This window comes from Neisseria sp. KEM232 (assembly GCF_002237445.1).
Classification (GTDB): domain Bacteria; phylum Pseudomonadota; class Gammaproteobacteria; order Burkholderiales; family Neisseriaceae; genus Neisseria.
Map to the genome: position 1 here is coordinate 2,247,399 of NZ_CP022527.1, position 111,814 is coordinate 2,359,212.

Genomic DNA, 111,814 nt, shown 5'->3' on the forward strand with positions numbered 1-111,814 from the left:
ATGCCGCTGCGCCTGGCCGTATGCGGCACAGCCAAAACCCCGTCGGTCGATGCCGTGCTGGCACTCATCGGCAAAGAAGAAGTATTGCGCCGCATCCGTGCCTGATGCAGAGAAAAAAGGCCGTCTGAAATCCGAATTTGGATTTCAGACGGCCTTTTCGCGTCGTATGTAGGGTGTGTACGCAGCAACGCACGCAGTTTGCCACTTAAATACAGCGTCGGCCAACGTTTAAAAGAGTAGTTTCAACAGAGTGAAAACCGCTAATCTGCAAATATAGTCAAACAAAATAAAAAATATCCAACAAAGCCTGCTCAAAAGACAAACAGCCGGACATCACTTTCCCCAGATGCCGTTTGATATTCGCCCGTCCGCCAAAATAACTCTCGTCCAACTCAATTGAGCCGCCAAAAACCGTATCGGCTTCCAATGAAAGATGATGGCTGATGACTTCGCGAATCTTGCGGTAAAACAGCACTGCCGAATTAGGGTGGATGCCCAATAAATCAGCAGCCGAACGGGCAGTAACTTCGAGTACAAAAAACTGAAGCAGTTTCTTTTGAATACTCTTTTTTAGTTTACAACGGGTTATCTTCATTTTTTCAGTCTAACATGACTGCTTATCTAGTACAGCCCCTTTTGATAACTCCGAAGGAAACAAAAACCGCATCCGGTAAGGGATGCGGTTTCCAGTATGCCTGATTGCAGGCTGCCAAAAGATTATTCGGCAGCAGCAACGACGGCAACAGTAATTTTGGCAACGGCGTCGGTGTGCAAAGCCACTTCTACTTCATATTCGCCAACGGCTTTGAACGGGCCTTCGGGCAAACGGACATTGGCTTTTACAGCCTCCACACCGGCAGCAACGATGGCAGCAGCGATGTCGGCATTGGTAACCGAGCCGAACAGACGGCCGTCGACACCGGCTTTCTGCGCGATGGTAATGGTTTGTCCGTCCAGTTTTTCCCTGCGTGCCTGCGCATCAGCCAGGATTTCGGCTTGACGTGCTTCCAGTTCGGCACGGCGGGTTTCAAATTCGGCTTTGTTGGCTTCGGTTGCGCGTTTCGCTTTACCTTGGGGAATCAGGAAGTTGCGGGCATAGCCGTTTTTAACGGTAACGATGTCGCCCAAGTTGCCCAAACCGCCGATTTTTTCTAACAGAATAATTTGCATGATTTACGCTCCAAAATTATTTGTGTTGGTCGGTGTAAGGCAGCAGCGCCAAGAAGCGCGCGCGTTTTACGGCAACCGCCAGCTGGCGCTGGTAGTGCGCTTTGGTACCGGTAATGCGGGCAGGGATGATTTTGCCGTTTTCGGTAATGAAGTCTTTCAGCAGATCGACCTGTTTGTAATCGACTTCTTGGATTTTTTCAGCCGTGAAACGGCAGAATTTTCTACGTTTGAATGTTTGACGAGCCATGTCGTTTTAACCTTTATATTCTTGAATGTTCTGTATCCGCAGTATCGGTTTGGGATGGCGCTGGCTCTTGGCGGCAATAAAGCCGCCGACTTGAACCGTGCTGTTTTCCCGATGCTGCCATATCAAAGCGTCCTTACCGACGATTTTGGCCTGGATTTCCAAGCGCACCGTACACGGACGGTTGTTTTCGCTCTGCATTGATTTGTGTTCGAGCAGCAAATCCAACACAGGTACACCCGCAGGCGTATAACGCAGCGCACCGCATTTGGCGATGCGGGCGGTAAGGATCAGGAGGTTGTCCAATTACGCTTCGGCAGTTTCCTGCTGGGGATTCAGCAGATTTTTCGATTTCTCTTCCTTCATCATCGGAGAGGCTTCGGTCACTGCGTGTTTGGTTTGGATGGTCAGATGGCGCAGAACGGCATCATTGAAGCGGAAACCGGTTTCCAGCTCTTCAATAACGGCCGGAGTGGTTTCGACGTTCATCAGTACATAGTGCGCTTTGTGGATTTTGTTGATCGGGTAAGCCAGTTGGCGGCGACCCCAGTCTTCCAAACGGTGAATGACACCGTTGTTTTCGGTTACCAGTGCTTTGTAGCGTTCAACCATGGCGGGCACCTGCTCGCTTTGATCGGGATGAACGATAAACACGATCTCGTAATGACGCATGTTATCTCCTTACGGTTTAAAAACAGTCTGCCGCCATGCGGGTGCGGCAGACAAGGTTGCAAAGAGCGGCATTATAGCGGCCGCAAAACGGGCGCGCAAGTTTTAAAGCGTGTCGACGCCGAACAAATCGGACGCAAACAAATCCGGCTCTTTCACGCGCTCGCGGCAGTCGATTTTGATGTCTTCGCTCACGCGGCAGCAGCAGGGCAGGATTTCGCCGGGCGCGACGAAAGCCAGCGGGAAATTGTCGTAAGACACGCGGCCGCTGAGGATTTTGACGCGGCACGAGCCACAATAGCCGCTGCGGCACTGGTATTCGACCTCGTGGCCGGTGCGCTCCAAGCCCTCCAAGAGCGTTTCGCCGTCTTGCAGCTCGAAAGTTTTGTCGTGTGTGCTGATGAGTGCCATGTGTGTTTTAGGGCATAGAGGCCGTCTGAACAATGTTTCAGACGGCCTTAAATATATAAATTCAAATAATCAAGCCTTTTTCCCACAAGGCCAAAACGACATGAAGCTGGCTGTTATATTTTTTTTCATTACCCACAATTTCGCGCCAAAAAACGGATTTTTTCTGATTTGCCCATTCGGGATCATTTTTTAAAAGGCTGACCGCTGCAACGGCATATTCTCCGTTTTTGGAATGTTTGGTTTTGACTTTTTCCGGGTTGATTCCTTTAACCAACCCCGCACGACACAATCCCAAAAATGCATTCTTTGGGCATCCTTTTTTTCTAATTGACTCCTTGATGGGAAATGATGCCGCAATCTCCGTCCAAGCTTGTTCCATATCTTCATATTTAGAATATGATTCAGCTGCTTTTACCGCAATGTCGCCATAAATCTTCATTTTTGGTTATACCTTGAGGATTGAAAAGAGATTTTCAGACGGTCGGTTACGCCCAAAGGCCGTCTGAAACGCGGTTTACAGTTCGAAATCGCCCAAATCGTCCGCGCTGACTTCCGAATCAATTTGACCGATTAAGTAAGAAGAAATTTCCACTTCCTGCGGCGCGACCTGCACGTTGTCGGACGACAGCCACGCGTTAATCCACGGAATCGGGTTTTGGGTGGCGCCTTCGAATCCGGCAGGCAGACCGACCGCCTGCATACGCAGGTTGGTGATGTATTCGACGTATTGCGCCAGAATTTCCTTGTTCAAACCGATCATCGAACCGTCTTTAAACAGATAGGCAGCCCATTCTTTTTCCTGCTCCGCCGCTTTTTTGAAGAGTTTGAAACATTCGTCCTGCAATTCGACGGCGATTTCCGCCATTTCAGGATCGTCGGCACCGGCGCGCATCAGGTTGAGCATATGCTGCGTGCTGGTAAGGTGCAGGGCTTCGTCGCGGGCGATGAGTTTGATGATTTTGGCGTTGCCCTCCATCAGCTCGCGCTCGGCAAAGGCAAACGAGCAGGCGAAGGAAACGTAAAAACGGATGGCTTCGAGCACGTTCACGCACATCAGGCAGAGATAGAGTTTTTTCTTCAATTCGCGCAGTTTCACGACCACGGTTTTGCCGCCGACTTGGTGCACGCCCTCGCCCAAGAGGTTGTAATACTGGGTGTATTCGATCAAATCGTCGTAGTAGCAGGCGATGTCTTCGGCGCGGGCGATGATGTATTCGTTTTGCACGATGTCGTCGAACACGACAGACGGGTCGTTGACGATGTTGCGGATGATGTGGGTGTAGCTGCGCGAGTGGATGGTTTCGGAAAAGCTCCACGTTTCAATCCATGTTTCCAATTCGGGAATCGACACCAAGGGCAGCAGCGCGACATTGGGGCTGCGGCCTTGAATGGAATCGAGCAGGGTTTGGTATTTTAAGTTGCTGATGAAAATGTGTTTTTCATGCTCGGGCAGATTGGCGTAGTCGATGCGGTCGCGCGATACGTCGATTTCTTCCGGCCGCCAGAAGAAGGAAAGCTGTTTTTCAATCAGCTTTTCAAACACTTCAAATTTCTGCTGGTCGTAGCGGGCGACGTTGACCGGCTGGCCGAAAAACATCGGCTCTTTGAGCGCGTCGTTTTTCTGTTTGCTGAATGTGCTGTATTGCATGACGAGGTGTTCGCAGGACATGGTGGGTCTCTCTGTATGGGTGGGGGAGGCTACCTGAAAACGGGTTGGCGGGTTTTGGCTGCGCCGAAGCTGCGCTTTCAGACGGCCTTTTCAGGTAGCCTTTAAACGGGTTAAACCGTGTGCGTGGCAAAGCCGCACTCCCTACGGCTGCGGATTTGCCGCCAAATCGAACACGCGCTGCTGGTGTTCGGCGGCGTAGGCAAAGTCGGGGACGGTGTGTGTGCCGTGGTGCAGGTCGTGCCACACGGCGCGATAGGTTTCGACCAGGCATTCGGCGGGGGTGCTGTGGGGCGGCAGGGTTTGGCTTTGGCCTTCGCGGATGATTTCGATGGTGAGCGGTTCGTATTGGATGTGGCCGCTGTTGGCGGTGATGACGAGGCTGAGGTGTTCGCATTCGATTTGCATGGCCAGCCCGCTGCCGCCGCCGAGGTAAACCACGTCTGTGAGCGCGCCGTTGGTGTGGCGGGCTTGGTAGAGGACGTGGTCGGTGGCGGTGCGGCGGAGGGTTTGGCCGTTGTCTTTGCGGCGCACTTGGGGGTGGAGGCAGGCGGTGAGGGCGCGTTCGAGGGGCGGGTGGCCGGTCAGCAGGTTGAGGGCGGCGAGCATGTGGGCGAACGGGATGGTGAGGGTGTTGACGCCGTTTTCATGTTGCTGGGCATAGAGATAGCGCGGGTCGATGAGGGCACCGCCTGCGGGGTTGCTGCCGCGCACGGTGCAGCTGAGCAGGCGGCCGGTTGCGGGGTCGTCGAGCAGGGCTTTGATTTTGCGCACGTAGGGGGAGGTGGGGGCTTGCAGGCCGATGAAGGTGCGGCAGCCGTATTTTTCGGCGGTTTGTTGCAGGGCGCGGGACTGTTCGGGCGTGGTGCCGAGCGGCCATTCGCAGTAGATGGCTTTGCCGTAGGGGGCGATTTGTTCGATAAGGGCTTGATGTTGGGGGAGGCTGACGGCGACGACGATGAGGCCGATGTCGTCGCGGGCGGCGAGTTCGGCGGGGGTGTCGCTGTAAAACGGCACGCGGTATTTTTCGGCGGCGAGTTTGGCAGAAGCGGTGCTGCCGGCGGTGAGGCCTTTGATGGCGAACAGTTCGGGCAGGCGGGAGAGTGAGGGGTAGTGCGCCATCGATGCCCAGCCGCCGCCCGCGCTGAGGCCGATGATGCCGACGTTGGTTTGTTCGGGGGCAGATACGGAGGGGGTGGTCATGGTGGTTTCCTTTTGGGGCTGTACTAGATAAGCAGTCATGTTAGACTGCAAAAATGAAGATAACCCGTTGTAAACTAAAAAAGAGTATTCAAAAGAAACTGCTTCAGTTTTTTGTACTCGAAGTTACTGCCCGTTCAGCAGCTGATTTATTGGGCATCCACCCTAATTCGGCAGTGCTGTTTTACCGCAAGATTCGCGAAGTCATCAGCCATCATCTTTCACTGGAAGCCGATACGGTTTTTGACGGCTCAATTGAGTTGGACGAGAGTTATTTTGGCGGACACCGCAAAGGCAGATGTGTAGACGAGACCGGCCTGACAAAGAGGCCTTCTGAAACCCGTTTCAGACGGCCTCAAAGCAGTGTCGGCCAAACTAAAACCCGAAATGCTGCCTACGCCTACGCCGGGATACCGTTTTTGAAACCGCCAACCCCGTCGCGCACCAAACTCCCTCCCCCGCGCGTGTACAGACCGGACACAAAGGTAACACCCGTACGAAGACATAGGTAACACTTCCCCCGTCCCAACAGACGGAATCCCTACCATGCCTTGGAGAGAAACCACCGTGTCCCGAGAACGACAGGAATTTTTAACCCTAGCCCGACAACCCGACCGCAACATCAGCCGTCTGTGCCGACAATTCGGCATCAGCCGCAAAACCGCCTACAAATGGCTCAAACGCGACAGCACCCAAGAACAATCCCGCCGTCCGCACAACAGCCCGAAGCAGACAGGCAACCAAACCGAACAGCAGGTACTCGCCGTACGCGACGAACATCCCGCATGGGGCGGCCGCAAAATCGCCCGCATACTGCAGCGCGAGCACGGCATACACATCGCCCCCAGCACCATCACCTCCATACTGCACCGCAACGGACGCATCATTCACGAAAACACCCATGCGGCACACAACCGGCAGCGTTTCGGGCATCCCTACCCCAACGCATTGTGGCAGATGGATTCCAAAGGCCATTTCGCCACCGACGGCGGCCGCTGCCACCCGCTGACCGTTATCGACGACCGATCGCGCTACAACATCATCCTGCGCGCCCCGGCAAACGAGCACAGGGAAGGCGTACAGGCAGCATTGACCGAAGCATTCAGACAATACGGACTGCCCGACAGAATCAACACCGACAACGGCGCACCCCGGGGCGACAGCGCGCAAGGCGGACTGACCCGCCTGGCCGCATGGCTTATCCGACTGGGTATCCGTCCCGGCCGCAGCCGTCCGCTGCACCCGCAGACCAACGGCAAAGACGAACGTTTCCACCGCAGCCTGAAAGCCGAAGTGCTCAAAGGCAGAACCTTTGGCGGACTAATGCAGGCACAGCAGGCATTTGACAGCTGGCGGCACTGCTACAACCACGAAAGGCCGCATGAAGCACTGGGACTGGACACCCCTTCGCAACACTACCGCAGCAGCCCGAGGGAATTTCCCGAACACTTGGCACCGGTCGAATACCTGCCGGGAGACTTGGTGCGCAAAACGGACACCAACGGCCACATCAGCCTGCCGGGTCGGCAGGTACGCATCGGCAAAGGGCTGGTCGGACAAGCCGTAGCCTGCCGTCCGGTACAAAGCGAAGACGGTGTGTACGAAGTCTGTTTCTGCTTCTACCGCCTCGGCCGGATTGACCTGAACTCTTTATCCTGCGTATATTCGTCGCGGTAGAAAATATAGGCGATTTGGTACAGTGGCAGGTTTTCAGACGGCCTTTGGGCTTTGGCTGCCGTTTCCATATCGTTTCCCGCCATGAAGCCCTGTTCGCTCAATCGCCGGTAGGAAGCGTCAATATCGGGCTCGCGTATCCAATTACCGCGCCTGTTGAACACCAGGCAGCAGCCTGAAGCTTCGACGTTGCCGACTTTGCCGTACAGGCGGAACTGGTTTAAATCGTTTACCCGCGAAGAAAAGCAGGCAAAAAAGGCATTGTAGGGGCTGGACTCTGACAGGTTTTCCAAATCCGGCTCCTGAATGCCCAAAAAGTCATACAGGCTTTTGCCTTCATAGGGGTCGTTCATATAGGCTGAGCTGTTCATCCGCATTTTGCTGGCGGCGATGCTTTCCTGATTGGCCTGTTTTTGTCCTATACCCAATAATTTTTCGCATACGGTGGGGCTTGTGTAATGCGCCAGCGGCTTGTCAAACTCAATCGGGTCTATGCTCAATACTGCTAAAATTGCAGCGATGTTTTCTTTCAGACGGCTGTTTATCTTTTTATTTTTAGACAATTTTTGTTGGATATGCTCTTGTTTGGATTTCGCCGTATCCCACCGCCTGCATTCAGACGGCCTACAAAGCAAACTGATTATGCAGGTGCATGATGAATTGGTATTGGAAGTGGTTGAAAACGAATTGGAAACCGTAAAAGAAATGCTGCCGCAAGTGATGGCCGAAGTGGCGCAAGGCCGTCTGAATGTACCGCTGCTGGCGGAAGTGGGAGTGGGTGGAAATTGGGATGATGCGCATTGATTCGGACAAACCGCAGCGCACAAAACCGCTTGAGCCGAAAAGGCCGAACAATATGGATAAATAACGGGTAAGTAATGGAAAACGATTTAATTGACCAAGGCATTGAACTCTTTAACTCTGAAAAATATGCCGAAGCTATTCAAAAGCTGGATGAGGCTTTAGAGACAGCAAACAATCCTCAACAACAAGCTGATGTCAATTTTTGGCTGGGGCGTTGTTATTTTGAGCAGGCGCTTCAAACCAATGACGCAACCTTGTTTGACAAAGCACTCGGACATTTCCAAAAGCTATTGGTACAGGCTAAAAAGTTAAACGGAGATCAGAGCAACCAACAACAAGGTTATGCCCAATCTTGGTTGGGAGGATGTTATTTGGAGCTGGCGCTTCAAACTGGCAACACAGCTTTGTTTGATAAAGCACGCGGGTATCTTCAAGAACAATTGGTACAGGCTAAAAAATTAAACGGAGAAAAAGGCATTGAACAACAAGTTTATGCTCAATTTGGACTAGGACGTTGTTATTTGGAACAAGCACTTCAAACCAACGACACAACATTGTTTAATAAGGTATCAGAACATTTTCAAAAACGATTGGTACAGGCTGAAAAATTAAACGGAGAAAAGGGCATTGAAGAACAAGTTTATGCCCAACATTGGCTGGGGTTTTGTTATTTTGAGTATGCGTGTCAGACCAATAATGCAACCTTGTTTGAAGATGCACGCAAGTATTTTCAAGAGCAATCGACACAGGCTGAAAAATTAAACGGCAATAAGAGTATTGAAAAACAAGCTAATGCCAAATCTTGGCTCGGAAATTTTCAGACGGCCTCAACGTTTTTCAGACGGCCTCAACGTTTTTCAGACGGCCTCAACGTTTTTCAGACGGCCTCAACGTTTTTCAGACGGCCTCAACGTTTTTCAGACGGCCTCAACGTTTTTCAGACGGCCTCAACGTTTTTCAGACGGCCTCAACGTTTTTCAGACGGCCTCAACGTTTTTCAGAATCAGACAGTCCGCTTTTTCAACAACAGTCCGCTTTCGATATGGTGCGTGAAGGGGAACTGGTCGAACATGGCGGCGGCGGCCACGTCGTGCGTTTTTATCAGGGTGTCGAGGTTGGCGCGCAGGGTTTCGGGGTTGCAGGAGATATAGATGATGTTGTCGAAGCCTTGCAGCAGCGCCAATGTAGCGTCGTCGATACCGGCGCGCGGCGGGTCGACGAAAACGGTGGAGAAGCGGTAGTCGGCGAGGGTGATGTTTTGTTCGTTGAGGCGGCGGAATTCGCGTGCGCCTGTGTAGGCTTCGGTAAATTCTTCCGCCGACAGGCGGGCGATGCGGATGTTGTCCGCTCCGTTGACCGCGATATTCCATTGCGCGGCCTGTACGGAGGTTTTCGATACTTCGGTGGCAAGGACGCGGCCGAAGCGGCGGGCGAGCGGCAGGGTGAAGTTGCCGTTGCCGCAGTAGAGTTCGAGCAGGTCGCCGCCCAAGCCGTCGGCGGCGGCGCACGCCCATTCGAGCATGTCGCGGCAAACGGCGGCGTTGGGCTGGCTGAACGCGCCTTCGGGCTGGCGGTAGCGGTAGGTTTGTCCGCCGACATCGAGCGATTCGGTGACGAAGTCGCGCGAGAGCACGTTTTTTTGGCCTTTGCTGCGGCCGATTAGGGCGATGCCGAGGCGGTTTTGCAGGGCTTCGGCGGCGGTTTGCCAGGCTTCGTCGAGTTTTCGGTGGTAGATGAGGGTGACGAGTATGTCGCCGCTGAGGGTGGACAGGAATTCGCACTGGTAGAGGCGGTTTTTCAGCACGGGTTCGGCACAAACGGCGGTAAGCAGTTCAGGCATCAGCCGGTTGATGCTTGCGGAGGCGGCGGGAAATTCCGTGATGCGGATAACCGATGCGCCGCCTGCTTTTTTGCCGTGTTCGAACATGGCGTAGCTGATGTTTCCGCCGTCGTGCCAGATGCGGAATTCGGCACGCATGCGGTAATGGCGCTCCGGCGAGGGGTAAACGCGCCATTCGGGCATGGGAACGTCTGCGAACAGGCGGCGCAGGAAGACGGTTTTGTCGTTCAGCTGGCTGAGGTAGGCGGGGCTGTGCATAGCGGATTCCGTAGCAGAAAAAAGGGGCGGATTATAGCTTTTCGCGCACGGGGCGCAGAGACCGTCTGAAAGCGAAGCTTCAACGAAGTTAAAATACACGGCAGCAAAAAGCGGGCGTCGCGCGGATTGTTAAGACGGCCGCATTATTGCAAAAAAGCGCAAACGGCGGGTGCGGGGCGCTATCAAAAAGCGCAAAGCGCGTGTTAAGATAGAATTGTAAAGATTTTTTCCAACCGACAAACACAGAGGATTTGACACATGAGTCGCGTATTATTAGTTGATGACGATGCCGTACTGACCGAGCTGCTGACCGAATATCTCACAGCCGAAGGCTTGGAAGTGCGCAGCGTGCCGGACGGCGAAGCCGGTGTTCATGAAATTCTCTCCGGCCAGTATGATGTGGTGGTACTGGACTCGATGATGCCGAAGATGAACGGTTTGGACGTATTGAAAACCGTGCGTGCGCAAAGCGGCATCCCCATCATCATGCTCACGGCCAAAGGCGATGATATCGACCGCATCATCGGTTTGGAAATGGGTGCTGACGATTATGTGCCCAAACCGAGCACGCCGCGCGAACTCTTGGCGCGCATCAACGCAATTTTGCGCCGCGCGCAGAACCCGCACGACCAGGGCAGCGCGTCAAATAGCCTATCGGTCAGCAATGTGACCCTGCATCCCTCGAAACGCCAGGCAACCGTCGGCGATGCGCCGCTGGAACTGACCAGCACCGAGTTCAACCTGCTCGAAGTGCTGATGCGCCATGCGGGACAGGTGGTCAGCAAGGAAACCCTTTCCATCGAAGCGCTCGACCGCAAGCTGGCCAAATTCGACCGCAGCATCGATGTCCACATTTCCAGCATCCGCCACAAACTGGGCGATGCCTCGCTGATTCAGACCGTGCGCGGTTTGGGTTACTTGTTCGTCAAAAACTGATTATCGGAAGCCGAAGCTCAGCATGAAGCTTTTCCAACGCATCTTCGCCACGTTTTGCGCAGTGATTATCTGCGCCATATTCGTGGCGAGTTTTTCTTTCTGGCTCGTGCAGCAGACGCAGGCCGAAACCCATTTCAACCAGCAGCGCGCCATCGACGAGATTCTGTTGTCCAACGCCGTTACCGCCTTTCGCGCCCGCGGCGAAAACGGCGCGCGCGAAATGCTTCAAGGCTGGCACGAAGGACAGGGGCCGGAAAAAGTCCTCATCATCAGCGGCGACGACCAAGCGGATCTGATCGGCCGCAAAGTCGATCCCAAAAGAATCGAAAAAGCCCGCTCCTTCGCAATCGCCAATCCCGAAAGCAAAAGCGTGCATCTCGAATACGGGCGCTGGGGCGAGGAATACCTGTTTTTCATCCGCAACTGGGACAGCATCGAAGTGCAGCGCCGCCCCAGCCCGCTGTTTATCCCCGGCCTGCCGCTGGAACAGACCTGGCATGAAATCATCATCTTGGGCTTTATCTTTCTTGTCGGCCTCGCGCTTGCCTACATTCTCGCCAACAACATCACCCGCCCCATCCGCATTCTCGGCCGCGGCATGAACCGTCTGGCCGACGGCAACTTTGAAACGCGCATCTCGCAGCAGATGGACAACCGCGACGACGAGTTGTCGCAGCTGGCGGCGCAGTTCGACAAAATGGCGCAGAAGCTGCAACAGCTGGTCGCCAAAGAACGCCACCTCCTGCACCACGTGTCCCACGAAATGCGCTCGCCGCTGGCGCGGATGCAGGCCATCGTCGGCCTGATCCAGTCGCAGCCGCAAAAGCAGGAACAGTATTTGCAGCGGCTGGAAACCGAACTCGTGCGCATGGATGCCCTGGTGGGCGAACTGCTGACCCTATCCCGCCTCGAAACCGCCAACGTCAAATTGGAAAAAGAGCCGCTCAAACTAATTCCCTTCATGCGCAATCTGGTGGACGACAGCCAGGCCGTTGCCGAAAAAAACGGCCAAACCGTCGAGCTGACGCTGGAAAAAATGCCCGACAACGCCGAAATCTGCGCCAACGAAAGCTATCTCTACCGCGCCTTCGACAACGTCATCCGCAACGCCATGAACTACAGCCCCGAAGGCAGCAGCATCCGCGTCGAAATGCGGCAGGACGCGAAAAACTGGCTGATCGACATCACCGACAACGGGCCGGGCGTCGCGGAAAACCAGCTTCCGCACATCTTCACCGCCTTCTACCGCGCCGACAGCAGCGGCAGCAAACCCGGCACGGGCTTGGGTTTGGCCTTGGCAAAACACATCATCGAGCAGCACTGCGGCAGCATCAGCGCCGAAAACATCAGCCCCAACGGCCTGCGCATGCGCTTCGTTCTGCCGAAAAAAAACGGCAAAACGAAAGACGAGCAGCCGCCCGCCGCATAAGGGCTGTTTACATTCGGCCTCGCGGCGGTGTTTTCGGTAAAAATCCGCTTCACAAGCCGAATACCAACCACTCCCGGCCGCCACAAAAAGGCCGTCTGAAAATCCGTTTTCAGACGGCCTTTTTGTGGCATAATCCGTCGGTTTCCCACCCGATGCAAACGCGGTTTTCCCACAGCGTTTTCAGACGGCCGCAAGCATGGCCGCCGTATTTTCAGACGGCCTTTTCCAACCATCTTCCGCACAGCCTGAAACCCTAACCGTGCCTGTCGCACCGGCAGGCACCGTTAGCGTTTTAGACTGGCGGATGTTCCAACGAAAGGAATCCTTATGTTTGACAAACACGTCAAAACCTTCCAATACGGCCAGCACACCGTAACCCTCGAAACCGGCGAAATCGCCCGCCAAGCCGCTGCTGCGGTGAAAGTGGCTATGGGCGATACCGTGGTTTTGGTGGCCGTTACCGCCAACAAGGAAGTCAAAGCCGGTCAGGACTTCTTCCCGCTGACCGTCGATTATCTCGAGCGCACCTACGCCGCAGGCAAAATCCCCGGCGGCTTCTTCAAACGAGAAGGCAAACAGAGCGAGAAGGAAATCCTCACCAGCCGCCTGATCGACCGCCCCATCCGCCCGCTGTTCCCCGAAGGCTTTTATCACGACATCCAAATTGTGGCGATGGTGGTGTCCGTCGATCCCGAAATCGATTCCGACATCCCCGCGATGATCGGCGCGTCTGCCGCGCTGGTATTGAGCGGCGTGCCCTTTGCCGGCCCGATCGGCGCGGCGCGCGTGGGTTATCTGGACGGCGGCTATGTGCTGAACCCGACCAAAACCCAGCTGGAAAAATCGCAGCTGGATTTGGTGGTGGCCGGCACCGCGCAGGCCGTCTTAATGGTGGAATCCGAAGCGCAAATCCTGCCCGAAGACGTGATGCTCGGCGCAGTGGTTTACGGTCACGAGCAGATGCAGGCCGTGATTAAAGCCATCAACGAGCTGGCCGACGAAGTAAACCCCGAAGTTTGGGACTGGAAAGCGCCCGAGCCCGATGCCGAGCTGGTGGCTAAAGTCAAAGAAATCGCAGGCGACACCATCGCCGAAGCCTTCAAAATCCGCTCTAAACAGGCGCGCGGCGCGAAAATCGCCGAAGCGTGGGCTGCGGTTCAGGCTGCCTTGATCAACGAAGACACCGACACCCTTGCCGCCAACGAAATCAAAGGCATCTTCAAACATCTGGAAGCCGACGTCGTACGCAGCCAAATCTTGGCCGGACAGCCGCGCATCGACGGCCGCGACACCCGCACCGTGCGCCCCATCAACATCCAAACCGGCGTGCTGCCGCGCACCCACGGCTCGGCGCTGTTTACACGCGGCGAAACCCAGGCGCTGGCCGTCGCCACCCTCGGCACATCGCGCGACGAGCAAATCATCGACGCTCTCTCCGGCGAATACACCGACCGCTTCATGCTGCACTACAACTTCCCGCCCTATTCCACCGGCGAAGTCGGCCGCATGGGTGCGCCCAAACGCCGCGAAATCGGCCACGGCCGCCTGGCGAAACGCGCATTGATTGCCGTCTTGCCCGAGCCGGAAGATTTCAGCTACACCATGCGTGTCGTATCCGAAATCACCGAATCCAACGGTTCTTCTTCCATGGCCTCCGTCTGCGGCGGCTGCTTGAGCCTGCTGTCTGCCGGTGTGCCGTTGAAAGCACACGTGGCCGGTATCGCGATGGGCTTGATTCTGGAAAACAACAAGTTTGCCGTCTTAACCGATATTCTGGGCGATGAAGACCACTTGGGCGATATGGACTTCAAAGTGGCCGGTACGACCGAAGGCGTTACCGCACTGCAAATGGACATCAAAATCCAAGGCATCACCAAAGAAATCATGCAGATTGCGTTGGAGCAGGCTAAAGAAGCCCGCCTGCACATCCTGGCGCAGATGAAAGAAGCCGTTGATGGCCCGCAGGAATTGTCGCAGCATGCCCCGCGCCTGTACACCATGAAAATCAACCCCGATAAGATTCGTGAAGTCATTGGTAAAGGCGGCGAAACCATCCGCGCCATCACCGCCGAAACCGGTACCGAAATCAACATCGCCGACGACGGCACCATCACCATCGCCGCCGTCAGCGCCGATTCGGTGGAAGCGGCGAAAAAACGCATCGAAGACATCACTGCCGAAGTGGAAGTGGGCAAAGTGTACGACGGCGTCGTGGTGAAAATCCTCGACAACAACGTCGGCGCCATTGTCGACGTCCTGCCCGGCAAAGGCGGGCTGGTACACGTCAGCCAAATCGCCCACGAGCGCGTGAAAGAAGTCGGCGACTACCTGAAAGTCGGCCAAACCGTGAAAGTGAAAGCGTTGGAAGTAGACGACCGCGGCCGCGTGCGCCTGTCCATCAAAGCCCTGTTGGAAGAACCCGCCGCCGAATAAGCCGCATGGTTTCAGATTCTGAAAACCAAGCAAAACCGCACCTGCGAAGGTGCGGTTTTTTGTTGTCTGAAACAGTGAGGCCGTCTGAAAAGCCGAAAACCGGTTTTTCAGACGGCCTCAATACGGTTCGACACAGCCGATAGGGGGCAGTTCGGGCATACACTTCCTGTTTTCAATAACGAAAAGCGGCCTGACGCACAGGCAAAAAGACTTTCAGACGGCCTGCACCGCCGCAGCCCTTCCAACCGGGTTCCATGTCTTTACAACAACACTCCGCCGCTCAGACAACTTTCGTTCCAAGCCCCCGCAAAGCGCCATTGCAGCCGCACGTTTTCACCCTGCCAGACGCAGGCGGCGGCAAAACCGGGCAGGATGGCCGTGACACCGTGCCAACCGCCCTGTCCTGCGGCGTACAGACCGCAAATCTCCAAGCCGCAAAAGCGGTATCCCACCCCCGCCATATCGGCCGGAAAGCCGAGCCCGGCTGCTTTGAGCAAAGCTTCCTTAACACACCACAAGCGGTAGAAATCTTCGGCCTGCCAATGGCGTCGCTGCAAATAGCCGTATTCGGCCTCCGAGCACACCCAAGCGGCCAAGGCGCGGAAATCGCGGCGGCGCAATGCTTCCAAATCGACGCCCGCACGGATATCCGCTTCGCCACACAAGACGGCGGCGCAGCCTTTGCTGTGGCTGAGCGACAAAACGGGGGCGTCGGCCTGCTGTTTGAGCACGCGGCTGACCTGCCAATCGCGGCGTCCGGCAAGCGTGGGAGAGCGGCGCAGGCGTTCGGCATCGGCAGGACTTAAAGTGATGCCGCCGTATGCGACGGCCAGTTCGGGCGTACCCAAAAAGCAGGTGAGGGTCGGCATGGTTTTTCAGGGATAAGGCCGTCTGAAAGCGAAGATTCACAAAGTTAAAACAGGCATGGGTTTCAGACAGCATCAATCGGTTTACAGACAAAATCGGGGGAGGCAAGGCAGAGAGCGACGATTTTTTTCAGGTTTGGTTTGTAGGGCATATTGACAATCAACACATCCTAGGGCTGTTGACATTCAGCTTGCGAAGCAGTTTTTTGAGGAAAAATTCGTGTTTGCAAGGAAAAAAGCGCAGCAAGGTTGGACACCGTGCAAGCATTTTTGACGCAGCAGGCGCGGATTTTTACCAAAAATACCGCCGCAAGGCTGATTGTCAACAGACCCTAGGCCGACAAATCATCGTGGCGGGCGTCGCAGTCTTCGGGATAGAAAAACAGAGACGAGACTTGCGGGTAAGGCACATGGCAGTCGAAAGCGGCCGGTTTCTTCATCGTCGTATTTCCATCAGTCATTTGGCGGCCTGACCCGATTCATTCTTCGCGGGTCATGGGTTTCCTTAAATGAAACAGATGGATTGGAAGCAGTCGGAGGTTCGGGTTCAGACGGCCTTTACATGTCGTTATTGAGGCCGTCTGAACCTTTGCACCCCCTCCCAACAACGTCATTCCCGCGCGGGCGGATTGGCAAAGATTGGATCCCAAAAGCGGATTCAGCGCGATATTTCGGAGAACGGCGGCAGCAGTGCGCCCGCGCCGCCGTCGGGTCGGGCTTCGGTGATAAAGCACAGCAGGCGGCCGTCCTCTATGGCAGGCAGCAGGTCGGCGGCGCGGTAGGGCAGGACGATGTCGCCGTCGAGGATTTCGATTTGGCTTGCGCCGTCCAACTGTTTTTTCAGACGGCCATAGGCGGCGGGGTCGGTTTGGTGCAGGCCGGTAAGGGCGTAGATTTTTCCGGCAGGATGTCGGGCTTGGGCAAACAGAGCGGCGAATGCGTCGGCATTTGCGTCTGCCAGCAGTTTGGCAAACGCCGCCGACTGCGCGGATTCGCTTTCCGAGGCCTCGCCGGTGAGACGGCTTTCAAGGCGTTTGCTGTCAGGCAATACGGCGGGCAGGGTCTGCGCGGCGGCGTTTGCGGCGGGCGGAACAGACGGCATACCCGCGTCCTGCGTGCAGGCGGCGAGGGCGGTCAGGGGCAGCAGCCATGCGCCTGCACGGAATAATTTTTTGCCGGATTTTCTGTGCATCGGTCTCTCCAAAAATAGCTCACTATAAAAACGGAAGGCCGTCTGAAAGCACGACAGTAGTACTTTCAGACGGCCTCTGTCATTTGCCGTGCAGGAAGCGGGGGACGGCTTCCCAGTCTGCGGCCATGATGAGTGGGACGGCTTCGAGGGATTTGGCGATGGCGCGGTCGATGAGTTCGCGCTCGGCGGCGGAGGGTTTGTTGAGGACGTAGCCGACGACGAGGTTGCGCTCGCCCGGGTGGCCGATGCCCAGGCGCAGGCGGTAGAAATCGGGGGTGCCGAGTTTGGCCTGGATGTCTTTGAGGCCGTTGTGGCCGCCGTTGCCGCCGCCGAGTTTGAAGCGGATGCTGCCGCAGGGGATGTCGAGTTCGTCGTGGACGGCGAGAATTTCTTCGGCTTTGATTTTGTAAAACTGCGCCAACGCGCCGACGGCTTTGCCGGAAAGGTTCATATAAGTGTCGGGCTTGATCAGCCACACTTCGCCTTCGGGGCGGGTGACGCGGGCGATGTGGCCGGAGAATTTTTTTTCGTGTTTCCACACGGCTTTCCACTGCCAGGCTAGTTCGTCGAGAAACCAGAAGCCGGCGTTGTGGCGGGTGTGTTCGTATTCGCTGCCGGGGTTGCCGAGGCCGGCGATGAGTCGGATGGTCATGGTTTTTTCGCTTTTTTGTCGGCCGCGTTTTCGGCCGCACGGCGGCGGCGGGCGGTTTTGGGGTCGATAAGGAGGGGGCGGTAGAGTTCGACGCGGTCGCCGTTTTGCAGGACGGTGTCGTCTTTGGTTTGTCTGCCGAAGATGCCGAGGGGGGCGGTGAGGTCGGCATGGGGGAAGGCGGCGGCGAGGCCGCTGTTTGAGACGGCCTGCCGCGCGGTGGTGCCTGCGGGAACGGTCAGGCATTGCAGGAATTGTCTGTCCGCCTCGCCGTAGGCGATTTCTATGGTGATGTCAGCCATGGCGTCTGCCCGCTTCGGCCACGAAGGCTTCGACGAGTTTGCCCGCAAGGTGGCCGAACACGGGGCTGATGAGGGCGGCAAGCAGGGAGTTGGCGAAGTCGTATTCGAGTTTGAAGGCGATGCGGCAGCAGTCGCCGCCGAGGTCTTCAAACCGCCACGAGCCGCGCAGGGTTTTGAAGGGGCCTTCGAGCAGATCCATGCGGATTTCGCGGCCGGGGATGTTGTGGTTGCGGGTGGCGAAGGATTGCTTTACGCCTTTGTAGTCCATGTACAGGCGGGCTTCAAGCTGGTTTTCCGAACGCGAAAGAACCTCTGTTTTTCCGTACCAGGGAAGGAACTGCGGGTAGTCTTCGACTTTGTCGACGAGGTCGAACATCTGCTCTGCGCTGTGGGGGACGAGGACGTTTTTTTCTACGGTTTTCATGCGGGGAGGCCGGACGGAAAAGGCGGTATTATAGCGGGAATAAAAATGCCGGGCGCGGGTATTGCGGTTTGATGGCGCGGTGTGCCCGACAGGCCGTCTGAAAAATTGCCGGGTCGGGTTTCAGACGGCCTTATTTCTTCATCAGAAAGCCGATCAGCAGTTCTTTGAACAGGAAGCCGAACACGCCGAGGCCGAGGACGAAGAAGAGGATGAACATGCCGAATTTGCCGGCGTTGGATTTTTTGCCGAGGTCGTAAACGATGAAGCCGAGGAAGATAACGAGGACGGTGAGGCAGATACGCATTGCCCAGGCGGTGAATTCCGCTTCGCTCATGGTGTTTTTTCCTTGTTTGATGTGTTTTGTAAGAAGAATTTTGTTTTTTTCAGACGGCCTTTTGGTGCTTGAGGCCGTCTGAAACGGCGGTTTAGCGGTTCATCGCCTGTTCGAGGTCGGCAATCAGGTCGCCGGCGTCTTCGAGGCCGACGGAGAGGCGCAGCAGGCCGTCGGTGATGCCCGCTTCCAGTTTGGCTTCGGGGCTCATGCGGCCGTGGGTGGTTGTCCACGGGTGGGTGATGGTGGAGTGCACGTCGCCGAGGTTGGCGGTTTTGGAGAAGATTTGCACATTGTCAAGCAGCTTCCATGCTGCCTCCTGCCCGCCCTTCACTTCAAACGCCAGCACGATGCCGCCCGCTTTTTGCTGTTTTTCCACCAAATCCGCCTGCGGGTGGTCGGCGAAACCGGAGTGGAAAACGCGCGTGATTTGCGGCTGATCGCGCAGCCAGGCGGCGATTTTGTCGGCGTTGGCACACTGCTGCGCGATACGCAGCGGCAGGGTTTCCACGCCGCTGAGCAGCACCCAGGCATGAAAGGGCGACATGGACATGCCGCAGGCGTTCATATACGTCTGCACCTGCTGCATCAGCTCTTTGCGGCCGACAACAACGCCGCCCTGCACGCGGCCGTGGCCGTCGATGGCTTTGGTGGCCGAGTGCACGGACAAGTCCGCGCCGAATTTTAAGGGCTGCTGCAAAACGGGGGTGAGGAAGGTATTGTCCACCACCAAAAGCGCACCCGCCGCTTTGGCGATCGCGGCGAGTTTTTCGAGGTCGGCCACTTCGTTGAGCGGGTTGGACGGGGTTTCCAAAAAGAGCATTTTGGTGTTGGGACGCACGGCTTCCTGCCAGGCGGCGGGATCGGTTTGCGGCACGAAGCTGATTTCGATGCCGAAGCGGGCGATGTGGTTGGTGAGCAGACCCATGGTGGTGCCGAACAGGCTGCGGCTGCATATCAGGTGGTCGCCCGCGCTGAGGAAAGTGAGGATGGCGGCGTTGATGGCGGCCATGCCGGTGGCGGTGGCGACGGCGGCTTCGCCCTCTTCGAGCAGAGCGATGCGGCGGGCGAAGGCGGCAGTGGTGGGGTTGGCGGTGCGGCTGTAGGTGTAGCCCTGTTTTTCGCCTTTGAAAAGGGCGGCGCCGTCGGCGGCGCTGTCGAACATAAAGCTGCTGGTAAGGAAAAGCGCTTGGTTGTGTTCGTTGAAATGGGTTTGCTCTTTCGCGCCGCGGATGGCGAGGGTTTGCGGGTGGAGGGATTTTTCCATGGGGCTGTCCGTGTGTGAAATCGGGTAAAGGCGGCATTCTGCGCCTGTTTGCGGGGGCTTTCAAGGCAGAGGCCGTCTGAAAGCGGGGTTTCAACGAAGTGAAAAACGGGTTTCAGAAACATCATTCCCGCGTTTATGCCCCGAAGGGGTATAGGCGGGAGCGGCCTATCCTTTCAGACGGCCTATCCTTCCAGCCGTCCGTCGGTCATTGTGAGCACGCGGTCGAAACGGGCGGCGAGTTGGTCGTCGTGGGTGACGACGACAAGGGCGGTGTCCAGCTCCGCTTTCAAATCCAGCATCATGTCGAGGACGTTTTGCGCGTTTTTGCGGTCGAGGTTGCCGGTGGGCTCGTCGGCCAAGAGGCAGGCGGGTTCGGTGACGAGGGCGCGGGCGATGGCGGCACGCTGGCGCTCGCCGCCGGAGAGCTCGCCCGGGCGGTGCTGCACGCGCTCTTTGAGCTCGGCTTTTTCCAGCATGGCAAGGGCGCGGCTGCGTGCTTCGTCTTTGGGCGTTTTGCCGATGAGGAGCGGCATCATCACGTTTTCCAACGCGGAGAATTCGGGCAAAAGGTGGTGGAACTGGTAGACAAAGCCGAGACGGCGGTTGCGCAGGGCGCTCAAATCTTTCTGACTCATTTGCGCCAAATCGTTGCCGAGCAGGGAAACTCGGCCGGAGGTAGGTTTGTCCAGCCCGCCCAAGATGTGCAGCAGGGTGGATTTGCCGCTGCCCGACGAGCCGATGATGCTGATGCTTTGCCCTTTGTCCACCTGCAAATCGAGATTGTCGAGCACCTGCACGTCCAAAACGCCGTCGTTGTAGCTTTTGCAGACGGCCTCACAGGCCAATACGGGATTATTCATAGCGCAGTGCCTCCGCAGGTTCGGTTTTGGCCGCCCGCCAGCTCGGATAGAGCGTCACCAGAAGGGACAGACCGATGGAGATGGAAACGATGGTGGCAACGTCGCTCCACACGATGTGCGAGGGCAGATAGTCGAGGAAATACACTTGCGATTCGATGAGTTTGCGCCCCATCAGACCTTCCACCCATTTGAGGATGGCGCCGATATTGGCCGCCAGCAGCAGGCCGAACACCGTGCCGAAAGCCGTGCCGATCAGCCCCAAGAGCGCGCCCTGCACAAAAAAGATTTTCATGATGCCCGAGGGCGGCAGACCCTGCGTGCGCAGGATGGCGATGGCCGACTGCTTTTCGGTAACGGTCATAATCAGGGTGGAAATCAGGTTGATGGAGGCGACGAGGCTGATGAAGAACATAATCACAAACAGCATTTTCTTTTCCAGCTCGACGGCGTTGAAATAGGATTGGTTGCTGAACGTCCAGTCTCGCACCCAAACCTTGTCCTGTTCGCCCGCGGGCAGCAGGGAGGCGGCCACGGCGGGGGCGTTCTGCGGATCGGCGAGTTTCAGGCGCAATCCGGCAAAACCGCTCTCGAGGCGGTAGAGCGTCTGCGCGTCGTCGATATGGGTGAGCGCCAGCGCGTTGTCGAGCTCGTAGATACCGGTTTTCACCGTGCCCACCAGATTAAACTGCTTCAAACGCGGCACCATGCCTGCGGGCGTAACGTTGCCCTCCGGCGTAATCACGGTGACCTTGCCGCCCGTTTCCACGCCCAGCGCTTCGGCCAAACCGCTGCCGAGGATGATGTCGAACTCACCCGGGCGCAGGCTCTCGAAGCCGCCCGAAGGCATATCCCGCCAATAATCGACCACTTGTTTTTCTTCGGCGGGATCGATGCCGCGTATCTGCACGCCGCGCACTTCGCCGTTGTTGGCCAAGAGCGCCTGATCGGCGATATAGGGCGCCGATCCGACCACGTTTTTATTGCCCGCCACCAGCTTGCGCAAATCCTGCCAGCTGCCCGCGCCCGCGTCGTAAAAACCGATTTCCGCATGGGGCGCGACGCTGAAAAGCTGGCTGCGCACGTCCTTCTGAAAGCCGTTTACCACCGAAATCACCGTAATCAGCGCCATCACGCCGATGGCGATGCCGACGATTGAAATGATGCCGATAAACGACATAAAACCGCTGCGCTTCTTCGCCCGAAGATAGCGCAGCCCGATCCACGTTTCCAGTGAAATCATGGCGTCCTACCGTCAAAATAAAAGGCGGCATTGTACCGTAAAGGCCGTCTGAAAGCGCGGTTTCAGACGGCCTTTGCCGTTTGGGCTATAATCGCGCCTTTTTTGCTAGACCGAATAAAAATGTCCAACAAACCCAAATCCGAACACGAAAACAACAAGCTGCACAAACGCCTGCGCCATGCCGTGGGCGACGCGATCAACGATTTCAACATGATCGAGCCGGGCGATAAAATCATGGTCTGCCTCTCCGGCGGCAAAGACAGCTACGCCCTCTTAGACATCCTACGCCATTTGCAGGCCTCCGCCCCAATCGATTTCGAGCTGGTTGCCGTCAACCTCGACCAAAAACAGCCCGGGTTCCCCGAAGAAGTTTTGCCCACTTATCTCGAAAGCATCGGCGTACCCTACAAAATCGTCGAAGAAGACACCTATTCCACCGTCAAACGCGTGCTCGACGAAGGCAAAACCACCTGTTCGCTATGCAGCCGCCTGCGCCGCGGCATCCTCTACCGCACCGCCAAAGAGCTCGGCTGCACCAAAATCGCCCTCGGCCACCACCGCGACGACATCATCGCCACGCTGTTTTTAAACATGTTTTACGGCGGCAAACTCAAAGCCATGCCGCCGAAACTCGTGTCCGACAACGGCGAACACATCGTTATCCGCCCGCTGGCCTATGTGAAGGAAAAAGACCTCATCCGCTACGCCGAAATCAAGCAGTTCCCCATCATCCCCTGCAACCTCTGCGGCTCGCAGCCCAATTTGCAGCGGCAAATCATCGGCGACATGCTGCGCGACTGGGACAAACGCTTTCCCGGCCGCATCGAGAGCATGTTCTCCGCATTGCGAAACGTCGTCCCCTCGCATCTGGCCGACACCGATCTTTTCGATTTCGCAGGCTTGCAGCGCGGGCAAAACCTGAAACACGGCGGCGATTTGGCTTTCGACAGCGAAACCCTGCCCGAACGCTTTTCAGACGGCCACGACGACGAAGTGACAATCGCCCAACCGCGCAAAGTGTTCAACATCCTCGACAACCGCAAATAGCGGCAAACAGAGCAAAGGCCGTCTGAAAACACTTTCAGACGGCCTTTACAGTTGGAAAACCGCTGAAAGTGGCCGTCTGAAAAAACCTGCTTCGCAGGTTTTTTCAGACGGCCTTTCCTATCCGCCGCAACAGATGCTTACAGCCGCTGACGCATCTGCTCGAACAGGCAGACCGTGGCAGCCATCGCCACGTTGAGCGATTCGGTTGCGCCCGCCATCGGGATAACGACCGAGCCGGCGGCGGCGCGGCGCGCTTCGTCGGACACGCCGCTGCCTTCGTTGCCGAACAGCCAGCCGCACGGGCGGCGCAGGTCGAAGGCGTAGAGGCTTTGTGCGCCGGGGTCGAGGGCGGTTACGCGCAGCGGTTCGCGGTAGCGCGGCAGCCATTGCGCCAGCTCGGTGTCGGGATAAAGGCCGAGCAGGAAATGCGCGCCCATTGCCGCGCGCAGGACTTTTGGCGACCAGACGTCGGCGCAGTCGCGGCCGAGCACCACGTTTTTCACGCCCGCCGCCGCCGCGCTGCGCAGGATGGTGCCGATATTGCCGGGATCTTGGATGCGTTCGAGGACGACGCAGTCGCCGCTCTGCAGCGGGGCGGCGGTTTCGGGGATTTCGACCAGGCTGAGGATGCCGCCGCCGTCGGAGAGGGCGGAGGCTTTGGCCAGCAGGCGATCTTCCACGGCGGCGGTGTTTTCGGGCGGCAGGCGTGAGAGCAGGCTTTGTGTTTCGGGGGTGTGCAGGCGGCTTTGCGCGATGAAGACTTGTTGCGGCTGCGCGCCGGTTTGCAGCAGCGCGTCAAGCAGGTGCGCGCCTTCGAGTACGGTTTGGCGGCATTCGCGGCGGTATTTGGCCGACACGCCGAGTTTGGCAAGGTGTTTGAGCCGGGTGTTGTGCGGGGAGAGGATTTGTTTCATGGGTGTTTGTTTTGGAACGGTGTTTTGACTGTGTTGCGACTTCGTTTTCACTTCGTTGAAGCGACGCTTTCAGACGGCCTGTTCTTGGCGGGTGCGGAGTGAAGGGAGAGGCCGTCTGAAAAAGTGTTTTCAGACGGCCTTTTGCCTGCGCGGGGCTTATTCCTCTGCTTCTTCCGCGCCCTTGTTTTCCGCTTCGTTTTCAAGCGCGCCGGTGTCGGCATCACTCTCGTCTTCGGCAGCGGTGTCTTCCGGCTCTTCGGCCACGCGCTCGAGGCTGACGAGCTGTTCGCCCTCGTCGAGGTTGATCAGTTTCACGCCTGCTGCGGCGCGGCCGGTTTCGCGGATTTGTTCGACTTTGGTGCGGATGAGGACGCCGCCGCTGGTAATCAGCATCAGGTCATCGGTTTCGCCGACCAAGGTTGCGGCGACCAAATCGCCGTTGCGCTCGCCGGTGTTGATGGCGATATTGCCTTGCCCGCCTTTGTTTTTACGGCTGTAATCGGCAATCGGGGTACGTTTGCCGTAGCCGTTGGCGGTGGCGGTCAGCACTTGCAAATCGCTTTGCGCGGCTTCGGGGGCAAAGGTAATCAGGCTGACGATTTTGCCGTCGGCAGGCAGGCGCATACCGCGCAGGCCGCCGCTGCCGCGACCGGACGGACGCACACCGTGTTTGCCGCTTGGCAGGGCATTTTCGTTATCGGCAGTTTCGTCTTCGAGGTCGTCTGAAATTTCGGTTTCGATGTCGGCATCTTCCGCTTCGTCGTTACCGGATTTTTCCCAGTATTCGTTAAAGCGGATGGCTTTGCCCAAGTTGGAGAACAGCATGATGTCGTCCGATCCGCCGGTTTGTGCGGCACCGACGAGGTAGTCGCCTTCTTTGAGCGCGATGGCTTTGATGCCTTGGCTGCGGACGTTTTTAAACGCTGAAAGCTGGACTTTTTTCACCATGCCTTGTGCGGTGGCGAAGAAGACGTATTGGTCTTCAGGGAATTCGCGAACGGCAAGGATGGCGCTGACTTTTTCGCCTTCTTCCAACTGGATGACGTTGTTAATCGGACGGCCGCGGCTGTTGCGTCCGCCTTCGGGCAGTTTGTAAACCTTAATCCAGTGGCACTTGCCGAGGTTAGTGAAACACATCAAATAGTCATGCGTGTTCGCAACGAACAGGGTTTCGATGAAGTCTTCGTCTTTGGTGGCCGCCGCCTGTTTGCCGCGTCCGCCGCGACGCTGCGCCTGATAGTCGGTGGTCGGCTGGGTTTTGATATAGCCGCCGTGGGTCAGAGTAACGACCATTTCGCGTTGCGGAATCAGGTCTTCATCGGCAATGTCGCCGCCGAACGGGTTGATTTCGCTGCGGCGTTCGTCGCCGAAATTGGTTTTGGTTTCTTCCAACTCTTCACGAATGATTTGGGTGATGCGTTCCGGCTTCGCCAAAATGTCCAAATAGTCGATGATTTTTGCCATGATGCTTTTGTAGTCGCCGACGATTTCTTCTTGGTCGAGGCCGGTCAGGTTGCGCAGGCTCATGCGCAGGATGGCGTCGGCCTGGATTTCGCTCAGATAATAGCCTTGTTCCTGCAAGCCGAGGTTGGCGGGCAAACCTTCGGGACGCGCCATGCGCAGGTCGAGGTCGGTACGGCTCAGCATGTCTTCCACCAAGCCGCTGCGCCATGCGCGGGACAACAGTTTTTCTTTGGCTTCGGGCGCGTCGGCGGATTCTTTAATCAACCGAATCATCTCGTCGATATTGGACAGGGCGACGGCTTTACCTTCGGCGATATGCCCTTCATGACGCGCTTTTTTCAGGCGGAACAGGGTGCGGCGGGTAACGACTTCGCGACGGTGGCGCAGGAATTCCGCCAGAATCTGTTTCAGGTTCAACAGGCGCGGCTGACCGTCAACCAAAGCGACCATGTTGATGCCGAAGCTGTCTTGAAGCTGGGTAAGTTTGTAGAGCTGGTTTAAAACGACTTCGGCGTTTTCGTTGCGTTTCAATTCGATAACGACGCGCATACCGGATTTGTCCGATTCGTCGCGCAGGTCGGATACGCCTTCCAACGTTTTTTCGCGCACCAGTTCGCCGATTTTTTCCACCAGCTTGGCTTTGTTCACCTGATACGGAATTTCGTCGATGATGATGGCTTCGCGTTCGCCGTTTTTGCCTATGGGTTCGATATGGGTTTTACCGCGCATAACGACGCGGCCGCGGCCGGTTTTATAGCCTTCGCGCACGCCGCTCAAGCCGTAGATGGTTGCGCCGGTCGGAAAATCGGGGGCTTGCAGGATGTTGATCAATTCGTCGATTTCGGTTTCAGGTTCGTCCAAAAGACGCAGACAGGCGTTGATGGTGTCTGTAAGGTTGTGCGGCGGAATGTTGGTCGCCATACCGACGGCGATACCGGACGAGCCGTTGACCAACAGCGCGGGGAAGCGGGTCGGCAACACCAGCGGCTCGTGTTCGCTGCCGTCGTAGTTCGGGCCGAAATTGACGGTTTCTTCTTCGATGTCCGCCAGCATTTCGTGGGCGATTTTCGCCATGCGGATTTCGGTATAACGCATGGCCGCGGCGCCGTCGCCGTCAACCGAACCGAAGTTGCCCTGACCGTCGATTAAGACGTAGCGCATCGAAAAATCCTGCGCCATGCGCACGATGGTGTCGTAAACCGCGGAATCGCCGTGCGGATGGTATTTACCGATGACGTCGCCGACGATACGCGCCGATTTTTTGTAGGCGGCGTTCCAATTGTTTTTCAGCTCGTGCATGGCGTAAAGCACGCGGCGGTGCACCGGCTTCAAACCGTCGCGCACATCGGGCAGCGCGCGGCCGACAATCACGCTCATGGCGTAATCGAGGTAGCTTTTGCGCATTTCGTCTTCAAGGCTGACGGGCAGGGTTTCGAGTGCGAATTTATGGTCGTGGCGGATGGTATCGTCGGTCATAGTGTGGGGAATGGGGAGACAAAAATAACGCGCGATTTTAACACAAAAGGCTTTGAGGCCGTCTGAAAGCGAAGTTTCTATAAAGTGAAACGGCAAACCGCGCGTTCTTTCAGACGGCCTTTTTCCTTTCTGCGGCATAAAGAGGCCGTCTGAAAAACCGTATTCCGGCTTTCAGACGGCCTCAGTGCCAAAAATCCCGTATGTCCGCCGCCGCTTCCTCTCCGAAGCGTGCGGACTCGACATAGGCCGCGATTTTCGCCGCCGTTTCCTCCGCACTCTGCAAACCGCCGTCCTCTTTCAGGGCAACGAAGCGCGGCCGCATGGGGAAATCGGCCTCGTCGGCGGCGCGGATTTCGCCCTGCATGGCGGTATCGACCACGCCCGGGGCGAGACAGGTGATGCGTACGTTTTCATGCCCTTCCGCCGCCACGCAGCGGGCATGGTGGTCGAGCGCGGCTTTGGTCGCGCCGTATACGCTCCAACCCGGATAGTTTTTGCGCCCCGCGCCGCTGCCGATGTGCAGGATGTCCAGCGGCACGCGCGCAGGCCGCACCGCCAGCACCGCGTTGGCCAACAGCAGCGGCGCGGCTGCGTTTAAGGCCACGGCCGACAGAATTTCAGACGGCCTCTGCCGCCCCAGCAGGGCATTGGGCGACACCGTGCCCGCGTTGTTCGCCAGCAGGATGTTGTCCGCGTCGGCCAAAAAATCACGCAACAGGCCGCTTGAAAGCCAAGCCGCCAGAGCCGCGCCGTCGGCCAAATCAATCCGCACCTGCCGCAGCTTGGGCGAAACCATGTCCGCCCTACCCCGCGCCAAGCCCAAAACCTGCCAACCGCGTTGCAGATACAGTTCCGCCAACGCCCGCCCCAGCCCGCGCGTGTGGCCGGTGATGATGAGTTTCTTCATAAAAAAACACCCCTTTGAAATGGCTATATAATGCGCGCCATTTTACCTGCGGACACCCAACCATGCCCAAACACATCCTGCTCGGCGTCAGCGGCGGCATCGCCGCCTACAAAGCCTGCGAACTCGTGCGCCTGTTAAAAAAACAGGGACACGAAGTGAGCGTTGCCATGAGCCGCGCCGCCGCCGAGTTCGTCTCCCCTCTCACCTTCCAAGCCCTCAGCGGCAACCCCGTTTTGAGCGAAACACACGACGGCGCGGCGGCCGACGGCATGGCGCACATCCGCCTCACCCGCGCGGCCGACGCCTTTCTTATCGCCCCCGCCACCGCCAACACCCTCGCCAAAATCGCCAACGGCATTGCCGACAATCTGCTCACCAACCTCGCCGCCGCCCGCAAATGCCCGCTGGCCGTCGCCCCCGCGATGAACGTGGAAATGTGGCGCAACAGGGCCAACCAACGCAACATCGCGCAGCTCGTTTCAGACGGCCTCACCGTCTTCCCGCCCGATGCGGGCGATCTGGCCTGCGGCGAAACGGGCGAAGGCCGCATGGCCGAACCCTCCGCTCTCGCCGACCTGCTGCCCGATTTGTGGGCAGACAAAAGCCTGCGCGGCAAAAAAGTGCTCATCACCGCCGGAGCAACGTTTGAGGCCATCGACCCCGTGCGCGGCATTACCAATCTGTCCAGCGGCCAAATGGGCGCCGAACTCGCCCGCGCCTGCCGCGCCGCCGGTGCGCAGGTCACTTTGATACACGGCCAGATGCAGGCCGCCCTGCCCGCCGGTCTGCACGAAACCGTGTCCGCCGTCAGCGCACAGGCGATGTACGAAGCCGTGATGGCGCGCGCGGCAGACAGCGACATATTCGTCGCCGTGGCCGCCGTAGCCGACTACAAAGTGAAAAACGCCGCCACGCACAAAATCAAAAAAGACGGCAGCGGCACGCCGCCCGTTATCGAACTGGCCGAAAACCCCGACATCCTCGCCGCCGCCGCCGCCCTGCCGCATCCGCCCTTCTGCGTCGGCTTTGCCGCCGAAAGCCGCAATATTCTGGAATATGCCCGCGCCAAGCGCGTGAAAAAAAACATCCCGCTGATTGTCGCCAACGACGTGGCCGTGGCAATGGGCAAGGCGGGCAACCAAATCACCCTTATCGACGCCGCCCGCGAAACCGTCCTGCCCCATTGCGGCAAGGCCGAAGCCGCCGCCGCCATCGTCGGCCGCATCGCCGAAATGACGGCGGAGGCCGTCTGAAAGCGCGGCTTCAACGAAGTGAAAAGCAAAAGGCCGTCTGAAACCCGTTTTCAGACGGCCTTTCTGCCCCGCAAAGGTAAAAAAACCGCCCCGCTTGAATAAGACGGTTTATCATTGCCGCCCTTTTTCCCTAGGGCGCGTTGACATTCAACTTTTAAAGCGGATTTTGCGGCATAAAATGGCAGATGCAAGGCGAAAACGCGAGCCAATGCCGTCCATTGGCGAGTGTTTTCAACGCGGCAGATGCCGTTTTAGGACGGAAAAGCCGCCAAAATGTTGATTGTCAACACGCCCAAAACACAGCAAGGCCGCTCCCGCCTACGCGGGAATGACGTTTCCGAACCCCGCGTTCAGACGGCCTCAAACAGAACCGTATCATCATGCACACATCCCCGCTCATCCTCGCCCAAACGCAAAAATGGCAGACCGAACTGGCCGCCTCGCCTCTGTGGCTGCTGCAAACCCTCGCCGGCGTGCTGCTGGCCGCCGCCCTCGCCGCCCTCCTGCTCGGCCGCACCCGCTTCGGACGCGAGTTTTGGCAGGTGCTCAAACCCTGCCTGAGCAGACGCGGCGCCGTGGCGGCGGCGGCCGTCGTGATACTGATGATTGTGCTGCTGCTCACCGAAGTGCGGCTTTACGTTCTCAACACCTTTTTATACAGCAGCGCATACAGCGCCATGCAGGACAGGCTGGCCGCCGTGTTCTGGACGGCCGTGTTCATGAACGCCGCCGTGATGCTCATCCGCTCGGTCAACCTCATCATCAACGACTTTCTCGACCAGGCGCTGGCCATCAAATGGGCAGAACAACTCAACCGCGTGCTTACCCGCCGCTGGCTGGCCGACAAAACCTACCACCGCCTGCAAATGCGCCGCGACGCGCCCGACAACATCGACCAGCGTATCCAGATGGACGCGCAGGAATTCATCGTTTCCACCATCACCTTCCTGCGCGGCATGCTCAATTCGGTGATTTCCACCATCGAGTTCACCATCGTTCTATGGGGCTTGGCGGGCATGCTGCCCGTGTTCGGCATCGAAATCCCGCACGGCATCGTCTTTCTCGTCTACATCGCCATCCTCGCCGCCACCGCGCTGGCCATGTGGATAGGCCGCCCGCTCATCCGCTCGAATTACGAAAACGAACACCTCAACGGCGACTACCGCTACTCCCTCGTGCGCATCCGCGACCACTCCGAAAGCATCGCCTTCTACAACGGCGAATGGCGCGAACGGCAGCAGCTTGGCGAACGCTTCCGCGCCATCATCGCCAACCGCTGGCGCATCGCCCGCCAAAGCGTCACCCTCAGCGGCTTCAACGACGTTTTCAGCCAAATCATGCAGCTTCTGCCCCTGATGCTGCAGGCGCCGCGCCTGTTCGCCGGACACATCAAAATCGGCGACGTGCAGCAAACCGTCCAATCCTTCGCCCGCCTGCAAAAATCCATGTCCTTCTTCCGCAACTTCTACAAAGACTTCACCGTCTACCGCGCCCGCCTCGAACGTATCGCCGGCTTTATGGACAGCATGGACGACAAACGCCCCGCACACCAACCCGACACCGAAACCCTTTCAGACGGCCTCATCCTCGACGGCCTCACCCTGCTGCGCCACAACGGCGACGCCCTGCTCTCCGACGTCAGCCTCGCCGCCCGCCCCGGCGACGCCGTCCTCATCCGCGGCCCCAGCGGCTGCGGCAAAACCTCCCTCCTGCGCGCCCTCGCCGGACTCTGGCCCTTCGGCAGCAGCGGCCGCATCGCCCGCCCGCCGAAAGAGCGCATCATGTTCGTGCCGCAAAAAGCCTATATGCCGCAGGGCAGCCTCCTGCAATCCGTCTGCTACCCCGCGCCGCAGGCAGGCCGCGCCGACGTTGCCGCCGCCCTCGAAACCTGCCGCCTCACCCACCTCGTGCCCCTGCTCGACAAGGAAGACAACTGGCAGCAGCGCCTCTCCCCCGGCGAACAGCAGCGCGTCGCCTTCGCCCGCGTCCTCCTCGCCAGTCCCGCCGCCATCCTCCTCGACGAAGCCACCTCCGCGCTGGACGAGCCCACCGAAGCCCACCTCTACACCACCCTGCGCCGCAGCCTGCCCGAGAGCATCATCGTCAGCATCGGCCACCGCAACACCCTCGAAGCCTTCCACAACTTGTCGCTCTACGTCGGCGGCGGCTGTCCCGACGAACCGGCACCAGAGGCCGTCTGAAAGCGCAGCTCCAACGAAGTTAAAACACAGTCCCGCCCTTTTTTCAGACGGCCTTTAAGGCCGTCTGAAAGCCACCGTCAAGCCGAAACCGCGAAAGGAAAACCCGTGAAACCCGCCCTCGCCGCCCTCGCACTCACCGCCCTACTCCTCCCCGCCGCCGCCCGCGCCGCCGACGGCTTCGAGACCGAACGGCTCGAACGATCCTGCGCCCTGCAACGCGAATCCCTGCTGCGCGAACGCAACGGCACACCCGCCTGCGACGCGCTCAAACGCGCCAAAACGGCCAAGGCCAAACGGCAGGCCGAAGCGTCCGACAGGCCGTCTGAAAAAAGCAGACGCGGCGGTTCGCGCAAGAAACCGCGCTGACACGCAGCACGGGTTTCAGAAACGTCATTCCCGCGCAGGCGGGAACGGCCTCCGTGCTAAAATCCGCCGCTTCCACATACCGCATTCCGCACACCGCAAAGGAACACAACATGGCAGGCAACACTTTCGGACAACTCTTCACCGTAACCACTTTCGGCGAGAGCCACGGCGCGGGCTTGGGCTGCATCATCGACGGCTGCCCGCCCAATCTCGCATTAAGCGAAGCCGACATCCAGGCCGACCTCGACCGGCGCAAACCCGGCACCAGCCGCCACGTTACCCAGCGGCGCGAAGCCGACCAGGTGGAAATCGTCTCGGGCGTGTTTGAGGGAAAAACCACCGGCACGCCCATCATGCTGCTTATCCGCAACACCGACCAGCGCAGCAAAGACTACGGCAACATCGCCGAACAGTTCCGCCCCGGCCACGCCGATTACACCTATTGGCACAAATACGGCATCCGCGACTATCGCGGCGGCGGCCGCTCCTCCGCCCGCGAAACCGCCGCGCGCGTGGCGGCAGGTGCGGTGGCGAAAAAATGGCTGCGCGAGCAGTTTGGCACGCACATCACCGCCTACGTTACCCAAGTCGGCGAAAAAGAAATCGCCTTTGAAGGCTACGAATTTATCGCGCAAAACCCGTTTTTCGCCGCCAACCAATCGCAAATCGCCGATTTGGAACGCTATATGGACAGCGTACGCAAATCGCTGGATTCCGTTGGCGCGAAATTGAGCATCGAAGCGCGTAATGTGCCGGTGGGCTTGGGCGAACCGGTGTTCGACCGCCTCGATGCCGACATCGCCCACGCCATGATGGGTATCAACGCCGTGAAAGGCGTGGAAATCGGCGACGGCTTCGACGCGGTGGCGCAGCGCGGCAGCGTGCACGGCGACGAGCTGACGCCGCAGGGATTTTTGTCCAACCATGCGGGCGGCATCCTAGGCGGCATCAGCACCGGGCAGGACATTCGCGTCAACATCGCCATCAAGCCCACCAGCTCCATCGCCACGCCGCGCCGCAGCATCGACATCCACGGCAACGCGGTGGAAATCGCCACCCACGGCCGCCACGACCCCTGCGTCGGCCTGCGTGCCGCGCCGATTGCCGAAGCCATGCTTGCGCTGGTACTCATCGACCACGCCCTGCGCCAGCGGGCGCAAAATGCCGACGTGAGCGTGGATACACCCGACATCGCGCGGCGTTAGAGATTAGAGGCCGTCTGAAAACCTTTTCAGGCGGTCTTTTCTTGTCCCCCGCCGCCGAAGAAATTAATATCCCGCCTTTCTTTCCACCTCACGAAAGCCCAATATGAACAACGATCTCATCTGCTACAAACAAATGCCCGTGTGGAGTGCCGACACCGTACCGCCCGCCTTCCTCGCCCGCCACAACACGCAGGAAGACACATGGGGCAAACTGCGCGTCTTGTCAGGCCGTCTGAAATTCTACGAACTGGACGAAGCGGACAATGTGTTGTCCGCCGTCGAAATTACCCCCGAAAGCGGCGTGCACACCATCGAGCCGCAGCAGTGGCACAAAATCGAACCTTTGGGCGACGATTTGTCGGTGCAGCTCGAATTTCATTGCGACAAGGCCGACTATTTCCGCAAAAAATACGGCATGACCGCCACCCACTCCGCCGTGAAAGCCGCCGCCGCGCACGTTCCGCCCGGCAAAGCGCTGGACTTGGGCTGCGGCCAGGGGCGCAACGCGCTGTATCTCGCCCTCAAAGGCTTCGACGTCACCGCCGTCGACCAAAACCCCAACCCGCTCTACGCGCTCTCCGACATGGCGGCACAGGAAAACCTGCCCGTGCTGGCGGCGGGCTACGATATCAACGCCGCCGCCCTCGACGAGCCTTACGACTTTATCGTCGCTACCGTCGTATTCATGTTCCTGCGCCCCGACCGCGTCCCCGCCGTGATTGCCAACATGCAGGAGCACACCGCACGCGGCGGCTACAACCTCATCGTCTCGGCGATGGACACCGCCGACTACCCCTGCCCCATGCCCTTTCCCTTCAAATTCCGCGAAAACGAGTTGCGCGAATATTACGCAGGCTGGGAGCTGGTCGAATACAAGGAAGAACCCGGCGCCATGCACGCCACCGACGACGCGGGCAACCCGATACGCTTCAAATTCGTCACCATGCTGGCGAAAAAGCCCGAATAAGGCCGCCGGCAAAAGGCCGTCTGAAAGCACGTTTTCCCGTTTTCAGACGGCCTTTTGCTTTTCACCGCGCTTTCAGACGGCCGCAACGCATCAGGCCGTCTGAACAGAAACACCCCGCCCGTTCGGCTATAATCGCCCGCCTTTTCCTTTTCAGACGGCCTCCCCATGAGCATCTACGCCCTCAAACCCCGATTCCAAAACCTGCTGCGCCCGCTGGTGCGCCGCCTGCACGCGCGCGGCATCACCGCCAACCAAGTCACCCTCGCCGCCTGCGCCGCCTCCGTCCTGCTCGGCCTGCTGCTGGCCGCCGCCGCGCAACACCGCATCCACGCCCTCTTCTGGCTGCTGCCCGTGTGGCTCATTATCCGCATGGCGCTCAACGCCGCCGACGGCATGCTGGCGCGCGAATTCGGCCAACAATCGGCGCTGGGCGGCTATCTCAACGAAATCACCGACGTCGCCGCCGACGCCGCACTCTACCTGCCCTTCGCCTTCGTTGCCCCCTTCGGCGGCCTCGAAACCGCCCTCTTTGTCTGGCTTGCGGCACTAAGCGAACTGTGCGGCGTACTCGGCCAGGTACACGGCAGCGGCCGCCGCTACGACGGCCCGCTGGGCAAAAGCGACCGCGCCTTCCTCACCGGCCTTCTGGCCGTGTGGTATGCCGCCGCCGGCAGCCTGCCCGCCGCCTGCTACTGGCTGATGTGGCTCGCCTGCGCCCTGCTCGTCCTCACCTGTCTGCGCCGCGTGAAAAGCGGCCTGGCCGACGCAGACGAATCCTGAACATCCGTTCCGCCAACCCGCCCACACCATAAGGAAACCCGCATGACCCTCACAGCCGCCATCATCGGCGCCACCGGCGCCACCGGCCGCGAACTCACCGCCCTCCTGCTCGACGATCCGCGTTTTGGCGAAGTGCACATCTTCGTGCGCCGCGAACCCCGAATCAGCCACGACAAACTGCGCGTGCACATCATCGACTTCGCCCGCTCCGCCGACTGGGCAGCGCAAGTGCGCGGCGACATTCTCTTTTCCTGCCTCGGCACAACGCTGAAAGACGCGGGCAGCCAAGAGGCGCAGCGCCAAATCGACTATCAGGCCGTTATCGACACCGCCCGCGCCGCCCGCGCCAACGGCGTGCCGACCTTTGCCCTGCTCTCCGCCGCGGGCGCCGACCCGCAGTCGCGCATCTTTTATTCGCGTCTCAAAGGCGAACTCGAACGCGACAGCGCCACGCTCGCTTTCCCGCAACTGCTCGTCTTCCGATCGCCCCTGCTGCTGCGCCCCGACAGCAAGCGCCCCGCCGAAGTGTGGAGCGCACGCCTGCTTAGCGCCCTCAACGCCATCGGCATCCTGAAAAGCCAGCAGTCCCTGCCCGTCGCCGACCTTGCCCGTGCCATGGCCGACGCCGCCGCCCAGGCGCACACGCAGGCAGAGCGCAGCGAAACCGTTTTTCCACCCGCCGACATCCGCCGCCTGCTCGGACAAGGCTGAGGCCGTCTGAAAACCCAAAGGCCGTCTGAAACCCGATTCGGGGTTTTCAGACGGCCTCTTGTTTGTCTGCCCTTACCTGTCTCCCGCCTCAAACAGGAAAACGCCGTCCCGATTTGCGGGGCAACGGCACAGAGACCGTCTGAAAACAGAGTTGCAAACGAAGCGGCAAATTTCTTCCGTTAATCAAGAAAGGCCGTCTGAAAACCCGAATCGGATTTTCAGACGGCCTCTCGTTTTGCCAAACCTGCCCATTCGGGAATTTCCACCTGCGCCATCGGGAATCACGCCGCCAGCCGGCTGGGCGGGGCAGGGGGTTTCGGTTTTAAATCGCGCTTCCCGCAACAGCAAGGAGTGCCGCGATGAAGCGTTTTTTCCCGACCGCCTGCGCCCTGGCGCTGGCCGCCTGTCTGCCCGCCGAGCAGGCGCAGGATGTTCCGCCTGCCGCAGCAAATGCCGCATCCGCCGCCGCAAGCGCGGACACGCTCGCCGTGCCAACCGTGCGCGACGAAATTGTCGTGCCCAGGCAGCCTGAAAGAGTGGCGGTGTACGACTGGGCGGCTTTGGATGCCTTGAACCAATTGGGCGTGAACGTGGACGCGACCACCGCGCCGATGCAGATTGATTACCTGTAACCCGTGTTTGCCCGCGCGATAACCGTAGGCACGGTGTTCGAACCCGATTACGAAGCGCTAAACGCCTACCGCCCGCAGCTCGTCATCACCGGCGGGCCGAGCGCAGAAGCCTATCCCAAGCTCGCCGGCATTGCGCCGACCGTCGATCTGACGGTGGACAACGCCAATATCCGCGAAAGCGGCGGGCAGCAGATGGACGCGCTGGCGCGGATTTTCGGCCGCGAAGCCCAAGCGGCCAAGCTCAAAGCCGAAATCGACGCGCTGTTTGCCCAAACCCGCACCGCCGCCAAAGGCCAAGGGCGCTGCCTGGTGCTTTCCATACCCTGCTGGCCGCCGCGCTGCTGCCGTTTTACGCGCAGGCCGATACCGTTGCGCCGGGCGATAGCGCCGAGCTGGAAACCGTTACCGTAACCGCCGTGCGCGGCGGCGCGGTGTCGGCTTCGCCGCTGGGTCTGCCGATGACGCTGCGCGAGCTGCCGCAGAGCACCAGTATCATTGGACAACGTCAGATGCGCGAGCAGAACATCCGCACGCTTGACGATGCGCTGGTACAGGCCAACGGCGTAAGCCGCCAGATTTACGGCTCCAACCGCGCGGGCTACAACTATCTGTTTGCACGCGGCAGCCGCATCACCAATTTCAGCATCGACGGCCTGAACGCGGGCGACTCGCTGCAAGACGCGGGCAATGCCGCCACCGCCGCCTACGAGCGCGTGGAAGTGGTGCGCGGCGCCAACGGCCTGCTTTACGGCGCGGGCGAGCCGTCGGCTTCGGTGAACTTGGTACGCAAACGGCCGACGCGCACGCCGCAGGCGCAAATCGCGCTCCATGCTGGCAGCTACCGCCAAAACGGCGCGTCGGCCGACGTTTCAGGCAGCCTGAACGATGCCGGCACGCTGCGCGGCCGCGCCGTGGCCGATTTCCACCACGGCCGCACGTGGCGTGAGCGCGAAAAAAGCCGCGATTTCTCGCTCTATGGCATCGCCGAATACGACGTAACGCCCGCTACCCGCCTGCATGCGGGCGCGCATTACCAGCAGGCCAGAGAAACCGCCGCCTCTTCGCACAGCACCGTTACCTATGACAACGCAGGTTATGCCACCCCGCTGGGCGTGCATTACAACCCGTCGGCAGACTGGGCATACAGCCGCACGCGCACACTGAACCTGTTTGCGGGCGTACAGCATCAGTTCCGAAACGGCGTGCAGGGCAAAGTGGAATACAGCTACACAAAACGCGATTGGGATCATCCCTACGGCGTGGCGGGCATACTCGGCATCAACCACAACACCGGTGCCGCCGACATGATTACCGGCTACTGGCGCGACCGCCCGCACACCCACAGCCTTAACGCATCGCTCAACGGCAGCTACCGCCTGTTCGGCCGCGAACACGACTGGACGGCGGGCATCGGCGGCAGCCGCAGCAAAAGCAGCCGCCACGGCGCGCGCAATATCGCATTCAATGCCGTTGCCAATCTTGATGATTTCTCGCGCAGCGGCAGCTATCCCGAGCCTGCGTCCTAGTCCTATATGCAGCAGATACACGGCGAAAGCGACAAACGCCAAAGCGGCGGCTACCTCGCCACCCGTATCAGAGCAACAGACAAACTCTCGCTTATCGCCGGCGCGCGCTACAGCCGCTACCGTGCAGGCAGCTACAACACCCGCAGCCAAAGCATCGAACACGTATCCGGCGGCCGTCTCACCCCCTACACCGGCATCGTTTACGACTTCCATCCCAACTTCAGCGCCTACGCCTCCTACAGTAGCCTGTTCGTGCCGCAAACCCAGAAAGACCGAGACGGCGGCTACCTCAAACCCCTTACCGGCAGCCATCTCGAAGCCGGCATCAAAGCCAGCTGGCTGCAAGGCCGTCTGAATGCCTCCGCCGCCCTCTACCGCGCCCGCAAAAACCACCTGGCCGTTAGCCGCAGGCCGCGACGCCAACGGCGACACCTACTACCAAGCCGCCGATCAAGCCGCCCACCACGGCTGGGAAGCCGAAATCAGCGGCCGCCTCACCGAAAGCTGGCAATTACAGGCAGGCTACAGCCAAAGCCGCACCCGCGACCGGCAAGGCAAACGGCTCAACAGCGACAGCATCCCCGAGCGCAGCTTCAAACTCTACCTCCTACACCACGCAGCCTGAAAACCCGCGCGGCTGGACAATCGGCGGCGGCCTGCGCTGGCAGAGCGAAACCCATGCCGACCCCGACACCATCCGCATGGACGACCCCGCCGCCAAAGCGCGCTCCGCCGCCAAAAAGCCTACGCCGTAGCCGACCTGTTCGCCCGCTACCGCATCAGCCCGCAGGCCGAAGCCGTCAACGCACATTTCCAGCGCCAAATGCCGCTGCCGCCCGCCCGAGCGCAGACGGCGGCCGTCTTCGCCCAGCTGCCAGCCCGAGCCGGCGGCTTGGAAGTAGTTGCGGTATTGGTGGTAAAGGGTGTCGGTGTTCATAAAACGCTCCTGCGGATGAGATTTTTCCGACCTGTGATTAAGGCCGTCTGAAATCAATAAACCAGATTTCAGACGGCCTTTTAAGCCTTTTCAGGCTGCCTATTTCTTCAGCCGCCGATGCAGCTCCTGCACGCTGTACACACCCAGGTGGTCGCGGCTTTTGGCGCCTTCGCTCATGGCTTCGCCGCCGGCGACGGTGGTGTATTGCGGCACGCGCTGGGTGAGGGCGCTGCGTCGGATGCTGTGGCTGTCGGCGATTTCCTGCGGGTTGCTGGCGGTGGTGTTCACCACTAGGGCAATTTCGCCGTTTTTAATCGCATCGACAATGTGCGGGCGGCCTTCGGGCACTTTGTTGACGGTTTGCACCACCACGCCGTGCTCGGTGAGATACGCCGCCGTGCCGCGTGTGGCGCAGACGCCGTAGCCTAAGGTTTGGAAGTTTTTGGCCGTCTGAACAATCAGCGGCTTGTCTTCTTCGCGCACGGAAAGGAAGATTTTGCCGGTGGCGGGCATACGCTCGCCCGCGCCGAGCTGGGCTTTGAGATAGGCTTCGGAGAAGGTTTCGCCCACGCCCATCACTTCGCCGGTGGAGCGCATTTCGGGGCCGAGAATGGTGTCCACACCGGGGAATTTGATGAAGGGGAACACGGCTTCTTTAACGGCGTAGAAATCGGGGATGATTTCGTGTTCTACGCCTTGCTCTTTCAGGGCGATGCCTGCCATGCAGCGCGCGCCGACTTTGGCGAGCGGCACGCCGGTGGCTTTGGAGACGAAGGGCACGGTACGGCTGGCGCGCGGGTTCACTTCCAACACGAACACCACGCCGTCTTGCACGGCAAACTGTACGTTCATCAGGCCGACCACGCCCAGCGCGTATGCCATGGCTTTGGTTTGGCGGCGGATTTCGTCTTGGATTTCTTCGCTGAGCGAGTAGGGCGGCAGCGAGCAGCCGGAGTCGCCGGAGTGGATGCCTGCCTGTTCGACGTGCTGCATGATGCCGCCGATAACGACGTCTTTGCCGTCTGAAACGCAGTCCACATCGACTTCAATCGCGTTGTTCAGGAAGAAATCGAGCAACACGGGGCTGTCTTCGGATACTTGCACAGCTTCGCGCATGTATTTTTGCAGCTCTTCGGCGGAGTGGACGACCTGCATGGCACGGCCGCCGAGGACGTAAGACGGGCGCACGACCAGCGGATAGCCGATTTCTTCGGCTTTGACGAGCGCTTCTTCTTCGTTGTGGGCGATGCGGTTGGGTGGTTGGCGCAAGCCTAAGTCGTTCAACACTTTTTGGAAGCGTTCGCGGTCTTCGGCGGCGTCGATGCTGTCGGCGGACGTGCCGATGATGTTTACGCCGTTTTCAACCAGCGCGTTGGCGAGTTTCAGCGGGGTTTGACCGCCGTAATGCACAATCACGCCCCACGGATTTTCGGTGCGGACGATTTCCAGCACGTCTTCCAGCGTCAGCGGCTCGAAATACAGGCGGTCGCTGGTGTCGAAGTCGGTGGACACGGTTTCGGGGTTGCAGTTGACCATGATGGTTTCAAAGCCCGATTCGCGCAGGGCGAGCGCGGCGTGAACGCAGCAGTAGTCAAACTCGATGCCCTGACCGATGCGGTTCGGGCCGCCGCCGAGAATCATCACTTTTTTACGGTCGGAAGGACGCGCTTCGCATTCCTCTTCGTAAGTAGAGTAGAGGTAGGCGGTTTCGGTGGCGAACTCGGCGGCGCAGGTATCGACGCGCTTGTAAACGGGGTGCAGATTGAGCGCGTAGCGGTGTTCGCGCACTTCTTTTTCTTTTACGCCTAAAAGCTGCGCGATGCGTTTGTCGGAGAAGCCTTTGCGTTTCAGACGACGTAAGGCGGCGTAGTCCAAATCTTTCAGGCTGCCTGCGGCAACGGCGGCTTCTTCGCGCACCAAGTCTTCGATTTGCGCCAAGAACCAAGGGTCGATGGCGCAGATTTCGTGGATTTCTTCCAGCGTGAAGCCTGCGCGGAACGCGTCTGCCACAAACAGCATACGCTCGGGGCCTGGGTTCGCCAGTTCGCGGCGGATTTCCGCTTTGTCTTCGCTGCGCGGATTGAAGCCGCACAAACCTGTTTCCAAGCCGCGCAGGGCTTTTTGGAAGCTTTCCTGAATCGTGCGGCCCATCGCCATCACTTCGCCCACGGATTTCATCTGCGTGGTCAGACGGTCGTCTGCGGCGGGGAATTTTTCAAACGCAAAACGCGGGATTTTGGTTATCACATAGTCGATGGAAGGCTCGAACGACGCGGGCGTGCGGCCGCCGGTGATGTCGTTGCGCAACTCGTCCAGCGTAAAGCCGACCGCCAGCTTCGCCGCCACCTTCGCAATCGGGAAACCCGTCGCCTTGGAAGCCAGCGCGGACGAACGGCTCACGCGCGGGTTCATCTCAATCACAATCATCTCGCCGTTTTCAGGGTTCACCGCAAACTGCACGTTCGAGCCGCCTGTATCCACGCCGATTTCGCGCAATACCGCCAAGCTTGCGTTGCGCATGATTTGGTATTCTTTGTCCGTCAGCGTTTGCGCCGGCGCAACCGTAATCGAGTCGCCCGTATGCACGCCCATCGGGTCGAAGTTTTCAATCGAGCAAATGATGATGCAGTTGTCCGCCTTATCGCGCACCACTTCCATCTCGTACTCTTTCCAGCCGAGGACGGACTGCTCAATCAGCAGCTCATGCGTGGGCGAGGCATCGAAACCGCGTTCGCAAATCGCCAAAAACTCGTCTTTATTGTAGGCAATGCCGCCGCCCGAACCGCCCATCGTGAAAGACGGACGAATCAGCGTTGGAAAGCCGACCTGTTCCTGCGCCGCCAAGGCTTCGTTCATCGTGTGGCAGACAAAAGATTTCGGGCAGGAGAGGCCGATTTTTTCCATCGCCTCCTTAAAGCGGCCGCGGTCTTCCGCCTTGTCGATCGCGTCTTCCGTCGCGCCGATCAGCTCGACATTGTATTTTGCCAACACGCCGTTGCGCGCCAAATCCAGCGCACAGTTCAGCGCGGTCTGGCCGCCCATCGTGGGCAGAATCGCATCGGGCCGCTCCTTGGCGATAATCTTCTCCACCGTCTGCCACATAATCGGCTCGATGTAGGTAACATCCGCCATTTCAGGGTCGGTCATGATGGTGGCGGGGTTGGAATTCACCAGAATGACTTTATAGCCTTCTTCACGCAAAGCCTTACAGGCCTGTGCGCCCGAATAGTCAAATTCGCAGGCCTGACCGATAACGATAGGGCCGGCGCCGATGATAAGGATGGATTTTAGGTCGGTACGTTTAGGCATGGTGGGGTCTCTATATTAAATATTAAGTTTGCGTTTAATGGTATCCGAGATAGCTGGTAGGCAATTTCCATTGTCCCATTTCATATATTTTCGTGCTGAAATTATTTTAGGGATCAGGGTTTCATTCTCCATATCCACAATAACAATGCTGTAGTTATTAAAAATTAAATCTGTTAATGAAGATAATTCTTCTGATGCCCACTTACTTGCCAAGAAATTTTCTGTTAACACGAAAATAGCAAATTCAGCGTTTTGAATACCTTCACTTACTTTTTGATAAATATTATCCCCATAATCTATCTCATATTTATCCAACCATACTGGAAGTTGCCTACTTTGCAAATAATTAAAAATGGGTTGAACAATAGTTTTTTTATCTAGAGACGAATGACTTAAGAAAATTTTGGATTTAACGGGTTTAACAGGTTGATATTGAGGAAAATCTTGCTCCAACGTGTTTTGTTCTGCGAATAAAAAAATTGCGTTTCCGTAAGGAGTTACGGCAATATCAATATCTGTCTCATCACGAACACTTATTACATTTGCAGATTTTATTAAATCAACCGCCCTAATGTTTGGTTTAAGTGATTTGTTGGGGTAATATTTCACTAGCCATTGATCAAATTTCTCTCTAATTGTATCGGTTTCAAAATATAATCCAATATGGAATTGTAAAGAATACATATTATTATTTACAAACAACACAAAACCTGTAATTTCATCTTTTGTAAAATTGTTTAGAATATCTTTGAGAAAAGGTTTTTCTTTAGTTCTGGCTTTATAATTGCATTCAAAACAATAAAAAATATCTTCCATAACTATCTCCAGAATTTTAAAGCAAACGTAGGTTGGGTCGAGACCCCCATAAAACAGTTAAATTATCTAACCATGTTGGATTTGCAATCCAAGCTACCGTGCGGCATCTGCCAAAAGATAGTCAGAAATATCGTTTGTGCTGTATTGCCGACGCGTGTCATTGTCTTTTCAGACGGCCTTTGTGCGTTCAAACCATCCCGCACTTTGCGGCTGCCTAAAAAGTTTGTTGGGGCGATAACGCCTGCTTTCACACCCAGTTTTCCAAACGCAAACCGTCCACGCGCTCAAACTCGCGCAGGTTGTTGCTGACCAAAACCAGCCCTTCGCTGCGGGCATGGGCGGCGATATGCAGATCGTTTTCGCCAATCAGCCGCCCGGTTTTTCCCAGTTCGGCGCGGATATTGCCGAAGTGGGCGGCGGCTTTGATGCCGTAGGGCAGCACTTGCAGGCGGGATAAAAAATCTTCGGCGGCTTGCAGGTTGCGTTCGGGAAACGCGCTTTTTTCCGCGCCGTAGTACAGCTCGGCGGCGGTAATGCTGCTGACACACAAACGCGCGGCATGGCGGTTGAAGGTTTCCAAAACTTCAAGCGGACGGCGCTTCATCACATAAATCACGATATTGGTGTCGAGCATATATTTGAGCATTTACAGCTGCTCCCGTTCGGGCTGCACGGCGGTTTCCCGCACGGCCATAAAATCTTCGCTGACGCCGCTGCCTGCGGCAAAAAAGCTGTCCCAAACCTGCGCGGCGGGGCTGATGATGCGCTCGTTGCCGACCACGCGCACATCAACAGTCTTCACATTGCCGCCAAACTGCGCCTGCTCGGGCAGCCTGACGCTTTGGCCGTCGGCGGCGAATGACAAACTGACTCGTGTCATGGTGCTCTCCTTAATGTTGGTGCGGATTCGGGAATCCGGTTTGTCGGCCAAAGGCCGTCTGAAAACCGCCAATCCTCCCCCTTTTTTCACTTCCCCGCCAACGATCCGAAATTCTGCACCCAATAGACGCCGTATTGGGAATGCCGGTTGGCGGCGTAGGCCATGCCGACTTCGGTGTAGGCGGTGTCCATGATGTTTTTGCAGTGGCCGGGGGCGGCCAGCCAGGTGTCGATGGCGGCGCGGGCGGTGGGTTCGCCGGCGAGGATGTTTTCGCCGACGGCGCGGTAGCGGTAGCCTGCTTGTTCGACGCGCCCGGCCATGTCGCGGCCGTCGGGGCTTTCGTGGCGGAAGTAGTTTTTGTCGGCCATGTCCTGCGCGTGGGCGGCGGCGGCTTTCTCAAGCAAGGGATTCCATTTCAGCGGCGGCGCGGCGGGGTGGTAGGTTTTGCCGCAGGTTCTGCCGAGGGTACGGGCTTGGCTGATTAAGTCGGCCATTTGCTGCGCGGTGGCCGGTTCGGCGGCGGGCGGCGCGGCGCAGGCAGCCGCCGACAATGCGGCGGCCAAGAGTGCGGTGTGGCACGTGTTCACGGTTTTCCCTTTTGTTTTATCTGCGCAACCGTCGAAAGGATTTTCAGACGGCCTCTACCCTTTGCGCTTTCTGCGGGCAAACGGGCGCGATTATACTGCAAACCGTTTGCACGGGTGCGGGTTTTGCCGCTCGGCTGCGGCAATAAAGAGGCCGTCTGAAACGCCTTGGCGGGGTTTCAGACGGCCTCTTGCGCGGCTCACAGGTTCTTACAGAGGCAGCAGCGGCATAACAATCACGGCCATCACGGCGGCGATGATGCCGTAGATGAACATGGGCACGACGGTTTTTTTGATGATCGCGCCTTCGGCGTTGTTGACGTTCAACACGGAGCAGACGGCGATGATGTTGTTGATGCAGACCATATTGCCCATTGCGCCGCCGACGGATTGCAGGGCGAGGATGAGGGTGACGGAGAGGCCGGTATCGACGGCAATCTGCTGCTGGATGGCGCCGAAGGTGAGGTTGGACACGGTGTTCGAGCCCGAGAAGAAGGCTCCGATGGCACCGAGGTAGGAGGAGAAATAAACCCAGTGCTGCCCGGCCATGCCGGCGAATTCTTTGCCGATGGTTTTCACCATGGAGTTGTCGCCGCCCACCATCATGAGTTTGACCATGATGAGGGCGCCCATCAGGGCGAGCAGGGGTTTTTTGGTTTGGTTGAAGGTGGCGACGTAGAAGCTCCAGGCGTCTTTGAATTTGGTTTTGTAGAGCAGGATGCAGATCCAAACGGTAATGACGAAGGGTATCCACGCGGGCACGTAGAGGGTTTGGTATTTTTCCGTTACGCCCGTGCCGAAGATGTTGCCGAAGACAAAGGTCAGCGATTGGGTGACGGTAATGTCGGACAGGCCGAAGGGCAGGGAGAAGGAAAACCAGGGTTCGGTGCTAGTCATCAGGCCTTTGAGGCCGATTTGTTTGATGCGGGTGACGACGAGCATGCCGATCAGCATGCCCAGCGGGGCAAGGGCTTTGGCGACCTGGCCTGCGGACACTTTTTCCGCGTTCGGGTCTTTGGCGTGTTCTTTGCTCAAGCCCCAGCCGTGGTTGGCGGCGAACACGGAAACCAAGAGGCCGATGGCGCCGGCGACAAGCGAGGGAAACTCTTCGTTCACCTGCGCCAAAATGACGTAGGGGATGGTGCAGGAAAGGATGGCGATGTAGATGAAGCCGAGGTTTTTGCGGATTTCCTGCCATGACACGATAAAGCTGAGGCCGATCAGCGGGATGATGAAACCGGCAACGAAGTGGATGATGCCGGTTTGGCGGCCGATGGCGAGGATGTCTTCATGCGGCAGGTCGAGCTGGCCGAAGCCGAACCATGTGGGCGTGCCGACCGCGCCGAAGGACACGGGCACGGAGTTCATCACCAGCGTGAAGATGGCGACGCGCAGCGGATTGAAGCCGAGGCTCATCAGAATCGGGGCGGCGATGGCGGCGGGCGTGCCGAAGCCCGATGCGCCTTCAATCATAAAGGCAAACGACCAGCCGATAATCATCAGCTGGGCGACGGGGTTGGGGCTGATGGTGGCCAGCCATTTGCGGATGACGTCGATGCAGCCGGTGGTTTCCATCATGCGGTTGAACATAATCGCGCCGAAAATCACGGTAATCGGCGTCAGCGTAGCGACAAGGCCGGCGGCCACGTTGGCGTTGAGCAGGACGAACGGGTTGTCGAAATAACTGATTTGCAAAACGTAAATCAGCAGCGCAGTGGCCGGCAGGGCGATATACGAAGGAACGCTGTTTTTCTTCACCATCAGCCAGATAAGCAGCACGATGGGGAAAATGCTTAAAAATAAAGCCATTTTTCAATCCTTTGCGGACGGGTTGTTGTGAAGGGTATGCTCGTGCATACGGTTTTTTTGCCGGCGCTCTGTCGCACGGCTTTTTTCAGACGGCCTCACGGTATCGCTGGGGCGTGTTGGCACTCAGCTTGCGAGGCGGTTTTTTGAGGAAAAATCCACGTTTGCAAGAAAAAAAGCACAGCAAGATTGGACATCTTGCGGGCATTTTTGACGCAGCAGGCGTGGATTTTTACCAAAAATACCGCCGCAAGGCTGAATATCAACACGCCCAGAGCCGTCTGAAAAATCGGAGTCGGCCGCCTGTGTGTTTCAGACGGCCTTCGATATGGTTTCTGCATCAGGGGGCAAACCCGCCCTGCCCTGCGCCTGTTTTGAGGCCGTCTGAAAGCGGGGCTTCGGCGAAGTCAAAACACGGCGACCGTGTTTGGCGGCCGACGGTTTCGCCGCAGCGGGTTTGAACGTTCGCCGCAACTCTGCTTTCAGACGGTCTCGCGGCAGGAAAACACGCGGCAGGCCGCCCATGTTCACTTCGTTGAAGCTGCATTTTCAGACGGCCTTGATGCTGCGGCGGGAAGTTTTCTGTCTGCCTCCCGCCCGCAGGCGTTTTCCAAACAGGCCGTCTGAAAGCGGGGTTTTACGCCTGTGGCGGCAAAACGGGCTTTCAGACGGCCGCAAAGGCAGGCGGCGCTATTTGCGCTTTTCCCTTTCCTTCATCAGCTCGTGCAGCGTTTTGGCGGCGGGCTTCATCGGCTTGCGGTGATCCGTCCAGCCCAGCTGCGAGGGCGGCGTGAGGGCGCGGAAGGTGGTGGCCGCCCAACCGAAGGCGCGGTAGGCTTTTTTGCCGCTGAAAATGCCGTTGTAGGTGCGCCAGGCCAGCGTTTCGCCCAAGGTGTGCGACGCGCCCTGCCCGCGGATCGGGTGCGGCACTTTTTCGTCGCGCGGGCGCTGCGCCTCTTCGCGCAGGCGGCGCATCTGCGCGGTGATGGGAATGCGCACGGGGCAGACTTCGTCGCAGGCGCCGCACATGGTGCAGGCGGTGGGCAGATCGCGCGTGGCATCGAGGCCGAGCAGGTGCGGCGAGACGATTTCGCCGATGGGGCCGGGATAGGTCGTGCCGTAGGCCGCGCCGCCGATGCGGGTGTAGACGGGGCAGTGGTTCATGCACGCGCCGCAGCGGATGCATTGCAGGGTGCGGCGCATCTGTTCTTCGGCATAGGCCTGGCTGCGGCCGTTGTCCAAAAGGACGAGGTGCATTTCCTGCGGGCCGTCGAGTTCTTCGCCGCGGCGCGGGCCGGTAATCATATTGAAATAGGTGGTTATCGGCTGGCCGATGGCGCTGCGCGGCAGCAGGCTGTACAGCGGCGGGATGTCCGACAGTTTGGCCACGACTTTTTCAATGCCGGTGATGGCGATGTGCACGGGCGGCACGGTGGTGGAAAGGCGGCCGTTGCCTTCGTTTTCCACCAGACAGAGCGTGCCGGTTTCGGCAACGGCGAAGTTCACACCGGAGAGGCCGACGTCGGCCGTGCGGTAGACGTCGCGCAGCGCCTGACGGGCGATGCCGGTGAGCTCGTCCACATCGTCGGTGAGCGGCGTGCCGAGGTTTTTGTGGAACAGCTCGCTCACCTGCTCTTTGGTTTTGTGGATGGCGGGCATCACGATGTGGGTAGGCTTTTCGCCTGCCATCTGCACAATAAATTCGCCCAAATCGCTTTCCACGGCCTTCACGCCCTGCTCTTCCAAATAATGGTTCAGCTCGATTTCCTCGCTGACCATCGATTTGCCTTTCACCATCAGCTTGCCGTTTTTGGCGGTAATGATGTTGTGGATGATTTGACAGGCTTCGGCCGGGGTTTCCGCCCAATGCACTTTCACACCCAAGCGGGTCAGGTTGGCTTCAAGCTGTTCGAGCAGCTCGGGCAGACGGGCGAGCGAGCGCTGGCGGATGTGTTCGCACAGGGTACGCAAGAGTTGCAGCTCTTCTTCGTCGGACAACACGCTTTTGCGGCGGGTCATCAGCATATCCATGGCCGTGCGCAGGCTTTTGCGCAGCGGCTTGTCGGCCAGCGCCTCGCGGGCGTTTTGCTTGAAGGTTTCGGGTTTCGGGTGGAAATGTACAGTTTGCGTGCTCATGCGGCGTCCTCCAAGTCGGCGGGGGCGATGTGCTCGGGCAGGACGGCCAGCACCACCAAATCGCGCGGGCCGTGTGCGCCGTAGGCCAGCGTGAGCTGGATGTCGGCGGTTTTCGACGGGCCGGACACCAGCACCACGTTGGTGGGCATCCCGGCGGCCATGTTTTCGCCGTGCATGGCGTGGTGAAAGGTGTCGTACATTTTCGCCGTGTCAAACAGGCAGAAATGCACGGGCGGCACCAGGCTCTGGCTGCGCGGCTCTTGCGGCGTCGGCCACAGCATCAGCGTGCCGGTGTGGGCGATGCCGCAGCGGGCGGAGGTGAAGCCCGCGTCGATATCCGCAAAATACTCGTCTTTCCAATCTTCTATCGGCTTGTCGAAGCCTTTGGTTTCTATGTTTGAGGCCGTCTGAAAAACCCGGGCGGCAGCGCGGCCGTGTTCGGTTTGCAGCGGCAGCAGGATGTTTTTCAGCCCTTTGCCTTCGGCCGCTTCGAGCATGACCTGCGGCCAGTTGTCGCGCGTCACCCAATAAATTTCCGTTTTCACCGCCCGCATGGCCTTCGCCCAATGTTTCAGGCGTTCGGTTTCGCTGTCCCATACGGGCGACATTTCACGGTAAAACTCTTCGACGCGCGGCTCCATCATCGGATAGGCGTCGGCCTTTTTCAGTTTGGCCAAAATGTTTTCGCGCGCGCTCATGCCTTGCCTCCCGTGCGTTCCAGAAGGAAGGTGGCGATGTGCTTGGGACGCGGCATCTGCGGCTCGTCTTTGGCGATTTTGCCGCCGATGTTCATCATGCAGCCGGCGTCGGCGCTGACGATTTCCACCGCTTCCGTGGCTTTGAGCGAAGCCACTTTGTCGGCCACCATCGCGCCCGAAATGTCGGGCTGCTTCACGGAAAACGTGCCGCCGAAACCGCAGCATTCGCTTTCGTGGTCATGCACCACGCGTTCGACGTTTTTCAGGCTGTCCACCAGCTTCCAGCCCGTGAGGTGCACGCCCATTTCGCGCCGCGCGCCGCAGGAAGTGTGCACCGCCACCCTGATGCTGTCGCCCTTGTCTTCAGGCGCATAGCCGATGTCGAGCAGGAAATGCGTAAATTCCACCACCCTGTCCGCCACCTCGCAGGCTTTTTCCTCATGGGCGCTGCCGGCAAAAAGCTGCGGCCAGTGGTGTTTCATCATGCCGCCGCACGAGCCCGAGGGCACGACAATCGGCCAGTTTTCGGGAAACAGATCAAGCTGGGCGGCGGCGATGTCGGACGCTTCCTGCGGATGGCCGGAAGTGTAGGCCGGCTGGCCGCAGCAGCTCTGTCCCATCGGAAAATGCACGCGGATGCCCTGCTGCTCGATCAGCGTCACGGCATCCAAACCCGCTTCGGGCATGAAAATGTCGAGCAGGCAGGTGCCGAAAAAATACACATCGGCGGGTTTGCCGCCGATGTCGGATTCGGAGTTTGTGTTCATAAATTGGCTTTTGGTTTGTGTTTTGCTTGTTTTTTATGCAAACCGTGCTAACGGTTGCGGGGCGGCACTTTAAGTAATCTGATGTAAGCGGTCAAGGAAAAAATGACAAACACACCTGTTTAACCGCATCAAAAATAAGGTTTTTCCCATACGGAAAGTAAAATTGGCGACAATCTGTCCGAACAGCGGCTGCGGCGGCAAAAAACGGCGTTTTCCCCGCCGCACAGCAGGAAAACGCCGCCTGCAAGAACAAAACAAACGCGCCTGCCCTACCCTGCCAGCGCAACATACCTGCCCGTCAGCCGTGCCACGGGGAGGCTGTCTGAAAAGCCCTCCACCGCCAAATCGATTTTGCCCTTGCCGCGCTGCGCCAGCATTTCGCGGCAGCGCGTCCACCCGGCGGCGGGACTTTTGGCAGACAGCAGCAAATCGCCGTGCGCGGGGGCGGTGTAACGGATTTCGCTGCTTTGTATCACGATGTTGCCCGCCGCTTCGGGGCAGTTCAGGTGCACCAGCGCCCAGCCGCACACGGTCGCGCCCAGCGCGCTGCTGCCACCGAACACGGTGTTTTTGTGGTTGCGGTTGGGTGCGTGCGGCATCAAGAGTTCCACGCCGTCTGTGCCGCAGGAAAGCACGCGGATGTGCAGCGCGGCGGTGGCGGGGATGCAGCGGTGTAGGAAGTCTTGCAGTTCTTGCGCGGTCATGGTTCGGTCTCCTTGGTTGGCTTGGATAAAAGGCCGTCTGAAAAAACGGGCTCGCCGCTTTCAGACGGCCTTAAGATTGACACGGGAGGCCGTCTGAAAAGGTTTCGGCTTCGCTTGTTTTAACCTCGTTGCAGCTGCGCTTTCAGACGGCCTTTCCGTTGCTCACGTCCATTCCTGCATTATCAGCGCGGTGCGGCTTGCGGGTTCGTAGAACAGAATCAGCCAGTTCGCGCCGTTGCAGCCGTAGTGGTAGGCGGGGACGGCAGCGGCCTGGAAGAAGGGTTTGCCGTCGCGGCTGATGCGGATGTTGCCATTGGGGTCGCTGTCGTCGGTCACGGTTTGTCAAAATCCAGCGCGTAGGCGGCAGGAGCGGTTAAGCCGTCCGTCCAGTTGCCGTACCAGCAGGCGCCGCCGAGTTGTTCGATAAAGCTGTGAGTGCCGCTGTAATTGGGCGGTTTGTGCAGGCTTGCAAAAGCGTGCGCGGTTTGCAGGTTTTTCAGATGCGGAAAACGTGCGATGTCGATTTCCCTGTCCGGAAGCCAGCGCAGGCTGTGCAGGTTTTCCAGCGCGTAAACGGGCGACAGGTCGGTTTGCGGGTGCAGGCGGCAGCACAGTTCCAATTCGCGTATCTGCGCAAAGCGCGCCAGAGAAGACAGGTCTAAGCGGTAGGCTTTGCCGTCTTCGGCGGCAATACCGAGTTTTTGCTGCTTGGGATGGCAGCGGATAAAGGTTTCAACCGCTGCGGGCAGTTGGGCGGCGTTTAAGGTCAGCACGCCGTCGGCACGCTTGAACAGTCCGTTGGGGTCGAATAAAGCCATTTTGTTTTCCTGTTGTGTTCAAGGCAGCCATTGGCTTTCAGACGGCCTTTATCGCGCCGCATCAGTCTTCAAACGCAAACTCCCCGCAGTAATACAGCCGCCCGCCCTTATCCTTGCCGTATTGCGCCGTCAGCGCCGCCAAGGCTTCGCGGGTGCGTTTTTGTTCGCAGAAAATATCGGCGCGTTGCAGGGTGGGGTTTTGCAGCGAGGGGGTGTAGATTTGGATGTCGGGCGGGGTGAAGTTGTTGTTTTCAATCAGAAGCTGGCGCAGCGCGGGCGCGTGTTGCAGCCCGCGAAAATCGGTGATGTTTTTGCAGGCGACGATGTCTATGCGGCGCAGTTTGGCGGCGCGGGAAAAATCGGGCAGCGCACTGATGCCGTTCATGGTTTCGATAAACAGGTATTGCAGGTTCGGCAGCGCGGCGATGGGGCTCAGGCTGCTGATTTTGGGCGTGCGCCACAGTTGCACATAGCGCAGGCGGGGCAGACGGGCGAGCGCGTCAAGATTGCCGACGCCGCACAGTTGCAGGGTGAGGCTTTGCAGTTTTTCGGATTGGGCAAGGAAATCCAGATTGCTGATTTTGTTGGAAATGCTGCGAAGATGCAGGGTTTCCAGCCCGGGCAGTCGGGGAATCAGCTCGGGCAGGCCTTTTTCGCAGTTGCCGATGCTGAGGAATTTGAGTTTTTGCAATCGGGCAACGGGGGCAAGGTTGAATTTGGCTTTGTGATAGTCGCACCGCAGCAGGAGTTTTTCCAAATCGGGGCTGACGTGCTGCAAGAAATCCAAGTTGTCCAAGCCGTCGGCCGTGAGCACGAGGCTTTTGAGCTTGGGCAGGCGGGCGAGTGCTTCAAGGTGGGTGGCGGGGTGTTCGTTGTCGTTTTCCACCCAAAGGTTTTGCAAATCGGGCAGATGGCGCAACAGGGTAAGGTTGGGCTTTTTTTGCCAATACAGGCGCAGGGCAATATGGGGGTGTTTGGCGAAAATCCGCTCGTTGAGTTTTTTCAGGTTATCCGCGCCGATTTTGGCAAGGCTGCGCGCGGTCTGCACATAGGCGCATTCGGCAAGCTGCGTTTCCCATTCGGCAAATTCTTGTTCGCTGAATTCGGCATCGCTCAAATCAATGGATTCTTGGTAAGTGATGTATGAGCCCATTGGTTCTCCTTAATGGAAATTGAAAATAAAAGGCTGTCTTGGTACCCGCAGCCGCGTCGGCCGTATTTGTCGTAGCCAATCAGGATAGCGGGCTGCCGGGTTTTCGTCCAACGGGTGTCGGTTTTGACGTGTTTGGCGCGTACCGGTTTGCAGAGGCCGTCTGAAAGGCGTGTCCGCTATGGAACAGGCTTTTCAGACGGCCTTTTGTCTGTTTTCAGACGGCCTTTTTTCAGACGGCCTATCTGCGGGCGAGGATGGCGACGGAGAGGTAGGCTTTCACGCCTGCGGTGATGGCGTCGGCGCATTGGTGGCGGAAGGTCATGCCGCTGAGTTTGCGCTCTTCTTCGGGGTTGGAGAGGAAGGCGGTTTCGACGAGGATGGAGGGGATGTCAGGTGCGCGCAAAACGGCGAAGTTGGCCTGGTCGAGACTGCCTTTGTGCAGCTTGTTGTATTTGCCCAGTTCGACGAGGACGCGTTTGCCAAGGATTTCGCTGTCTTTGTTGGTAACGGTCTGGGTCATGTCGAGGATGGCGCTGTCGACGTCTTTGTTGCCGACGGTGCGCACGCCGCCGATGGCGTCGGCGTTGTTTTGCGTTTGGGCGAGGAATTTGGCGGCCGCGCTGCTGGCGCCGCGGGTGCTGAGGGTGTACACGCCGGTGCCGCGCGCGCTGGGGCTGGTGAAGGCGTCGGCGTGGATGGAGATGAAGAGGTCGGCACGCAGTTTGCGCGCTTTGGCCACGCGCACGCCCAGCGGGATGAAGACGTCTTCGTTGCGCGTCATGTGGACTTTGTAGCCGAGGCTTTCCATGCGTTTTTTGGTTTCGCGGGCGATGGAGAGGACGACGTCTTTTTCGCGCAGGCCGCTTTTGCCGATGGCGCCCGGGTCTTCGCCGCCGTGGCCAGGGTCGAGCACGATAACGGGCTGGCGGCTGTGCCTGCGGTCGGGCGCGGCCGGCGGGGTGTTGTCGGCGCGGGCGGGCGGTTCGGGCGGTTTTTTGACGGGCGGGGTGTCGGCTCCCGTGCCCCTGCTGCTGATTTTGCCGTTGGAGTAGTCTTCGAGCAGCGCCATCAGGGGGTCGTTGGCGTCCTGCGCGTGCATGGGGTAGAGGTCGGCGACAAGGCGGTGTTTGAAGTTGGCGACGGGCGCGAGGGTGAAGAGCTGCGGGTTGACGTCGGTTTTCAGGTCGATAACGATGCGCACGGTGTCGGCGGTGTTTTGGCCGACGCGGATGGTGCCGATGTAGGGGTCGCTGCGCTGGACTTTGCTGTTGATTTCCTGCAAAACGGAATTGAGCTGCACGCCTTTGAGATCGAGCACGAGGCGGCGCGGATTGTCGAGGGTGAAGTAGTTGTATTGCAGCTTTTCGGTGGATTCCAGCGTGATGCGGCTGTAGGCGCTGGCCGGCCAGATGCGCACGGCGACAAACTGCGGCACGCCTTTGGCAAAGGCGGCGGGGGTGACGGTAAACAGCAGGCCGGCGGCGGCGCTGCGGATTATTTGGCGGCGGGTAAATTTCTTATCCATGCTTCTAAACTTTTTCTGCCGTGGGTGGTGTGGGAATACAGGCGGGCGTTGCGCCCGCCGTCGGCGTGTCCGAGTGCGAGGGTGATGTCGGGCGGCGGCGTGTATGCGCCGCCCTTATCCGGCCATTCGATGAGGCAGATTGCGCCGTCGGATGCCAAATCGTCCAAGCCCGCGTCTTCCCATTCTTCGGGCGAAGAGAAGCGGTAGAGGTCGAAATGGTGGAGGGGAAACTGCGGCAGCGGATAGGATTCGGCGATGGCGTAGGTCGGACTTTTCACCGCGCCGGCAAAACCTAGCGCGCGCAACAGGCTGCGTGCAAACGAGGTTTTGCCCGCACCCAATCCGCCTTCGAGCCACAGCACCAAAGGCGGGCTGAGGCCGTCTGAAAATACGGCGGCCAGCGCCTGCGCCAAAGCGGCGGTGGCGGACTCGTCGGGCAGGAAAACCGTGTGGGAAACAGCGTTCATGGGCGGGAAGCGGCGAAAAAGCGCGAATTATGCGGCAAACCATGCCTTTTGCAAACCTTGCGCGTCCGAACGCGGTATTTGCCGCGCAAACGGCAGCAGGCGCACCTTTCAGACGGCCGGATACGGGCATAAAATACGCTCCCTTCCCTGTTTCCCCGACCAATCACCCCCCCCGCCATGCAGCCGCGAAAAATCATCCACATCGACATGGACGCCTTCTACGCCTCGGTAGAGCTGCGCGAGCGTCCCGAACTGCGCGGCCTGCCCGTCGTCGTGGCCTGGGAGGGCGCGCGCTCCGTCGTCTGCGCCGCCTCCTACGAAGCGCGCAAATACGGCCTGCACTCTGCCATGCCCGCCGTCACCGCCCGCCGCCTCTGCCCGCAGGCCGTGTTCGTTGCGCCGCGTTTCCCCCTCTACCGCCAAGTCTCGCAGCAGATACACGGCATTTTCAGACGGCATACCGACCTTATCGAACCCCTCTCCCTCGACGAAGCCTATCTCGACGTCACCCGCAACAAACAAAACCTGCCCTACGCCGGTGACATCGCCCGCCTCATCCGCGCCGATATCCGCAGCGAAACCGGCCTCACCGCCTCCGCCGGCATCGCCGCCAACAAATTCCTCGCCAAAATCGCCTCCGACTGGAACAAGCCCGACGGCCAGTTTTCCCTGCCGCCGCAAAAAAGCGAAGCCTTTCTCGCCACCCTGCCCCTGGGCAAAATCCCCGGCGTCGGCAAAGTCACCCTGCAAAAAATGCACCGCCTCGGCCTCTCCACCGCAGGCGATCTGCGCCGTTTCAGCCGCGGCGAGCTGGCCAACCTGTTCGGCAAATGGGGCTACCGCCTCTACGACCTTGCGCGCGGCACCGACAACCGTCCCGTCAAACCCGACCGCGAACGCCTGCAAATCTCCACCGAAACCACCCTTGCCCGAGACCTGCCGCTTTCCGCCGCCCTGCTCTGCCTGCCGCAGCTGGCAGAAGAACTGTGGGCGCAGGCCGAACGCAAAAAATGCCGCGCCCGCAGCGTCACCCTCAAACTGAAAACCGCCTCCTTCCGCATCCTCACCCGCTCCCTCACCTACTCCGCCGCTCTGCCCGATTCTGCCGCCCTCCTCGCCGCCGCGCACACCCTGTCCGCACGCATGCCCGACCCGCCCGAAGGCTGCCGCCTCATCGGCCTCGGCCTCTCGCATCTCGAACAGGAAAACCGCCAGCCCGATTTGTGGGAAAACGGCGGAGAAGACGAAGAGGCCGTCTGAAAGCTCAGCATGGGCAAAATGCCGTCCGCCATTCATTGCCGTCCATTAAAGAAAGAAGGCCGTCTGAAAGCCGTTTCCGCTTCGTTGAAGCTGCGCTTTCAGACGGCCTTTCATGCTTTCAGACGGCCTCCAAGCATCCCGAGCAAGTGCTCCAATCAAGCTATACAAAGGCCGTCTGAAAACGTACAATCCGCCGCCTTTACGCGCCAACGTTCAGCAAAACAAGATTTTATGACACAGCACAGCAGCCAAAACATCGTCGTCGGCCTCTCCGGCGGCGTCGATTCCTCCGTAACCGCCGCCCTGCTCAAACAGCAGGGGCATCAGGTGCGCGGCGTGTTTATGCAAAACTGGGAAGACGACGACAACGACGAATATTGCAGCATCAAACAAGATTCTTTCGACGCCATCGCCGTGGCCGACATACTCGGTATCGACATCGACATCGTCAATTTCGCCGCGCAATACAAAGACAAAGTGTTCGCCTACTTTTTGCAGGAATACGGCGCGGGCCGCACGCCTAATCCCGACGTATTGTGTAATGCCGAAATCAAGTTCAAATGTTTTCTCGATTACGCGATAGAGCAGGGCGCGGACGTGATTGCCACCGGCCATTACGCGCGTAAAGAAGTGCGCGGCGGCGTGCATCATCTGCTCAAAGGTCTCGATGCCAACAAAGACCAAAGCTATTTTCTCTACCGCCTGCGTCCGCACCAGCTCGAACGCGCCGTTTTCCCGCTCGGCGGCTTGGAAAAGCCCGAAGTGCGCCGCCTCGCCGCCGAATACGCGCTGCCCACCGCCGCCAAAAAAGACAGTACCGGCATCTGCTTTATCGGCGAGCGGCCGTTCCGCGAATTTCTGCAACAATACCTGCCCACGCACAACGGCGCGATGGTTACGCCCGAGGGCAAAACCGTCGGCGAACATGTGGGGCTGACCTTTTACACCCTCGGCCAGCGCAAAGGCTTGGGCATCGGCGGCGCGGGCGAGCCGTGGTTTGTGGTCGGCAAAAACCTGCCGCGCAACGAGCTGATCGTGGTGCAGGGGCACGACCATCCGCTGCTTTATACAAACAGCCTCGTGATGAACGATTTGAGTTTCACGCTGCCCGAACGCCCCGCGCCCGGCCGCTACACCTGCAAAACCCGTTACCGCATGGCCGATGCCGCCTGCGAATTGCGCTATTTGGACGATGACACCGCCGAACTGATATTCGACGAAGCACAATGGGCGGTTACGCCCGGCCAATCCGCCGTACTTTACGACGGCGATGTCTGCCTCGGCGGCGGCGTGATTGTGTCCACCGACAAGCCCGTGATTGTGGCCGCGTAGGCATTTCAGACGGCCTCACTTGAAGACATTAAGAGCGTGTTGGCCATCAGTTTTTACAAGGCAAGAGGCCGTCTGAAAAACCAAGTTCCCCAAGCAACGTCATTCCCGCGCGGGCGGGAATGACGGTCTTAGGACATAACCTGATAATTCAAAGGCCGTCTGAAACGGGTTTTCAGACGGCCTCCAACCAAGAAAGACATACATATGGAAAAACTCTGGCTGAGCAGCTACGAAAAAGGCGTCAATGCCGAAATCGACATCACGCGCTACCAATCGATTACCGACGTTTTCAACCAAAGCGCGGAAAAATTCGCCAACCGACCCGCCTTCCAAAACATGGGCAAAACGCTCACCTACGCCGAAACCGCCAAGCTGATTACCGATTTCGCCTCCTATCTGCAAAACGTATTGAAACTGCCGCGCGGCGAACGCGTCGCCATCATGATGCCCAACCTGCTGCAATACCCGGTTGCCCTGTTTGGCGCCTTGCAGGCCGGTATGGTGGTGGTCAACACCAATCCGCTTTACACACCGCGCGAACTCGAACACCAGCTCAAAGACAGCGGCGCCAGCGTGATTGTCGTGTTGGAAAACTTCGCCGACACGCTCGCATCGGTTTTGCCGAAAACCCAAATCAAACACGTCATCGTTGCCAGTGTCGGCGACCTGCTCGGCGCCATCAAAGGCCGTCTGATTAATTTCGTGCTGCGGCACATTAAAAAAATGGTGCCCGAATACCGCATTGACGGTGCTGTCGGCTTTCAGACGGCCTTAAAACAGGGCGCGGCGCAGCCGTTTCAAAAAACCGACATCAAACGCGAAGACACCGCCTTTCTGCAATACACCGGCGGCACCACCGGCGTGGCCAAAGGCGCGGTGTTAAGCCACGGCAACATCTGCGCCAATATGATGCAGGCGGCCGAATGGATTAAAAACCAACTGCGCCAAGGCGAAGAAACCGTTATCGCCGCCCTGCCGCTCTACCATATTTTCGCGCTCACGGTGAACCTGATGATTTTCACCAACGCCGGTTCGCGTATCATCCTGATTACCAACCCGCGCGACATGAAACGCTTTATCGGCGACATGAAAAAAGAACGCATCAGCGTCTTTATCGGCGTCAACACCCTGTTTAACGGCCTTACCAACCAGGCCGAATTTGCCGAAGTTGATTTTTCCAACCTGCGCCTCACCCTCGGCGGCGGCATGGCCACGCAAAAAGCCGTGGCCGAAAAATGGAAAAAAATCACCGGCACGCCCATCGTCGAAGCCTACGGCCTCACCGAAGCCAGCCCCGGCGTGTGCTGCAACCCCCTAAATATCGAAGCATACAGCGGCGGCATCGGCCTGCCCGTCCCCTCCACCGAAATCGAATTGCGCGATGCCGAGGGCAAAGAAGTCGGCGTGGGACAGCCGGGCGAAATGTGGATACGCGGCCCGCAGGTGATGCAGGGCTATTGGAACCGCCCCGAAGAAACCGCCAAAGCCATTGATGAGCGCGGCTTTCTCGAAACCGGCGACATCGCCGTAATGGACGAAAAAGGCTGGTTCAAACTGGTCGACCGCAAAAAAGACCTCATCGTCGTCTCCGGCTTCAACGTTTACCCCAACGAAATCGAAGAAGTCATCGCCCACCACGACAAAGTGATGGAAGTCGCCTGCATCGGCGTGCCCAACGACAAAACCGGCGAAGCCCTCAAAGTGTTCGTCGTAAAAAAAGACCCCAGCCTCACCAAAGAAGAACTCACCGCCTTCTGCCGCACCGAGCTAACCGGCTACAAAGTGCCCAAAGACATCGAATTCCGCGACGAGCTGCCCAAATCCAACGTCGGCAAAATCCTGCGCCGCGAGCTGAAAGAAACGCAGAAATAAAAACGCAAAAACAGCATAAGGCCGTCTGAAAACACTTTCAGACGGCCTCCCTTTTACCGCCAAACGCATGATTTGCCTTTCCCCCGCCCCGCGCATACAATCCGCCGCTTTTGCACCCACACAAGAAAGAACGCCATGACCGCCGTTTCCCCCATTCCCGAAATCCTCGCCGACATCCAGGCCGGCAAAATGGTCATCATCACCGACGCCGAAGACCGCGAAAACGAAGGCGACCTCGTCATGGCCGCCCAATTCGTCACCCCCGAAGCCGTCAACTTCATGATCAAACACGCACGCGGCCTCGTCTGCCTGCCCATGGCCGACCGCCTCGTCGACCGCCTCAACCTGCCGCAGATGACGCAGAAAAACGGCGCGCAATACGGCACCAACTTCACCGTTTCCATCGAAGCGGCCGAAGGCATCTCCACCGGCATCTCCGCCGCCGACCGCGCCCACACCATCCGCACCGCCGTATCCCCCGAAGTAGCGCCCCCCGACATCGTCCAGCCCGGCCACATCTTCCCCCTGCGCGCGCAAAAAGGCGGCGTGCTCGTGCGCGCCGGCCACACCGAAGCCGCCGTCGACCTCGCGCAAATGTGCGGCCTCATCCCTGCCGGCGTCATCTGCGAAATCCTCAACGACGACGGCACCATGGCGCGCATGCCCGAGTTGAAAACATTCGCCGCCGAACACAACATCAAAATCGGCACCATCGCCGACCTCATCGAATACCGCAGCCGCACCGAAAGCCTGCTCGAAGACATGGGCGACAACGAAATACACACCCCCTGGGGCGCGTTCCGCCAGCACGTTTACGTCGACAAACTCACCGGTGAAACCCACCTCGCCCTCGTCAAAGGCGAAATCTCCCCCGAACGCGAAACCCTCGTGCGCGTGCACGAACCCTTCGGCGCCATGGACTTCCTGCACACCGACCCCGGCCACTCCTGGCCGCTGCCCGCCGCACTCGAGCGCCTGCAACAGGCTGACAGCGGTGTCGCCATCCTCCTGCACCGTACCGAAGACGGCGCCGCCCTGCTCGAACGCACCCTGCCGAAAACCGACCGCCAAATCAAAAAATGGGATAGGAAAACCTACGGCATCGGCGCGCAAATCCTCGCCGCCCTCGGCGTAAAAAAAATGCGCGTCATGGGCAAACCCTCGTCGATGAACAGCCTCAACGGCTTCGGCCTGGAAGTCGAAGGTTTCGAAGAGGCAGACAAAGCCTGATCCAGCCGCCCTCTGCCGCAGACAAAAGGCCGTCTGAACACCCGCTTGGGGTTTTCAGACGGCCTTTCTGCTTTCTGTTTGCCCGACACACTTTCAGACGGCCTCTAAGGCCGTCTGAAACCTATCGGACAGAAGAGTTCCTTCTCCTGCCCTGCGGGGAGAGAGCTAGCGTGAGGACGCCGCTGCGGTAACTTTTGCAGGACATCGGCGCAAATGCAGTTCTGCGAACTGCCACCCCCACCCCAATCCTCCCCCGCGCTTGAAGCGCAGGAGAGGGAGTTTGGCTCGCGGTGGGATTTTCGCTTTCAGACGGCCTCTGAGGCCGTCTGAAACTGCCGAGGCCGCCCGTTGCGGCAAAGTGTCGGATACGGATATCCGGCCTACAAGGCTTGATGCACCGATCGGATATATTCCACCGCCTGCCAATATCCTTTTTGCGCCGCTTTGTTTATCCAATCCAGCGCCTGATCGCGATGGTCTTGCAGCAGCAGAATACCCAGTTCGTGCATGGCTTGGGCATTGCCCTTTTCGGCAGCAGATGCCAACAAAGCGGTGCATTTGCCCAAATCGGCTTCGGTGCCTAAATCGCCTGTTTTATAGATTTCCGCCAGCGTGATAACGGCTTCGTCCCATCCTGCCGACGCACACTTTTGATAGATAAGCAGGGCTTTTTTATCGTCTCGGGCAATATGGTTGGCCGTATGGAATCTCAATGCGCCGGCCAGCTTCATGCCAGAGGGCAGATTACCGCGACGGAAATCGTTTTCCAATGCTTCGTAATATTTTCCATAGGCTTCTTCTACGGTCTGCTTGTCGGGGCTGCCGAAATTTTGCCGCTTGTAATCATAGATATAGGCCAGCATGCCGTAGGCTTCTGCCACACCCGAACGGATCAGCGATTGAACCAGCGGCAAAGCACGGTCGACTTCGAGATTGTCTATCAGCTCTTCGGCCGTTTTTAACATTTCATCATTCACCATAGGATTTCTCAATTTCGCAGGTCGGATTACCGAATCCGACAGCCGTTTGCCAAACGGCAGAGGCCGTCTGAAACCGAAACGACGCAGTGAAAATGTTGGGTTTTCAGTCCAAGCTGCCTCTGAATAAATGCAAAGGCCGTCTGAAACCTCCGTAGGCTGTCTGTTGGCCAGGGTGTCGGATACAAGTATCCGACCTACGGTTTTTTTCAGACGGCCTCAATGCAGGTGCTCGTAAATCTTTTCGGCTAGGGCTTTGCTGATGCCTTCGACTTGTGCGAGGTCTTCTTTGCTGGCGGCGGCGACGCCGCGCAGGCCTCCAAAGCGGGTAAGCAGGGCTTGGCGGCGTTTGCCGCCCACGCCGGGGATGTCGCTGAGGGAAGAGGTAACACGGGCTTTGTCGCGTTTTTTGCGGTGGCCCGTGATGGCGAAACGGTGCGATTCGTCGCGCACGGTTTGCAGAAGGTGCAGGGCGGGGCTGTGCGGAGGCAGGCGGAAGGTTTCGCCGGTGAACGGGAGGATGAGTTCTTCCATGCCGGCTTTGCGTTCGGGGCCTTTGGCGATGCCGACCAAAGGGATGTGCAGCCCGAGTTCTTCCCATACGGATACGGCGATGCCGATTTGTCCTTTGCCGCCGTCAATCAATACGACATCGGGCCATTTGACGGCCTCGCCGTTGGCTTCGGCTTCCTGCATTTTGCCGTAGCGACGGGTGAGGACTTCGCGCATGGCAGCGTAGTCGTCGCCGGGTTTGGCGGTGGTGATGTTGTAGCGGCGGTATTGCGAGGGTTGGATGTTTTGTTCGTCGTACACGACGCAGGAGGCGATGGTGGCTTCGCCTTGGGTGTGGCTGATGTCGAAGCATTCTAGGCGGTTGAGGTCGTCTGAATTCATGTTCAGGATTTTTGCCAACTCGTCGATGCGGTGTTGCTGGCTGCTTTGTTGCAGGCGGCGTTGGGCTATTGCCATTTGTGCGTTTTGTTCCGCCATTTTCAGCCAGACTTTGCGTTCGCCTATGGTTTTGGTCACGAACTGCACTTGTTTGCCGTGTTCGCCCTCTAAGGCTTCTTTCAATGCGTCGGGGACGGGGAAGTTGCTGATGATGATGTCGGGTTTGCTTTTGCCCAGATAGTGCTGGGCAACGAAGGCTTCGGCGTAATCTTGCCCGTTTGGTTCGGGGTCGTTTTTGGTGTCGGGGAAGAAGCTTTTGTCGCCGACGTGTCGCCCGCCGCGTATGCTGACCCAGTGTACGCAGACGAGGCCGTCTGAAACGGCAAGCGCGAGCAGGTCGATGTCGTTGGGGTTGTTCGGGTTTTTGCTGTCGATGAACTGGTTGCTTTGCATGATGCCGAGTGCTTGGATTTGGTCGCGGTAGCGGGCGGCTTCTTCAAATTGCAGGTTGGCGGCGGCGGTCTGCATTTTGTGTTGCAGGGTGCGGGTCAGTTCGTCGGTTTTACCGTTAAGGAAAGTGGCGGCTTGGCGCACGCTGTCGCGGTAGTCTTCTTCACTGATGTGTCCGACGCAGGGTGCGGTGCAGCGTTTGATTTGGTACAGCAGGCAAGGGCGGTCGCGGTGTTCGAACACGCTGTCTTCGCAGGTACGCAGCATGAAGACTTTTTGCAGGACTTGGATGCTGTCGCGCACGGCGTTGCTGTTGGGATAGGGGCCGAAGTATTGGTTGGGCTTTTTGAGCGTGCCGCGATAGTAGGCCATCTGCGGAAAGGCGTGGCCGCTGAGCATGAGATAGGGGTAGCTTTTGTCGTCGCGGAAGAGGATATTGTATTTGGGCGACAGGGCTTTGATGAAGTTGTTTTCGAGAATCAGGGCTTCGGCTTCGGAGCGGGTAACGGTGGTTTCGATATGATGAACCTGTTTCACCATCAATGCGATGCGCGGGGAATGGTCGTTTTTTTGGAAATAGCCAGACACGCGCCGCTTCAGGTTGACGGCTTTGCCGACATACAGCACGTTGCCCGAGCGGTCGAAAAAGCGGTACACGCCGGGTAGCAGCGGCAGGTTTTTGAGAAACAGCGGAATGTCGAAATGGTCTTGCATGGCGTGGCGGAGATTTTTTGTTTTTCAGACGGCCTGCATTATACCGAGGCAGCGAAAGGCCGTCTGAAAGCACACAACCGGGCTTTCAGACGGCCTTTTGGGTTTGATATGGAAACTTAACGCTTGCTGTGTTTGCGGAAATATTCCCACTCTTCCACCACACTGCCGTCGGGCAGGTGGCACATGGCGTATTCGTTGCCCTCTGCGTCCTTGCGCGGCTCGAGTTTGCCGCCGCGTTCGACGCAGAACACGGAAGCGGGATTGGCCATACCGACGGCGGGCGGCGGCGCGTCGGTGGTTTTGCCGTTTTTTTTGGCACAGGCCGACAGCACGGCGGCGGCGAGAATCAGGGCGAGAGCGGTTGCGGGTTTCATGGCGGGATACCTTTCTTTTTAACGGATTAATGACGGGAAAGATCAGAAGGGCGGCGGGCATCGCGGGCAAACTGCTGCGCGCAGTAAGCGCTGCCGCCCGCGCGGTATTTGTTACCCTCAATTCCGCCCAAAGGCTCGGAACACGACGGGGATCCGCCCGCCACACCCTGCCACGACGCGGCGCAGGCGGACAAAACGGCAGATGCGGCCAGCAACAGCAAAACGGTTTTCATATGATTCCTTTCAGACGGCCTTTTTAAACGGGCGGATTGTACCGTCAAACGCCGCCCTTCTGCCGCCGTTCGCGGAAAAAAGCCCGCAGCAGGGCGCGGCTCTCGTCGGCCAGAATGCCGCCGAACACCGCCGTATGGCTGTTCAGACGGCCATCGGCAAACAAATCGCACACACTGCCCGCCGCGCCGCTTTTGGGCTCGGCCGCGCCGAACACCACCCTCGCCACCCGCGCCTGCAACAGGGCGGAAGCGCACATCGCGCACGGCTCGAGCGTCACATACACATCGCAGCCGTCCAGCCGCATACTGCCGAGCCGCCGCCCCGCCGCCGAGAGCGCACGGATTTCCGCGTGCGCGCTGACATCGCAGTCGGCCAGACAGCGGTTGTGTGCCGCCGCCAGCACCTCGCCGCCGCGCACCACCACCGCCCCCACCGGCACTTCCCCCAACGCCGCCGCCGTTTGCGCCTGCCGCAACGCCTGCCGCATAAAGCCTTCGGCCTCTGCGGCATCGGGCGGCAGGGCGGCGGGCGGGCGGCGTTTCACCTCCTCCCACAGCGCGGCCTTGTCCGCCTCCGTCAACGCGCGCGCGTCCGTGCCCGCGCATTCCGCCGCCAGCTGCCACAGCACGCTGCGCGTCACCGTGCAACCCGCCGCTTTCAGCAGCAAAAAAGCCTGTGCCGCTCCCGTCCGCCGCAAATCCCCGCGCGTCAGCATGCCCAGCGCATTGAGGGCGCGGACGACGGAAGGGGCAAAAGGCGGCGTGGCAAGAAACATGGTTTCGGAATTGTTTGGAAAAAAGTCGGGAAACGGGTTTGCGCGGCTTGAGGCCGTCTGAAACTTAGCGGATTGCCGTGTCCCCGTTAGGGTGGGGTTTGCGCCGCTGCGGCGACTTTGACAGGACATCGGCGAAATGCGGTTCTGCCAACTGCCCGCGCTTGAAGCGCAGCGGAGAGTTTGATTGGCGGCGGGATCGGCAGTTTTCAGACGGCCTCAATACTAAATACGGGGCAAAACAAAAGCCAAGTCGGCAAACTTGGCTTTGGCTTTTTTGAGTTGGTGGGTCCGGTGGGGATCGAACCCACGACCAAGGGATTATGAGTCCCCTGCTCTAACCCCTGAGCTACAGACCCTGCATGCCGCTTGGGCAGCAAAGCGCGGCATTCTAGCGGCAATTGTTGCCGAAGACAAGGGCGGCGGGAATTTTATCGGCAAAAGGCCGTCTGAAAACGAAGTTTCGACGACGTTAAAACTTTCAGACGGCCTTTCCCTACCCTATCACCGCGTTACAGGCTTGTAGCGAATCCGTTTCGGTTTCGCTCCCTCTTCGCCCAAACGACGTTTTTTATCGGCTTCGTATTCCTGATAGTTGCCGTCGAAGAAAACCCATTTCGAATCGCCTTCGCAAGCCAAGATATGTGTGGCAATGCGGTCGAGGAACCAGCGGTCGTGCGAAATCACCATTACGCTGCCGGCGAATTCGAGCAATGCGTCTTCCAACGCGCGCAGGGTTTCCACGTCGAGGTCGTTGGACGGTTCGTCCAGCAGTAACACATTGCCGCCGCTCAACAAGGTTTTCGCCAAGTGCAAACGTCCACGTTCACCGCCTGAAAGGTTGCCGGCGATTTTGCTTTGGTCGCTGCCTTTGAAATTGAAGCGTCCCAAATATTGGCGGGCAGGAATTTCAAACTGTCCGACCTGCAAAATGTCGCGGCCTTCGGCAATGTTGTCGAACACAGTTTTATCGTTTTGCAAACCTTCGCGGCTTTGGTCAATCAGGCTCATTTTCACGGTTTGCCCAATTTTCACTTCGCCGGAATCAGGCTGCTCTTTGCCCGAAATCATTTTAAACAGCGTCGATTTACCCGCGCCGTTCGGGCCGATGATGCCGACAATCGCACCCGCAGGCACTTTGAAGCTCAAATCGTCAATCAGCACTTTATCGCCAAACGATTTGGAAACGTTTACAAATTCAATCACTTCGTTACCCAAACGTTCGGCGACGGGAATGAAGATTTCCTGCGTTTCATTGCGTTTTTGGTATTCGTAGTTGCTCATTTCCTCGAAACGCGCCAAGCGGGCTTTGGACTTGGCTTGGCGGCCTTTGGCATTCTGGCGCACCCATTCCAATTCCTGCTTCATGGCTTTGACGCGGGCGGCTTCGGATTTGGCTTCGTTTTCCAAGCGTTTTTCTTTTTGCTCCAGCCACGAAGAGTAATTGCCTTTCCACGGAATGCCGTGGCCGCGGTCGAGTTCCAAAATCCATTCGGCGGCATTGTCGAGGAAATAGCGGTCGTGGGTGACGGCGACAACGGTGCCGGGGAAGCGCACGAGAAATTGTTCCAGCCATTCGACCGATTCCGCATCCAAGTGGTTGGTCGGCTCGTCCAGCAGCAGCATGTCAGGCTTGCTCAACAAGAGTTTGCACAAAGCGACGCGGCGTTTTTCACCGCCGGACAAATTGCCGATTTTGGCATCCCATTCCGGCAGGCGCAGCGCATCGGCGGCGATTTCCAATTCGTGTTCCGCGCCGCCGCCGGTGGACGAACCCGCCGCGATAATCGCTTCCAAGCGGCCTTGCTCTTCCGCCAGCGCGTCAAAATCGGCATCGGGGTTGGCGTATTCGGCATACACTTCTTCCAGGCGTTTTTGCGCGGCGGCCACTTCGCCCAAGCCGCTTTCCACTTCCTCGCGCACGGTTTTTTCGGGGTCAAGCTCGGGCTCTTGCGGCAGATAGCCGATTTTGATGCCGCCCATCGGCACGGCTTCGCCTTCAAATTCGGTGTCCACACCCGCCATAATGCGCAACACGGTGGACTTGCCCGCGCCGTTCAAGCCGAGCAAACCGATTTTCGCGCCGGGGAAAAATGACAGGGAAATGTCTTTGATGATGGTTTTCTGCGGCGGCACAACCTTGCTCACGCGCAGCATGGAATAGACGTATTGTTGGGACATGGGGGCTCCTTATATGAAACGGGGAAAGGTTGGAAGGCCGTCTGAAAACGGATTCGGGGTTTCAGACGGCCTGACTAAAAGAATGCCTGCAAACGGCGTTGAGGCCGTCTGAAAGCGGTTTTTTACGCTCGGCGGCATACGGCATCAGCCGCGTGCCATCAACAAAACAAAAACCAAGCCGAACAGTATCGCCAGCAGCACGCCGACGGTGGCGGCAATCATGGCTCTGCTGTCGGCGCGGACTTTTTCCAGTCGGGTTTGCGCCTCGATCAAACGGGTTTCCGCCTCGGTGAGCGCCGTCTGCGCCCGCATCATCTCGGCTTTGGCGGCGCACTCTTCGGGCGTACCGTTCTGTTGTTCGTCCATGCTTTTCTCCTTTCGGCATCTGCTTTGAGGCCGTCTGAAAGCCGAAGGATTCGGTTTTTCTGTTTTCAGACGGCCTTTTCAGACGGCCTTTACCGTGTTTATTTCTCCAAAGCGTCGTTCAGCCGTTTTTCAATCAGATCGGCGTCGAAAGATTTGGCAATCAGCTCGAAGCGGCTGTCGCGCCGCCAGGCGACTTGGTTGGCACCCCATTTTCCGTCCACCCAGTTGAGCCACACCCATGTGCCGAGCACTTGGAACACGCCTTTGGCGCGCACCAGCCCTTCGGTGAGTTTGGGCAGCTCGTCGAAGAAGGCGGTGAGCCGTTCGCCGTCGAAATCGCGGCCTGCGGGGAAGGTGTAGCCTTGCGACTGGAAGCCCATGGTGTTGTCGGGCAGCGATTCGCTTTTCAGACGGTAGCGCGGTTTTTCGATTACGGGGATGTCGAGCCAGGCGATGTCGAGCTGCGCGTTCTGCACTTCGGCCACTTTGGCCTTGGGCGGGAAGAGTTTGCCCGCTTTGTCGCGGAAGACGGCCAGCTCTTCTGCGGTGCAGAGGTCGGTTTTGCTGGCAATCAGGATGTCGCACACGCTGACCTGGTCTTTATAGAGAGCCTGGTTGGCGTAATCGGGGTTGACGAACTGGCGCGGGTCGACAACGGTAAACACGGCGGCGATGTCGATTTGCGGCGCAAACGGAGCGGCTTTGAGTTCATCGATCACGCTGGCGGCATGGGCGAGGCCGCTGGCTTCGATCATCACGCGGTCGGGCTCGTTGCGCAGCAGTTTGGCCAGCGCGCTGCCCATCTGCGGGCCGGCGGCGCAGCACAGGCAGCCTCCGGCGATTTCGGCCACGGGGATGCCTTCGTCGCTCAAAACCGCGCCGTCGATGCCGATTTCGCCGAACTCGTTAACCAGTATCACCCATTTTTCGTCGGGATTTTTTTGCGCCATCAGGCTTTTGAGGGCGGTGGTTTTGCCCGTGCCGAGAAAGCCGGAAATCAGATGGATTTTGGTTTTTTTCAATGACATTTTGCGCACACTCCCGTCAATACCAAATGTTCTTCGGTCAGCTCGAAACCGCTTTCGCCCAAAGCACGCTGCAAATCCGCCCACTGGCGGCTGAGCGTTTGTTCGTCCACCGCTCCGCACTCGGTGCAGACCAGGATAAAGGCGCTGTGGCTGTGGCCGTTTTGTTCTTCATGGCCGTGCTCGCGGCAGTTGTGGCGGGCGTGGCTGCACAGCACATAGCCGTTTACTGCCGCGATTTTGTGCAAAACGCCCTGCTCCACCCAGAAATCGAGGGCGCGGTAGGCCGTGGGCGGGGCGACGGGGCTGCTGCTGGCCTTCTGCATGGCCGAGAGCACCTGATAGGCTTTGATAACGCCTTCCTGTTCCAACACGATGTCGAGCACCTGCTCGCGCAGCGCAGTAACCTGCGCGCCGTTCAGCCGCGCCTGATCGATAATTTTCTGCTTCATGGTTGTCCGTTCCTATTTTCAGACGGCCTCGGGCGCCGCCTTTAAAAAATTATAGCGGCAGCAAACAGATGATTACTGCCGAAACGGGTGGATTATACCCGAAAGGCCGTCTGAAAACGGCGCGCCCCGCAGCGGCGGGCGATATAATGGCGGCCGTCTGAAACACACGGAACAAACGCCATGCCGAAAATCACCCTGATTGCCGCCCGCGCCGCCAACGGCGTGATCGGTGCGGACAACAAAATGCCCTGGCACCTGCCGGAAGACTTCGCCTTTTTCAAAGCCCGCACGCTGGGCAAGCCCGTTGTGATGGGGCGCAAAACCTGGCAGTCGCTGCCGAAAAAACCGCTGCCCGGGCGGCGCAATATCGTTGTCACGCGTCAGGCGGACTTTGCCGCAGAGGGCGCGGAAACTGCCGCTTCCCTTGCCGCAGCGTTCGCTTTGTGTGCCGGTGAAGAAGAAACCATCGTGATGGGCGGCGGCGAGATTTACGCGCAGGCGATGGCGCAGGCTACCGATTTGCGTATCACCGAAATCGCGCTGGAAGCGGCGGGCGACGCGTTTTTTCCCGACATCGATCCCGCGCTGTGGCATGAGGCGGAGCGCACGGAGCACGTCTCTGCCGACGGCCTGCGCTATGCTTTCGTGCATTATGTGCGCACGCCTTCGACGGAATAAGCCGCCGAAGGAACAAAAGGCCGTCTGAACAAAGGCCGTCTGAAAGCGTGTTTCCGCTTTGTTGGAACGCGCTTTCAGACGGCCTTTTTCCGTTTGCCAAACCAGGACGCGCAGACAAAAAGTGCTAGAATGCGCGGTTTCTTTTCACTTTTCAGACGGCCTCACCATGTGCAAAAACCATCACGACAACGACACCATCCGCATCCGCGGCGCGCGCACGCATAATTTGAAAAACATCGATTTGGACATTCCGCGCCACAAGCTGGTGGTGGTCACGGGGCTGTCGGGCAGCGGCAAATCGTCGCTGGCGTTTGACACGCTGTATGCCGAAGGGCAGCGGCGTTATGTCGAGAGCCTGTCTGCCTATGCGCGGCAGTTTTTGCAGATGATGGACAAACCCGATGTCGATTTGATCGAAGGCTTATCGCCCGCGATTTCCATCGAGCAGAAATCCACCAGCCACAATCCGCGTTCCACCGTCGGCACGGTAACGGAAATCCACGATTACCTGCGCCTTTTGTACGCCCGCGTCGGCACGCCGTATTGCCCCGAACACAATCTGCCGTTGTCGAGCCAGACCGTGTCGCAGATGGTCGATGCCGTCTTGAAGCTGCCGGAAGACACGCGCGTGATGATTCTGGCGCCGGCGGTACGCGAGCGTAAGGGTGAGTTTGTCGATTTCTTTGCCGACTTGCAGGCGCAAGGCTTTGCGCGGGTGCGCGTGGACGGCGAAGTTTATCAACTTGACGAAGTACCAAAGCTGGAAAAAAACATCAAACACAATATCGACGTGGTCATCGACCGCGTGAAAGTGAAGGCGGACATCAAGCAGCGGCTGGCGGAAAGTTTTGAAACCGCGCTGCGCCACGGCAACGAGCGCGCGCTGGCGATGGAGATGGACAGCGGCGAAGAGCATTGGTTTTCCGCACGTTTCGCCTGCCCCGTGTGTTCGTACAGCCTGCCTGAATTAGAGCCGCGCCTCTTTTCATTCAACAACCCGATGGGTTCCTGCCCGACTTGCGACGGCTTGGGCAACACCAATTTCTTCGACCCCGAAAAAGTGGTCGCCCATCCCGAATTGTCGCTCGCAACGGGCGCGATTGACGGCTGGGACAAGCGCAACCAGTTCTATTTCCAAATGATTCAGTCGCTTTCGCGGCATTACGGTTTCGATGTGCAGGCTGCTTGGGAAACGCTACCTGAAAAAGTCAAAAAAGTCATCCTGCACGGCTCGGGCAAAGAAGTCATTGATTTCACTTACCTGTCCGAACGCGGCACCACCTTCAACCGCAGCCACGCCTTCGAAGGCATCATCCCCAATCTCGAACGCCGCTACCGCGAAACCGACAGCGAAACCGTGCGCGAAAAACTGCGCGAATACCAAAACCACCGCGCTTGCCCGAGCTGCGGCGGCGCACGTTTGCGCAAAGAAGCGCGCTACGTTTACGTCAGCGGCGAACCTTTGCACGAAGTCTCCGCCTGGCCGCTGACCAAAACCCACCAATTCTTTGAAACCTTGGATTTGGACGGCAACAAAAAACAAATCGCCGAAAAAATCCTCAAAGAAATCACCGAGCGTCTCGGTTTCCTGATTAACGTCGGGCTGGATTACCTGAACTTGAGTCGCTCCGCCGAAACCCTTTCCGGCGGCGAAGCCCAGCGCATCCGTCTCGCCAGCCAAATCGGCAGCGGCCTGACCGGCGTGATGTACGTTTTGGACGAACCCTCCATCGGCCTGCACCAGCGCGACAACGACCGCCTACTCGCCACCCTCAAACGCCTGCGCGATTTGGGCAACAGCGTGATTGTGGTCGAACACGACGAAGACGCCATCCGCGAAGCCGATTTCGTCGTCGATATGGGCCCGGGCGCAGGCGAACACGGCGGTAACGTATTGATTGCCGATACGCCCGAAAACGTCGCCAAATGCGAGCAATCCATTACCGGACAATACCTCAGCGGCAAAAAATCCATTGCCGTGCCGTCTGAACGCACACCCGTCAATCCTGACCGAATGCTCGTCCTCAAAGGCGCGCGCGGCAACAACCTCAAAAACGTTACCCTCGAACTGCCGCTCGGTTTGATTACCTGCATCACCGGCGTATCCGGCAGCGGCAAGTCCACCCTGATTAACGACACCCTCGCCAAAATCACCGCCCGCGAACTCAACCGCGCCCAAGAAGAACCCGCCCCATACGACGACATCCGCGGCCTCGAACACCTCGACAAAGTCATCAACGTCGACCAATCCCCCATCGGACGCACACCGCGCTCCAATCCCGCCACCTACACCGGCCTGTTCACCCCCATTCGCGAACTCTTCGCCGGCGTACCCCTCTCGCGCGAACGCGGCTACAGCGTCGGCAGATTCTCCTTCAACGTCAAAGGCGGCCGCTGCGAAGCCTGCCAAGGCGACGGCGTGATTAAAGTCGAAATGCACTTCCTGCCCGACGTGTACGTCCCCTGCGAAGTCTGCCACGGCAAACGCTACAACCGCGAAACGCTCGAAATCCAATACAAAGGCAAAGACATCAGCCAAGTCCTCGACATGACCGTCGAAGAAGCCCGCGAATTTTTCGACGCCGTCCCCACCGTATCGCGCAAACTGCAAACCCTGATGGACGTAGGCCTAGGCTACATCCGCCTCGGACAGTCCGCCACCACCCTCTCCGGCGGCGAAGCCCAACGCGTTAAACTCGCCCTAGAGCTATCCAAACGCGACACCGGCAGAACGCTCTACATCCTCGACGAACCCACCACCGGCCTGCACTTCGCCGACATCGCCCTGCTGCTGGAAGTGATAGGCCGTCTGAAAGGCAAAGGCAACTCCATTGTGATTATTGAGCACAATTTGGACGTGATTAAAACCGCGGATTGGATTGTGGATTTAGGGCCCGAGGGGGGGGATGGCGGGGGGAGGATTGTGGCTTGTGGAACACCTGAAGAAGTTGGCCAAGTGGAGGGGAGTTATACTGGGATATATTTGAAAAAAACATTAAACTAGTAATACAATGCTAAATCTTTAATTCACTTATACTGGAGAAAGTTTTATGAACTCTAATAACTCATTGGCTACTTTCAATCAACAGCTACCTGATTTATCTGCTAATACTATTCCCGCAATCAACCAACTTGTTACTGCTCTTGGCTTTCCAAGAGAAGTTTTAGCAAGTGATGAAGAAATTAGATACGCATGGAATGATTTACCACGAGAACTAAAAAACATACCTGTTCAAAATGTTAACCCTGAACTTATTGCTCGAATGTGTATTGCTATTAGTTCTGGGTTATTTGATGGTGCAATCAACTATATATGGAATGCTGCCATTTTAAGATTGCGTGATAAAGTCAGAACTTTTGGTCTTCCAGTCGTTTCCCAAATATTGGAAAAGGATTTTGAAGATAGTCATTTAATAGCATTACAAGATAGCCAATTATTAGATTTATGCTTGCAATTAAATATTCTTAATGAGGAGGGTGCCCTTTTTCTAGGACAGTGTAGAAATGTTCGTAATAATTTTTCCGCAGCCCACCCATCGCTTGGAAATCTAAACGATAGAGAATTTATTACCTTCTTAAACCGTTGTATAAAATATGCCTTAGGTGATTCCTCTTCACCCAAAGGTGTCAATATTAGTGAATTTATTCAGTCAATTAAAGCTGATCGATTTAATAATGCTCAACGTGAATTTTGGCTTCATAAACTATCTGAAACCCATGAGGCACAAAAACAATTATTGATCGTTATGGCTCATGGTATTTATTGCGATCCAAATTCACAAGAACCAACAAGACTAAATGCTTTAGATATTTGTGATTTATTTAAAGATAGCTTTTCCGCTTCTTTACGATCTGTTCTGATTGACAAACATTCAGAGTACATTACAAAAGGAGATGAACAAAGACTAACAGCATCTAGCCAATTTTTTGAAAAATTGGGCTTACTAGGCTTGCTTTCCGCTCCACAGCAACATGCAATTTTCTCTACGGCTATCCAAAGATTACAAATTGCTCATGATGGTTTAAATAATTTTTATAATGAACCTCCATATGCAGAAAGATTAGCAGAGTTATCTCAAAATACAGCAGTTCCTGAAACTGCTCAAAGTGATTTTGTAGATACAGTTGTTGCTTGTTATTTGGGAAATGGTTATGGAGTTTCATGGGCTGCTATCCCATTCTATGAAAAAATTATTAAGAACTTCTCTCCACAAGAGATTGCACTAATGATTCGTCATACACAAACAGAAAATTCAAGAATAGGGCGCAGATTTAGCTCCGAAAGAAAGAGATTTATTAGTGCGTTAAATTTGATTGATTATGCAAGTGTTCCAAGTGGTGTTCGTTCTGCATATGATCAATTTGTGAAATCTCCTGCGTAGGGTGTGTGGCTCCGCCACGCACGCAGTCGCCAAACACTCCGCACCCATTCCAAATTTTCAGGTAGCCTTTCAACCCGCTAAACAAAGCAGCCCGAAAAAACAATGCGGACAACCAACCCTACCAACCGCGTGCGTGCCTACGGCACACACCCTACAAAAGCAGCAAGCGTAGCCTGTGTAGGGTGTGTGGCTCCGCCACGCACGCAGTTGCAAAATGTTCCGCACCCATTCCGATTTTCAGGTAGCCTTCCAATCAACCCAGCAAGGCAGCCTGAAAACCCAATGCGGACAACCAACCCAACCAACCGCGTGCGTGCCTGCGGCACACACCCTACAAAGCAGCCTGAAACCCAATCTTTCAGACGGCCTCAAACATCGTCTGAAACCATTACCACAACACGGAAACCCCATGGCGCGTTATCGCAGAAACCTGATTGCCGGCGGCACGTTTTTCTTTACCGTCAAACTTGCCGATCCCAAATCCCGCCTGCTGGTGGAACACATCAACCTGCTGCGTGCCGCCTATATGTCCGTGCAAAAACAATATCCCTTTGAAACCGTCGCCGTATGCGTACTGCCGAACCACATTCATGCCATTTGGACGCTGCCGCCCGATGATGCGGATTATTCCCTGCGCTGGCGGCTGATTAAAACCAAATTCTCCGCACGTTTCCCTCGTGCTGAGAACCTGTCCGCCAGCAAACAGCGGCGGCACGAACGCGGTATTTGGCAACGGCGTTTTTACGAACACACCGTCCGCAACGAAGCCGATTTACAGCGTTGCGCCGACTACATCCATTACAATCCCGTCAAACACCGCTGCGCCGCAAGCGTGCGCGACTGGTCGTTTTCCAGCTTCCACCGCTACGTCCGCCATGGCCTGCTCCCGCCCGACTGGGGCGGCACACCCGAAACCGCCGATATGGATTTCGGCGAGTAACCGCGTGTTCAAAACCAACCCTTTCAGACGACCTCAAACGCCGTCTGAAACCGCCTGCGTAGGGTGTGTGGCTCTGCCACGCACGCGGTCGCCAAACACTCAGTGTATGCCGGCTTTTTTAGCCCACCGTTCAATCCGCCAAACAAAACAGCCTGCGCAACAAAGCGAAGTTGCGAAGCTAAAAAACGATACGGAACACTGAACCCTCTAACCGCGTGCGTGCCTACGGCACACACCCTACAAAGCAGCCTGCCCCCACCTTCAGGCTGCCTTTCCATCCACCCCCAAACAAAGGACACCCATGCCCGCCATCCTTACCGACCCCGCCCAACTCGCCACCGCTCACGCGCGTTTCACCCAAGCCCTGCAAGCCGCTCTCAGCCAAAAAATCCCCTGCACCATCGCCGCTGTCAACGGCGGATTGGACACCGAAGCCGCCTATTCGCCCGAGCTGGATTTGTGGTACGCGCAAACGCAAGACGGCAAAAAATGCTGGAACGGCTTCGGCATCGGCGCGCCCGCCGCCGGCAAAAAAGCCGCCCTCGCCGCCGAAATCAACTTCCCAGCCGAGGGCGTCAACCGCGCCCTATCCGGCGCATTCGCCCAAGACGAAAATGGTGAAATCCTTGTTTTGCATCGCGGCAAAATCCGCGGCGGCAAAGCCCTGTTTTTCCAATACTACCAAGGCGAAACCCTCACCGCAGACGACGGCGGCGAACCCGACACCTTCGCCCTAATCGGCAGCCTGAACGATGCCGACTTTCCCACCAAACTCGCCGCCTTCGTGCGCCAAATCCTAGACATCAAAGCCGCCGCCAAACGCGACGCGGGTTGAAACCCGGTCGCAGCTCACAATCAAACCGAATCATATGAACCGACATAAAACGGTTTGCTATAATTTTGCCGCCCGAACTTCTGAGGCCGTCTGAAAACCCTTTCAGACGGCCTCAGCAAAATGCAGTCCCTCCGTATCCGTTTCCAAACACCTTTTTCAGACGGCCTCCATAGGCCGCCTGAAAACCCACCCCACAGGAGAAATCCCATGAAAGGCATCATCCTTGCCGGCGGCTCCGGCACCCGTCTTTACCCCATCACCCGCGGCGTTTCCAAACAGCTGCTGCCCGTGTACGACAAACCCATGATCTACTACCCCCTGTCCGTGCTCATGCTCGCCGGCATCCGCGACATCCTCGTCATCACCACCCCCGGAGACAACCCCGCCTTCCGCCGCCTGCTCGGCGACGGCAGCCGCTTCGGCATCCATATCGCATACGCCGAACAGCCCAGCCCCGACGGCCTCGCCCAAGCCTTTATCATCGGCGAAGAATTTATCGGCAGCGACAGCGTCTGCCTTGTGCTCGGCGACAACATCTTCTACGGCCAGTCCTTCACCCAAACCCTGCGCCAAGCCGCCGCCAAAAGCCACGGCGCCACCGTCTTCGCCTACCAAGTGCGCGATCCCGAACGCTTCGGCGTCGTCGAATTCGACCAAAACTTCAAAGCCCTTTCCATCGAAGAAAAACCGAGCAAACCCAAATCCGACTGGGCGGTAACCGGCCTTTATTTCTACGACAACCGCGTGATCGACTTCGCCAAACAGGTCAAACCCTCCGCACGCGGCGAACTCGAAATCACCGCCGTCAACCAAATGTATCTCGAAGACGGCAGCCTTTCCGTGCAGCTGCTCGGCCGCGGCTTCGCCTGGCTCGACACCGGCACCCACGAGAGCCTGCACGAAGCCGCCGCCTTTGTGCAGACCGTGCAGAACCTGCAAAACCTGCAAGTAGCCTGCCTCGAAGAAATCGCCTGGCGGCAGGGCTGGCTGGATGCCGGCCGGCTTGAAGAACTCGCCCGCCCCATGGCCAAAAACGAATACGGGCAATACCTGCTGCGGCTGTTGGACGGCAGGCAATAAAACGCCTTTGAGGCCGTCTGAAAAGTTTGTTTACTGCATTGCAGTACGCTTTCAGACGGCCTCAAGGCTACCTAAAAGCGCAGCTTCAACGCAGTTAAAGCAAAAGGCCGTCCGAAAACACAGCAGGACAGATCGGACATTGATACTCGGCCTGTGCCCCAAGCAACCAAGGAAGACCATGCAGAAATACAGCAAAATCAACCATGAATACAAATATGTCCTCGTCCACTTCGAGGAAATAGACGACCTGCCCGCTTTATTGAAAAACATAGATTTGAACAAATACGAAATAGGCATCGGCTTCGGCCGCCTCCAACATTATGAATACAAACAGATGATGCGCGAGCAATATCCGAACGACACCAAAAAAAGCTGGATGCAGATGGATTTGTCCCCGCTTACCGACTATCCCGAAATCAGCAGCCTCTATTTGGAAAACGGCTTTACCGTCCGCAACCTTGATGCCCTATACACGCTCAATCTGCATACTTTGCACTTTGAACCGATGGAAAAAAACGAAATCAAAACCAAAGAAAAGCTGGATTTGTCGCGCCTGAAACACCTGAAATACATAGACGGCGGCTGGGGCAAATTTATGGTGAACCTGGGCGGCTGCAAAACGCTGGAAAAAATGAAAATCTGGTTTTACCCCGACCAAGATTTCAGCGAAATCGGGCAACTCAACAGGTTGGAAGAATTAACCCTGATCCAATGTAAAACCCTCACCCTGGACGGCATCACCGACATGCCCGCCCTGAAACATATCGAGCTGAAATACTCGCGCACCTGCAAAACATCGACGCGCTGGCCAACTGCCCGAACCTAGACCTGGTTTGAATTGAAAAATGCTCCCAACTCATCAACATCAACCTGAAATCCGCTTCCATCAGCCGGCTGCTGCTCGACCGCGTGGCAAATCTCAACTTCCTGCCGCAGCTGCCTAATTTGAAGCGTTTGCTTATTGCCGATTTGAAAGACGGCAATACGCAGCCGATTTTGGATTGTACAGACCAATTGGAATCAGTCGGCCTATACCCGACCAAACGCCCGCATTACCAATATTCCGAAAGGGAACTACACGCCCTGCTGGATGCCAAAAAAGCCCGATAAACCGTAGGGCGTGTCGGCATCCAACTTTCAGGCAGCCTCCTACCCCCAACCCGAAAGAACAAACCTATGAACATCCTGATTACCGGCGCCGACGGCCAAGTCGGCCGCGAACTGGTTTTGCAGCTTCAAAACCGCGCCACCGTCCTTGCTGCCAACCGCGCCGCGCTCGACATCACCGATTCCGCCGCCGTCGAACGCACCGTTGCCGGTTTCCGTCCCGACGTCATTATCAACGCCGCCGCCTACACCGCCGTCGATAAAGCCGAAAGCGATGCCGACACCGCCTACGCCGTCAACCGCGACGCCGTACGCCATCTGGCCGAAGCCGCCGCCACACATAAGGCCGTCCTGCTGCACATTTCCACCGATTATGTGTTCGACGGCACGGCCGACGCGCCCTACCGCGAAACCGATCCCGTCAACCCGCAAAGCGTGTACGGCAAAAGCAAACTGGCAGGCGAACAGGCCGCCGCAGCCTGCCCGCGCCACATCATCCTGCGCACCGCCTGGGTGTTCGGCGAGTACGGCGGCAACTTCGTCAAAACCATGCTTCGCCTCGGCCGCGAGCGCGACAGCCTCGGCATAGTTGCCGACCAACACGGCGCGCCCACCCCCGCCGCCGACATCGCCGCCGCCCTGATTGCCATCGCCGAACGCAGCCAAGTTTCCGGTTTCGCCGACTGGGGCGTCTATCATTTTTCAGGCTGCCCCTACACCAGCTGGCACGGCTTTGCCGAGCAAATCTTTCAGGCTGCCGCCGCGCAAAACCTGCTGCCGAACATCCCCGGGCTCAAAGCCATCGCCACCGCCGACTACCCCACCCCCGCCCGCCGCCCCGCCAACTCACGGCTGGACTGCGCCAAAATCCAAAATACCTTCGGCATCGAAGCGGCCAACTGGCAGGCCGCGCTGGCTGATTTGCAGCCTTACTGCCGATAAACCGCATACTGGCCAACCCTGCCGCCCGTTAAAACGTTTAGGCCGTCTGAAAATACAAAACTGTACACGCGCGGGGGAGGGTTGGGGTGGGGGTGGCGTTTCGCAGAACTGCTTTACCATTGTCCCGCAAAAATTTCCGCAGCGGCACGAACGGATTCGGGGAGTTGCGGCAAACCGTGCGGGCGGACGAAAGGCCGTCTGAAACGGTTTTCGCAGGTTTCAGACCGTTTCGCAACCAAGCCGCAGACACAGCGCCGCGCAGGCAGGAAAATCCGTTCCGCTATATAATCGCCGCCTTTCAGACGGCCTCCCGAAAAAGGATACCTATGCTGCTGGCGCTCTCCCTCAACGACTTCGTTATCGTCGATAGCCTCGACCTCCAATTCCAACCCGGCTTCACCGTGCTCACCGGCGAAACCGGCGCGGGCAAATCCATCACTCTCGACGCCGTCGGCCTCCTGCTGGGCGGCAAGGCCGACTACGCCCAAGTTCGCGGCGGCGCGAAAGAAGCCCGCCTCTCCGCCCTCTTCGACCTCTCCGAAATGCCCGAGCTGCAAAACGAATTGCGCGAGCAGGGCTTTTTGGCCGACGATGCCGACGAATTGTCCGTGCGCCGCATCATTGACGCCAAAGGCAAAAGCCGCAGCTACCTCAACGGACAGGCCGCCACCCTCGCCCAACTCAAAAGCATCGGCAGCCGCCTGATCGACATCCACGGCCAAAACGCCCACCAATCGCTCAACCGCGAAGCCGCCCAGCGCGAACTGCTCGACGCCTTCGCCGGCTGCCTGCCGCTGGCGCAGGAAGTCGCCGCCGCCTACCGCGCCCGCCAGTCGGCGCTTGCCGCACTCAAAGCCGCCGAAGAACAGCGCGAGCAGCTGCAAATCGAACGCGAACGCCTCGAATGGCAGCACGGCGAACTCTCCCGCCTCGCCCCCGCCCCCGGCGAATGGGAAAGCCTCAGCCAAAGCCACGACAGCCTCGCCCACGCCGCCGAGCTGGTGCAGACGGCGCGCGAAGTAGAAGACATCATCGACGGCGAACACGGCCTGCAATACCACGTCTACCGCTGTCAGAAAAACCTCGAAAGCCTCAGCGGCATCGAACCGCGCTTTGCCGAAGCCCTCGAACTGCTCGCCAGCGTCGAAGCCGAGCTGGGCGAAGCTGCCGCCGCCGTGCGCGGCGTCGCCTCGCGCACCGAACTCGACCCCGCCGAACTGGCCGCGCAGGAAGAGCGCATGGGCGAACTCATGTCCATGGCGCGCAAATACCGCATCGAGCCGCAGGAACTGCCCGCCAAGCTCGAAGAAACCGAGGCCGCGCTGCAACACCTCGAAGCCGCCGCCGACCCCCAAGCCCTCGAAGCCGCCGCCCGCGAGCGCGACCGAGAATACACCGAAGCGGCGGAGCGCCTGTCTGCCGAACGCCGCGCCGCCGCCCTGCGCCTGGCCGAAGAAGTCACCGAAAATATGCAGCATCTGGCAATGAAAGGCGCGCAGTTTGCCATCGAACTCGTGCCCGCCTCCCCCACCGCCCACGGCCTCGAACACGTGCAATACCAAGTGTCCGCCAACAAAGGCAGCCCGCTGCGGCCGCTGAACAAAGTGGCATCGGGCGGCGAACTCGCCCGCATCAGCCTGTCGCTGCAAGTGGCCGCCGGCCGCCACACCCGCATCCCCACCCTGATTTTCGACGAAGTGGACACCGGCATCGGCGGCGGCGTTGCCGAAACCGTCGGCCGCGCCCTGCGCCGCCTCGGCGCCGCGCACCAAGTGCTGGCCGTCACCCACCTGCCGCAGGTGGCCGCCTGCGGCGAACACCACTGGCAGGTCAGCAAAAACAGCGACGGCGAACAAACCGTCAGCAGCATCCGCGTACTCGACGAAGCAGGCCGCACCGGCGAAATCGCCCGCATGCTCGGCGGCGAAACCATCACCGCCACCACCCTCAGCCACGCCGCCGAAATGCTTGCCAACGCAGCGGAGCGGCCGCATTCCGGCACAGAGGCCGTCTGAAAAAAGGCCGGCCGCCCGCGCCGCACGTTTCAGACGGCCTACTGCTGCGAAAGCGCTTAACCAAAACACACCTTTGGGCTACAATGCCGCCCGTTTTGATCCGCCGTTTATTTTAGGAATACAAAAGCATGACACATGAAACCGCTTTGGGCGCGGCACTCCGTTCCGCCGTGCAGACCATGAGCAAAAAAAAACAGACCGACATGATCGCCGACCACATCTACGGCAAATACGCGGTCTTCAAACACTTCAAACCCCTCGCGCTGGGCATAGACCAAGACCTCGTCGCCGCCATGCCGCAATACGATCCCGCCCTCATCATGCGCGCGCTGGCCAACCACTGCCGCCGCCCGCGCTACCTCAAATCGCTGGCGCGCGGCGGCAAACGCTTCGACCTCAACAACCGCGTCAAAGGCGAAGTGAGCGCCGAAGAGCAGGCCGTTGCCGCACAAAACCCGATGGTGAAAGAAGCGCTCGAAAAACAGGCGCAGCGCCGGGCCGAACGCGAAGCGCAGGCAGCCGCAGAACCGGCCGCCGCCCAAGCCCCGGCAGCGGAAGCCATACAGGAAGCCGCCGCAGAATAAAACCGCCGCAGCGCATCCCGTGAGGCCGTCTGAAAACCTTTCAGACGGCCTCACGCACGTTCGGACGCCCAAAGGCAAATCGGTTATAATCGCGCCCGTTTTGCAACCACCCCCACGGGAATCCCACATGGCAAACGCCCCGCAGCCGGACAACCGCACCGCCATCCGCCGCCGCATCCGCGAAAACGGCATCTACGTCCTGCCCAACTCCTTCACCATCGCCGCCCTCTTCTCCGCCTTCTTCGCCATCACCCAGGCCATGCACGGCCTGTTTGAAAACGCCGCCATCGCCGTTTTCATCTCCATGATGCTCGACGGCATGGACGGCCGCGTCGCCCGCTGGACCAACAGCCAGAGCGCCTTCGGCGAACAGCTCGACAGCCTTGCCGACATGGTCAGCTTCGGCGTCGCCCCCGCCCTCATCGCCTACAAATGGCAGCTGTTCCACTTCGGCCGCATCGGCTACACCGCCGCCTTCATCTACTGCGCCTGCGCCGCTCTGCGCCTTGCCCTCTTCAACACCCTTATCGGCAGCGGCAAAGCCGACAAACGCTGGTTTATCGGCGTGCCCAGCCCCACCGCCGCCGCCCTCATCGTCGGCCTCATCTGGGTAAACCACAGCGTCGAAAACTTCCCCGGCGTCAAATGGTGGGCGCTCTTCATCACTCTTTTTGCCGGCCTCTCCATGGTCGTGCAAATCCCCTTTTGGAGCTTCAAAGAAATCAACGTGCGCCGCAAAGTGCCGTTTTTCGTGCTTATCCTCGTCATGCTCGCCCTCCTGGCCATGACCCTCAAACCCGCCCTCGCCCTCTTCCTCCTCGCCCTCGGCTACAGCCTCTCCGGCTACATCCACTACGGCTGGCGGCATTGGCGAAAACGGCAAAAACACAGCGCATAAACCCTTTCAGACGGCCTGAGGCCGTCTGAAACCCTTCCGGCAACCATAAAACCACACCAATATGAACACAACGCACCCCCCCGAAGTCACCCCCATCGACCGCTCCATACTCGTTCCCCCCGGCGGCCACAAAAAAGTCCTGCTCCATTCCTGCTGCGCTCCCTGTTCGGGCGAAGTGATGGAAGCCATGCTCGCCAGCGGCATCGACTACACCATTTATTTCTACAACCCCAACATCCACCCGCTCAAAGAATACATGCTGCGTAAGGAAGAAAACCTGCGCTTTGCCGAAAAATTCGGCATCCCCTTTATCGACAAAGACGATGACTACGAAAACGACCGCAAAGAATGGTTTGCCAAAGCCAAAGGCATGGAGTTCGAACCCGAACGCGGCATCCGCTGCACCATGTGTTTCGACATGCGCTTTGAAAAGGCCGCCCAATACGCCCACGAACACGGCTTCCCCGTCTTCACCAGCTCGCTGGGCATCTCGCGCTGGAAAAACATGGCGCAAATCAACGACTGCGGCCACCGCGCCGCCGCGCCCTATGACGGTTTGGTCTATTGGGATTTCAACTGGCGCAAAGGCGGCGGCAGCGCGCGTATGATAGAAATCAGCAAACGCGAACACTTCTACCAGCAGGAATACTGCGGCTGCGCCTACTCCCTGCGCGACTCCAACACCCACCGCAAATCGCAAGGCCGCATCCCCATCAAACTCGGCGTGCTGTATTACGGTGACCCGTCCACCGAATACGAAAACCGCTGAGCCGATAAAACAGAAGGCCGTCTGAAACCCAATACAGGCTTTCAGACGGCCTCTTTTCGAAATCTCCCCTTACTCTTTATCCAAGCTGCCGCCCACGCCTTTAAACTTCTCCACAAACGCGGCAATTTTTTCAAACACGTTTTGCTTTTTCGTGCGGTATTGCGGATTGAGCGGACTCATTTTCGGCAACACGTCATTCAAATCCGTGCCGTTTTCGCTGGCGTACTCCCGTTTGAGCGACACGGCAAGGTAGCGTTTGGCCTCCGCTTCGTTCAAACCCTCCGATGTGATTAATTCCGCCGCTTCCTGCTGCTGCACTTGTCGGGCGTATTGGTAAAACGCTTCGATAACGGCGGGCGCGTCGGCCATGGCATCCAAATCGGTTTCATTGATGAAATCCACAATCAGCCCTTCTTTGGCGCGGCTGCTCACGCTGGCGCGGATGATGCGGCGGATGTCTTCCACCCATACGGCTTTGTCTTTGGTTTTTTTGTTATGCTCAAAAATCAATTCCAAAATGTATAGTGAGCCAAAATAAAAAATATACGGCGTTGCTGCGCCTTGCCGTATTACCCATACTGTCTGCGTCTTGCTGCCTTGTATCTTTTCTATTTTGGCTCACTATAATCCAGATTGATTTCCTGCGATTTGAGCAAATCCACTTCAAAAACCACATCGCCCCAATCCACCTGTGCCGTTTCGCTCTGCCCGTTATCGCGGTTGCACCGCTGCCATTCGCGGATGTCGTTGTAGGCGGAACGGTAATCCTGCACCGCTCTTTCAGACGGCACTTCAACCGCCTGCATCTCTTTAATATCTTCATCGCTCAAGCCATACCGGTTTTTCAGGCTGTCTATCGCTTCGAGGTCGTCTGAACCGATTTTCTGCAAGGCTTGCAGCGCGGCAAATTCGTCGTAGTTTTGCAAAACGTTTTCCGCGCGCAGATATTCGCCGAAGAGCTTGGCAAAGTCTTTTTTGTCTTTTTCCGTCTCAATCGCGGCAGGGTCGGGAAAACGCTCGCGCAACTCTTCCACCACATCGAGATAACCGCGCCGCGCTTCGCCGGTAAGGGCATCGGTGTAGCCTTCCATGTATTCCCGGTAGCTTTTTTCCAATATCACGTTTTTGGTGTTTTTGTTGCCAAAGAGCGTAATCGCGTCGATGGTGGCCTGCTCCAAATCGCGGAAAGTAACGATGTTGCCGAAGGTTTTGCTTGCATCAAAAATGCGGTTGGTGCGTGAAAACGCCTGTATCAGGCTGTGGTAGCGCAGGTTTTTATCGACAAACAGCGTATTGAGCGCGGGCGCGTCGAAGCCGGTTAAAAACATGCCCACCACAATCAGCAAATCCACTTCCTGCTTTTTCACGCGCTGCGCCAAATCGCGGTAATAGTTTTGGAACGATTTGCTGTCCACGCTGTAATTGGTATGGAAATGCGCGTTGTAATCGGCAATGGCGGCAGACAGAAACTCTTTCGCGCTGCTTCCCATCGCTTCGGGATCGAAATTTTCATCGGCAATATCGCCGACCGCGTCTTGCGTTTCATTGGCGGCAAAGGAAAAAATCGTTGCCACTTTCAAAGGTTTCAGACGGCCTTTCTGCTGCTCTTTAAACGCCTTGTAATACAGCTTGGCCGCTTCCACGCTGCTTACGGCGAACATGGCGTTGAAACCTTTGCCCGTTGCATTCATGCGGTGGGTTTTTTGGCGGAAATTGTCCAAAATATACTGCGTGATTTCACGGATGCGCTCGGGGTGCAGCAGCGCTTGGCGGTTTTCAGCGGCGGAAAGTTTCTGCTCGTCCTGCTCCTGCTCCAAAGATTTGAACTGCGGCCGCACATCATTGTAGTCCACCTTGAATTTCAACACTTTTTCATCGCGGATGGCATCGGTAATCACATAATCGTGCAACTGCCGGCCAAACACGCCGGCGGTGGTTTCCGCGCCCAGCGCGTTTTCAGGGAAAATCGGCGTGCCGGTAAAACCGAACTGGCAGAAATATTTGAACTTGCATTTCAGGTTTTTTTGCGCCTCGCCAAATTGCGAGCGGTGGCATTCATCGAAAATAAACACCGTTTTCTGCCGGTATGCCGGCAAATCCGCTTCGCTTTTCATCAGATTGTTCAGCTTTTGGATGGTGGTAACGATGATTTTATTGTCGTCTTTTTCCAGATTGCGTTTCAGCCCCGCCGTACTGTCCGAACCGTTGACGCTGTCGGGCGAAAAGCGTTGGTATTCCTTCATCGTCTGATAATCGAGGTCTTTTCTGTCCACCACAAAAAACACCTTGTCGATAAAATCCAATTCCGTTGCCAGCCGCGCCGCTTTGAAGCTGGTGAGCGTTTTGCCCGAGCCGGTGGTGTGCCAGATATAGCCGCCGCTTTCGGTGTTGCTCCAATTTTTCGCATTAAAAGAGCTTTTGATTTTCCACAAAATCCGCTCCGCCGCCGCAATCTGATACGGCCGCATAATCAGCAGCGTATTGCTGACATCAAACACCGAATAGCGCAGCAACACCGCCAACAGCGTTTCTTTTTTCAAAAACGTCGCCGTAAAGTCTTTTAAATCCTTGATAGGCTCATTGTTTGAGCGCGCCCAGTTCATCGTAAAGTCGAAGCTGTGTTTGTCGCGCTTGGTGGTATTGGCGAAATAACGCGTGTCCGTGCCGTTGGAAATCACAAAAATCTGCAAAAACTTAAACAGCGAATGCTCCGCGTTAAAACTCTCTTTCGTATAACGGTGCACCTGGTTAAACGTCTCGCGTATCGCCACACCGCGCTTTTTCAACTCAATCTGCACCAGCGGCAGCCCGTTTACCAACACCGTTACATCATAGCGGTTACGGTGTTTGCCCTGCTGCTCAAACTGATTGATCACCTGCACCTTGTTATTCGCCAAATTCCGCTTGTCCAGCAGGCGCACGTTTTCAATCCGTCCGTCGTCAAACGTAAAATCATAAGGGGCTGACGTAGATTAGCAGTTATGCTAGGCTACGAAAATGCAGATAACCAATTGTAAATTAAGCAAGATGGTTCAAAAGAAACTGCTTGAATTTTTTGTACTCCAAGTTACCGCCCGTTCCGCTGCCGATATTTTGGGCATTCAGCCCAACTCTGCTATTCTGTTCTACCGCAAAATTCGTATGGTTATCAGCCATTATCTGGCCTTGGTTGCCGATGAGGTTTTTGAGGGCCCTGTCGAGTTGGACGAAAGCTATTTCGGCGGACGGCGTAAAGGCAGACGCGGTCGCGGTGCGGCAGGAAAAGTGGTTGTCTTCGGCATTCTGAAACGCAACACCGTTGTGGTGGATAATGCCAAGTCTGAAACGTTACTCCCTGTCATCAAAAAGAAAATCATGCCGGACAGTATTGTTTATACCGATAGTCTGAGCAGTTACGACAAGTTGGACGTGAGCGGTTTTATCCATTACCGCATCAACCATTCCAAGGAATTTGCCGACCGCCAGAACCACATTAACGGCATTGAGAATTTTTGGAATCAGGCAAAACGCGTCTTACGCAAATACAACGGAATCAATCGCAAATTTTTCCCGCTGTTTTTGAAAGAATGCGAATTTCGGTTTAGCTTCGGCACACCGTCCCGGCAGCTAAAAATCTTGCGGGAGTGGTGTGGAATTTAGGGCTAATCTACGTCAGCCCCTTCAAAAGCCCTTAAAGGCATTTAGTGCAAAAGGTATTTAGTGCAAAAGCTGTTAAAAAACTGTGCAAAAGCTTTTCGCGCGTTACACATTTGCGAAACAGACAGCCAGGCGGTTTCTTCTGAAAAATTCACTTCGACAGAAACATTCCCGTCGCGGCTGTTGAATATGACAAGATCGGCTTTTTTATCATCCATGGCATTTGCTCCTTTTGGCAAGTCGTCAAGCCTGTAAAAAATAGTTTCCAACCGTCAACTTTTAATCACCGGTTGAATTTTGCGCATTTATTCCGCCTGCCCGATCTCCGCCACTATCTTGTCAATTTCGGCGCGCAGTTTTGCTATCTTGGCTACGGTCGTCTGAATTTCGGCGTTCAGCTCGGCGATGTTGATTTTTTCGCGCGTGTCTTTGGCTTCGACGTATGAACTCACCGCCAAATTGTAATCGTTGGCTTTAATGATGTCGTAACCGGCCATTTTGACGACGTGCGGCACGTCGGTTTTGTCGGCGAAAAGCTGCATGATGCGGCTGATGTGTTCTTCGGTGAGAACGTTGTTGTTGGTTTCTTTTTTAAACAGCTCAGACGCGTCGATGAATTGGATCTGCGTGTCGGTTTTGTGTTTGGATAAAACGAGTATGTTCACGGCGATGGATGTGCCGTAAAACAGGTTGGGCGCGAGGGCAATGACGGTTTCGATGTAGTTGCCGTCGACAAGGTATTGGCGGATTTTCTGCTCTGCTCGACCACGATAGAAAATGCCGGGGAAGGTTACGATGGCGGCGCGGCCTTTGGCGGAAAGGTAGGACAGTGCATGCATGATAAAGGCGAAATCTGCATAAGATTTTGGCGCGAGCACGCCGGCGGGGGCAAAGCGGTCGTCGTTAATCAGCGTGGGATCGTCGTCGCCTATCCATTTGACGGAATACGGCGGATTGGACACGACGGCATCAAAGGGGCGGTCGTTTTTAAGCTGCGGATTGAGCAGGGTGTCGCCCAGCTCGATGCTGAATTTGTCGTAGTTGATGTTGTGCAGAAACATATTCATGCGGGCGAGGTTGTAGGTGGTGTGGTTGATTTCCTGCCCGAAGAAGCCTTCTTCGATGATGTGTTCGTCAAACTGTTTTTTGGCTTGCAGCAGCAGCGAGCCGGAGCCGCAGGCGGGGTCGTAGATTTTGTTGACGGTTTTTTGCCCGTGCAGCGCAAGGCGGGCGATAAGCTTGGAGACGTTTTGCGGTGTGAAAAATTCGCCGCCGGATTTGCCTGCGTTGGCGGCGTAGTTGGAAATCAGAAATTCGTAAGCATCGCCGAACAGGTCGATGTGGTTGTCTTCAAAGCGGCCGAAATCCAGATCTGCCACGCCTTTGAGCACGGCGGCAAGGCGTTGGCTTTTTTCTTTCACGGTGCTGCCCAGCCGTGTGCTGGTGGTGTCGAAATCGGCAAACAGGCCTTTGAGGGCTCGTTCGGATTTGTGGCCGTTGGCGGAATTTTCGATTGAATCGAAAACGGCTTTGAGCTGGGTATTGAGGTTTTCGTTGCTGTTGGCAGTGTTGACGACGTTGGCAAAAAGCTGGCTGGGGGCGATGAAATAGCCTTTGGTTTTGACCGCATCTTCGCGGATTTCGGCGGGAATGTCGCCGTCGCTCATGGCGGCATAGTTCACGCTTTCGTCACCCGCTTCGATGTAGGCGGTGAAATTTTCGCTGATAAAGCGGTAAAACAGTGCGCCGAGCACGTATTGTTTGAAGTCCCAGCCGTCCACCGAGCCGCGTACATCGTTGGCGATTTGCCAGATGCGGCGTTGGAGTTCGGCGCGTTGTCGGATGCCGTCAGTCATAAAAAACCTTTCTGAAATCATGTTGGTATCGTATTCGGAGGCCGTCTGAAAGTTTCAGACGGCCTCTTTATCTATACAAAAGCGCGGCTATTTCTCGGCCACGTGGCAGGGAATGCCCGCTTCTTCGAGCTGTTTGGCCACTGGGGCGGCGGGGGCTTCGTCGGTGAAGACGCCGTCGAACTCGGTAACCGAGGCCATGCGCACGAGGGCGGTGCGGCCGGAGTGGCTGCGGTCGACGGCTAGGTAGCGCGTGCGGGCGTTGGCCATCATCGCCTGCATCACGCTCACTTCTTTGTAGTCGAAATCGAGCAGCGAGCCGTCGTTTTCCATTGCTGCCGCGCCGAGCACGGCGTAGTCGGCCTTGAACTGGTTGATGAAATCCACTGTTGCCACGCCGGTGACGCCGCCGTCGACGGGGCGCACTACGCCGGAGGTGATGATAACGGTGTAGTCGCTGCGGCCGGAAACGAGGGCGGCGACGTGGATGTTGTTGGTGATGATGCGCAGGCTGCTGCGGCTTTTGATCAGGGCGGCGGCCACGGCTTCGATGGTGGCGCCTATGCTCATAAACAGGCTGGCGCCGTCGGGGATGCGTTCGGCAATCAGGTCGGCGATATGGGCTTTTTCGTTTTGGCGGCGGTTTTTCTGCAAAAGATAGGTGTCGTTTTCCGCCGCCTCGCCCAGCGTCGCGCCGCCGTGGTAGCGGCGCAGCAGGCCGCTTTGGCAGAGTTCGCCGATGTCGCGGCGCACGGTTTGCGGTGTGACGTCCAACTCGCGTGCCAGTCCTTCTATCGGCATAAAGCCGTGTTCGCGCACGAGGCGGACGATTTTTTCGTGCCGGTGGATTTTGTGTGCCATGGTGTTTTTCTTTTGGTGTTTAAGTGTTTGCTACGATTTCAGACGGCCTGTGTTTGTTTGAGGCCGTCTGAAAAACTTTTCAGTCTTCGGGCTCGAACAAGGCGAAAAAGTCTTCGATATTGTCGGACAGGGTACGCAGAACCAGTTTCGCGTCGTCCCAATAAAACACGGACGGGCGGCTTGGCGAACGGGAGAAATCCATGAAAAACGGGTTGCCCGCGCCGTCGGCGGCGAAACAAACCAGGGTTTTCAGACGGCCTTCTTTTTCTGCGGCACCCATGTCTTCTTCATCGAAGCTGTCGAGAAAAAATGACAGCTCGCGCGCGCCTTCGGCGGCGGTTTCTTCCGGTGTCAGGATGCTGCCGATTTCGCTTTCCAAGGGTTTGCCGAAGGCGTCGCAACCGGCTTTCAGACGGCCTCCGTATTTGAATGCTTCGGCAAAGGCGGCATAGCCTGCGGGAAGGGTGTGTTGTTGTGCGTCCATATCAGGGTTTCCTTACGGCGGCGTTTCTGAAAAAACGCGGATGATAGCAGCACGGCTGCGCCGCGTGTCGGCGGCAGGGCGATTTTTTCAGACGGCCTCAGCCGCCTTCCGCTATCATACGCGCTTTGCTTTTTTCGCCCGACCGCCATGCTGCACACCGACAATCTCACCGCCGCCGCGCCCGAACGCATCATCACCGCGCAAACGCTCTCTTCACAGGAAGAACAAATCGAACGCGCCCTGCGTCCCAAATTCCTTGCCGACTACATCGGCCAGCACAAGGCCAAAGAACAGCTCGAAATCTTCATCCAGGCGGCGAAAAAACGCGGCGAGGCGCTCGACCACACCCTGTTGTTCGGCCCGCCCGGGCTGGGCAAAACCACCCTCGCCCACATCATCGCCAAAGAACTGGGCGTCAACCTGCGCCAGACCAGCGGCCCCGTGCTCGAACGCGCAGGCGACTTGGCCGCGCTCTTAACCAATCTCGACCCGCACGACGTGCTGTTTATCGACGAAATCCACCGCCTCAGCCCCGTCGTCGAAGAAATCCTCTATCCCGCCCTCGAAGACTACCAACTGGACATCATGATAGGCGAAGGGCCGGCCGCACGTTCGGTGAAAATCGACCTGCCGCCCTTCACCCTCGTCGGCGCCACCACCCGCGCCGGTATGCTCACCAATCCGCTGCGCGACCGCTTCGGCATCGTCGCCCGCCTCGAGTTCTACAACCATGCCGACCTCTCCACCATCGTTTCCCGCTCCGCCCAGCTTTTGCAGCTCGATATGGACGAAGGCGGCGCACTGGAAATCGCCCGCCGCAGCCGCGGCACGCCGCGCATCGCCAACCGCCTGTTGCGCCGCGTGCGCGACTACGCCGAAGTGAAAGGCAGCGGCCGCATCGCCGCCGACACGGCCGACGCCGCCCTTTCGTTGCTCGACGTTGACGCCGTCGGGCTGGACGTGATGGATAGGAAATTCCTCGAAGCCGTGCTGCACAAATTCGGCGGCGGCCCCGTCGGCCTCGACAACATCGCCGCCGCCATCGGCGAATCGTCGGACACCATCGAAGACGTGATCGAACCCTACCTTATCCAGCAGGGCTTTCTGCAACGCACCCCGCGCGGCCGCGTCGCCACCGAAATCTGCCGCCTGCATTTCGGTTTGAAAGCGGAATAAGGCCGTCTGAAAACAAAAAACGGAGCAGCCGCCGTGAAACTGAAACTGCCCTATCCGCCCGAAGCCGTCGCCTCGTTTTTCCTTTATGACTACGAATTTATCGACTGCTACGGCTTTATGCGCGACCCGCGCGAATGCCTGGAAAACTACGCCGCCTACGAAGCAGCTGTACGCGCGCATTTTTCCGCCCGCGTCCCCGTCGACAAAATGCCAAGCATCCCGATAAACGCCCTGTGGCTGCCGCCTTTCGTCCTCGCCGCCGTCTTAAAAGACGGCATCGCCCAATACGAACGGCGGCAGGGCATCAGCTCTTCTTGGCATCCCGACGCGCCGCTCGACAAACGCTGGACGCTAGGCTGCGTGCCGTTCCACCTTAAAGACAGCGAATACACCGGCGGCTCGTCGCTGCTGCTGTCGCCCTTCGAGCTGGACATTCCCCTGTATGGCTTATAGGCCGTCTGAAAACCGTTCAGACGTCCTCAGCCGCCCGCCGCAAAGCTGCTATAATCCGCGCCGTTTCAGGCCGTCTGAAAAAGCGTTTTCAGACGGCCTCACTATTCAAAACCGGACACCCCATGAAACCCTCGATTTTAGACAAACTGCAAGCCCTCGCCGACCGCCTCGAAGAAGTTACCGCGCTGTTGGGTTCGCCCGAAGCCACCGCCGACATGGACAACTACCGCAAGCTCACGCGCGAACACGCCGAGCTGACCCCCGTAGTCGAAACCTTCCAACGCTACACCCAAGCGCAAAACGACATCGCCGACGCGCAAGAAATGCTGTCCGACCCCGAAATGAAAGACTTTGCTGCCGAAGAAATCGAAGCGGCCAAAGCGCGCATGGAAGCCTTGGACACCGAGTTGCAAAAACTCCTGCTGCCCAAAGATGCCGACGACGACAAAAACATCTTCATCGAAATCCGCGCCGGTACCGGCGGCGACGAAGCCGCGCTGTTTGCCGGCGACCTCTTGCGTATGTACAGCCGCTACGCCGAACGTAACCGCTGGCAGGTGGAAATCGTTTCCGCCAACGAAAGCGAGCTGGGCGGCTATAAAGAAGTCATCGCCCGCATCATCGGGCTGGGCGTGTACAGCCGTCTGAAATTCGAGTCGGGCGGCCACCGCGTGCAGCGCGTACCCGCCACCGAAAGCCAGGGGCGCATCCACACATCCGCCTGCACCGTCGCCGTGATGCCCGAAGCGGACGAACTCGAAGAAATCCAACTCAACCCCGCCGATTTGCGTATCGACACCTTCCGCGCATCCGGCGCGGGCGGCCAACACATCAACAAAACCGATTCCGCCGTACGCATCACCCACCTGCCCAGCGGCATGGTGGTCGAATGCCAAGACGGCCGCAGCCAGCACGCCAACAAAGCCCAAGCAATGAAAGTGCTCGCCGCGCGGCTGAATGACGCGCAAAAACGCGAAGCCCAAGCCAAAGAAGCCGCCGAGCGCAAATCGCTTATCGGCAGCGGCGACCGCAGCGAGCGCATCCGCACCTACAACTACCCGCAAGGCCGCGTTACCGACCACCGCATCAACCTCACGCTGCACAAGCTGGATTTTGTGATGGACGGCGATATGGAAGAGATTACCGCCGCGCTGATTGCCGAGCATCAGGCGGAACTGCTGGCGGCGATGGGGGATTGAGCGCAAAGGCAGCCTGAAAACGCACACAGGCTTTCAGGCTGCCTGAATCCCAACAGGAAAACCACCCATGTCCTTCACCTTCCGCCGCCACAAAAAACTGCACAAACAAGCCTACGCCGCCTTCGACAGCGGCGAACTGGCGCAGGCTGCCGAACACTTCGTCGATCTGGTCAAACGCTTTCCCGACGACAGCCCCTACCACTACATGCAGGGCTTAACCGCCAAAAACCGCATGGACTGGCCGACCGCCCTGCGTGCCAACCTGTGCGCCATCGAATGCGCCGATGGTTTTGCCGAAGGCGTGCACTGGAACGCCGCCTTCGTCCGCTGCTCCGCCGCCGCAGACGCACAGGCACTCACCGAACTGCTGGAACAACACGGCTGGACGGCTGAAGACTGGACGCAAAGCCTGCGCTATCTCTGCCTGCGTTGCAGCTACGGTATCCCGCGCCAACACACAGCCGACGCCGAACAAGCCGTCGACAACAGCTGGCAGACCGAGCGCAGCATCGGCATCGCCGCCCCTGTTCCCCAATCCGCCGAACTGGCCCCCCTACAAAGCTGGGCATCCGCCGCCGCAGGCCGCGCATTCTCCGAACTCTGCCGGCAAGACTGCGCCCCGCCCGCACGGCAGGACGGCAAGGTCTGGTGGGTTTGGCATGAAGATTGATTAAAGGCCGTCTGAAAAACCGCTGCCGTTTTCAGAAACATCATTCCCGCACAGGCCGCAACGGCCTCCGCCACCTGTTTTTCAAACCATCCGACACCGAAAGGACCATCCGTGAATCAAGCAGCCAAACTTCTCCTTGCCGCCCTGCTCTGCGCCGCCCCCGCCGCGCAGGCCGACACCCCCGTCGAAATCGACACCAGCCACGGCAAAATCAAACTCACCCTCGACGAAAAACGCGCGCCGAAAACCGTTGCCAACTTCGTGCGCTACGCCCGCAGCGGCTTCTACGACAACACCGTCTTCCACCGCGTAATCGACGGCTTTATGATCCAAGGCGGCGGCTTCACCGCCGACATGGCGCAGAAAGCCACGGAAAAAGCCGTGCCCAACGAAGCGGCCAACGGCCTGAAAAACAGCGCGGGCACCATCGCCATGGCGCGCACCGGCAACCCACATTCGGCCACCAGCCAGTTTTTCATCAACCTCGCCGACAACCCCAACCTCGACCACAAAAACACCACGCCCGAAGGCTACGGCTATGCCGTGTTCGGCAAAGTCACCTCTGGCATGGACGTTGTGCGTGCCATCGGCAAAGTGAAAACCGGCGACCACGGTTTCCACCAAAACGTTCCCGTCAAACCCGTCGTGATCCGCAAAGTCACCGTTTTGCAATAAAGCGTTGCCGCAAAGCAGAGGCCGTCTGAAAGCCCCGTTCCGTCTTTCAGACGGCCTGTTTTGTTTTTTCAGACGGCCTCAAATCCTTTTTTCCGCAGCAAAACATTGACCGACCGCGGCAAAACACGGATAATCCGCCGCTTTCGCCGACACTGCCCGGCCAAACCGAATCCCGCCGCCGCGCACAAGGCGCGGCTTTGTTAGGAGGTGATGTGTCCCTCACGGCGCGTAACCCGCCCTGCCCCGCCGCAGAAAGCGTTACCGAACCCCATTTGACCCGCCGTCGCCCTTTTCAGACGGCCTCACAGAATTTAAAGGAAACAAAATGCCTACAATCAAAGTTAAAGAAAACGAACCCTTCGAAGTTGCCATGCGCCGTTTCAAACGCGCCATCGAAAAAACCGGTCTCTTGACCGAACTGCGCGCCCGTGAAGCCTACGAAAAACCGACAACCGAACGCAAACGCAAAAAAGCCGCCGCTGCCAAACGCCTGCAAAAACGCCTGCGCAGCCAGCAGCTTCCGCCGAAAATGTACTGATTCCGACGGCTTTACCGTTCCGACACCGCGCCTTTCGTTTGGCGCGGTGTTTTTCTATAATGCGTCCTCCCCAACGAGACAAGGAAACCCGAAATGTCCCTGAAACAGCAAATCAACGAAGACATGAAAACCGCCATGCGCGCCAAAGACCAAACCGCGCTCGGCACCATCCGCCTTATCAACGCCGCCGTCAAACAGTTTGAAGTAGACGAACGCGCCGAAGCCGACGACGCGCGTATCACCGCCATCCTCGGCAAAATGATCAAACAGCGCAAAGACAGCGCGAAAATCTACGCCGAAGCCGGACGGCAGGATCTGGCCGACAAAGAAAATGCCGAAATCGCCGTGCTGAACCGCTACCTGCCCGAAATGCTTTCCGCCGAAGCAATAGCCGCCGAAGTGGCCGCCGCCGTTGCCGAAACCGGCGCATCCTCGCCCGCCGACATGGGCAAAGTGATGGGCGTACTCAAAGCCAAGCTCGCAGGCAAAGCCGATATGGGCGAAGTGAACAAAGCCGTCAAAGCCGCCCTGTCGCAATAAACCCCAAGGCCGTTCCCGCCTTCGCGGGAATGACGTTTCCGAAAGCAGCTTCAACGCGGTTGGATTCATTCCGCATCCGATCCGCACCGCTGCAATCAGACGTTCAGACGGTCTCCTGCCATATCGCACAAGGATCGCCCCATGCGCCAGTCCTCCCTCTTCTTCCCGCTGCTGCTGATTACCGTCGGCGCCGTTTGGTTTCTCAAAACCACCGACATCCTGCCAGCTACCTCCACCCTGATTGCCATCGGCCTGGCCGCTTTCGGCCTCCTCGTGCTGCTGGCCGACGGCATCAACAAACAGTCCGTCGTTGCCGGCCCCCTGCTGATGTACTGCGGCGCGGCACTCTACCTGCAAAGCGAATACCTGCTCGACACCTCGCCGCTTGCCGCCTTCGGCATGATCCTCCTCGGCTGCCTGCTCCTGCTCTCGCGCAGCAGCCTCATCCCTTACAAAAGCGCCCATAAGCCGCCCGTGCAGTAACTTTTGAGAGGGTACACAAAAGGCCGTCTGAAAACCCTGTTTCGGGCTTTCAGACGGTCTTTTCTCATAAGCTGTCGGGGCAAACTGTGTTTAACCCATAAGGCTTATTTTTTCTTTTTCTGCGGCGGCAAATCGGTGCACACACCCAGCGCCACTTCCGCGCTCATGCCGATGGATTCGCCAAGCGTCGGGTGTGGGTGGATGGTTTTGCCGATGTCGGCGGCATCGCAGCCCATTTCGATGGCCAGACAGATTTCGCCGATCATATCGCCGGCGTGTGTGCCGACGATGCCGCCGCCGATAATCAGGCCGGTTTCGGCGTCGAAAATCAGCTTGGTGAAGCCTTCGTCGCGGCCGTTGGCGATGGCGCGGCCGGAAGCTGCCCACGGGAACACGGATTTGGTGATTTTGATGCCGTCGCGTTTGGCGATTTCTTCGGTTACGCCCACCCAAGCCACTTCGGGGTCGGTGTAGGCGACGCCGGGAATCACGCGGGCATCGAAGTAGGCTTTGTGGCCGGCGCAGTTTTCGGCGGCAACGTGGCCTTCGTGTACGGCTTTGTGCGCCAGCATGGGCTGACCGACTACGTCGCCGATGGCGTAGATGTGCGGCACGTTGGTACGCATTTGTTTGTCGACTTCGATAAAGCCGCGTTCGGTAACGGCCACGCCGGCTTTTTCCGCGCCGCAGAGTTTGCCGTTGGGCGCGCGGCCTGCGGCCACCAGTACGAGGTCGTAGCGTTGCGGCTCTTTGGGTGCTTTTTCGCCTTCAAAGCTCACGTAGATGCCGTCTGCTTTGGCTTCCACGGCTACGGTTTTGGTGTTGGTCATGATGTTGTCGAAGCGGTGGGCGTTCATTTTTTCCCACACTTTAACCAAGTCGCGGTCTGCGCCCTGCATCAGGCCGTCCATCATTTCCACTACGTCTAATCGTGCGCCCAGCGTGCTGTAAACCGTGCCCATTTCCAAACCGATGATGCCGCCGCCGATAATCAGCATTTTTTGCGGCACTTGGCGCAGTTCGAGCGCGCCGGTGCTATCGACGATGCGCGGATCTTGCGGGATAAACGGCAGGTTCACCACGCGGCTGCCCACGGCAATGATGGCGTTTTTGAAAGCGATGGTTTTCTTGGCGCCGGTTTCGGTAAGCGCGCCGTCGTATTGGCTACCTTCGGTCAGGGAAACTTGCAGATGGTTGGCGCCGACAAATTCGCCTTTACCCTGAATCAGATCGACTTTGCGCGCTTTGGCCATGCCCGCCAGACCGCCGGTAAGTTTGCCGATCACTTTTTCTTTGTAGCCGCGCAGCATGTCGATGTCGATTTCCGGCGCGGGGTATTTGATGCCGTTGGCGGCCAGATGTTTCACTTCGTCAATCACCGCCGCATTGTGCAGCAAGGCTTTAGACGGGATACAGCCTACGTTCAGGCACACGCCGCCGAGGGTTTTGTACTGATCGACGATGGCGACTTTCAAGCCTTCGTCGGCTGCGGCAAAAGCGGCGGAGTATCCGCCCGGGCCGCCGCCCAGTACCACCACATCGTATTCGGCATCGGCATTGCCGCTGAATGCGGCAGCCTGAGGCGCAGGAGCGGCGGCTTTCGGGGCTTCAGGCTGCGCGGCAGGCGCGGGGGCGGCTGTGGCTTTGGGTGCTTCGGCGGCAGCGCCTTCGGCTTCGATTACGGCAATCAGGCCGCCTTCGGAGATTTTGTCGCCCACTTTGACTTTCACTTCTTTCACCACGCCGGCGGCTTCGGCCGGTACGTCCATGGTGGCTTTGTCGGTTTCCAAAGTAATCAGGGTGTCGTCGATGGCAACCTTATCGCCGGCTTTGATTTCCACGGCGATGATGTCCACGTTTTCATGTCCGCCGATGTCGGGGACTTTTAATTCGATTAAGCTCATGTTTATTTAACCTTTCTGCTGGTGCAGGAGCAAGTTGCGTTCCGTCGGGATGCAGCATACGCGTTTCAGACGGCATCATGCTGCAAAGCCTTGTTTTCGGCTTTCAGACGGCCTTTCGTATTGGCAAGGCCGTCTGAAAACGCTTTACAGGGTAATGCGGCGGAAGTCTTTCAACAGGTTGGCCAGGAACACGGTGAAGCGCATGCCGGCCGCGCCGTCGATGACGCGGTGGTCGAACGACAGCGACAGCGGGCACATCAGGCGCGGCTCAAATGCGGAGCCGTTCCAAACCGGTTTCATCTGCGATTTGCACACGCCCAAGATGGCTACTTCTGGGGCGTTCACAATCGGGGTGAAGCCGGTGCCGCCGATGCCGCCGAGGCTGGAAATGGTGAAGCACGCGCCCTGCATTTCCTGCGGTTTGAGCTTGCCTTCGCGGGCTTTTTTGCTCAATTCGGTCAGCTCTTGGCTGATTTCTTTCAAGCCTTTTTTGTCCACGTCTTTGATTACGGGCACAACCAAACCGTTGGGCGTGTCGGCGGCAAAGCCGATGTGGAAGTATTTTTTCAACACCAGATTATCGCCGTCGAGCGAGGAATTGAACTCGGGGAAGGCTTTGAGCGCGGCCACGGAAGCCTTGATGATAAAGGCCAGCGGCGAGAGTTTCACGCCTTCGCGTTCCCACTCTTTGTTGAGCTGTTTGCGGAAGTTTTCCAGCTCGGTCATGTCAGCATCTTCGTGAACGGTAACGTGCGGAATCACTACCCAGTTGCGCGACAGGTTTTGACCGGAGATTTTTTTGATGCGGGAGAGTTCTTTGACTTCGATTTCGCCGAATTTGGCAAAATCCACTTTCGGCCACGGCAGCAGGTTAAGTCCGCCGCCCAAAGAGGCTGCGGCAGGCGCAGCGGCTGCACCGCCCTGCATCACGGATTTCACGAAAGCTTTGATGTCTTCGCCCATGATGCGGCCTTTCAGACCCGTACCTTTGACGCGACCCAAATCCACGCCCAATTCGCGCGCGAGTTTGCGGGCAGAGGGGCCTGCGTGGGCTTTGGCAAACGCAGCTTCGTCAACGGGCGTATTGCCAAAGGCGGCCACAGGCGCGGGCGCGGCGGCAGGTGCGGAAACAGGCGCAGGGGCTGCGGCCGGAGCCGGCGCGGCGGCTTTCGGTGCTTCGGAGGCCGTCTGAACGGGGGCGGCTGCGGCGGCAGAGCCTGCGGTTTCCACTTCGATGATGGCTGTGCCTTCGGAAACTTTGTCGCCCACTTTCAGGTAAACGGCTTTCACGACACCGGCGGCGGTGGAAGGTACGTCCATCGTTGCTTTGTCGGTTTCCAATGTAATCAGTGTGTCTTCTTCGGCCACGGTGTCGCCGACTTTGATTTCCACAGCAATCACGTCCACATCGCTGTGGCCGCCGATGTCGGGCACGTTGACTTTGACGGTTGCGCCGCCCGCAGCGGGTGCGGGAGCGGCAGCAGGTGCCTCTTGCGCCGCAGGAGCTTGGGCGGGCGCAGGGGCTGCGTTTGCGGCAACCGCGCCAGTTTCGACGGTCAGAATCACGCCGCCTTCGGAGATTTTGTCGCCCACTTTGACGCGCACTTCTTTCACCACGCCTGCGGCATCGGCAGGTACGTCCATGGTGGCTTTGTCGGTTTCGAGGGTAATCAGGGTGTCGTCCACGGCGATGGTGTCGCCTGCTTTGACTTCGACGGCGATGATGTCCACGTTTTCGTGGCCGCCGATATCGGGTACTTTGATTTCTACGATGCTCATCGAGCGTTCCTTTTTTCTTGGTGATGCCGTCTGAAAAGGCTTTCAGACGGCCTGTTGTTCTACGGGATGTTTCATCCCGAAACCGTGTTCCGCTGCGGTGTTTCAGACGGCCTCACTGTATGGAGGCCGTCTGAAAGCAGCCGTTTAGCGTTTCCAGCTGGGCGCTGTGTCGGTTTTGATGCCGTATTTCTCAATCGCCTGCTGTACGGTTTCTTTGCCGATTTTGCCTTGGTCGGCCAGTGCGCTGAGGGCGGTAACGGCTACGTTGTAGCGGTCTACCTCGAAGAAGGAGCGCAGGTTGGCGCGGCTGTCGGAGCGGCCGAAACCGTCGGTGCCCAGGACGTGGTAGTCGTTGGGGATGTAAGCGCGGATGCGGTCGGCGAAGCTGCGCACGTAGTCGGTGGCGGCGATAACCGGGCCGTCGTGTCCTTGCAGCTGGCTGGTGACAAACGGCAGTTTGTTTTCTTCCAGCGGGTGCAGGCGGTTGTAGCGTTCGACTTCGATGGCGTTGCGGTGCAGCAGGTTGAAGGACGGGCACGACCAGATGTCGGCATCGACGCCGAAGTCGTTTTTCAGCAGGTCGGCTGCGGCAATCACTTCCTGCAAAATGGTGCCCGAACCCATCAGCTGTACTTTTTTACCGCCGTTTTCGCCGGCTTTGAGCAGGTACATGCCTTTGAGGATTTCCTCTTCAATGCCTTCGCGCTGCGGTAGGGCGGGATGGGTGTAGTTTTCGTTCATCAGGGTGATGTAGAAGAAGACGTCTTCGTTATCGACGTACATTCTCTGCAAACCGCTGTGGACGATAACGGCCACTTCGTAAGAGAAAGTGGGATCGTAGCTGACGCAGTTGGGAATCAGGTCGGCCTGAATCTGGCTGTGGCCGTCTTCGTGTTGCAGGCCTTCGCCGTTGAGCGTGGTACGGCCTGCGGTGCCGCCCAAGAGGAAGCCGCGCGCGTGCATGTCGCCCGCCGCCCAGGCCAGGTCGCCGACGCGCTGGAAGCCGAACATGGAATAGTAGATGTAGAACGGAATCATGGCGAAGCGGCTGTTGGCGTAGCTGGTGGATGCGGCAATCCAGTCGGCCATCGCGCCCGGTTCGTTGATGCCTTCCTGCAGGATTTGACCGTCTACGCTCTCTTTATAGAACATGAGCTGGTCTTTGTCCTGCGGGGTGTACTGCTGGCCTTTGGGGTTCCAGATGCCGTATTGGCGGAACATGCCTTCCATGCCGAAGGTGCGGCTTTCGTCGGGAACGATGGGGACGATGCGCCGGCCGATCTGTTTGTCTTTCAACAAGGTAGCCAGCACGCGCACGAAGGCCATGGTGGTGGAGAATTCGCGGTCGCCGCTCGATTGCAGCTGGGCGTCGAAATCGCTTAGTGCAGGAATCGGCAGGGCTTCGTTGTTGGGGTTGCGCTGGGGCAGGTAGCCGCCAAGGGCGTTGCGGCGCTCGCGCAGGTATTTCATTTCTTCGCTGTCTTCGGGGAAGCGGAAGTAGGGCAGATCGCCGCTGTCAATCTGCTCGTCGGTTACCGGAATGCCGAAGCGGTCGCGGAACTGTTTGAGCGATTTGACGTCCATTTTTTTGGCTTGGTGGGCGATGTTCTGGCCTTCGCCGGACTGTCCCATACCGTAGCCTTTGATGGTTTTGGCCAGAATGACGGTGGGGCGGCCGCCGGCGTTGTTCACCGCTTCGTAGTAGGCGGCATATACTTTGTGCGGGTCGTGGCCGCCGCGGTTCAGTGCCCATACTTCCTCGTCGGACATGTTGGCAACCATGGCTTTGAGTTCGGGCGTATTGAAGAAGTGCTCGCGGACGTAGGCGCCGTCTTTGGATTTATAGGTCTGATAGTCGCCATCGAGACATTCGTTCATGCGGTTTTTCAGAGCGTTGCTGGTATCGCGTGCCAAGAGGGCGTCCCAGCGGCTGCCCCAAATGACTTTCAGCACGTTCCAGCCGGCGCCGCGGAAGTTGCCTTCCAATTCCTGAATGATTTTGCCGTTGCCGCGTACCGGGCCGTCGAGGCGTTGCAGGTTGCAGTTAATGACGAAAATCAGGTTGTCCAAGCCTTCGCGGGCGGCCAATGCAATCGCACCCTGGCTTTCGGGTTCGTCCATTTCGCCGTCGCCGCAGAAACACCAAACTTTGCGACCTTTGGTTTTGGCCAAGCCGCGCGATTCGAGGTATTTCAGGAAACGCGCCTGATAAATCGCCATCAGAGGGCCAAGACCCATGGATACGGTGGGGAACTGCCAGAAGTCGGGCAGAAGATGCGGGTGCGGGTAGGAAGGCAGGCCGTTGCCGCCGACTTCCTGACGGAAATTGTCGAGCTGCTCGTCGGTCAGACGGCCTTCGACATAAGCGCGGGCATAAAGGCCGGGAGCGGAGTGGCCTTGGGCAAAAACCAAATCGCCTTCTTCGCCGTCGCCTTTGGCGCGCCAGAAGTGGTTGAAGCCGACGTCGTACAGCGTGGCGGCCGATTGGAAGGAAGCAATGTGGCCGCCCAGTTCCAAATCTTTTTTACCGGCACGCAGCACCATGGCGGCGGCGTTCCAGCGGATGATCGAACGGATGCGGTGTTCCAGCTCGTGGTTGCCGGGCGACTTCTGCTCTTTGCCCACCGGGATGGTGTTCAGATAGGCGGTGGTCGCGTCAAACGGCATATGGATGCCGCGGCGGCGGGTGTATTTCACCAGATTTTCCAGCAGGAAGTGGGCGCGGTCGGTGCCTTCGTTTTCGAGCACGGAGCTGAGCGCATCCAGCCATTCCTGCGTTTCAATCGGATCGATGTCGTTGATTTGGTTGGACATAGATTATCCCTTCAGTTGAGAGTTATGGAACACGGCAAAAGCCGCACCGTTTGGTTCTGCCGGAAGGAGGCCGTCTGAAAAGGCGGCTGCCCTCCGCTGATAGACGCGCCCCGTCCGGATCCTGCTCCGAAGCGCTTTTTGCGGGCACATTTTAGCCGCGAAATGCTATCAGTTATCCCCCGTGCTTGCAAATCGCCGAACGGCTTTTTTGCGCGGAATCAAAAAACCGCCGGCCTTTCCGGCGGGCGATTTTTCGTTTGTGAAAAACAAAAGCGGCAATGCCGTCTGAAAAATGTTCGGATAAAATCAAAAACAACAGAAACGGAAAAATACCCGCAGCGGATAAGAACGGTTTTCAGACGGCCTCAAATAAGTTAAAAACGGTAAAGGCAGCACGGCGGTTTCGTGCCCGCAAGGGCAGGCACGGCTCAGAAGTTTTTTGCGTCCTCCCCTTCCCTGCGCTGCCGTTTGAGCAGAATCAGCACCGCGCCATCGTTGTTTTGGTGCGGTTCGGCGTAGGCCAGAACGTCGGGGTGCATCATCAGCCAGCGGCGCACGAGGTTTTTCAGTTTCGGCTGATAACCTACCGAACCTAACCCGCTGCCGTGGACGATTTCGCCGCACACGCCGCGCCGCTGCACGAAAACGATAAATTCGTTCAACACCTGCTGCGCTTCTTCCTGCGTGTAGCCGTGCAGATCGACATCGGCGACAATCGTGTAATAACCGCTCTGCAAACGCTTGATATCGGCTTGGCCGCGGCCGTTTTTGCTGAATTGTGCGGGTACGTCCAGCCATTGCCCGTCGCCGACGTAAAAATAGTTTTCCGCCTCCTCTTCCCGCACATCGCGGCTGCGCGGGCGGATGGGCGACAAATCGCGCGGCGGCTCGTAGCGCTGCGTGCTTTTCAGGGGCTTCACATCGCCCATCAGGGCGGCGAAATCGGGTTCTTCCCGCGCCTGCCGCGCCGTTTCGCGCTGCCGCTCCTGTGCGGCCTGCGCTTCTTGTTTCGCCTGTTTGCCGAGGTTTTTCATCAGCTCTTGGAAATCGGTTTTTCCGTTCATATTCTGTATGTGTCCTTACGTGATGCGGTTGCAGGCGCGGGAGCCTACCGCCGCGGCGCTGCGCCGTCAAATGCCGCGGCCGTTCGGTTTCTTCCCCACAGCGTGTAGAATGCGCGTTTTTCGTTTTCAGACGGCCTCAGAAGCAATTATGGATACAGTCAGACAGCGCCCCATCGGAGTGTTCGATTCGGGAGTGGGCGGCCTTACCAACGTGCGTGCCCTGATGGAGCGCCTGCCGATGGAAAACATCGTCTATTTCGGCGACACCGCCCGCGTACCCTACGGCGTCAAATCCCGCGCCACCATCGAAAACTTCACCGCGCAAATCGTCGGCTTCATGCTCGAACACGACGTCAAAGCCCTCGTTATCGCCTGCAACACCATCGCCGCTGTGGCCGGCCACAAAGTGCGGCAGATGGCGGGCAATATGCCCGTACTCGACGTGATTAGCGCCGGCGCACAGGCTGCCCTGCAGGTCACCCGCAACAACCACATCGGCGTACTGGCCACCAACACCACCGTCAACAGCAACGCCTACGCCCGCGAAATCCACCGCCACCGCCCCGAAGCACGCGTCCAGTCGCAGGCCTGCCCGCTGTTTGTGCCGCTGGTAGAAGAAGGCTGGCTCGACCACGAAGTCACCCGCCTCACCGCCCGCGAATACCTCAAACCGCTCCTAGCCGAAGACGCGGACACGCTGGTGCTCGGCTGCACGCACTACCCGCTGCTCAAACCCCTGCTGCACCGCGAAGCGCCGCACCTGCAACTGGTCGACTCCGCCGTCACCACCGCCGAAGCCGTTGCCCGCGCCCTGCAGGAAAAAGACCTGCTTAACGACGGCAGCGGCGGCGCGGCTGACTACCGTTTCTACGTCAGCGACATCCCGCTGCGCTTCCAAACCATAGGCGAACGTTTTTTGGGACGCAGCCTGCAGCAGATAGAAATGGTGACGCTGGGCTGACGCGGTGCATCGCGGGCAGCATCAGGCCGTCTGAAAACGGAGCTTCAACGAAGTTAAAGCATCCGGATACATAAAACTTTCAGACGGCCTTTCTCTTGACCGCCGCGGCCTTGTTCCGTATAGTGCGCGCCTTCCCGCAACGCGCCCATCGTCTAGAGGCCTAGGACACTGCCCTTTCACGGCGGCAACCGGGGTTCGAATCCCCGTGGGCGTGCCAATATTTGCAAAAAGGACTTTCGGATTTGCTCTGAAAGTCCTTTTTTCTTAGTCAAACCTTCAATCCGGTTATACCAAGGCCGTCTGAAACATGATTCAGACGGTCTCTTCGTGTCACATATTCTTTGTGGCTGTACTAGATAAGCAGTCATGTCAGACTGAAAAAATGAAGATAACCCGTTGTAAACTAAAAAAGAGTATTCAAAAGAAACTGCTTCAGTTTTTTGTACTCGAAGTTACTGCCCGTTCAGCAGCTGATTTATTGGGCATCCACCCTAATTCGGCAGTGCTGTTTTACCGCAAGATTCGCGAAGTCATCAGCCATCATCTTTCACTGGAAGCCGATACGGTTTTTGACGGCTCAATTGAGTTGGACGAGAGTTATTTTGGCGGACCGGCCAAAGCCCAGGCCATTGCCGACTACCGTAAGGAAAACGGTGATTTCAAATCGGTTGAGGATTTGAAAAAGGTCAAAGGCATCGGCGAGGGTATCTTCGGCAAGCTCAAGGATGAGGCTACCGTCGGTTCCGCACCCAATGCCAAAGCAGCCAAACCCGCCGCACCTGCCGCCAAAAAGTAGACGGGAAAACCCGTATCCGCAGCCGCCGGGAGCTTCACTGCCGGCGGCTTTGCCTTGGGTGGAAGCCCTCCGGCACTGCGCGGGAGAATGTCGCCTTAAAAATGCAGAACGGACCGCTCAGCCTGCGCGCAGGGATCTTTGGATGCCGAAAATCGAGAGTAGGGACAGTAGAAAACCGAAGAGGGATTTCATATCTATGCCTTGGCTGAGAAACAGCCAGCCCAGTATGAAGGCACATACCGGGCTGAGCAGTCCCAGCGATGAAGCCACTGCGGGCGGTAATTTGGTAATGCCACGGAAAAACAGCGCGTAGGCAAATACTGCACCAAAAAGACTCAGATAGACGAAGCCACCGATATTTTTTGCCGTCAGCGTGGCGGGCGCTGTTTCCAGCGCGAGTGTAAACGGCAGGATAAACAGACCGCCGAACAAAAGCTGCCAGCCGGTAAATGCCAGCGCGGGCAGTTTGATGCGCCAGTGTTTTGACAGGTACACGCCCAAGGACATCGATGCCGCTCCGGTCAGTGCTGCCGCGATACCCAAGCCGTCAAAGGCGGCCTGTGGAGAAAGCACCATCAGCGCGATGCCCGCCACGCCTGCTGCCGCCCAAGCCCAAGCAGCTTTGGGCGGCATGGTTTTGCCGATGAGCCAAGTCAGGAACAGCACCATCAGCGTCTGTGTCGCGCTGAGCGTGGCTGCCAGTCCGCCGGGCAGACGGTAGGCGGCCACAAACAACATGGCCTGAAACAGGCCGATATTGAGTACACCCAGCAGCACGGTTTTTGCCCATTCGCCCCGTGCCGGTGCACGGCGCGACAAGGCAATCAGCAGCAATCCGGCCGGCAGTACGCGGACAAACGCGGCGGTAAACGGAATGCCGGCAGGTAGAAATTCGGTGGTCACCAGATAAGTGCTGCCCCAAATCAACGGGGCAAGTGCGGTAACTAACAGATCGCGGGTACGGAAGGCATGCATGGCGGTTTCTCTGATGTTGTGTATTTGAATGTCGGCACAATACGGCGGACAAGGCCGTCTGAAAGTGGAGCAAAACGGAAACCTGCCTTTCAGACGGCCTGATTCTGTTGCGAACTCCCTTATTCTATCCACCGCACCACATCTTCGGCCGCGCGGCGGGTTTTTTCGCGCGGTTCGGCGGCACGGTAGCCGAAAGCGGCCATCACAGCGGCTTGAAACTCGTCGGGATTTATCAACCCGTTTTCCGCCAGCAGGTTGTTGGTGCGGCGCATATCGAAACCTTCGATCGGCGTGGAATCGATGCCGATCAGCGCGGCGGCGCTCATCATGTTGGCCAATGCGATGTAGCACTGCTTCGCCGCCCAGTCGTCGAAAGCGCGCGGGTTTTCGTACAGCGCGAAATCGTGTTCGGCAAAATTTTTAAAAAAGCCTTCGCGTTGGACAACGGTTTCAGACGGCATTCCGTGCACGCCGCCCCACATTTCGCGGCGGTAATCTGAGCGCATGGCGGCTTCTTTGCGCGAGAGTAAAACGACAAAATGGCTGCAATCGGCGATTTTTTCCGCTGCGCCCCATGCGGTGTCGCGTAGGGCTTCGCGCAGGGCGGGGTTTTGGATGACCAAAAACCGCCAAGGTTCCAAGCCGAACGAGCTGGGCGACAGGCGGGCGGCTTCGAGGATAAAGTCAAAATCCTCCGCACTGATTTTCTTGGTAGTGTCGTATTTTTTGCAGGCATGACGGAAGAGAAAGGCATTTAAAACGGCGGATTTTTCGACAAACATCGGTATGCTCCTGTGAGTTATCTTGAATACGAGATAAATTATAGTGCCGTTTGTCTTTGTGTCAAGATAAAATGGCGGCCTGTTTGACAGGTTTTCAGGAGCAGAATGTGGCTAAGACCAAAGATGCGGTGGATGAAATCGCCGCCCAATGGCGCAGAGAGTTGCCCGATTTGGAAGCGGAAAACATGATACTGATAGGCCGTCTGAAACGCTGCGCCGCGCTGGCCGAGAGCGAATTGGACAAAGTGTTTGCCGCGCACGGCTTGGGCGGCGGGCTGTTTGACGTACTTGCCGCCCTGCGCCGCAGCGGTGCGCCCTACACGCTCACGCCTACGGAGCTTTATTCCTCGCTGATGGTTACGTCGGGCACGATGAGCACGCGGCTGAAAAAGCTTGAAGCCGAAGGCTGGATCGAGCGTCTGCCCAACCCGCAGGACGCGCGCAGTATGCTGGTGCGCCTCACCGACAGCGGCAAAACCCTGGTTGAGAAGGCTGTGTATCCGCACGTTGCCAACGAAAAACGCCTGCTCGACAAGCTCGACGGCGAAACGCGCCTGATATTGGAGCGCGGTTTGGCCGCGCTGCTGCGGGCTTGGGAGGGCGGGACGGATGAGGCCGTCTAAAAGATCGGCCGCAACGGAGTGAAAATAGGCTGTGCAGACGAAAAAGGCCGTCTGAAAGCATGGAAACGCTTTCAGACGGCCTTTGCATGGCGACCCCGTGTTTTGCCTGCTGTTCTGTTACCGTGTTCCGAATGAGGGAGGCCGCTCCCGCCTTCGCGGGAATGACGTTTCTGAAAGCTGTTTTGACTTTGCAGACGGAAAAGGCCGTCTGAAACGGTAATCAAGCCGTCTGAAAGCGTCTCTGTACTTTCAGACGGCCTCTTGCCGCATCCGGCGGCGGGCTTACAGGCTCAGGCGGCCGTGTGCGGCTTCCTGCGTGATGCTGTGGTCGGCGAGGTTGGCGGCGGTGAGGCAGCCGCCCCAGAGGGCGCCGGTGTCGAGGGCGAGGACGTTTTTTTCGGGGTCGTCGATGAGGCCGAGTGCCGACCAGTGGCCGAAGACGACGGTTTTTTCGGGGCGGGGACGGTGGGGGGCGTCGAACCAGGCGCAGAGGTTGGGGGGGAGGTCGGCGAGGGTGCTTTTGAAGTCGAAGTCGAGGCTGCCGTCGGCGTTGAGGGCGCGCATGCGGGTGAAGGCGTTGGTGATGAAGCGCAGGCGGTCGCTGCCTTCGAGGCTGTCGTGCCAGACGGCGGGACGGTTGCCGTACATGGCGGCGAAGAAGGCGGCGGGGTGTGCGCCGCCGAGGTGGCGTTCCACTTCGGCGGCGTAGGCGGCGGCTTGGGGTATCGTCCATTGCGGCAGCAGGCCGGCGTGGGTCATGAGGTGGGTGTCGGTTTGCAGCAGCAGGGGGCGGCTGCGCAGCCAGTCGCGCATTTTGGCGGCGTGTTTGTGGCGGATAATGGCATCGAGGGTGTCGCTGCGTTTGCTGCGGCTTTGGCCGTAGAGGACGGCGAGCAGGTGGAGGTCGTGGTTGCCGAGCACGATTTGCACGCTGCTTTCGTGCTTCATGCAGAATTTGAGGGCTTCGAGGGATTTGGGGCCGCGGTTGACGATGTCGCCGGTGAGCCAGAGGGTGTCGCGGCCGTGGTTGAAATCTATTTTGGCGAGGAGGGCGGCCAGTTCGTCGAAACAGCCCTGGATGTCGCCGATTGCGTAGTGTGCCATGGGGTTTGCCTTGTTTTCGGTTTCAGACGGCCTTTGCCGTGCGCCGCCGTGTCTTTAATGTGTTTTCGGGTTGTACCCTTACCGGCACGCGGCGGATAGGCCGTTTGCGCTTTCGTGAAAACAACGTTTCCGAAAGCACGGTTGCGCGTTTTCATTTCGTCGGCGCTTTGCTTTCAGACGGCCTGCCGTCATTCGCCGTCCCATTCGTCGCGCCAATCCGCCCAGGCTTGGCGCAGGGCGAGGCGGACGGTGTCGCCGTCGAAGCCGCGGTAGGCGAGAAAGCGCATCTGCTTTTGTTTTTCCGCGTAGTCCTGCGGCGGGGCTTTGAATTTTTTCTGCACGGCGGCCACGGCGGCGGCGAGTTCCTGTTCCGCGTCGGGCAGGAGGGCGCGGACGGTGTCGCGGTCTATGCCCTGCTGTTCGAGGTCGCGGCGCAGGCGCAGGCTGCCGTGTTTTTGGCTTTTGCTGTGGATGTAGGCTTCGGCGTAACGCTCGTCCGACTGCCAGCCGCGTTCGGCCATTTCGTTTAAGACGGCCTCCAACTCTTCTTCGCTTTGGGCATACGGGGCGAGTTTGCGTTTGAGGGCGGCGCGGCCGGTTTCGCTGCGGGCGAGGATGTCGAGGGCGCGGGCGCGCAGGGATTTTTGCGGTTTCATCGGTTTCAGACGGCCTCGGGGGAGGGCGGTTTGGGCCAGGGATTTGCGTCGGAAAATCTCTAATGCCGTCATTCCCGCGCAGGCGGGAATCTTATTTCGGACTCGGTATCTGATTGTTTTTCAAAAATTGTCGAATATCTGCCAGGATTCCCGCCTGCGCGGGAATGACGTCCGGCAGACGGCCTCAGGTGTTTTCGGGGTCTTGCGTTTTCTGCGGCCGCAGGTGTTCGTAGATTTCGGGCAGGGAGCGGATCAGCCAGTCGGGGCGGGTGGCGGGGTTTTGCGAGAGCAGGGTCATGTCGCCGTAGCCGTAGGTGACGCCGACGGCGGTGCAGCCGGCGGCTTTGGCGGCGAGGATGTCGTTGCGCGAGTCGCCGACCATAATCATGTTGGCATGGTCGACGCCCAACACTTGCGCGGCGTGCAGCAGCGGCGCGGGCGAGGGTTTTTTTTCGGGCAGGCTGTCGCCGCCGAGGATGAGGCTGAAATAGTCGGCCAGACCGAGTTCGCGCAGCAGCTTCACGGCCAGCATTTCGCTTTTGTTGGTGACAACGGCCAGCGGGATGCCGAGGGATTTGAGCAGGCCGAGACCGGCTTCGACGTCGGGGTAGGGGCGGGTGGCGTCGGCGATATGCCCGGCGTAGTGGCGCACGAAGAGGGTGAAGCCTTCTTCCCATTGCGCGGGCTCGGCCCGGCCGTGGAAGTCGGCGGTGAGGGCGCGGTGGACGAGGGAGGCGATGCCGTCGCCGACGTAGCTTTCGATGGTTGCCTGCGGCAGCGGACTCAGGCCGAGGGCTTGGCGCATGGCGTTGGCGGCGGCGGCGAGGTCGGGGATGGAGTCGCAGAGCGTGCCGTCGAGATCGAAGGCGGCGGCTTGGACGTGGTCGATAGCGGGCTGCATGGGGCTTCCTTTTTTGGGGATTGAGGCCGTCTGAACACGCTTTCCGTTTTTCAGACGGCCTCGGGGGCGTAATCCGAATGGGACGCGTGCGTCGCGGGGCGACACAGCCTACGGGGTTTCTGAGGCCGTCTGAAAGGAACGGTTTTGGATTTCAGACGGCCTCGGGAGCGTAATCCGCATGGGGCGCGTGCGTCGCTTAGCGACACACCCTACGGGAGGCCGTCTGAAAGTGAGGCAGGCTTTCAGACGGCCTGTGGTTTACAGGGCGGCGATCATGCGGCCGACCATTTCCGCCGAGTGGACGGCGGCGGTTTCTAAAAACTGCTCGAAGCTGACGTCGGCTTTTTCGTCGGCAGAGTCGGACAGGGCGCGGATAACGACGAAGGGGACGCCGAGTTGTGCACAGGTTTGGGCGATGGCGGCGGCTTCCATTTCCACGGCCTGCACGGCGGGGAAGTCGGCACGGATGGCGGCGGCGGCTTCGGCACTGTGGACGAATTGGTCGCCGCTGGCAATCAGGCCGCGTGTGACGGCGGCGTGCGGGAAGGCTTCGGCGGCTTTTTCGGCGGCGGAGATCAGGGCGGCGTCGGCGGCGAAGGTCGGGGGAAGCTGCGGCACTTGGCCGGGGGCGTAGCCGAAGGCGGTGGCGTCGACGTCGTGGTGGACGGTTTCGCTGCCGATCACGACGTCGCCGACTTTCAGGCCGCTGCCGAGGCCGCCCGCGCTGCCGGTGTTGATGACGCAGTCGGGGGCGAATTTGAGGACGGCGGCGGCGGCGGCGGCGGCGGCGTTGGCTTTGCCGATGCCGCTGAGGGTGAGGACGATGCGTTTGCCGTGCATCTCGCCCGTGTGGATTTCAAACGCGCCGAAGCGGTGGCTTTCGCGGCCGTTCAGACGGCCTTTGAGCAGCTCGATTTCGGGCGGCATCGCGCCGATAACGGCGATGGTGCGCATTTGTGTCATGCGAACACCTCTTCCCATTCTCCGCGTTTGTCGAGCAGGTAGCGGGCGATTTTCTGCGCGCCTTCGAGGCTGTGGCTGGCCGCCCAGCCGCATTGGACGACGTTGCAGGCGGGCACTTCTGTGGCGGCGGTGACGTCGTGCAGGGTTTTTTCGATTAAGTCGAGGGCGTCGCGGTATTCGGGCAGGTTGAGCAGGGTGATGTAAAAGCCGGTTTGGCAGCCCATCGGGCTGATGTCCACAATCTTGTCGGAATGGTTGCGCGAGAGTTCGGCCATCAGGTGTTCGAGGGAATGCAGGGAGGGCATGTCCATGTGGTCTTGGTTGGGCTGGCAGACGCGCAGGTCGTATTTGTAGATGATGTCGCCGTGGTCGCCGTCGGTGATGCAGGCGAGGCGCACATAGGGGGCTTTGACTTTGGTGTGGTCGAGGTTGAAGCTCTCGACGTTCATTTTCTTTTCGGCGGTGATGGTGTTCACGGCGGCTGTCCTCAATGTTGGAAAGGCGCGGATTATAACGCAGGCAAAAGGCCGTCTGAACAGCCTACAGGTTTTTCAGACGGCCTTTTGCCTTATCCGGATGGGTTTATTTTCCGTCGAGGCGTTTTCTGACGGTGTTGAAGAAGCCGCGCAAAAGGTCGATGTCTTCGGTTTCGGGATGGGCGCGGGCAAAGAGGTTGTGCAGGCGGCGGATAATGCGTTCGCCGTTGCGGCGGTTGAAGAAGCCGATGCCGTCCATCAATTCGGCCATGTGGGCGCTCATGCCCGCAACCTGCGCGTGCGATGCGGGGTGTTTGGGCGGGACGAGGTGGGAGAGGTCGGCGTCGGTTTGGCTGTAGATTTCGTAGGAAACGACCTGCACGGCCTGGGCGAGGTTGAGGGAGAAATAGGCGGGGTTGCCGCTGATGGTCATCAGGCGGTTGCAGCTTTGCACTTCTTCGATGCTCAGGCCGAAGGTTTCGTTGCCGAAGACGAGGGCGGTTTGTTGTCCGGCGCGGGCGCTTTGCAGGATTTCGGGGGTGAGCTGGCGCGGGGTTTGCAGCGGGGCGGTGAGCTCGCGTTTGCGGCTGGTGAGGGCGCAGCTGACAACGGTGTCGGCGAGGGCTTCGTCCAGCGTGGCGGCGATGCGGGCGGCGTCGAGGACGTCGGCAGCGCCGGAGGCGAGGATGCGGCTTTCTTCGGGCAGAACGAAATCCTGCGGCTTTTGCGGGTCGAAAACGGGCGGCTCGGGGGTCATGGGCGTGGCCATGAGATTGGGGGCGACGAGGACGAGGCGGGTCAGCCCCATGGTTTTCATGGCGCGGGCGGCCGAGCCGATATTGGCGGGATGGCTGGTGCGGGTGAGGACGACGCTGATGTTGTCGAGATAGGCGGGGGCGGCGGGAGTCATGGTGGCTGGTGTCCGGTCGGGATGGGTTTCAGACGGCCTTCTGCCTGCCTGAGGCCGTCTGAAAACAAAAACAGGCGCCCGGTTTGGCAAACAAACCGCCGTAGCCTGCTCTGTCTGTATTGCGTATAATCCGCCGCTTTTCGCGGCTGCGGAAAAAGGCGCGCATTTTCACACAAAACCGCCGCCGCCCGCAAAGATACGTTCTTTCACAACCCTAGATTTGCCGTTTTCAGACGGCCTTTTCCCCTCCACCGAAGGAAAGCC

Annotated in this window: 106 protein-coding genes, 2 tRNA genes and 8 pseudogenes (1 of these 116 running past the window's edge); 49 read left to right on the top strand and 67 right to left on the bottom strand. The window is 58.1% G+C overall.

What is annotated here, in order from left to right; all coding sequences use genetic code 11:
* On the top strand, positions 1–105 hold the 3' portion of the coding sequence (gene gltX, locus CGZ77_RS11195; RefSeq protein ID WP_009425536.1) for a glutamate--tRNA ligase. The gene continues 1,290 nt to the left of window position 1, outside the view; 105 of the gene's 1,395 nt are visible here — the last part of the coding sequence; the start codon falls outside the window, past its left edge; its stop codon occupies positions 103–105.
* Positions 106–340: 235 nt separating this feature from the next.
* On the opposite strand, the pseudogene CGZ77_RS11200 reads toward gltX, so the two are convergent.
* The 9 genes and pseudogenes from CGZ77_RS11200 to CGZ77_RS11240 form a co-directional block, all read right to left on the bottom strand.
* Positions 341–595: pseudogene (locus CGZ77_RS11200) on the bottom strand (IS1595 family transposase); the annotation flags it as partial.
* A 122-nt stretch (positions 596–717) separates the two neighbouring features.
* On the bottom strand, positions 718–1,170 hold the full coding sequence (gene rplI / locus CGZ77_RS11205) for a 50S ribosomal protein L9 (RefSeq protein ID WP_009427508.1): 453 nt from the start codon (positions 1,168–1,170) through the stop codon (positions 718–720).
* Between the two features lie 16 nt (positions 1,171–1,186).
* Positions 1,187–1,417 (bottom strand): 30S ribosomal protein S18, encoded by a 231-nt coding sequence (gene rpsR, locus CGZ77_RS11210; RefSeq protein ID WP_002641495.1) that lies wholly within the window; start codon positions 1,415–1,417, stop codon positions 1,187–1,189.
* A 6-nt stretch (positions 1,418–1,423) separates the two neighbouring features.
* Positions 1,424–1,720: a primosomal replication protein N gene (gene priB / locus CGZ77_RS11215; RefSeq protein WP_009427509.1), complete on the bottom strand. Its 297-nt coding sequence runs from the start codon at positions 1,718–1,720 to the stop codon at positions 1,424–1,426.
* Positions 1,721–2,086, bottom strand: coding sequence for a 30S ribosomal protein S6 (gene rpsF, locus CGZ77_RS11220; protein ID WP_009427510.1), 366 nt, complete (start codon positions 2,084–2,086; stop codon positions 1,721–1,723).
* A gap of 102 nt (positions 2,087–2,188) precedes the next feature.
* Positions 2,189–2,494, bottom strand: coding sequence for a class I ribonucleotide reductase maintenance protein YfaE (gene yfaE, locus CGZ77_RS11225; protein WP_036496859.1), 306 nt, complete (start codon positions 2,492–2,494; stop codon positions 2,189–2,191).
* Between the two features lie 61 nt (positions 2,495–2,555).
* Entirely contained in the window at positions 2,556–2,933 is a 378-nt protein-coding gene (locus tag CGZ77_RS11230) for a hypothetical protein (RefSeq protein ID WP_009427512.1), read from the bottom strand.
* A gap of 75 nt (positions 2,934–3,008) precedes the next feature.
* On the bottom strand, positions 3,009–4,142 hold the full coding sequence (gene nrdB / locus CGZ77_RS11235; protein WP_036496861.1) for a class Ia ribonucleoside-diphosphate reductase subunit beta: 1,134 nt from the start codon (positions 4,140–4,142) through the stop codon (positions 3,009–3,011).
* 162 nt (positions 4,143–4,304) lie between these two features.
* Entirely contained in the window at positions 4,305–5,363 is a 1,059-nt protein-coding gene (locus tag CGZ77_RS11240; RefSeq protein WP_009427515.1) for a Gfo/Idh/MocA family protein, read from the bottom strand.
* A gap of 53 nt (positions 5,364–5,416) precedes the next feature.
* Between CGZ77_RS11240 and CGZ77_RS11245 the strand changes: the two are divergent.
* Both CGZ77_RS11245 and CGZ77_RS11250 read left to right on the top strand, forming a co-directional pair.
* Positions 5,417–5,659 (top strand): annotated as a pseudogene (locus tag CGZ77_RS11245) (IS1595 family transposase); the annotation flags it as partial.
* Between the two features lie 247 nt (positions 5,660–5,906).
* Positions 5,907–7,037, top strand: a complete 1,131-nt coding sequence (locus CGZ77_RS11250) for an IS481 family transposase (protein WP_094031181.1) — start codon at positions 5,907–5,909, stop codon at positions 7,035–7,037.
* Here CGZ77_RS11250 and CGZ77_RS11255 read toward each other — a convergent pair.
* A complete protein-coding gene (locus CGZ77_RS11255; protein WP_232504838.1) occupies positions 6,980–7,597 on the bottom strand; it encodes a hypothetical protein in 618 nt (205 codons plus the stop codon). The two genes, CGZ77_RS11250 and CGZ77_RS11255, sit on opposite strands and share 58 nt — an antisense overlap.
* A gap of 34 nt (positions 7,598–7,631) precedes the next feature.
* Between CGZ77_RS11255 and CGZ77_RS11260 the strand changes: the two are divergent.
* Positions 7,632–7,838, top strand: a pseudogene (locus tag CGZ77_RS11260) (DNA polymerase); the annotation flags it as partial.
* Between the two features lie 1,003 nt (positions 7,839–8,841).
* Here CGZ77_RS11260 and trmA read toward each other — a convergent pair.
* The gene (gene trmA / locus CGZ77_RS11270) at positions 8,842–9,936 is read right to left on the bottom strand and encodes a tRNA (uridine(54)-C5)-methyltransferase TrmA (protein WP_009426342.1); all 1,095 of its coding nucleotides are present in this window, start codon (positions 9,934–9,936) and stop codon (positions 8,842–8,844) included.
* 258 nt (positions 9,937–10,194) lie between these two features.
* Between trmA and CGZ77_RS11275 the strand changes: the two genes are divergently transcribed.
* The 3 genes from CGZ77_RS11275 to pnp all read left to right on the top strand — a co-directional run bounded on the left by CGZ77_RS11275 (position 10,195) and on the right by pnp (position 14,734).
* Positions 10,195–10,872 (top strand): response regulator transcription factor, encoded by a 678-nt coding sequence (locus tag CGZ77_RS11275; RefSeq protein WP_009426340.1) that lies wholly within the window; start codon positions 10,195–10,197, stop codon positions 10,870–10,872.
* Between the two features lie 22 nt (positions 10,873–10,894).
* The gene (locus tag CGZ77_RS11280; protein ID WP_009426339.1) at positions 10,895–12,301 is read left to right on the top strand and encodes a HAMP domain-containing sensor histidine kinase; all 1,407 of its coding nucleotides are present in this window, start codon (positions 10,895–10,897) and stop codon (positions 12,299–12,301) included.
* A gap of 327 nt (positions 12,302–12,628) precedes the next feature.
* Complete coding sequence (gene pnp / locus CGZ77_RS11285) at positions 12,629–14,734, top strand: polyribonucleotide nucleotidyltransferase (RefSeq protein ID WP_094031182.1); 2,106 nt, start codon at positions 12,629–12,631, stop codon at positions 14,732–14,734.
* A gap of 260 nt (positions 14,735–14,994) precedes the next feature.
* Here the strand turns inward: pnp and CGZ77_RS11290 are convergent, their stop codons facing one another.
* From CGZ77_RS11290 to CGZ77_RS11330, 9 genes are all read right to left on the bottom strand, one after another.
* Positions 14,995–15,603, bottom strand: a complete 609-nt coding sequence (locus tag CGZ77_RS11290; protein WP_009426337.1) for a 4'-phosphopantetheinyl transferase superfamily protein — start codon at positions 15,601–15,603, stop codon at positions 14,995–14,997.
* A gap of 655 nt (positions 15,604–16,258) precedes the next feature.
* Positions 16,259–16,792 (bottom strand): hypothetical protein, encoded by a 534-nt coding sequence (locus CGZ77_RS11295; RefSeq protein ID WP_009426334.1) that lies wholly within the window; start codon positions 16,790–16,792, stop codon positions 16,259–16,261.
* A gap of 79 nt (positions 16,793–16,871) precedes the next feature.
* Positions 16,872–17,444, bottom strand: a complete 573-nt coding sequence (pth, locus tag CGZ77_RS11300) for an aminoacyl-tRNA hydrolase (protein ID WP_009426333.1) — start codon at positions 17,442–17,444, stop codon at positions 16,872–16,874.
* On the bottom strand, positions 17,441–17,743 hold the full coding sequence (locus CGZ77_RS11305) for an RnfH family protein (protein WP_009426332.1): 303 nt from the start codon (positions 17,741–17,743) through the stop codon (positions 17,441–17,443). The genes pth and CGZ77_RS11305 overlap by 4 nt, the downstream gene beginning before the upstream one ends.
* Positions 17,736–18,167, bottom strand: a complete 432-nt coding sequence (locus tag CGZ77_RS11310) for a type II toxin-antitoxin system RatA family toxin (RefSeq protein WP_009426331.1) — start codon at positions 18,165–18,167, stop codon at positions 17,736–17,738. Before CGZ77_RS11310 ends, CGZ77_RS11305 begins: the two co-directional genes overlap by 8 nt.
* 130 nt (positions 18,168–18,297) lie before the next feature.
* On the bottom strand, positions 18,298–18,501 hold the full coding sequence (locus tag CGZ77_RS11315; protein WP_009426330.1) for a DUF2788 domain-containing protein: 204 nt from the start codon (positions 18,499–18,501) through the stop codon (positions 18,298–18,300).
* Positions 18,502–18,592: 91 nt separating this feature from the next.
* The gene (gene metZ / locus CGZ77_RS11320) at positions 18,593–19,765 is read right to left on the bottom strand and encodes an O-succinylhomoserine sulfhydrylase (RefSeq protein WP_094031183.1); all 1,173 of its coding nucleotides are present in this window, start codon (positions 19,763–19,765) and stop codon (positions 18,593–18,595) included.
* A 182-nt stretch (positions 19,766–19,947) separates the two neighbouring features.
* The gene (gene lolD / locus CGZ77_RS11325) at positions 19,948–20,625 is read right to left on the bottom strand and encodes a lipoprotein-releasing ABC transporter ATP-binding protein LolD (RefSeq protein WP_094031184.1); all 678 of its coding nucleotides are present in this window, start codon (positions 20,623–20,625) and stop codon (positions 19,948–19,950) included.
* Positions 20,618–21,865, bottom strand: a complete 1,248-nt coding sequence (locus CGZ77_RS11330) for a lipoprotein-releasing ABC transporter permease subunit (RefSeq protein ID WP_094031185.1) — start codon at positions 21,863–21,865, stop codon at positions 20,618–20,620. The genes lolD and CGZ77_RS11330 overlap by 8 nt, the downstream gene beginning before the upstream one ends.
* Before the next feature lie 120 nt (positions 21,866–21,985).
* On the opposite strand from CGZ77_RS11330, the gene ttcA reads away from it, so the two are divergent.
* Positions 21,986–22,912: a tRNA 2-thiocytidine(32) synthetase TtcA gene (ttcA, locus tag CGZ77_RS11335; RefSeq protein WP_036496188.1), complete on the top strand. Its 927-nt coding sequence runs from the start codon at positions 21,986–21,988 to the stop codon at positions 22,910–22,912.
* A 137-nt stretch (positions 22,913–23,049) separates the two neighbouring features.
* Here the strand turns inward: ttcA and CGZ77_RS11340 are convergent, their stop codons facing one another.
* From CGZ77_RS11340 to CGZ77_RS11350, 3 genes are all read right to left on the bottom strand, one after another.
* A complete protein-coding gene (locus tag CGZ77_RS11340) occupies positions 23,050–23,826 on the bottom strand; it encodes an RNA methyltransferase (RefSeq protein ID WP_009425212.1) in 777 nt (258 codons plus the stop codon).
* 156 nt (positions 23,827–23,982) lie between these two features.
* The gene (gene gyrA, locus CGZ77_RS11345; RefSeq protein WP_094031230.1) at positions 23,983–26,766 is read right to left on the bottom strand and encodes a DNA gyrase subunit A; all 2,784 of its coding nucleotides are present in this window, start codon (positions 26,764–26,766) and stop codon (positions 23,983–23,985) included.
* Positions 26,767–26,947: 181 nt separating this feature from the next.
* Complete coding sequence (locus tag CGZ77_RS11350) at positions 26,948–27,673, bottom strand: SDR family NAD(P)-dependent oxidoreductase (RefSeq protein WP_009425214.1); 726 nt, start codon at positions 27,671–27,673, stop codon at positions 26,948–26,950.
* A gap of 62 nt (positions 27,674–27,735) precedes the next feature.
* Between CGZ77_RS11350 and coaBC the strand changes: the two genes are divergently transcribed.
* The 11 genes and pseudogenes from coaBC to CGZ77_RS12705 all read left to right on the top strand — a co-directional run bounded on the left by coaBC (position 27,736) and on the right by CGZ77_RS12705 (position 37,939).
* Complete coding sequence (gene coaBC, locus CGZ77_RS11355) at positions 27,736–28,926, top strand: bifunctional phosphopantothenoylcysteine decarboxylase/phosphopantothenate--cysteine ligase CoaBC (RefSeq protein ID WP_009425215.1); 1,191 nt, start codon at positions 27,736–27,738, stop codon at positions 28,924–28,926.
* 380 nt (positions 28,927–29,306) lie between these two features.
* The gene (locus CGZ77_RS11365; RefSeq protein ID WP_009425217.1) at positions 29,307–31,127 is read left to right on the top strand and encodes an ABC transporter ATP-binding protein/permease; all 1,821 of its coding nucleotides are present in this window, start codon (positions 29,307–29,309) and stop codon (positions 31,125–31,127) included.
* Between the two features lie 105 nt (positions 31,128–31,232).
* Positions 31,233–31,493, top strand: a complete 261-nt coding sequence (locus CGZ77_RS11370) for a hypothetical protein (protein WP_009425218.1) — start codon at positions 31,233–31,235, stop codon at positions 31,491–31,493.
* A 110-nt stretch (positions 31,494–31,603) separates the two neighbouring features.
* The gene (gene aroC / locus CGZ77_RS11375; protein ID WP_009425219.1) at positions 31,604–32,698 is read left to right on the top strand and encodes a chorismate synthase; all 1,095 of its coding nucleotides are present in this window, start codon (positions 31,604–31,606) and stop codon (positions 32,696–32,698) included.
* A gap of 103 nt (positions 32,699–32,801) precedes the next feature.
* Positions 32,802–33,665, top strand: a complete 864-nt coding sequence (gene tehB, locus CGZ77_RS11380) for an SAM-dependent methyltransferase TehB (protein WP_009425221.1) — start codon at positions 32,802–32,804, stop codon at positions 33,663–33,665.
* A gap of 165 nt (positions 33,666–33,830) precedes the next feature.
* Entirely contained in the window at positions 33,831–34,445 is a 615-nt protein-coding gene (locus CGZ77_RS11385) for a CDP-alcohol phosphatidyltransferase family protein (RefSeq protein WP_009425222.1), read from the top strand.
* A gap of 42 nt (positions 34,446–34,487) precedes the next feature.
* On the top strand, positions 34,488–35,156 hold the full coding sequence (locus CGZ77_RS11390) for an NAD(P)H-binding protein (RefSeq protein WP_009425223.1): 669 nt from the start codon (positions 34,488–34,490) through the stop codon (positions 35,154–35,156).
* Between the two features lie 359 nt (positions 35,157–35,515).
* Positions 35,516–36,109 (top strand): annotated as a pseudogene (locus CGZ77_RS11395) (ABC transporter substrate-binding protein); the annotation flags it as partial.
* A gap of 95 nt (positions 36,110–36,204) precedes the next feature.
* Positions 36,205–37,314 carry a TonB-dependent siderophore receptor gene (locus tag CGZ77_RS12695; protein WP_009425226.1) on the top strand — a complete coding sequence of 370 codons (1,110 nt, stop codon included), beginning with the start codon at positions 36,205–36,207 and terminating at the stop codon, positions 37,312–37,314.
* Between the two features lie 6 nt (positions 37,315–37,320).
* Positions 37,321–37,662, top strand: a pseudogene (locus CGZ77_RS12700) (TonB-dependent receptor domain-containing protein); the annotation flags it as partial.
* A 7-nt stretch (positions 37,663–37,669) separates the two neighbouring features.
* Positions 37,670–37,939 carry a TonB-dependent receptor gene (locus tag CGZ77_RS12705; protein ID WP_009425227.1) on the top strand — a complete coding sequence of 90 codons (270 nt, stop codon included), beginning with the start codon at positions 37,670–37,672 and terminating at the stop codon, positions 37,937–37,939.
* Here the strand turns inward: CGZ77_RS12705 and CGZ77_RS12710 are convergent.
* The 16 genes from CGZ77_RS12710 to tsaE all read right to left on the bottom strand — a co-directional run bounded on the left by CGZ77_RS12710 (position 37,922) and on the right by tsaE (position 53,914).
* Positions 37,922–38,251: a hypothetical protein gene (locus CGZ77_RS12710; RefSeq protein WP_009425228.1), complete on the bottom strand. Its 330-nt coding sequence runs from the start codon at positions 38,249–38,251 to the stop codon at positions 37,922–37,924. The genes CGZ77_RS12705 and CGZ77_RS12710 overlap by 18 nt on opposite strands.
* Positions 38,252–38,350: 99 nt before the next feature.
* The gene (gene carB, locus CGZ77_RS11410; RefSeq protein WP_009425229.1) at positions 38,351–41,560 is read right to left on the bottom strand and encodes a carbamoyl-phosphate synthase large subunit; all 3,210 of its coding nucleotides are present in this window, start codon (positions 41,558–41,560) and stop codon (positions 38,351–38,353) included.
* A 15-nt stretch (positions 41,561–41,575) separates the two neighbouring features.
* Entirely contained in the window at positions 41,576–42,376 is an 801-nt protein-coding gene (locus tag CGZ77_RS11415) for a toll/interleukin-1 receptor domain-containing protein (RefSeq protein ID WP_009425230.1), read from the bottom strand.
* Between the two features lie 247 nt (positions 42,377–42,623).
* Entirely contained in the window at positions 42,624–43,022 is a 399-nt protein-coding gene (locus CGZ77_RS11420) for a type II toxin-antitoxin system VapC family toxin (RefSeq protein ID WP_009425232.1), read from the bottom strand.
* Positions 43,023–43,256 carry a type II toxin-antitoxin system VapB family antitoxin gene (gene vapB, locus CGZ77_RS11425; protein WP_051040403.1) on the bottom strand — a complete coding sequence of 78 codons (234 nt, stop codon included), beginning with the start codon at positions 43,254–43,256 and terminating at the stop codon, positions 43,023–43,025. It abuts the gene before it with no gap.
* Between the two features lie 86 nt (positions 43,257–43,342).
* Positions 43,343–43,843 carry a CAP domain-containing protein gene (locus tag CGZ77_RS11430; protein WP_009425234.1) on the bottom strand — a complete coding sequence of 167 codons (501 nt, stop codon included), beginning with the start codon at positions 43,841–43,843 and terminating at the stop codon, positions 43,343–43,345.
* Between the two features lie 207 nt (positions 43,844–44,050).
* Positions 44,051–45,649 (bottom strand): L-lactate permease, encoded by a 1,599-nt coding sequence (locus CGZ77_RS11435; RefSeq protein ID WP_009425235.1) that lies wholly within the window; start codon positions 45,647–45,649, stop codon positions 44,051–44,053.
* A gap of 687 nt (positions 45,650–46,336) precedes the next feature.
* Positions 46,337–47,782 carry a LutB/LldF family L-lactate oxidation iron-sulfur protein gene (locus CGZ77_RS11440; protein WP_009425239.1) on the bottom strand — a complete coding sequence of 482 codons (1,446 nt, stop codon included), beginning with the start codon at positions 47,780–47,782 and terminating at the stop codon, positions 46,337–46,339.
* On the bottom strand, positions 47,779–48,480 hold the full coding sequence (locus CGZ77_RS11445) for a lactate utilization protein C (protein WP_009425240.1): 702 nt from the start codon (positions 48,478–48,480) through the stop codon (positions 47,779–47,781). The genes CGZ77_RS11440 and CGZ77_RS11445 overlap by 4 nt, the downstream gene beginning before the upstream one ends.
* Positions 48,477–49,247, bottom strand: coding sequence for a (Fe-S)-binding protein (locus CGZ77_RS11450; RefSeq protein WP_009425241.1), 771 nt, complete (start codon positions 49,245–49,247; stop codon positions 48,477–48,479). The genes CGZ77_RS11445 and CGZ77_RS11450 overlap by 4 nt, the downstream gene beginning before the upstream one ends.
* A 269-nt stretch (positions 49,248–49,516) precedes the next feature.
* Positions 49,517–49,951: a YiiD C-terminal domain-containing protein gene (locus CGZ77_RS11455; RefSeq protein WP_009425243.1), complete on the bottom strand. Its 435-nt coding sequence runs from the start codon at positions 49,949–49,951 to the stop codon at positions 49,517–49,519.
* 162 nt (positions 49,952–50,113) lie between these two features.
* A complete protein-coding gene (locus CGZ77_RS12195) occupies positions 50,114–50,287 on the bottom strand; it encodes a hypothetical protein (RefSeq protein WP_009425244.1) in 174 nt (57 codons plus the stop codon).
* Entirely contained in the window at positions 50,284–50,769 is a 486-nt protein-coding gene (locus tag CGZ77_RS11460) for a hypothetical protein (RefSeq protein ID WP_009425245.1), read from the bottom strand. The genes CGZ77_RS12195 and CGZ77_RS11460 overlap by 4 nt, the downstream gene beginning before the upstream one ends.
* 61 nt (positions 50,770–50,830) lie before the next feature.
* Positions 50,831–51,922 carry a leucine-rich repeat domain-containing protein gene (locus tag CGZ77_RS11465; RefSeq protein WP_036495520.1) on the bottom strand — a complete coding sequence of 364 codons (1,092 nt, stop codon included), beginning with the start codon at positions 51,920–51,922 and terminating at the stop codon, positions 50,831–50,833.
* Between the two features lie 238 nt (positions 51,923–52,160).
* On the bottom strand, positions 52,161–53,447 hold the full coding sequence (locus CGZ77_RS11470; RefSeq protein WP_094031188.1) for an N-acetylmuramoyl-L-alanine amidase: 1,287 nt from the start codon (positions 53,445–53,447) through the stop codon (positions 52,161–52,163).
* Entirely contained in the window at positions 53,417–53,914 is a 498-nt protein-coding gene (tsaE, locus tag CGZ77_RS11475) for a tRNA (adenosine(37)-N6)-threonylcarbamoyltransferase complex ATPase subunit type 1 TsaE (RefSeq protein WP_009425248.1), read from the bottom strand. Before tsaE ends, CGZ77_RS11470 begins: the two co-directional genes overlap by 31 nt.
* 177 nt (positions 53,915–54,091) lie before the next feature.
* Between tsaE and dinB the strand changes: the two genes are divergently transcribed.
* From dinB to ribBA, 4 genes are all read left to right on the top strand, one after another.
* Positions 54,092–55,174, top strand: coding sequence for a DNA polymerase IV (gene dinB, locus CGZ77_RS11480; protein ID WP_009425250.1), 1,083 nt, complete (start codon positions 54,092–54,094; stop codon positions 55,172–55,174).
* Between the two features lie 231 nt (positions 55,175–55,405).
* On the top strand, positions 55,406–56,506 hold the full coding sequence (gene mnmA, locus CGZ77_RS11485) for a tRNA 2-thiouridine(34) synthase MnmA (RefSeq protein WP_094031189.1): 1,101 nt from the start codon (positions 55,406–55,408) through the stop codon (positions 56,504–56,506).
* Between the two features lie 204 nt (positions 56,507–56,710).
* The gene (locus CGZ77_RS11490) at positions 56,711–58,378 is read left to right on the top strand and encodes an AMP-binding protein (RefSeq protein WP_094031190.1); all 1,668 of its coding nucleotides are present in this window, start codon (positions 56,711–56,713) and stop codon (positions 58,376–58,378) included.
* Positions 58,379–58,513: 135 nt separating this feature from the next.
* Positions 58,514–59,608 carry a bifunctional 3,4-dihydroxy-2-butanone-4-phosphate synthase/GTP cyclohydrolase II gene (ribBA, locus tag CGZ77_RS11495; protein WP_009425253.1) on the top strand — a complete coding sequence of 365 codons (1,095 nt, stop codon included), beginning with the start codon at positions 58,514–58,516 and terminating at the stop codon, positions 59,606–59,608.
* 380 nt (positions 59,609–59,988) lie between these two features.
* On the opposite strand, the gene CGZ77_RS11500 is transcribed toward ribBA, so the two are convergent.
* The 10 genes from CGZ77_RS11500 to CGZ77_RS11545 all read right to left on the bottom strand — a co-directional run bounded on the left by CGZ77_RS11500 (position 59,989) and on the right by CGZ77_RS11545 (position 68,044).
* A complete protein-coding gene (locus CGZ77_RS11500) occupies positions 59,989–60,573 on the bottom strand; it encodes a tetratricopeptide repeat protein (protein WP_232304369.1) in 585 nt (194 codons plus the stop codon).
* Positions 60,574–60,804: 231 nt separating this feature from the next.
* Positions 60,805–62,640 (bottom strand): excinuclease ABC subunit UvrC, encoded by a 1,836-nt coding sequence (uvrC, locus tag CGZ77_RS11505; protein ID WP_036495521.1) that lies wholly within the window; start codon positions 62,638–62,640, stop codon positions 60,805–60,807.
* 116 nt (positions 62,641–62,756) lie between these two features.
* Positions 62,757–63,014 (bottom strand): DUF333 domain-containing protein, encoded by a 258-nt coding sequence (locus CGZ77_RS11510; RefSeq protein WP_009425259.1) that lies wholly within the window; start codon positions 63,012–63,014, stop codon positions 62,757–62,759.
* 26 nt (positions 63,015–63,040) lie between these two features.
* Entirely contained in the window at positions 63,041–63,247 is a 207-nt protein-coding gene (locus CGZ77_RS11515; protein ID WP_036495523.1) for a hypothetical protein, read from the bottom strand.
* 44 nt (positions 63,248–63,291) lie between these two features.
* A complete protein-coding gene (locus CGZ77_RS11520) occupies positions 63,292–64,023 on the bottom strand; it encodes a tRNA-specific adenosine deaminase (protein WP_009425261.1) in 732 nt (243 codons plus the stop codon).
* A 280-nt stretch (positions 64,024–64,303) separates the two neighbouring features.
* Positions 64,304–64,379: transfer RNA gene (locus CGZ77_RS11525), tRNA-Ile, on the bottom strand.
* 145 nt (positions 64,380–64,524) lie between these two features.
* Entirely contained in the window at positions 64,525–66,201 is a 1,677-nt protein-coding gene (gene ettA / locus CGZ77_RS11530) for an energy-dependent translational throttle protein EttA (protein ID WP_009425262.1), read from the bottom strand.
* Between the two features lie 144 nt (positions 66,202–66,345).
* Positions 66,346–66,567 carry a hypothetical protein gene (locus CGZ77_RS11535; RefSeq protein ID WP_009425264.1) on the bottom strand — a complete coding sequence of 74 codons (222 nt, stop codon included), beginning with the start codon at positions 66,565–66,567 and terminating at the stop codon, positions 66,346–66,348.
* Positions 66,568–66,665: 98 nt separating this feature from the next.
* A complete protein-coding gene (locus CGZ77_RS11540) occupies positions 66,666–67,595 on the bottom strand; it encodes a GTP-binding protein (RefSeq protein ID WP_094031191.1) in 930 nt (309 codons plus the stop codon).
* Positions 67,586–68,044 (bottom strand): Fur family transcriptional regulator, encoded by a 459-nt coding sequence (locus CGZ77_RS11545; RefSeq protein WP_009425266.1) that lies wholly within the window; start codon positions 68,042–68,044, stop codon positions 67,586–67,588. Before CGZ77_RS11545 ends, CGZ77_RS11540 begins: the two co-directional genes overlap by 10 nt.
* Positions 68,045–68,224: 180 nt before the next feature.
* Here CGZ77_RS11545 and CGZ77_RS11550 point away from each other — a divergent pair, with 180 nt between their 5' ends.
* The 12 genes from CGZ77_RS11550 to CGZ77_RS11610 all read left to right on the top strand — a co-directional run bounded on the left by CGZ77_RS11550 (position 68,225) and on the right by CGZ77_RS11610 (position 82,274).
* Positions 68,225–68,722, top strand: coding sequence for a dihydrofolate reductase (locus CGZ77_RS11550; RefSeq protein WP_009425268.1), 498 nt, complete (start codon positions 68,225–68,227; stop codon positions 68,720–68,722).
* A 166-nt stretch (positions 68,723–68,888) separates the two neighbouring features.
* Positions 68,889–71,726 carry an excinuclease ABC subunit UvrA gene (uvrA, locus tag CGZ77_RS11555; protein WP_009425269.1) on the top strand — a complete coding sequence of 946 codons (2,838 nt, stop codon included), beginning with the start codon at positions 68,889–68,891 and terminating at the stop codon, positions 71,724–71,726.
* Positions 71,727–71,772: 46 nt separating this feature from the next.
* Entirely contained in the window at positions 71,773–73,104 is a 1,332-nt protein-coding gene (locus CGZ77_RS11560) for a hypothetical protein (RefSeq protein WP_009425270.1), read from the top strand.
* Between the two features lie 409 nt (positions 73,105–73,513).
* Positions 73,514–74,044 carry a transposase gene (locus tag CGZ77_RS11565; RefSeq protein ID WP_009425272.1) on the top strand — a complete coding sequence of 177 codons (531 nt, stop codon included), beginning with the start codon at positions 73,514–73,516 and terminating at the stop codon, positions 74,042–74,044.
* Between the two features lie 301 nt (positions 74,045–74,345).
* On the top strand, positions 74,346–74,879 hold the full coding sequence (locus tag CGZ77_RS11570; protein ID WP_009425274.1) for a hypothetical protein: 534 nt from the start codon (positions 74,346–74,348) through the stop codon (positions 74,877–74,879).
* A 207-nt stretch (positions 74,880–75,086) separates the two neighbouring features.
* Positions 75,087–75,959 carry a glucose-1-phosphate thymidylyltransferase RfbA gene (gene rfbA / locus CGZ77_RS11575; protein WP_094031192.1) on the top strand — a complete coding sequence of 291 codons (873 nt, stop codon included), beginning with the start codon at positions 75,087–75,089 and terminating at the stop codon, positions 75,957–75,959.
* 178 nt (positions 75,960–76,137) lie between these two features.
* A complete protein-coding gene (locus CGZ77_RS11580) occupies positions 76,138–76,785 on the top strand; it encodes a hypothetical protein (RefSeq protein ID WP_094031193.1) in 648 nt (215 codons plus the stop codon).
* Between the two features lie 350 nt (positions 76,786–77,135).
* Positions 77,136–78,008, top strand: a complete 873-nt coding sequence (gene rfbD / locus CGZ77_RS11590; RefSeq protein WP_009425610.1) for a dTDP-4-dehydrorhamnose reductase — start codon at positions 77,136–77,138, stop codon at positions 78,006–78,008.
* Positions 78,009–78,334: 326 nt separating this feature from the next.
* A complete protein-coding gene (gene recN, locus CGZ77_RS11595; protein ID WP_036495489.1) occupies positions 78,335–80,023 on the top strand; it encodes a DNA repair protein RecN in 1,689 nt (562 codons plus the stop codon).
* A gap of 128 nt (positions 80,024–80,151) precedes the next feature.
* The gene (locus CGZ77_RS11600) at positions 80,152–80,607 is read left to right on the top strand and encodes a ProQ/FINO family protein (RefSeq protein WP_009425174.1); all 456 of its coding nucleotides are present in this window, start codon (positions 80,152–80,154) and stop codon (positions 80,605–80,607) included.
* A 127-nt stretch (positions 80,608–80,734) separates the two neighbouring features.
* Positions 80,735–81,505, top strand: coding sequence for a CDP-diacylglycerol--serine O-phosphatidyltransferase (pssA, locus tag CGZ77_RS11605; protein WP_051040400.1), 771 nt, complete (start codon positions 80,735–80,737; stop codon positions 81,503–81,505).
* A gap of 61 nt (positions 81,506–81,566) precedes the next feature.
* Positions 81,567–82,274 carry an epoxyqueuosine reductase QueH gene (locus CGZ77_RS11610; protein ID WP_036495487.1) on the top strand — a complete coding sequence of 236 codons (708 nt, stop codon included), beginning with the start codon at positions 81,567–81,569 and terminating at the stop codon, positions 82,272–82,274.
* 69 nt (positions 82,275–82,343) lie between these two features.
* On the opposite strand, the pseudogene CGZ77_RS11615 reads toward CGZ77_RS11610, so the two are convergent.
* Together CGZ77_RS11615 and CGZ77_RS11620 are read right to left on the bottom strand one after the other, a co-directional pair.
* A pseudogene (locus CGZ77_RS11615) lies at positions 82,344–82,790 on the bottom strand (type I restriction endonuclease subunit R); the annotation flags it as partial.
* Positions 82,791–82,894: 104 nt separating this feature from the next.
* A pseudogene (locus tag CGZ77_RS11620) lies at positions 82,895–85,231 on the bottom strand (HsdR family type I site-specific deoxyribonuclease); the annotation flags it as partial.
* Between the two features lie 40 nt (positions 85,232–85,271).
* On the opposite strand from CGZ77_RS11620, the gene CGZ77_RS11625 reads away from it, so the two are divergent.
* The gene (locus CGZ77_RS11625; RefSeq protein ID WP_094031195.1) at positions 85,272–85,913 is read left to right on the top strand and encodes an IS1595 family transposase; all 642 of its coding nucleotides are present in this window, start codon (positions 85,272–85,274) and stop codon (positions 85,911–85,913) included.
* Between the two features lie 41 nt (positions 85,914–85,954).
* Here the strand turns inward: CGZ77_RS11625 and CGZ77_RS12200 are convergent, their stop codons facing one another.
* The 4 genes from CGZ77_RS12200 to CGZ77_RS11640 all read right to left on the bottom strand — a co-directional run bounded on the left by CGZ77_RS12200 (position 85,955) and on the right by CGZ77_RS11640 (position 89,108).
* The gene (locus tag CGZ77_RS12200) at positions 85,955–86,128 is read right to left on the bottom strand and encodes a hypothetical protein (RefSeq protein WP_157058097.1); all 174 of its coding nucleotides are present in this window, start codon (positions 86,126–86,128) and stop codon (positions 85,955–85,957) included.
* Between the two features lie 87 nt (positions 86,129–86,215).
* Positions 86,216–87,766, bottom strand: a complete 1,551-nt coding sequence (locus CGZ77_RS11630) for a type I restriction-modification system subunit M (RefSeq protein ID WP_036495491.1) — start codon at positions 87,764–87,766, stop codon at positions 86,216–86,218.
* 87 nt (positions 87,767–87,853) lie between these two features.
* Entirely contained in the window at positions 87,854–88,624 is a 771-nt protein-coding gene (locus CGZ77_RS11635) for a DeoR/GlpR family DNA-binding transcription regulator (RefSeq protein ID WP_009425166.1), read from the bottom strand.
* Between the two features lie 79 nt (positions 88,625–88,703).
* A complete protein-coding gene (locus CGZ77_RS11640) occupies positions 88,704–89,108 on the bottom strand; it encodes an SMI1/KNR4 family protein (RefSeq protein WP_009425165.1) in 405 nt (134 codons plus the stop codon).
* Between the two features lie 147 nt (positions 89,109–89,255).
* Between CGZ77_RS11640 and ruvB the strand changes: the two genes are divergently transcribed.
* The 8 genes from ruvB (at position 89,256) to CGZ77_RS11680 (ending at position 94,842) form a co-directional block, all read left to right on the top strand.
* On the top strand, positions 89,256–90,284 hold the full coding sequence (ruvB, locus tag CGZ77_RS11645) for a Holliday junction branch migration DNA helicase RuvB (RefSeq protein WP_009425164.1): 1,029 nt from the start codon (positions 89,256–89,258) through the stop codon (positions 90,282–90,284).
* Between the two features lie 33 nt (positions 90,285–90,317).
* On the top strand, positions 90,318–90,737 hold the full coding sequence (locus CGZ77_RS11650; RefSeq protein WP_009425163.1) for a hypothetical protein: 420 nt from the start codon (positions 90,318–90,320) through the stop codon (positions 90,735–90,737).
* A 122-nt stretch (positions 90,738–90,859) separates the two neighbouring features.
* The gene (gene prfA, locus CGZ77_RS11655; RefSeq protein ID WP_009425162.1) at positions 90,860–91,936 is read left to right on the top strand and encodes a peptide chain release factor 1; all 1,077 of its coding nucleotides are present in this window, start codon (positions 90,860–90,862) and stop codon (positions 91,934–91,936) included.
* Between the two features lie 67 nt (positions 91,937–92,003).
* A complete protein-coding gene (locus tag CGZ77_RS11660; protein WP_094031196.1) occupies positions 92,004–92,606 on the top strand; it encodes a hypothetical protein in 603 nt (200 codons plus the stop codon).
* 111 nt (positions 92,607–92,717) lie between these two features.
* Positions 92,718–93,281 carry a peptidylprolyl isomerase gene (locus CGZ77_RS11665; RefSeq protein ID WP_009425160.1) on the top strand — a complete coding sequence of 188 codons (564 nt, stop codon included), beginning with the start codon at positions 92,718–92,720 and terminating at the stop codon, positions 93,279–93,281.
* Positions 93,282–93,606: 325 nt separating this feature from the next.
* Positions 93,607–93,819 carry a 30S ribosomal protein S21 gene (gene rpsU / locus CGZ77_RS11670; protein WP_009425158.1) on the top strand — a complete coding sequence of 71 codons (213 nt, stop codon included), beginning with the start codon at positions 93,607–93,609 and terminating at the stop codon, positions 93,817–93,819.
* Between the two features lie 93 nt (positions 93,820–93,912).
* Positions 93,913–94,359, top strand: a complete 447-nt coding sequence (locus tag CGZ77_RS11675) for a GatB/YqeY domain-containing protein (protein WP_009425157.1) — start codon at positions 93,913–93,915, stop codon at positions 94,357–94,359.
* Positions 94,360–94,500: 141 nt separating this feature from the next.
* Positions 94,501–94,842 carry a hypothetical protein gene (locus CGZ77_RS11680; protein ID WP_009425156.1) on the top strand — a complete coding sequence of 114 codons (342 nt, stop codon included), beginning with the start codon at positions 94,501–94,503 and terminating at the stop codon, positions 94,840–94,842.
* A 104-nt stretch (positions 94,843–94,946) separates the two neighbouring features.
* Here the strand turns inward: CGZ77_RS11680 and lpdA are convergent, their stop codons facing one another.
* From lpdA to CGZ77_RS11700, 4 genes are all read right to left on the bottom strand, one after another.
* Complete coding sequence (gene lpdA, locus CGZ77_RS11685) at positions 94,947–96,746, bottom strand: dihydrolipoyl dehydrogenase (protein WP_009425155.1); 1,800 nt, start codon at positions 96,744–96,746, stop codon at positions 94,947–94,949.
* A gap of 144 nt (positions 96,747–96,890) precedes the next feature.
* Positions 96,891–98,525, bottom strand: a complete 1,635-nt coding sequence (gene aceF, locus CGZ77_RS11690; RefSeq protein WP_009425154.1) for a dihydrolipoyllysine-residue acetyltransferase — start codon at positions 98,523–98,525, stop codon at positions 96,891–96,893.
* A gap of 144 nt (positions 98,526–98,669) precedes the next feature.
* Entirely contained in the window at positions 98,670–101,339 is a 2,670-nt protein-coding gene (aceE, locus tag CGZ77_RS11695) for a pyruvate dehydrogenase (acetyl-transferring), homodimeric type (protein WP_009425153.1), read from the bottom strand.
* Positions 101,340–101,767: 428 nt separating this feature from the next.
* On the bottom strand, positions 101,768–102,403 hold the full coding sequence (locus tag CGZ77_RS11700; protein ID WP_009425150.1) for a Smr/MutS family protein: 636 nt from the start codon (positions 102,401–102,403) through the stop codon (positions 101,768–101,770).
* Positions 102,404–102,551: 148 nt separating this feature from the next.
* Here CGZ77_RS11700 and murI point away from each other — a divergent pair, with 148 nt between their 5' ends.
* The 4 genes and pseudogenes from murI to CGZ77_RS12810 all read left to right on the top strand — a co-directional run bounded on the left by murI (position 102,552) and on the right by CGZ77_RS12810 (position 104,160).
* A complete protein-coding gene (gene murI / locus CGZ77_RS11705) occupies positions 102,552–103,364 on the top strand; it encodes a glutamate racemase (protein WP_036495486.1) in 813 nt (270 codons plus the stop codon).
* Positions 103,365–103,505: 141 nt separating this feature from the next.
* A tRNA-Glu gene (locus tag CGZ77_RS11710) sits at positions 103,506–103,581 on the top strand.
* Positions 103,582–103,746: 165 nt separating this feature from the next.
* A pseudogene (locus CGZ77_RS12805) lies at positions 103,747–103,989 on the top strand (IS1595 family transposase); the annotation flags it as partial.
* Between the two features lie 3 nt (positions 103,990–103,992).
* Positions 103,993–104,160 (top strand): ComEA family DNA-binding protein, encoded by a 168-nt coding sequence (locus tag CGZ77_RS12810; protein ID WP_369830588.1) that lies wholly within the window; start codon positions 103,993–103,995, stop codon positions 104,158–104,160.
* A 117-nt stretch (positions 104,161–104,277) separates the two neighbouring features.
* Here CGZ77_RS12810 and CGZ77_RS11720 read toward each other — a convergent pair whose 3' ends face one another.
* Both CGZ77_RS11720 and CGZ77_RS11725 read right to left on the bottom strand, forming a co-directional pair.
* The gene (locus CGZ77_RS11720; RefSeq protein WP_094031197.1) at positions 104,278–105,135 is read right to left on the bottom strand and encodes an EamA family transporter; all 858 of its coding nucleotides are present in this window, start codon (positions 105,133–105,135) and stop codon (positions 104,278–104,280) included.
* A 119-nt stretch (positions 105,136–105,254) separates the two neighbouring features.
* Complete coding sequence (locus tag CGZ77_RS11725) at positions 105,255–105,917, bottom strand: NAD(P)H-dependent oxidoreductase (RefSeq protein WP_009426480.1); 663 nt, start codon at positions 105,915–105,917, stop codon at positions 105,255–105,257.
* 71 nt (positions 105,918–105,988) lie between these two features.
* Between CGZ77_RS11725 and CGZ77_RS11730 the strand changes: the two genes are divergently transcribed.
* Positions 105,989–106,540 carry a MarR family winged helix-turn-helix transcriptional regulator gene (locus tag CGZ77_RS11730; protein WP_009426481.1) on the top strand — a complete coding sequence of 184 codons (552 nt, stop codon included), beginning with the start codon at positions 105,989–105,991 and terminating at the stop codon, positions 106,538–106,540.
* Positions 106,541–106,822: 282 nt separating this feature from the next.
* On the opposite strand, the gene CGZ77_RS11735 is transcribed toward CGZ77_RS11730, so the two are convergent.
* The 6 genes from CGZ77_RS11735 to CGZ77_RS11760 form a co-directional block, all read right to left on the bottom strand.
* Positions 106,823–107,644, bottom strand: coding sequence for a symmetrical bis(5'-nucleosyl)-tetraphosphatase (locus tag CGZ77_RS11735; RefSeq protein ID WP_009426482.1), 822 nt, complete (start codon positions 107,642–107,644; stop codon positions 106,823–106,825).
* Between the two features lie 188 nt (positions 107,645–107,832).
* Positions 107,833–108,300 carry a recombination regulator RecX gene (gene recX / locus CGZ77_RS11740; protein ID WP_009426483.1) on the bottom strand — a complete coding sequence of 156 codons (468 nt, stop codon included), beginning with the start codon at positions 108,298–108,300 and terminating at the stop codon, positions 107,833–107,835.
* 184 nt (positions 108,301–108,484) lie between these two features.
* Complete coding sequence (locus CGZ77_RS11745) at positions 108,485–109,201, bottom strand: phosphoglycolate phosphatase (RefSeq protein WP_009426484.1); 717 nt, start codon at positions 109,199–109,201, stop codon at positions 108,485–108,487.
* Positions 109,202–109,459: 258 nt separating this feature from the next.
* Positions 109,460–110,164 carry a 5'-methylthioadenosine/adenosylhomocysteine nucleosidase gene (locus tag CGZ77_RS11750; RefSeq protein WP_009426486.1) on the bottom strand — a complete coding sequence of 235 codons (705 nt, stop codon included), beginning with the start codon at positions 110,162–110,164 and terminating at the stop codon, positions 109,460–109,462.
* Positions 110,161–110,613, bottom strand: coding sequence for an S-ribosylhomocysteine lyase (locus tag CGZ77_RS11755; RefSeq protein ID WP_009426487.1), 453 nt, complete (start codon positions 110,611–110,613; stop codon positions 110,161–110,163). Before CGZ77_RS11755 ends, CGZ77_RS11750 begins: the two co-directional genes overlap by 4 nt.
* Positions 110,614–110,746: 133 nt before the next feature.
* Positions 110,747–111,550 (bottom strand): RNA methyltransferase, encoded by an 804-nt coding sequence (locus CGZ77_RS11760; RefSeq protein ID WP_009426489.1) that lies wholly within the window; start codon positions 111,548–111,550, stop codon positions 110,747–110,749.
* Positions 111,551–111,814 lie beyond the last annotated feature (264 nt).

Bases quoted from the DNA above. Each gene is read 5' to 3' on its own strand.
- rplI (WP_009427508.1), bottom strand. From the start codon at position 1,170: ATGCAAATTATTCTGTTAGAAAAAATCGGCGGTTTGGGCAACTTGGGC.
- rpsR (WP_002641495.1), bottom strand. From the start codon at position 1,417: ATGGCTCGTCAAACATTCAAACGTAGAAAATTCTGCCGTTTCACGGCT.
- rpsF (WP_009427510.1), bottom strand. From the start codon at position 2,086: ATGCGTCATTACGAGATCGTGTTTATCGTTCATCCCGATCAAAGCGAG.
- yfaE (WP_036496859.1), bottom strand. From the start codon at position 2,494: ATGGCACTCATCAGCACACACGACAAAACTTTCGAGCTGCAAGACGGC.
- CGZ77_RS11230 (WP_009427512.1), bottom strand. From the start codon at position 2,933: ATGAAGATTTATGGCGACATTGCGGTAAAAGCAGCTGAATCATATTCT.
- nrdB (WP_036496861.1), bottom strand. From the start codon at position 4,142: ATGCAATACAGCACATTCAGCAAACAGAAAAACGACGCGCTCAAAGAG.
- CGZ77_RS11240 (WP_009427515.1), bottom strand. From the start codon at position 5,363: ATGACCACCCCCTCCGTATCTGCCCCCGAACAAACCAACGTCGGCATC.
- CGZ77_RS11250 (WP_094031181.1), top strand. From the start codon at position 5,907: ATGCCTTGGAGAGAAACCACCGTGTCCCGAGAACGACAGGAATTTTTA.
- trmA (WP_009426342.1), bottom strand. From the start codon at position 9,936: ATGCACAGCCCCGCCTACCTCAGCCAGCTGAACGACAAAACCGTCTTC.
- CGZ77_RS11275 (WP_009426340.1), top strand. From the start codon at position 10,195: ATGAGTCGCGTATTATTAGTTGATGACGATGCCGTACTGACCGAGCTG.
- CGZ77_RS11280 (WP_009426339.1), top strand. From the start codon at position 10,895: ATGAAGCTTTTCCAACGCATCTTCGCCACGTTTTGCGCAGTGATTATC.
- pnp (WP_094031182.1), top strand. From the start codon at position 12,629: ATGTTTGACAAACACGTCAAAACCTTCCAATACGGCCAGCACACCGTA.
- CGZ77_RS11290 (WP_009426337.1), bottom strand. From the start codon at position 15,603: ATGCCGACCCTCACCTGCTTTTTGGGTACGCCCGAACTGGCCGTCGCA.
- CGZ77_RS11295 (WP_009426334.1), bottom strand. From the start codon at position 16,792: ATGCACAGAAAATCCGGCAAAAAATTATTCCGTGCAGGCGCATGGCTG.
- pth (WP_009426333.1), bottom strand. From the start codon at position 17,444: ATGACCATCCGACTCATCGCCGGCCTCGGCAACCCCGGCAGCGAATAC.
- CGZ77_RS11305 (WP_009426332.1), bottom strand. From the start codon at position 17,743: ATGGCTGACATCACCATAGAAATCGCCTACGGCGAGGCGGACAGACAA.
- CGZ77_RS11310 (WP_009426331.1), bottom strand. From the start codon at position 18,167: ATGAAAACCGTAGAAAAAAACGTCCTCGTCCCCCACAGCGCAGAGCAG.
- CGZ77_RS11315 (WP_009426330.1), bottom strand. From the start codon at position 18,501: ATGAGCGAAGCGGAATTCACCGCCTGGGCAATGCGTATCTGCCTCACC.
- metZ (WP_094031183.1), bottom strand. From the start codon at position 19,765: ATGGAAAAATCCCTCCACCCGCAAACCCTCGCCATCCGCGGCGCGAAA.
- lolD (WP_094031184.1), bottom strand. From the start codon at position 20,625: ATGAATAATCCCGTATTGGCCTGTGAGGCCGTCTGCAAAAGCTACAAC.
- CGZ77_RS11330 (WP_094031185.1), bottom strand. From the start codon at position 21,865: ATGATTTCACTGGAAACGTGGATCGGGCTGCGCTATCTTCGGGCGAAG.
- ttcA (WP_036496188.1), top strand. From the start codon at position 21,986: ATGTCCAACAAACCCAAATCCGAACACGAAAACAACAAGCTGCACAAA.
- CGZ77_RS11340 (WP_009425212.1), bottom strand. From the start codon at position 23,826: ATGAAACAAATCCTCTCCCCGCACAACACCCGGCTCAAACACCTTGCC.
- gyrA (WP_094031230.1), bottom strand. From the start codon at position 26,766: ATGACCGACGATACCATCCGCCACGACCATAAATTCGCACTCGAAACC.
- CGZ77_RS11350 (WP_009425214.1), bottom strand. From the start codon at position 27,673: ATGAAGAAACTCATCATCACCGGCCACACGCGCGGGCTGGGGCGGGCG.
- coaBC (WP_009425215.1), top strand. From the start codon at position 27,736: ATGCCCAAACACATCCTGCTCGGCGTCAGCGGCGGCATCGCCGCCTAC.
- CGZ77_RS11365 (WP_009425217.1), top strand. From the start codon at position 29,307: ATGCACACATCCCCGCTCATCCTCGCCCAAACGCAAAAATGGCAGACC.
- aroC (WP_009425219.1), top strand. From the start codon at position 31,604: ATGGCAGGCAACACTTTCGGACAACTCTTCACCGTAACCACTTTCGGC.
- tehB (WP_009425221.1), top strand. From the start codon at position 32,802: ATGAACAACGATCTCATCTGCTACAAACAAATGCCCGTGTGGAGTGCC.
- CGZ77_RS11385 (WP_009425222.1), top strand. From the start codon at position 33,831: ATGAGCATCTACGCCCTCAAACCCCGATTCCAAAACCTGCTGCGCCCG.
- CGZ77_RS11390 (WP_009425223.1), top strand. From the start codon at position 34,488: ATGACCCTCACAGCCGCCATCATCGGCGCCACCGGCGCCACCGGCCGC.
- CGZ77_RS12705 (WP_009425227.1), top strand. From the start codon at position 37,670: ATGCCTCCGCCGCCCTCTACCGCGCCCGCAAAAACCACCTGGCCGTTA.
- CGZ77_RS12710 (WP_009425228.1), bottom strand. From the start codon at position 38,251: ATGAACACCGACACCCTTTACCACCAATACCGCAACTACTTCCAAGCC.
- carB (WP_009425229.1), bottom strand. From the start codon at position 41,560: ATGCCTAAACGTACCGACCTAAAATCCATCCTTATCATCGGCGCCGGC.
- CGZ77_RS11415 (WP_009425230.1), bottom strand. From the start codon at position 42,376: ATGGAAGATATTTTTTATTGTTTTGAATGCAATTATAAAGCCAGAACT.
- CGZ77_RS11420 (WP_009425232.1), bottom strand. From the start codon at position 43,022: ATGCTCAAATATATGCTCGACACCAATATCGTGATTTATGTGATGAAG.
- vapB (WP_051040403.1), bottom strand. From the start codon at position 43,256: ATGACACGAGTCAGTTTGTCATTCGCCGCCGACGGCCAAAGCGTCAGG.
- CGZ77_RS11435 (WP_009425235.1), bottom strand. From the start codon at position 45,649: ATGGCTTTATTTTTAAGCATTTTCCCCATCGTGCTGCTTATCTGGCTG.
- CGZ77_RS11440 (WP_009425239.1), bottom strand. From the start codon at position 47,782: ATGAGCACGCAAACTGTACATTTCCACCCGAAACCCGAAACCTTCAAG.
- CGZ77_RS11445 (WP_009425240.1), bottom strand. From the start codon at position 48,480: ATGAGCGCGCGCGAAAACATTTTGGCCAAACTGAAAAAGGCCGACGCC.
- CGZ77_RS11450 (WP_009425241.1), bottom strand. From the start codon at position 49,247: ATGAACACAAACTCCGAATCCGACATCGGCGGCAAACCCGCCGATGTG.
- CGZ77_RS11455 (WP_009425243.1), bottom strand. From the start codon at position 49,951: ATGACCGCGCAAGAACTGCAAGACTTCCTACACCGCTGCATCCCCGCC.
- CGZ77_RS11460 (WP_009425245.1), bottom strand. From the start codon at position 50,769: ATGGCTTTATTCGACCCCAACGGACTGTTCAAGCGTGCCGACGGCGTG.
- CGZ77_RS11465 (WP_036495520.1), bottom strand. From the start codon at position 51,922: ATGGGCTCATACATCACTTACCAAGAATCCATTGATTTGAGCGATGCC.
- CGZ77_RS11470 (WP_094031188.1), bottom strand. From the start codon at position 53,447: ATGGATAAGAAATTTACCCGCCGCCAAATAATCCGCAGCGCCGCCGCC.
- tsaE (WP_009425248.1), bottom strand. From the start codon at position 53,914: ATGAACGCTGTTTCCCACACGGTTTTCCTGCCCGACGAGTCCGCCACC.
- dinB (WP_009425250.1), top strand. From the start codon at position 54,092: ATGCAGCCGCGAAAAATCATCCACATCGACATGGACGCCTTCTACGCC.
- mnmA (WP_094031189.1), top strand. From the start codon at position 55,406: ATGACACAGCACAGCAGCCAAAACATCGTCGTCGGCCTCTCCGGCGGC.
- CGZ77_RS11490 (WP_094031190.1), top strand. From the start codon at position 56,711: ATGGAAAAACTCTGGCTGAGCAGCTACGAAAAAGGCGTCAATGCCGAA.
- ribBA (WP_009425253.1), top strand. From the start codon at position 58,514: ATGACCGCCGTTTCCCCCATTCCCGAAATCCTCGCCGACATCCAGGCC.
- CGZ77_RS11500 (WP_232304369.1), bottom strand. From the start codon at position 60,573: ATGTTAAAAACGGCCGAAGAGCTGATAGACAATCTCGAAGTCGACCGT.
- uvrC (WP_036495521.1), bottom strand. From the start codon at position 62,640: ATGCAAGACCATTTCGACATTCCGCTGTTTCTCAAAAACCTGCCGCTG.
- CGZ77_RS11510 (WP_009425259.1), bottom strand. From the start codon at position 63,014: ATGAAACCCGCAACCGCTCTCGCCCTGATTCTCGCCGCCGCCGTGCTG.
- CGZ77_RS11515 (WP_036495523.1), bottom strand. From the start codon at position 63,247: ATGAAAACCGTTTTGCTGTTGCTGGCCGCATCTGCCGTTTTGTCCGCC.
- CGZ77_RS11520 (WP_009425261.1), bottom strand. From the start codon at position 64,023: ATGTTTCTTGCCACGCCGCCTTTTGCCCCTTCCGTCGTCCGCGCCCTC.
- ettA (WP_009425262.1), bottom strand. From the start codon at position 66,201: ATGTCCCAACAATACGTCTATTCCATGCTGCGCGTGAGCAAGGTTGTG.
- CGZ77_RS11535 (WP_009425264.1), bottom strand. From the start codon at position 66,567: ATGGACGAACAACAGAACGGTACGCCCGAAGAGTGCGCCGCCAAAGCC.
- CGZ77_RS11540 (WP_094031191.1), bottom strand. From the start codon at position 67,595: ATGTCATTGAAAAAAACCAAAATCCATCTGATTTCCGGCTTTCTCGGC.
- CGZ77_RS11545 (WP_009425266.1), bottom strand. From the start codon at position 68,044: ATGAAGCAGAAAATTATCGATCAGGCGCGGCTGAACGGCGCGCAGGTT.
- CGZ77_RS11550 (WP_009425268.1), top strand. From the start codon at position 68,225: ATGCCGAAAATCACCCTGATTGCCGCCCGCGCCGCCAACGGCGTGATC.
- uvrA (WP_009425269.1), top strand. From the start codon at position 68,889: ATGTGCAAAAACCATCACGACAACGACACCATCCGCATCCGCGGCGCG.
- CGZ77_RS11560 (WP_009425270.1), top strand. From the start codon at position 71,773: ATGAACTCTAATAACTCATTGGCTACTTTCAATCAACAGCTACCTGAT.
- CGZ77_RS11565 (WP_009425272.1), top strand. From the start codon at position 73,514: ATGGCGCGTTATCGCAGAAACCTGATTGCCGGCGGCACGTTTTTCTTT.
- CGZ77_RS11570 (WP_009425274.1), top strand. From the start codon at position 74,346: ATGCCCGCCATCCTTACCGACCCCGCCCAACTCGCCACCGCTCACGCG.
- rfbA (WP_094031192.1), top strand. From the start codon at position 75,087: ATGAAAGGCATCATCCTTGCCGGCGGCTCCGGCACCCGTCTTTACCCC.
- CGZ77_RS11580 (WP_094031193.1), top strand. From the start codon at position 76,138: ATGCAGAAATACAGCAAAATCAACCATGAATACAAATATGTCCTCGTC.
- rfbD (WP_009425610.1), top strand. From the start codon at position 77,136: ATGAACATCCTGATTACCGGCGCCGACGGCCAAGTCGGCCGCGAACTG.
- recN (WP_036495489.1), top strand. From the start codon at position 78,335: ATGCTGCTGGCGCTCTCCCTCAACGACTTCGTTATCGTCGATAGCCTC.
- CGZ77_RS11600 (WP_009425174.1), top strand. From the start codon at position 80,152: ATGACACATGAAACCGCTTTGGGCGCGGCACTCCGTTCCGCCGTGCAG.
- pssA (WP_051040400.1), top strand. From the start codon at position 80,735: ATGGCAAACGCCCCGCAGCCGGACAACCGCACCGCCATCCGCCGCCGC.
- CGZ77_RS11610 (WP_036495487.1), top strand. From the start codon at position 81,567: ATGAACACAACGCACCCCCCCGAAGTCACCCCCATCGACCGCTCCATA.
- CGZ77_RS11625 (WP_094031195.1), top strand. From the start codon at position 85,272: ATGCAGATAACCAATTGTAAATTAAGCAAGATGGTTCAAAAGAAACTG.
- CGZ77_RS12200 (WP_157058097.1), bottom strand. From the start codon at position 86,128: ATGGATGATAAAAAAGCCGATCTTGTCATATTCAACAGCCGCGACGGG.
- CGZ77_RS11630 (WP_036495491.1), bottom strand. From the start codon at position 87,766: ATGACTGACGGCATCCGACAACGCGCCGAACTCCAACGCCGCATCTGG.
- CGZ77_RS11635 (WP_009425166.1), bottom strand. From the start codon at position 88,624: ATGGCACACAAAATCCACCGGCACGAAAAAATCGTCCGCCTCGTGCGC.
- CGZ77_RS11640 (WP_009425165.1), bottom strand. From the start codon at position 89,108: ATGGACGCACAACAACACACCCTTCCCGCAGGCTATGCCGCCTTTGCC.
- ruvB (WP_009425164.1), top strand. From the start codon at position 89,256: ATGCTGCACACCGACAATCTCACCGCCGCCGCGCCCGAACGCATCATC.
- prfA (WP_009425162.1), top strand. From the start codon at position 90,860: ATGAAACCCTCGATTTTAGACAAACTGCAAGCCCTCGCCGACCGCCTC.
- CGZ77_RS11660 (WP_094031196.1), top strand. From the start codon at position 92,004: ATGTCCTTCACCTTCCGCCGCCACAAAAAACTGCACAAACAAGCCTAC.
- rpsU (WP_009425158.1), top strand. From the start codon at position 93,607: ATGCCTACAATCAAAGTTAAAGAAAACGAACCCTTCGAAGTTGCCATG.
- CGZ77_RS11675 (WP_009425157.1), top strand. From the start codon at position 93,913: ATGTCCCTGAAACAGCAAATCAACGAAGACATGAAAACCGCCATGCGC.
- CGZ77_RS11680 (WP_009425156.1), top strand. From the start codon at position 94,501: ATGCGCCAGTCCTCCCTCTTCTTCCCGCTGCTGCTGATTACCGTCGGC.
- lpdA (WP_009425155.1), bottom strand. From the start codon at position 96,746: ATGAGCTTAATCGAATTAAAAGTCCCCGACATCGGCGGACATGAAAAC.
- aceF (WP_009425154.1), bottom strand. From the start codon at position 98,525: ATGAGCATCGTAGAAATCAAAGTACCCGATATCGGCGGCCACGAAAAC.
- aceE (WP_009425153.1), bottom strand. From the start codon at position 101,339: ATGTCCAACCAAATCAACGACATCGATCCGATTGAAACGCAGGAATGG.
- CGZ77_RS11700 (WP_009425150.1), bottom strand. From the start codon at position 102,403: ATGAACGGAAAAACCGATTTCCAAGAGCTGATGAAAAACCTCGGCAAA.
- murI (WP_036495486.1), top strand. From the start codon at position 102,552: ATGGATACAGTCAGACAGCGCCCCATCGGAGTGTTCGATTCGGGAGTG.
- CGZ77_RS11720 (WP_094031197.1), bottom strand. From the start codon at position 105,135: ATGCATGCCTTCCGTACCCGCGATCTGTTAGTTACCGCACTTGCCCCG.
- CGZ77_RS11725 (WP_009426480.1), bottom strand. From the start codon at position 105,917: ATGTTTGTCGAAAAATCCGCCGTTTTAAATGCCTTTCTCTTCCGTCAT.
- CGZ77_RS11730 (WP_009426481.1), top strand. From the start codon at position 105,989: ATGGCGGCCTGTTTGACAGGTTTTCAGGAGCAGAATGTGGCTAAGACC.
- CGZ77_RS11735 (WP_009426482.1), bottom strand. From the start codon at position 107,644: ATGGCACACTACGCAATCGGCGACATCCAGGGCTGTTTCGACGAACTG.
- recX (WP_009426483.1), bottom strand. From the start codon at position 108,300: ATGAAACCGCAAAAATCCCTGCGCGCCCGCGCCCTCGACATCCTCGCC.
- CGZ77_RS11745 (WP_009426484.1), bottom strand. From the start codon at position 109,201: ATGCAGCCCGCTATCGACCACGTCCAAGCCGCCGCCTTCGATCTCGAC.
- CGZ77_RS11750 (WP_009426486.1), bottom strand. From the start codon at position 110,164: ATGACACAAATGCGCACCATCGCCGTTATCGGCGCGATGCCGCCCGAA.
- CGZ77_RS11755 (WP_009426487.1), bottom strand. From the start codon at position 110,613: ATGAACGTCGAGAGCTTCAACCTCGACCACACCAAAGTCAAAGCCCCC.
- CGZ77_RS11760 (WP_009426489.1), bottom strand. From the start codon at position 111,550: ATGACTCCCGCCGCCCCCGCCTATCTCGACAACATCAGCGTCGTCCTC.